The following is a 111,978-nucleotide window of genomic DNA, read 5'->3' as shown; positions in this document are numbered from 1 at the left end:
CGCAACTTTCATCTTGCCGAAGACTTGCCACAGCTCAACCTTTGGCTCTGCTTTATGTATCCACTTAACGGGATACTTGCCCATTTTCGCAAAGGTTGCGTTCCAATCTTCATACTCGCGCCACACCCAAGCGCGGCGCTTGAAGTATCGGTCAAAGCCTTGTTGATGGTATGCGCTTTGATTGAGGTAGCCGCCGTCCGAGTTCTTGATGAGCTTATGAAGCTGCGCGACCTCTTCGTCGGTCAGTCCCTCAACCTTGGACATTTCATCATAAAAAGCTTTGTCATATGCGTCAAAAAGCTCCTTGCGCGGTTTCACCGTTGGCATTGCAGGCTTAGGCGGGGCGGCGCTTCGTTCAGCCGATTTCTTGCGGAAAATGTCAAAGAGTCCCATTGAGTGCTCGCGGTTAAAAATTCCTAGTAATTATTTTTTTGCACAAGACTGCAACTCTTGATAAAGCCTAAAGATTTTTGGTAAAAGCTTGTTATGCACTCTAACAAAAAATTTCTCAATCTCTACATGCCTGACGCTCCCCGTATTCGCGTCAATCACCTCATAACGCAGCAGCTTCGCATTGTTAACAATACGTGTCAAGAATTTGTGTTTGTGGTTGTTGGAGAGTGACCTAAGCAACACGAAATCGTCGTCGTTGTTCAAGATTGAGTGAAACATATTAGACAATTTCCGATACTTCGGACTTCCGAGAGCAGCAAGAAAATTATCATTCCAATTGCTATTTGAAGATGTGATTTTCCTTGTTTTGCCTTTTGTATCAACATACGTCAATGGAGGAAGAGCGAGAAAAATCACATAAGGAAATGAGTCAATCATTGCATGAGCGTTTGCAATGTAGGAAGTTGCGTAAGCTTCAAATTTGTTTCGTAAATTTCCCGATGAGTCAATACGTTCAACTCCGAGAAATCGTGAAGCCGACATAAAATCATTGTAATATGTATGTGCGTAGAAATTTCGCTTTGCAAATGATTGCAACGCAAAGTCAAGCTTTTGACTATGCCTTGAAGACGGAACGGCGCGCTTAAAATCGTCAATGCTGAGTGATGGCGCAATGGCTGTCATCTAGCGTTTTCCTATTGAGAATGTTAGGTTTCTGTGTTTTCGTCTTCTGTCTCGCTGTCTGTTATGCTAGACGGGAATGCAATTTTTGAATGGTGTTCTAGGACATACACGTTGAGCAATAGATTGTCCAACACATCAAGAGCGAGAGACAACTGCAATGTTCCATGAGGTTTAATGTCATGGGCAGAAGCATTGCCTAAAATTCTCAATTTGTGGAGCAAGTCAGCCCCATTTTTGGAGAGAACGCCTTTTGTGTGCAACTGCCCAATCTGTGAGACGAGCTTTCCCTTTGTCCCTTTATCTTTGCAAATCGTCTCTAAGATTGCACGTATTCCGATACCGGTCAAAATCAATTGTCCTGACTCTAAAGAGACAACAGTTTCTTTATAAATGTCTTGTATGCTTTGAGGGAGTAGATGAAAGTCACGTATTGTGTTACGTTCTTTCTTCGGCTCTGGGTATAGAGTAACAGTCTCGTTTGCCCAAGTAATCGTTCTGCCGATTTCGTCGTAGTCATGTTCTAGGTCTTCCGAGTTCCACGAGATTTCTCTAAAAAAGACACTCTCACAGCCGCAACATTTCACAGTTTCATAGCGCAACCCCCAGCTTATAGAGTTGCCATGCCCGCAGTCTTCCTCACCGTTCTTGACGACACTCGCCAAGATTTCGCCGCGCTGGTTCTCTCTCTCGCATGTAGGGCATTTCAAATAGACTTTGCTGTCCTCAATTTCCTTGACCTTGATTTCCACATCACAGGCATTGACCATTTTTGACTCACTAAAGGGGATTGCTTGAATGCTATCATGCTGGCGCTCTAGAATGTTATAATGAGCATGGACTAACGCTCTCGCGGTGGGACACTTTGGTGAGACACATCCTCCGCCAAGTCGGAAGAAATTATCAAGAAAATCAAGAGTGAATCGCCACGAGTCTGCTAGACACCCGCGAGCCGTTCAAAATACCTTCGTTTGAACTCTGCCGGCGGAAGCTTGTCATTAAATCTCAGTAGATGGCGCCGCCCGGCTGGCTGGAACTGAGCACGCCCTTGACAGCGGAAATGCTGTAGTTGACGGTGCCGCCCTGGTAGCTGGCCCAGTTGCGCATGTCGAAACTGGCGCTGCCGGACAGCCGCTGGGTGGTGATGTTGCGGTAGGTGAGCGGCGTCTTGGCCTTGCAGACTTCGGGCAGGCCCACGGTGCGCAGGAAATACACCGAGCCGGCCCCCACCCTGGTGGCGGTGCCGTTTTCAACCAGCAGCGCGGTTTCAACGTCCACGCCCAGTCCGTGCACGCTGCCGGCCCAGCCGTCGTTGACAATGCGGGCCATGAAGGTCAGCAGGCGCCCCATGCGGTCGCGCTCGACCACGTGCGGATCGACGATCAGGCCGCCCATGTCGCGCAGGGTCAGCACGTCGCGCTCCAGCGTCAGCGACTTGTCATAGGGATTGGCCAGCGCCGCGTCCGAGGTGATGGTGCCGTTCATGGCGGAAAACGCGAATTTGCTCATGACCGCCATGCCGGCGCTGGTGCCGCCGATGGGGATGTTCCTGCTGGCCAGCGCCTCGATCGCCGTCTGCAGCGGCGTGCCTTTCCAGAACTTCACGTAGTCGCTCTGGTCGCCGCCGGCAATGAACAGCGCCTCCGCACCCTGAACGCGTGCGAGCACGAAGGGATCGCTGGCCGCTTCGCGGTTGGGAATGGTGATGGTTTCCACCGATGTCACGCCGCCCATCGCATAGATATAGGGATTGTAGGCGTCGGTGCCGCGCGAGCGGATGACGACGAAATTGCCGCCGCCGCCCTTGTTGATCATCCATTTGAAGGCCTCGTCCACATCGGGACCGCCCCCCATCAGGACTAGCGTGGGCGCGGCAGGCGCCGGCAGCACCACGTTGGCCGGATTGCCGACCACGGCATAGTCGTAGGGCTTGGCGGCCGACGCCGGGCCGGGCATGAGCAGCGCGGCGAGCGAGATGGACAGCATGGACAACAAACCGCGTGGGCAAGGCATGCGCATCTCGGACTCCCGGGAATGGTTGTAAAAATGTAATTTGATTATACGCTCAGCAGGAAGCGAGGCGGCGCACTGGCCGGATGGGGCAGACGGCCGCTTGTTCAGCCCTGGGGCAGCGCGCCGCATGCAGCGGCGCGCGCGAGCAGCAAGTCGCGTTCGCGTTCGTTTTGCGTCATGGCGGCGGCGCGTTCGAATTCGGCGCGCGCTTCGGCAGTGCGGCCCAGCTTGAACAGGAAGTCGCCGCGCACGCTGGGCAGCAGGTGGTAGTTTCTCAGCGCCGGTTCGTCCAGCAGCGCATCGGCCACTTCCAGCCCGGTTTCCGGGCCGAAGGCCATGGACAGCGCCACCGCGCGGTTCAGTTCCACCACCGGCGAGGGCGCCAGCTGCGCCAGGCCGTCGTACAGCGCGGCGATGCGGCCCCAGTCCGTGTCCCCGGCGCGGCGCGCGCGGGCGTGGCAGGCGGCAATCGCCGCTTGCAGCGCATACGGCCCCAGGCCCTGGCCGATCTGCTCGGCGCGCGCCAGCGCGGCCAGGCCGCGCCGTATCAGCAGCTGGTCCCAGCGCGAACGGTCCTGCTCCAGCAGCAGCACCGGGGCGCCGCGCGCGTCGGTGCGGGCGCGGGCGCGCGAGGACTGGATTTCCATCAGCGCCACCAGGCCGTGCACCTCCGGCTCCTGCGGCGCCAGTTCGGCCAGCACGCGCCCCAGCCGCAGCGCCTCTTCGCACAGCGCCGGCCGCATCCAGTCCGCGCCGGCGCTGGCGGAATAGCCTTCGTTGTAGATCAGGTAGATCACCTGCAGCACGGACGCCAGCCGTTCCACCAGCTCGCGCCCGCGCGGCGCCTCGAACGGCACTTTGGCTTCGGCCAGGGTGCGCTTGGCGCGCACGATGCGCTGCGCCACCGTGGCTTCCGGCACAAAAAAGGCGCGCGCGATCTCCTCGGTGGTGAGGCCGCCCAGCAGGCGCAGCGTGAGCGCCACGCGGCCCTCGGTGGACAGCACCGGGTGGCAGGCCACGAACACCAGCCGCAGCAGGTCGTCGCCGATATTGTCGTCCAGCGCGCGCTCCAGGTCGGGCGCGGCGTCCTGCAGCAGACCTTCGATTTCGTAGGTAAGTTCGGTTTCCTTGTCCTGCGCCAGCTTGCGGTGGCGCAGCAGGTCGAGGGCGCGGTTCTTGGCCACCGTCATCAGCCAGGCGGCCGGATTGTCCGGCGTGCCGCTCTCGGGCCAGCGCTCCAGCGCGCTCACCAGCGCGTCCTGCGCGATTTCCTCGGCCTGGCCGACGTCGCGCAGCATGCGCGCCAGCACGGCGATGATCTTGGCGGACTCGATGCGCCAGACCGCTTCTATGGCGCGGTGTATGCCTTGCTGGTTCATGAGCCCAGATGCACGCCGCGCAGCTCCACCACCACGTCCATCTCCGGCGGATGCGGGTAGGGATAGTTCCTCACCCATTCCATCGCGCCCTCGACGGACTCGGCCTGCACCAGCCAGTAGCCCGCGATCAGTTCCTTCACCTCCGCATACGGCCCGTCGATGATGGACGCCTTGCCGCCGCTGAACTTCACGCGCGCGCCCTTGGACGAGGCGCGCAGCCCTTCGCCCGCCAGCGCAATGCCGGCGCGGATGCCGGCCTGGTTGGCGCGGTTCATGGTGTCGATGACGGCGGCGGGCGGCTCCAGGTCCGCCTCGCTGCCCGCGTCCGAGCGCAGCAGCACGGCGTAGGGCTTGCAGCCGGGCTTGAGCGCGGCCGGCTGCAGGTCCGCCGGCGCGCCTTGCGGCAGCGTGCCCATGCCGAAGCCCACGCAGCCGCCCGGACAGCCGGCCTGCCGCACTTCCAGCTCGGCGTTACCCTCGGCGTCCGCCAGCGGCCACCGGCTGGCCAGCAGCGCCGCTTCCTCGCGGCTGGCCGCTTCCACAAAGGTGTAGCCCGCCACCAGTTCGCGCGCGTCGAACGGGCCTGCGCCGCTCACGCGCCACTCGCCGGCGCTGCGCGTCATGCGCAGGCCGCTGGCGCTGGGATGCAGCCACTGCGCCGACGGCACGGCGTGCACCAGTTCGGCGGACGGGAAGCCTGCCGCCTCCGACACCGCGTCGCTCCTGCGCAAGATCATGAATTGCATCGCGGGCTCCTTGTTGGTGTTAATGCTGCTTCTGCAGTTCCGCCGCCTTGGCCATCACGCGCTGTTCCTGCTCGCGCAGCTCGGGCGTGAATTCGGCGCCGAAATCGTCCATCTCGAACACCTGGCGGATCTCGATATCGGAATCGCTTTCCATCGGGTTGGGGCAGCGCTTGACCCATTCAATCGCTTCCTCCAGCGACTTTACCTGAACCAGCCAGAAGCCCGCAATGAGCTCCTTGGTTTCGGAAAACGGGCCGTCGATAACGGTGCGGTTCTTGCCCGAGAAGTGCACGCGCACGCCGCGCGAACTGGGGTGCAGGCCTTCGCCCGCCAGCAGCACGCCGGCGTTGACCAGCTCCTCGTTGAACTTGCCCATGGCGGTCAGCAGTTCCTGGCTGGGCATCTTGCCGGCTTCCGACTCGGCGCTGGCCTTTACAATAATCATGAATCGCATGGCGCTTCCTTTCAGGCTTCCGAGCCGGGGCAGTTTTCGGACATGGACTTCTGCATTTCGGCCTGCATTTCCTCCGGCGTCATGTCGCGCTTGTGGGTGGCGATGGACCAGGTGTGGCCGAACGGGTCCACCACCATGCCGTAGCGGTCGCCCCAGAACATGTCGGCGGGCGGCATCTTGGCGGTGCCGCCGGCGGCCACGGCCTGGTTGTAGACGACGTCCACGTCTTCCACATACATATGCAGCACCACGGGCGAGCCTTTCAGCGCTTTCGGGCCCACGCTGCCCCAGTCGGGGAAATCGTCCACCAGCATCACCATGGCGGTGCCTATCTTCACCTGGGCGTGCATGAGCTTGCCGTCGGGGCCGGGCATGCGCGCCATTTCCACGGCGTTGAAAGCCTTTTTATAGAACTCGATTGCGTCGGCGGCACCTTCGCAGACCAGGTGCGGAGTTACTGTCTGGAAACCTTGTGGGATGGGGGCGACTTTGCTCATGGTAATCTCCTGGATAAGTTGACGGAATATGAACGCCACTGCGGCGCCCATACTCACACGACGGCCGGGGAAACGCCAGATCGACAGGTTATAAATATATATTTTTGTCTGATTTTTTCCTTGCCTGTCGCACCTCAAGGTTGTACGATGACATACAACTTAGTGGTCCTGTCGAGACAGGGACCGGAACGTACAACCAGAATAAGTGATTCCTTATGAACCTGAGTGAACCTGTCAGCCAGCAAGTTGTTGGCAAATACCGGTGGACTATCTGCGCGCTGCTGTTTTTCGCCACCACCGTCAACTATCTGGACCGCCAGGTACTCAGCCTGCTGGCGCCCGACCTGTCCAAGGAATTCGGCTGGACCAATAGCGACTACGCCAACATCACCGCCGTGTTCCAGTTCGTGTACGCCATCTCGATGCTGTTCGCCGGCCGCGTGGTGGACAAGATCGGCACCAAGCAGGCCTATATCCTGGCCATCGTCATCTGGTCGATAGGCGCCGTCATGCACGCCTACTCGGTACCGATGGGCGAAGGCATCGCCAAGGTGCTGGGCGCCTTCGGCTTTGCGGCCATTCCGGTTTCGATCGCCGGCTTCATGCTGTCGCGCGCGGTGCTGGCGGTGGGCGAGGCGGGCAACTTCCCGGCCGCCATCAAGACCACGGCCGAATACTTCCCGCGCAAGGAACGCTCCTTCGCCACCGGCATCTTCAACTCCGGCGCCAACGTGGGCGCCATCCTGGCCCCGCTGACGGTGCCATGGATCGCCATCAACTGGGGCTGGCAGTCGGCCTTTATCGTCATCGGTGCGGTCGGCTTCCTGTGGATGCTGGCATGGCAGTTCTTCTACGATGCGCCGGACCAGCAGCGCCGCCTGTCGGCCGGCGAGCTGGCCTACATCCGCAGCGACGCCGTGGCTGCCGCTCCGGTGGCGGCGCCGGTTGGCAAGACTTCCTGGTTCAAGCTGCTGGGCTACCGCCAGACCTGGGCCTTCGTGTTCGGCAAATTCATGACCGACGGCGTGTGGTGGTTCTTCCTGTTCTGGCTGCCTAAATACCTGTCGGTGCAGTACGGCATGGGCAAGGAAGACATCGTCGTGCCGCTGGCCGTGCTGTACAGCATGACCATGGTGGGCAGTATCGGCGGCGGCTGGTTCCCGGCCTACTTCATGAACAAGGGCATGCACGCCTACGACGGCCGCATGAAAGCCATGCTGGTGATCGCGCTGTTCCCGCTGGTGGTGCTGCTGGCGCAGCCGCTGGGCTACATCAGCTTCTGGGTGCCGGTGCTGCTGATCGGCGTGGGCGCCTCGGCGCACCAGGCATGGTCGGCCAATATCTTCACCACCGTGTCCGACATGTTCCCGCAGAAGTCGGTGGCGTCGGTGGTCGGCATCGGCGGCATGGCCGGCGGCCTGGGCGGCGTGGCCGTGTCCAAAATGGGCGGCTGGCTGTTCGACTACTACGGCGCACTGGGCCAGATCCAGACCGGCTACATGATCATGTTCACCTTCTGCGCACTGGCCTACCTGACGGCATGGGGCGTAATGAAGGCCCTGGTGCCCAAGCACAAGGAAATCACGGACCTGTGATGCACAATCCGATGCGTCCCCTGCTGCTGGCGGTATTGCTGGCGGCGGCGGGGCAGGGCGGCTGTACCGGTATCTCGGTGCAGCCGTTTGGCATTCTGGCCGGCGGCCAGGCCGTGCAGCGCGTGACGCTGGAAAACGACCGCGGCATGCGGCTGTCCTATATCGACTACGGCGCCACGCTGGTGTCGGCCGAAGTGGCCGGCAAGCGCGGCGAGCGCCGCAACGTCATCCTCAGCCTTCCCGATCTGGATGCCTATGTGCGCACCAAGCGGCGTTTCGCATCGGTGATAGGGCGCTACGCGGGCCGCATCGGCGGCGCGCGCTACACGCTGGACGGGCGCACCGTGCAGCTGCCCGCCAATGCCAGGGGCATCGCCATACACGGCGAGCCGCACGGCTACGAAAAGCGCCTGTGGCAGCGGCAGGACTTCGCCGACGCCGCGTCCATCGGCTCCATCTACCGGCTGGTGAGCCCAGACGGCGACCAGGGCTTCCCCGGCCGCCTGGAGCTCAGCGTGACTTACCGGCTGATGCGGCGCAGCGACGAGTTCCGCATCGAGTACGCAGCCACGACGGACGCGCCCACCGTGCTGAACCTCACCAATCACGCCTTCTTCAATCTGGCCGGGGCGGGCAGCGCGGGCATGGCCACGCACCGCTTCCGCATCGCCGCCGGGCAGTACGCCGTTACCGACGCAAAGAAAGTGCCTACCGGGGAGCTGGCCAGCGTGGCGGGCACGCCGCTGGATTTCCGGCGGCCGGCCGGCGTGATGCAGTGGCTGGCCGGCGGCGCTACCTCCGCGCTGCTGGGCACCCCGCCAGGTTTCGACCACGCGCTGCTGTTTGCGAAAAAGCCGGGCGCCTACGGGCTGGTGGCGGTGGTGGACGAACTGGAAAGCGGGCGCCGCATGGAAGTCCGCAGCACCGAGCCGTCGGTGCTGTTCAACAGCGGCAACGGCTTCGACGGCACGGAAGCGGGCAGCGAAGGGCGTGCCTACGCGCGCTACGACGGTTTCGCACTTGAGACGCAAGGCTTGCCGGACGCGCCCAACCAGCCGCACTTCCCGAGCACCGTGCTGCGCCCCGGCGCGGTTTTCCGCTCGGTGACCGGCTTCCGCTTTACGGCCGGCCGCTGACGGCTGCCGCCGTTGCTGCCGCCGTTGCCGCGTCCAGTTTGCGCGCCTCGACACGCTGGCGGAAGTTTGCCGCGATGCGGCCGGCCTCCGCGTCCGAGGCGGCGATTTGTTCCGGCGTCAGGCCGTCCTTGAGAAAGGCGAACAGCTGCGAAGAGTAGGGGCCGCCATTCGCGTCCGGCGCCTGCATGCGGTAGATGCGCTCCATCGCGGCGTTGTAGGTGTAGGCCAGGCGCGCATCTTTGGGAACGGCGGGCGTGCCTGCCATGTGGCTGGTCCACAGCGTATTCAGGCTGGTCAAATCGCCCTGCGCGGCTTCGCGGTTCAATTGTTCCAGGGCCTGCTGCTTCCATTGCAGCACCAGGGGATCGTCCGGCCGCGTTTCCAGCGCGCTGGGGTCGCCGAACGGCCCTTCCATCAGGAAGCGGCTGCTCGCTCCCTGCACGCCGGCCTTGGCCGCCAGCGTCAGATAGTCGATGCGCGAACGCTTGAGCTGCTCGGTCAGGCTGGCGCACATGCCTGCCTCGGCCTGCTTTTCCGCCTCGGACATCTCGCGCTGCTCGGGGAAGTGGAAAAACGGAATCACGCCGAGCCGCTGGAAGGTGATGCAGTCGCCGATCAGGTTGTGGGCCTTGTACGCGTCTTCAGGCTTGCCGGTGGCGATCAGCGCGTCCACCTGCCGCGCCAGGGGCTCCGGGGCGCCGCTTCCGGCAGCGCCGGCGGGCGGGCCGCCGACGGCGCTGAACCAGCCAGCCGCGCCGCGTGCCGGCGGCTGTGCTTGTGCTGCGGTGTGCGCTTCCGAGGCCGCGCCGGGCACAGGGCGCCAGTCGCCAAGGCCCCACACGGCGGCGGCTGCGGCGACTGCGGCGGCGGCTGCGCCCACAATCAGTTTCAGGTTTGAACGGCTTGTTTCTGGCATGCGCCTAGCGTAGCACGCCGGCGGCTTCCTCGCGCGTGATGCACATATTGCTGAAGTAGACCGTGTCGGCGCGGTGCTGGTTCAGCTGCGGGCTGTGCTTGCGGTAGATGCCCCACTTGGGCCGCATATGGTCCGCGCCGCTGCGCCACATCTGCAGGCCGCCCTGGTCTATGGCCAATGTCTGCACGCCCTCCATGTCGCGTATCGCCAGCTGGTAGCGGCCGCGCGTGTTGGAGTAGGTGATGGTCTCCGTCGCCACCAGCCACTTGCCCTGGTTGCCGGCCAGCGGCATTGCGCCCAGCACCGTCTGTTTCGATTCCGTCAGCTGGTCCGCCACATGGCGCACTTCCATTCTGCCGTTCGCCAGCGGCGTGAAGGTGATCAAGGGCGGCTCGGCGTAGCGGCCGCCATTGGCCTTGATCTGGTGGATGTGGGTGAAGCTGGACGCGAAGCGCATGTCCTCGGCGATGCGGAAGCGCCAGGCGTAGGTGAAGGTGTCGCCCTCGCGCGCTTTGAACACCTCGTGCGCCCCTTTGGACGGCGCCAGCTTGATCTCGGTGCGCGAGCGGTCGCCGCCGGCTTCCATCGAAACGCGGTCCAGGTTGTAGTCGCCGGGTTCAATGGCCTGGATGGCGTAGTGCGGACCCGTCACGCCGTCGTCCGGCATCACCAGTATGTGCGGGCGCGGCGGTGTGTAGGCGTCATCGCTGGGCGACTCGACCGCGCCGGCGCCCAGTATGCTCTCGATATGGCGGTAGCTGTCCTGGCCCGGTACCGGGTTCAGGCACATGGTGCTTCCGGCGGCCGCGCCGGCGGCGTACACCGCCAGGCAGGCGCCCGCGCAGTGCCGGAGAAGAGGTGAAAACGGCATGGACATCAATCTGTTCCTTATGAAGTTAAACGATTACCTTCCGCGCTCGCCTGCAGTTAGCGCGACGCTGATTATGGCACCAGCCAGCCCCGGATGCCTGCGGGACAGCGCCTGTCAGGTGCTTTTGCAACACCGTCAGCAAAAAAAACGGCGCAAACATTTACCGCAATTGGAAATTGCCATATGATCCAGTTAAACGTTTTCCAACCATTATAAAAGAGACTGCATGACCACTCTGATACGCCCCCTGGCAAGCCTGCTGCTGGCAGTGCCAGCGTTGTGCGCCGCCGCCGCTCCTGCCAGCGCGCCCGAGTCGCCGATGAACAGCACCGTCCAGCAGCAGCTGTATCCGCAGCTGGACTACTTCTTCTCCAAGCTGGCGGCGGAGAAGGAGAACACCGTCATCGATGGCCAGAAGCCCTTTACCAGCAAGGACAAATTCCTGCCCGGGAAAATCGCCATCGGGCTGTCCTATGTTTTGCTCAACAAGGACAAGGACGACCCCGCGCTGGCAACGCGGCTGCGCGAATACCGCAGCATCGCCGACATGACGGTGGGCATGGACAACCACACCTGGGGCATCTACTACTACCTGTCCGCGCTGGTGAGCCTGAAAAAGGCGGGCCTGCTGGAACGCGCCGTCAGCCCCGAGACGCTGGAGAAGCTGCGCGTGCAGCTGGACTGGCGCACCTTCGTCACGCAGCCCGGCTTTGAGCTGATCAAGCTGCCGACCAACTACTTCGGCGTGGCCTTCAGCGTGGCCCGCCTGCGCATGCTGCTGGGCTGGGAGGACGACAGCGCCGGCAAGGTGCTGATGGACAAAATGCTGCAGCACTACGACGCCTATTCCGGCGCCTATGGCTTCTCCGACGAAACCAGCGGGGAAGGGCGTTTCGACCGCTACAGCATCCTGCTGATTGCGGAAATCTGCGAACGCTATCTGGAAACCGGGCTGGAAGTCACGCCGCAGCTCAAGTACAAGCTGCGCAAGGCCGCCACGCTGACGCTCAACCTGCTCAAGGCCGACGGCACCGGCTTCACTTTCGGCCGCAGCTTGGGGCCGTATGGCGAGACCGCGATGCTGGAGATCCTGTCGGTGGCTGCCTATCTGGACGTGCTCACGCCGGAAGAAAAAACCTACGCCTACGCCTACTCGTCGCGCGTGGCGGCGCGCTACAACAGCTTCTGGTACGACCCGCAAATGAAGTCGGTCGACATGTGGGGCAAGGGCCGCCGCACCGACACCTATCGCGGCAAGCACCGCATCCTGGGCGAAAACTTCTCGCTGCTGCACCAGCTCATATTCACCAACGCGTTCTGGAACCAGGCCGGCTTCAAGGGCAAGCCGGTCAACCCGGGCCTGGCGGCGTGGCTGGACAAGACCCAGCCGCGCTTCAGCCTGACCCGCTTTGCCACCGGCGAGTATGACCGTGCGCTCGGCGTCTACCGCGACCGTGGCCACGTCTTCAGCCTGCTGATGGTCAACGGCGGCGCCAGCCAGCATGACAACAGCCCTTACTACCCGCTGCCGTTTGCCGGCGGCGTGGTGGCCGGCGTGGCCGACAGCGGCCCGGCCCACCCGCAGCTGCTGCCCAAGTTCACGCTGGAGGACGGCTCCGAGTTGATAGGCGCGGCCTACCTGAAGGACATCCGCAGCGCCCAGCAGGGCAAGACCTGGCGCGTCAGCTACCGCCAGGACGAGCTGGATAAAGTGGGTGCCAACGCGCCCGCCAAGGACGGCCGCATTGCGCTGCGCACCGAGTACACCTTTGCGCCCGGCGCCATCACCCGCACCGACACCTACACGCCGCGCGGCGCCGTGCCGGTGCGCTCGCTGACGCTGGACTTCGCATCCTTCTCCGGCGCCGCCAGCATCCAGGGCCGCAAGGTGAGCTTTGGCGAAGGCAGCGTGACCAGCTTCGAGGTCAGCGGCCTGGAAGCCTGCCGGGTTGAAGCGGCCGCCGGCAATCCGGATTACCAGTCGCCCAATGGGCCGATGCGCAGCGTGGTGAGCTGCGCCACGCCGGCCTTCCAGTTTGAACGCCCGCTGGTGGTCAAGTGGGTGATGAAGTATCGCTAGAACGTACTGCCAGAATTACCAAAACAACTAAAACGGAGGAGATTTAAATGAAGAAGCAGAACACATCCACGCAGGGCGGGGGCATACGCCTGACACCAATCGCATCGGCTGTGGCGCTTGCCATGCTGGCCGGCCTGCCTGCGCATGCGCAGCAGGCCACCGTGCAGGGCGAAGGGCTGGAGCGCGTGGTGGTAACCGCCAACAAGCGCGTGGAAAAACTGGAAAGCGTGCCCAGTGCGATTTCGGTCGTCAACGAGGCCATTATCGAGCGCACCAATATCCGCGAGATCGAAGACCTGGTGGCCAACACGCCTGCGTTGACCGTCACCGCCGGCTCGACCAGCGCCAACAACACCATCAATATGCGCGGCATCGGTACCGCCACGGTCACCATCGGCATCGAGGCCGACGTGGCCGTCATCGTGGACGACATCCCCATCGCCCAGCAGTTCCAGGCCTTCAAGGACCTGGCGGACGTGCAGCGCATCGAAGTGCTCAAAGGGCCGCAAAGCACGCTGTTCGGCAAGTCCGCCGTGGCGGGCGCGGTCAACATCGTCACCAAGCCCATTTCCGGGCCGCTGGCGGGCAAGGCCAGCTTCTACCTGACCGATGACGACGAGTGGCGCTACGCCGTCTCCTACGGCGGCGAAATCAGCGACACCCTGGGCGTGCGCATCGCGGCCAGCCGCACGCGCTACGAAGGCAATATCAACAACCTGACCACCGGCGGCAAGCTCAATGGCGCGGGCGGCAAAACGCTGATGGCCAAGCTCGCGTGGCACCCGCTGCGCAACCTCGACGTCACGCTGTCGCCGAACTTCAACGCCCAGGAAAACACCAAGGGCGCCAACGCGCTGCGCGGGCTGACGGTCAATTCGCCCAACGGCCCGGTGGCCGTGGGCCTGGCCGGCGCCAACCCGGTCAATCCGCTGTACCTGATTCCTTCCGGCGCGGCCACCCCGGCCAATGCCGGCACGCTGAACGCCATTCCCGCCTCGGTGGCGCTGGCCGGCATTACGCCGGGCCCGAACAACGTGGACGTGCGCCGCGACGGCCCCACCGGCATGAACTCCACCGACCGCAGCGTGGGCCTGCGCGTGGCCTACGAGCTGGACAACGGCGCCTCGCTGGTGTCCATCACCTCCTTCTCGCACTACAAGTCGGACGACTTCCGCGACCAGGACTTCGTGGACGTGCCCACCGTGGCGCTGCCCGGATCGACCAAGTACGCGGTGCCCAACGACCAGGGCGGCACCTACGACATCAAGTCGCGCACCCAGGAGCTGCGCTATGTGTCGCCGGACGCCGGCACGCTGCGCTACGTGGCGGGCCTGTGGTACGCCAAGAACGAGACCGACCGCTTCTTCAAGCGCGGCGACTGCCGCCTGACGACCTGCAACGGTTCCTCCATCACCAGTCCGGTGGTGTACAACACCGACGTCTACAACATCAACAAGGCGGTGTTCGGCCAGGCTTCGTGGGACTTCCTGCCCAGCTACACGCTGCTGGCAGGGGCGCGCTACAACACCGAAACGTCGGGCTACCATTTCGGCCGCAACTACAACACCACCGTTACCCCGGAAACCTTCGTGGCCGGCGCGCGCGGCGTGGACTACTTTGAAAGCCTGGGCAACAAGGAAAACAAGCTGACCGGGAAACTGAGCCTGTCCAAGCAGATCAACAACGACTGGATGGCCTACGCCACCGCCGCCACCGGCTACAAAGGCCTGGCATACGGCCTGCTCAGCACCATCAACACCTCGAGCGCGGACCCGGTGCGTTCCGAAACCTCGCGCACTATGGAAGTGGGCGTGAAGGCCAACCTGTTCCAGAACCGCATGACGGTCAACGCGACCGCCTTCCAGACGCGCTTCTTCAACTACCAGTCGTCGTCGACCTACACGCTGCCGGAGAGCACCGTCATCCTGACCCAGATCAGCAGCGTGCCGGAAGTGGCGACCAAGGGCCTGGAGCTGGACGTGAACGCGCTGGTGACGCGCGACCTGAGCGTCAACGCGGCCGTGGCCTACACCGACGCCACCGTGCGCAACTGGGCCGGCGGCCCGTGCTACAACGACGGCCTGAACGTGGCGGCAAGCCCCGGCGCCAAGTACGCGGCCAACGGTTCCATCATCGGCCGCAACGCCAGCTGCTTCCCTATCACCCCGGGTTCGACGGTCGGCGTGCAGAACCTGGCCGGCGCGCGCATGCAGTCGGCGCCCAAGGTGAGGGTTGCGCTGAGCGGCCAGTATGACTGGCGCCTGGCTTCGCAGTCCTTCGACGCCTTCTTCACCGGGAACTACAAGTACCAGAGCGACATGATGACGGTGATTACCCAGGATCCTGGCTTCTACGTACCGAAGTACAGCATCACCGACCTGGGCTTCGGTGTGCGCGACAAGCAGAACCGCTACAAGGTCAGCTTCCTGGTCAACAACGTCTTCGACAAGCACTACGCCACCACCGGCTTCTCGGGCGCGCCGACCTTCCGTGGCGCCACGTCGGCTCCGGTGTCGACGGTGACCAACACCGGCATTTCGACCTGGGTGCCTGCGCGCGACGCGTTCCGCTTCGTGTCGGTACGCCTGGATGTGAAGTTCTAAACCGCAGCACGTAAAAAAGGCCAGGCCGGATAATCCGGCCTGGCCTTTTTTCGTTTGGCGGCTTTTAGTATTGCGGGCCGTTGGTGACGAAAGGTCCGCCCTGGAAGATGGTGGGCAGGTCGTCCGGGGCCGGGCGCTCGCCGGTGTCCGGGAAGTTGTGCGCGAAGGCGCGCGAGCTTTGCTTGGGGCGGTAGCCGAGGTGGCCGGCGTGGCGGTTGTCCCACCAGCGGATGTCGTTGTCCGACGCGCCGAAGGTGATGGTGTGGCCCACGCGCGGCGTGAACAGCGCGCAGCGTATCAGTTCCACCAGGTCGTCATAGCCCAGGTAGGTCACCATCATGCGCGGGTTGCGCGGCTCGGGGAAGGAGGAGCCTATGCGCAGGCACACGGTCTCGGTGCCGAAGCGGTCGTAGTAGTAGCGCGACAGCGCCTCGCCGAAGCATTTGCTCAGGCCATAAAAACCGTCCGGGCGCAGCGGCATGCTGGCGTCCACCAGTTCGGTGGTGGGGTAGAAGCCGACCACATGGCTGGAGCTGGCGTAAATCACGCGCTTCACGCCGCACTTGTGCACCGCTTCGTACAGATGGTGCAGGCCGAGGATGTTGGCGTTCATGATGGGTTCGAACTTGTCCTCCACCGAGATGCCGCCGAAATGCAGCACCGCGTCCACGCCCTCCATCATGCCCAGCACTGCGGCGCGGTCGGCCAGGTCGCAGCGGACGATTTCTTCGCCTTCGCGCGCGGGACCGAGGTCGCCGATATCGCTCAGGCGCACCACGTCGGCCCAGGGCTTGATGCGGTCGCGCAGTATGGTGCCGAGGCCGCCGCCGGCGCCGGTGAGCAGCAGGCGTTTGAAGGGTTTTGTGCTGGATGGCTGGTTCATGGTTGTCCGTTAGGTAAAAAACACTAAAAAAGAAGAGTAAGTTAAACGTTTAACTTGAGTATAACGGATTTCCCGGCAACGTCAATTGCCTGTAGCGCGTGGTAAGATCGGCATCCCTGTTTTGCACCATTTTTGCTCCGTTATGCGATTGAACGCCACATGAAGAAAAGTGTCCCCACCATCCGCGATGTGGCCGCAGCCGCAGGCGTATCAACCGCAACGGTGTCCAAATTCGTCAATGGCGCGCAGCGCTTTTCGCCGCCGGTGGAGGACACCATCAAGCGCGTGATCGCGGAACTGGGATACAGGTCGAATCCGCTGGCGCAGTCCATGATCACCGGCCGCACCAAGACGGTGGGCCTGTCGATACTGGACATTACCAATCCCCACTTCACCAGCATCGTCAAGGGCGCCAACCGCGTGGCGCAGGCGCACGGCTACACGGTGCTGCTGGTGGACACCGAAGAAAGCCCCGAGCGCGAGCGTCCCTTGCTGGAGGCGCTGAGCCGCCGCGTGGACGGCATGATCGTGTTCTCGCGCATGCAGGAAAAAGACATCGGCTGGCTGACGGAAATGGACCGGCCGCTGGTGTTCTTCGGCCGCCTGAACCAGCTCGAACTGCCCACCGTGGCCAGCGACGACCATCGCGGCGCCTATATGCTGACGCGGCACCTGATCACGCAAGGCCACCGCCGCATTGCCTACCTGGGCTTTTCCAAGTCGCGCCGCGACGAGGAGCGCATGGGCGGCATCAAGGAGTGCCTGGCCGCGCATGGCCTGGAGCTGTGCGTGTACGACGGCAGCGCGCCGACGGCCATGGAAGGGGAGCGCATGTGCTCGTCCATCATGCTGGGCGCCGAGCACCCCGAAGCGCTGATCTGCTACAACGACCTGATGGCGCTGGGTTTCATGAAGTCCGCGCAGACACTGGGCTTCCGCCTGCCGGCGGATATCTCGGTGGCCGGCTTCGACAATATCCAGTTCGGCAATTACACCTCGCCCGCGCTCACCACGGTGGACTTGCAGAGCGAGCGCATGGGCGTGGCGGCGATGGAAAAACTGCTGGCCACCATAGACGGCACCCCAACCGACCGCCTGACGCGGATCGAACCGCAACTGATATTGCGCGCATCGACCGCGAACCGGAACTGAATTTTTTTCATCAACTCATTAAACGTTTTCCTATGCCCCACTTACACATAGACTATTGCGGCACGCTGGACGCGCACAGCGACATGCAGCTGCTGTGCACGCGCCTGGCGCGCACCCTGGTGCAGATGGAAGACGACGGCGGCCATGCCGTCTTCCCGCTGAACGGCACGCGCGTGCTGGCCTATCCGGCGCCGCACCACGCGGTGGCGGACGGCGCGGCGGACAAGGTGTTCGTCTACCTGAACCTGCGTATCACGCCGGGCCGCAATGCGGCGCTGGTGGAGCGTGTGGGCAAGGCGCTGCTGGCGCAGGTGGACGCCCACTTCGCCCCGCTCAGCGGCAAGCTGCCGGTGCGCGTTACGCTGCATATCGACGAAGGCCATCCCGTGTACGAAGGGAAGTGGGCCTCGGCCTAAAGGCAAGCGGCCGGCAGCGGCGCGGGCAGGTTGAGGACCAGCTGCGCGTCCTTGACCACGTCCAGGCGTATGATCGTGGCGGCGCCCAGGCCGTCCAGCAGCTGGCTCAGCGGCCCGCCGGCCCGTTGCAGGCTGACGTTGCGGGGCAGGGTGCGCTGGGCAAAGGACAGGGTGTTGGAATTGACCACGGTCCGGTTCCATGCGCCGTCCACTTGATGGATCATGGTGGTTGTCCCCATGCGGGACTGGGGCGCCGCGCTGCGCAAGGCCGGCAGCGGCGCCCTCAGCACCAGGTCCGCCGCGCCGCCCGGCGCGCCGATGCGGGCGCTCACGTCCGCGCCGATGCGCACACTGATATCCGCGCGCCACTTGGGAAGCTGGTAGCCGTGCACGCCGCGCACGCGCGCAATCTCGGTGGTCACCGGCAGCGCCAGCACATGCGCGTGGAAGTTCCGGCGCCGCATGGAGTCAAGCAGCTCCAGCACGTGCGGGCCGCGCGCGCCGGGACGGCGTATCACCACCGCGACGGAAACCTCGTCGTAGGGATCGTTGTCGCAGAGGGCGTAGGAGAAGAAGGTCAGCGCCACCAGGCCGTAGCCGGGGACGGCGCTGAGCGGCGCCAGTGGGGCGGGCAGCGCGGCGCGCAGGCGGGACAGGGGCGCCAGCATGAGCAGCTGCACGCTGCTGCTGCGGTAGTAGAAGTTCGGCGCCCATGCCGGGCCGACCCGCGAGGCGGCAAGGTGCTTGGGCACGCGGCGGAAGAAATCGATATTGCCGGCTGCGGGGTCGCGCGCCACCTCATCCAGATCCGGATTCATCCGGAACCGGTCGTAGTATCCGCCCGCCGGCACGTCCACGCTGTGCGGACCGAAGGCAACCTGTGTAAATCGCTTTTCCATCAATGACCTCTCTCAAGATTGAACTTCAAGCACTGTAAGCTTGAAGCCAGCTTGAAGGTCAAGCGTCCGTGCGCACCCGGTCCATCACCCATTTGGCGCGGTCTTCGCACGTCATGCCGGCCGGGCCGTTTTCCATGCCGTGGATGACCGCCTGCAGCCGCGCCTTGTTCTGCTCCAGGCGCGCTTGCAGCGCTTCTATTTCGGCCACCTTGCGCTTGATGCCGTCCAGCAGCGTGTCGTGCTGCCAGCCCTGTTGCGCCAGCGGCAGCAGATGGCGGATTTCTTCCAGCGAGAAGCCCGCGCTCTGGGCGCTGGTGATCATCTCCAGCAGCCATTCCGCGTCGGGCGCATAGTCGCGGTAGCCGTTCGACGTGCGTTCGACGGACTTGATCAAGCCGCTGGCCTCGTAAAAGCGGATGCGGGAGGCTGCCAGGCCGCTGCGCTTCGCCAGTTCTCCGATTCTCATCTTCTGCCCCAAAATATGTGTTGACCTTAAAGTTCACTTTAATCTTAAAGTAGGGTATTGGTCAATTGAGGTCAAATGAGGTCACCACATGAAAGTCTTCGACAAGTTAGTATTTCCCAACGGTTCCAGTGTTCCGAACCGCATCGCCAAAGCCGCCATGGAGGAGAATATGGCCGATGCGGACCAGGCGCCTTCCGGGCAGCTGATGCGCCTTTACCAGGCTTGGGCCGACGGCGGCGCCGGCCTGCTCATTACCGGCAACGTGATGGTGGACAGCCGCGCCATGACGGGGCCGGGCGGCGTGGTGCTGGAGGACGACAGGCAGCTGGACAAGTTCCGCCGCTGGGCCGCCATCGGCCGCTCGCAGGGCGCGCAGTTCTGGCTGCAGATTAACCATCCCGGCCGCCAGATGCCGGCGGACCTGGGCCAGCAGACCTGGGCGCCGTCGGCCGTGCCGCTGGACCTGGGCAAGATGTCGCGGCATTTCAACACGCCACTAGCCATGACGGAGGAGATGATCGCGGAGGTGGTCCAGCGCTTCGCGCAAACCGCGCGGCTGGCGGAGCATGCCGGCTTTACCGGCGTGGAGATTCACGCGGCCCACGGCTATCTGCTCAGCCAGTTCCTGTCGCCGCTGAGCAATCGCCGAACGGATGAATGGGGCGGCTCGCTGCCAAACCGCGCCCGCTTGCTGCTGGAGGTTGTCAAGGCGGTGCGTGCGGCCGTCACGCCGCAGTTCACGGTGGCGGTCAAGCTCAATTCGGCGGACTTCCAGCGCGGCGGCTTCAGCGCCGAGGATGCGCGGCAGGTCGTGCTGCTGCTGAATGGGCTGGCGGTGGACCTGGTCGAGCTTTCCGGCGGCAGCTACGAGGCCCCGGCCATGCAGGGCGAGGCGCGCGATGGCCGCACGCTGGCGCGCGAAGCCTATTTCGTCGAGTTCGCGCGCGAGCTGCGCACCGTGGCGAGGATGCCGGTGATGGTCACCGGCGGCATCCGCCGCATACAGGTGGCGGAGCAGGTGGTGGCGGGCGGCGTGGACATGGTGGGCATCGGCACGGCCCTGGCCATCGCGCCGAATCTGCCGCGCGACTGGCGGGCCGGCAAGGAGGATGCGCCGGTTCTGCCGCCCATCGTCTGGAAGAACAAGACCCTGGCGTCGCTGGCGAATATGGCCGCCGTCAAATTCCAGCTGCGCAAACTCAGTCTCGGCCAGGCGCCGAATCCCAAGGTGTCGCCATTGCGCGCCTTGGTACTGCAGCAGTTCGGGAACCTGTTCCGAGCGCGCCAGTACCGCAACTGGATGGCGCAGCGCGCACGGCATTCGCGGTGAGCTGCTGAGGGATTTTCGTCCCCCAGCTGCAAATAGGGCTAGTCGTGCGCGAGTGTGGGTATGGGCGCCTGCGTTATTACGTGCTTGCTATTTTTCAGGCGTGCCGACGATGACGCAATTGCGCCCGGCCTTCTTGGCCACGTACAGCGCGCGGTCGGCGGCACCCAGCATGGCGGCAGCGTCGTTCAGCTGCGCCTTGTCGAAGGTGGCCACGCCGATGCTGAGCGTGACGTTGGGATGCACCGCCGCCGGCGCGTGCGGCACGTCGAGCGCGGCCACGCGCGCGCGGATGGCTTCGGCCACGATCTGCGCCTGAGCCAGATCGGTGTCCGGCAGCACCGCCGCGAATTCCTCGCCGCCGTAGCGCGCCGCCAGGTCGGCCGGGCGCTGCAGGGTGGCGGCGAAGGCTTCGGCCACCAGGGTCAGGCAGGCGTCGCCCTGCTGGTGGCCGAAGTGGTCGTTATAGGCTTTGAAGGAGTCGATGTCCATCAGCAGCAGCGACAGCGGCGCGTCGTTGCGGCTGGCGCGTTTCAGTTCGCGGCTGAGCGCCACGTCGAAGTGGCGCCGGTTGGCGATGCCGGTCAGGCCGTCCACATAGGATTGCGCCCGCAGCGCCTCGGCCTGCACCCGCAGCTGGCGCTCGCGGCCCATGGTGCTGCTCACGTTGCTCACTTCGATCAGGCAGTATTTTTCCTTGCCCTCGTTGAACGGCGTGACCGACACAGCCTGCTCCATGCGCTCGCCGCCCCAGGTGCCGGCGGGGTAGAGCGGGAAGGGCGCGCGGTTCAGGCCGTGCGGCAGGCTGGCGGCGGTGCCGTTCTGCAGCGCGCTGTGGATGGCCTGCTCGATGCGCTGGCCGCGCAAGTCCTCGAACAGCTCAAACAACTCGCTGCCCTGCACGCGGCTGGCGGACAGGCCGGAATGGCTGGCCATCCACTGGTTCCACAGCACGATGCGGTGTTTGGAATCGACCACCGCCAGGCCCAGGTTGGCCAGGCCGAGCACCCGGCTGGACAAGGTGGACAGGGACGCGGCGGGCTGGGATGGGCGGGGGAGGATATTTTCTTGCATGCCGAATTATATCTACTCGCCGTTTTTAGGCCATCACTTTCATCGTGATCTGGAACTGCAGGCCGCCGCCTTCGCGGTTGCGCACCTGCAGTTCGGCGCCGTGGCGCAGCAGCACGCGGTCGACGATGGCCAGGCCCAGGCCGGCGCCGTTGGCCTGGCCGCGCGCGCTGTCCAGGCGCGTGAAGGGTTTGAGCAGGGCCTGGATCTGTTCTTCCGGCACGCCCGAGCCGTGGTCCTGCACCTCTATCGTCACGCGCTTGAAGGTGTGCATGCCTTTCACGCTGCACTTGATGTCGATCTCGGTGTAGTCGGCGCCCGGCGTCTTGCCGTAGCGGCGCGCGTTTTCCACCAGGTTGTTCAGCACCCGCTTCAGGTCGGTAGGGTTGCCCAGCACCGTGGCGCTGTCGGCGATGTCGGTGTGGATGCGCACGTCCGGCATGCGCGCCGCCTCGTGCGCGGTCTCGGTCAGCAGCGCCGTCATGTCCACCGTGGTGAAGGTGGACGCTTCGGTCGGCTTGGCGTAGTCCAGGAACTGGCCGATGATGGCGTCCATCTGCGCGATGTCGGACTGGATGCCTACTCTTGCCTCGTCCGACAGCTGGGCCATTTCCACTTCCAGCTGCATGCGCGCCAGTGGCGTGCGCAGGTCGTGCGAAATGCCGGCCAGGATCACGGCGCGGTCGGACTCCACCTGCTGCAGGTCCTCCACCATCTGGTTGAAGCTGCGGTTGGCCTGGATGATTTCGGCCGGGCCTTTTTCCGGCAGCTTGTCCGGACGGCGGCCTTCGGCCAGCTCGCGCGTGGCCACGGTCAGGCGCGCCAGCGGGCGGTTGATCAGGCCGGAAATCAGCGCCGCGCCCAGCAGCGAGGCAACCGACACCACGCTGGCCCAGCCCAGCCACTGCACGCCGGACATGCCGTGGATGCGTTCGCGCTCCAGCATCAGCCAGTAGCGGTCCTCGCCGATGTTGAAGCTGACCCAGAAGCCGGGCATGCCGTTCACGCTGCGAGAAAAGCGCGTGTCGGCGCCCAGCTTGGCTTTCACCAGCGCTTCGATATCGGGCATCAGGGCATTGGCGGGCGGCGGTTCGACGTCGTCGTCGTCCTCCAGCGTGAACACGCGGATGCCCTCGTTGGACACCAGCTCGAACAGCAGCTCGCGCCGCAGTTCCGGCGCCGAGTGGGTGAGGGCGGCGTGGGTGATGGTGACGACCGAGATGACCTGGGCCGAGATCTGCTGCACCTGCGGTTCGCGCTGCAGCATGCTCACCAGTCCCACCCAGGCCGAAATGCTGAGCGTGGTGAGCACGCCCATCAGCAGAAAGGTGCGCCAGAACAGCCCGCTCTTGAGCGAGGCCAGTTGAAAGGGGCGGAGCAGTTTCATGCGGCGCTACCGGGCGCGGGCTAGCGTGGCTGGCCCTCCGGAATGAAGACATAGCCCAGGCCCCACACGGTCTGGATGTACAGCGGGCTGGAAGGGTCCGGTTCGATCAGCTTGCGCAGGCGCGAAATCTGCACGTCCAGGCTGCGGTCGAACACTTCGTATTCGCGGCCGCGCGCCAGTTCCATCAGCTTCTCGCGCGACAGCGGCTGGCGCGCATGGCGCGCAAACACTTTCAGCACCGAGAACTCGCCGGTGGTCAGCGGCACCGTCTCGCCGCTCTTCTTCAGCGTGCGCGTGCCCAGGTCCAGCACGAACTGGCCGAACTCGAAGGTCTGCGGGGTTTCCGACGGCGCGCCCGGAATTTCGTCCGGCTGCTTGCGGCGCAGCACGGCGCCGATGCGGGCCACCAGCTCGCGCGGGTTGAAGGGCTTGGGCAGGTAGTCGTCCGCGCCCATTTCCAGGCCGACGATGCGGTCCACGTCCTCGCCTTTCGCGGTCAGCATGATGATGGGCGTCTGGTCGCCGGCGCCGCGCAGGCGGCGGCAGATCGACAGGCCGTCCTCGCCCGGCAGCATCAGGTCGAGCACCAGCAGGTCGTAGCGCTCGCGCAGCCACAGCTTGTTCATCGCCGTGGCGTTCTCCGCCGTGAAGACGTTGAAGCCTTGCTCCGTCAGGTAGCGGCGCAGAAGGTCGCGCAGGCGGACGTCGTCGTCCACCACCATGATCTTGGCTTGGTGGCCGCCGCTGTTCGCGCCGCTATGCATAGTGTTGCTGTTTTCGGTCGAAGTCATAGTTGTCATGCTGTCAGAATTGTCTTAATTATGTTGCTATGGTAACGTCATATTCGCCGTAGGCAAATGTCATTGCCAACCCATTACAAACTGTTACAAACTTTACCCAATTGGTCTTACCTCACGGGGGAAATGTCCATACACTGGTTGCCATGGCAGTAAAGCGACAGAGGAATTCCATGAACAAGCATCCCGACAAACTGAAGGCGGCGTCCCTGGCGTCCAAGCTGGTCCGCGCTTCCGTGGGAGCGCTGGCCGCCTGTACGCTGCTGGGTTCGGTCTTGCCCGCCTGGGCTTCCGGCCCTGAAAACAATCCTCCGCAGCGCAAGGAAGAGCGCGCACGCGGCGAAGGTCAAAACCGCGACCCAAGCCGTGAGCGCGACGAGCGCGGTTTCGGCCAGCGCGAAGAAGCGCACCGCCGTATCCTGCAGGATAGCACCAACAACGCTGAGGCGACGCGCCGTGTGGGTCGCATGACCGCCGACGAGCGCCGCGACCTGCGCCGCCAGATCAACGAAGCCGGCGCCGAAGTCTACGCCATACCACCGCGTCGTTGATCTGGCGCAATGTTACGCACAGGCGTAGCATAGACGCATCACTGCACCGAAAATTCCCAGTTTTTCTTGGCTTGCGTGTAACATTGGTTACTTGCAAGAATGCCGGCCGCCGTGTTCCACATGGCGCCGGCATTTGCCGTATGTTGGGAGGAAGTTTGTGGTAGACAAAGCAGATCAAGCCGCATCAGCACTGCCCCATGGCGTTATCCAGCGCCCGGACGGCGTGTATCTGGACGCCTCCCTGCAAGGGCCGGTGTTCGTGGCGGCGATCAACCAGATTTTCCAGGCCGGAGCCTTCCTGTCCGGACTGGACTATGCCGTCTTCATCAAGGCCCTGTTCAATATCGGTCCGCCGCTGCCGCCCGGTCCGCCGGGCGAAGCGCTGATACGCATTGCCGACGTCATCCGCATGTTCGATCCCCAGCGCCGCGCGCTGTACCGCGCCGTGAAGATGGGCAAGGAGGTGGCCGAATATGTGTTCGAGCCGCTGTTCATCGAGGAGATGGTACTGCCGGACGGCACCGTGATTCCCGAGCGCCCCGTCAAGCTGGACTTCGACGAATTCGTGGCCGATATGTGGGTCAAGGGCATCCGCTTCGGCATCGACGCCAATAACGTGAAGGCGGCCATCGCCGCCGCGCGCGGCGACCGCAGCACCGTGGCGCGCCGCCTGGAGCCGGGCAAGAGCATCGACGCGCACGTGATCGAAGTGTCGCAGGACCTGCGCCGCAGCGACGCGCCGCGCGAAAAGGCGGACGGCCGCGTGGACCTGCACAGTTTCCAGAACCGCTTCCCGCAAATCCGCAAGGGCATGCGCCTGCTGAAGAAAGTGCCGGGCGAGACCGGCGCGCAAGGCCTGGAAATGGGCGGCACGGCGCTGCTGCCGCAGCCGCCGGGCGACCTGGACTTCCGCCGCTGGGTGGGCGAGGGTACCGAGATCGAACGCGCGCCGGAAGGCGAATTCCTGGTGGCGGTGGAGGACGGTTTCCTGGACGTGGACACCAAGAGCGGCAAGATCGCCGTGCGCGACAAGATCGTCAGCCGCGAAGGGGTGAGCGGGCGCACCACGGGCAACCTGGCGCTGGCCGGCGCCTTCGAGGAGTTCGGCGACGTGCAGGAAATGCGCGCGGTGGACGGCAGCGACATCACCATACGCGGCAATGTGTTCGGCCACATCAACTCGACCGGCGGCACCATCGTGCTCGGCGCCAACCTGGTGGGCGGCAGCGCCTACAACGTCAAGGGCGACATCCGCGTCAAGGGCGTCGCTTCCGGCTCTACGCTGCACACGCGCGACGGCGAAATCAAGATCGTGGGGCGGGCCGAGAGTTGCGTTATTGTCGGCACCCGCGTCATTATCGAGGAAGCGTCGAACTGCGAAATCCTGGCCGATGAAGTGAAGATAGGCCTGGCCGAAGGCTGCGCCGTGGCTGCGCGCTCCATCGCCATTGAAAGCGCCGGCCCGCGCAAGCAGAGCGAAATGCTGGTGCTGGTGCAGGTGCCGGACATGGGGCCGATCAACGGCGAGATCGCGGAGCTGAACGCCAAGATCGACGCGCTGGAACACCTGCGCCAGCAGTTCAAGGACGAGGCGGAACAGATCACCTCCATCCCGCAGGTGCGCGGCTACATGACGCTGACCGCGCAGATGCGCAAGGGCGAGCTGACGCTCACGCCGGAGCAGGCCCCGCAGCTAAAGAAGATGGCCGCCGCGGTGGACCCGCAGCTCAAGACGGTGGGCCACCTGCTGCAGAAAATGAAGGCGGCCGAGTCGCAGCAGCTGGTGCGGCGCGCGCAGATCGATGAACTGCGCAAGCAGAAGCTGGCCGCGAACGGCCTGGCAAGCTGCAAGATCCAGATGGTCTCGGGCGAGACGCTGGTGCGCAGCATGCCGCTGAAGGAGGGGGCGCCGTCGGCCAGCCAGATGGCGCCCAAGGACGGCAAGGCCTTCCTGCGCGGGCCCCATGTGGGCTATGAGAGCCTGTTCTCCGACTCGCTCGGGTCGCTGGACTGGACCTACAGCGCCGAGCCGGATTAAAGGGGATGCAGGTGCAGAACGACGCTCCGGCCGCGGAGCCCGCAGCGGAAGGCGAGCTGCCGCCGGCCATCGTCAAGCGCTCGGACGGCGTCTACTTCAAAGGTAGCGCCACGGGGGCGGCTTGCCAGGCCGGCGTCAACCAGTTCTTCCTGGCGGGCGCGTATTTCGCGGAGCTGGACTACGCGGTGTTTATCCGCATGCTCTACGGCGTAGGCCCCGAGCTGCCGCAAAACCTCAAGGACCAGCCGCTGATACGCTTTGCCGACCGGGTGGAGCCCTTCCATGCGCAGCGGCGCGAACTGTATAAATCGGTGCGCATCGTCGACGGCGAAGCGGAGTACTACTTCGAGCCGGTATTCTTCACCGTGCCGGACCTGCCGCCGCAGCCCGCGCGCCTGAACTTCGACGAATTCGTGGCCGACATGTGGGTCAAGGGCATCCGCTTCGGCATCGACGCGCCGGCCGTCAAGGCCACCATCGCCACCGGGCGCGTGGTGCGCCTGATCGCCGCGCGCAAGCTGAACCCCACGCCGGGGCGCGACGCCGCCATCGTCGAAGTATCGCAAAGCATCCACCGCAGCAATGCGCCGCGCGAGATGGCCAACGGCCGCTTCGACCTGCACACCTTCCAGAACCGCTTCCCGCAGGTGCAGCCCAACGTCAAGCTGCTGCGCAAGGTGCCGCGCTCGCCGGGGCTGCGCGGCTACGAGCTGTCCGGCATTCCGCTGGAGCCGGCCGAACCGCGCGACATTGAACTGGGCAGTGTGGCCGGTGCGGGCACCCTGCTGGAACAGTCGGGCGGCGTGGAATACCTGGTGTCGGCGCTGGAGGGCTTTATCAGCATTGACGGCAGCAAGAAGATTTCCATCGGCCCCAAGATCATCAGCCGCGAGGGCGTAAGCGTGCGCACCACCGGCAACCTGCAGCTGACCGGCGAGTACGAGGAATTCGGCGAGGTGCAGGAACAGCGCGTGGTCGAAGGCGGCAACATCACCATCCATGGCGACGTGTTCGGCAACATCGTTTCGCGCGGCGGCAATATCGCGCTGCAGCGCAACCTGGTGGGCGGCACCGCCATCAACGCCGGCGGCAACGTGGTGGTGAAAGGCGTGGCGTCCGGTTCTGTCATCCAGACCAAGCTGGGCGAAGTGGTGCTGGGGCGGGCCGAGAGCTGCATCATTTCCGGCACGCGGGTGGTGATAGGCGAAGCGAGCAACTGCGAGATCATTGCCGACGAGGTGCTGATCAAAAGCGCCGAGGGTTGCGCCATCGCCGCGCGCCGCATGGAAGTGGGCCGCGCCGGGCCGCGCCGGCAGACCGAGATGCTGCTGTTCCCGCTGGTGCCGGTGACCACCAAATACGACCTGGCCATTGCCGAACATACCGAGCGCGCCGGCCGTTTCGCCGCGCAGGCGCAGCGCTTCAAGGCCGAGCTGGATGCGATTGCGGGCGAGCCGGAGCTGCGCAACTACCTCACGCTGGCCACGCGCGTGCGCAAGCAGGAAGTGATGCTGACGCCGGACCAGCTGGCGCTGTTCCAGAAGATGGCCGTATCGGTGGGGCCGTCCTTGCGCGCGGTGGGCAAGCTCTCGCTCAGCGTAAAGGAAGCCAAGGCGCAGGAGACCGTGGCGCTGGAGCAGGCCGCGCTGGTGCGCAAGCAGAGGGAGACCGTCATCGGCCACGGCCGCTGCACGGTGCAGGAAGTCATCGGCGACACCATTGTGCGCGAGATGAAATTCAATCCGGACCTAGGCGCGGCTTACGACCGCCCCGCCAAGGAAATCAAGACCCGTCTGCGCGGCAGCACCTCGGGCATAGCTGCCATTTTCAGCGGCAGCAGCGGCGCGGTGGACTGGGCCGCGACCTCGCCGTCGCTGCCGCCGGCGTAACGGGCGCCGCCCGCGCCCTCACATCTCCACTTTGCCCCGCAATTTCTTGACCGCCGCATCCTTGGTCTTGCCATCCAGCCGCTTGCGCTGCGAGCTGCGTGTGGGGCGCGTGGCGCGGCGCGGCTTGGCCAGCACCGCCACGCTGTCGACCAGCTCCTGCAATCGGCGCAGCGCCTCCTCCTTGTTCGCCTCCAGGCTGCGCGCCTGCTGCGCCTTGAGCACCACCACGCCCTCCTTGGTGATGCGGGTGTCCCGCAGCGCGAGCAGGCGTTCCTTGATCGCCTCCGGCAGCGACGACGCCCCGATATCAAAACGCGCATGCACCGCGTTCGACACCTTGTTCACATTCTGCCCGCCCGGTCCCTGCGCGCGGATCGCGCTGAACTCCACTTCGTTGGGATCGATGTTCATGCCTTGAACTTGAGCGGACAGCCCGCCGCCCAGTACTCGCCCTCGCTGGCGTGCGCCGCGCGCGCCGCCATGCCGCGCGCCAGGAACAGCGGATGCGCCAGCGCCTCGCTGGTGCGCAGTATGGGCGACACGCAGCAGTCGCTGCCCGCAAAGGCCTCGGTCCACTGCGCCTGCGTGCGCTGCGCAAAGATGGCGTCCAGCTCCGCCTGCACCGCCAGCGCGTCCGCGCCCGCCACCTGCTGCCCCAGCTGCCAGTGGCGCCCCTTCAGGTCCGGGCGCTGCAGCACCTCGCAGCAGCCCTGCCAGAACTTCAGCTCCAGCGCGCCCACCGCCATATAGCGGCCGTCGCTGGTGCGGTAGACGTTGTAGCAGGGTACGCCGCCGGTCAGCAGGTCGCGCCCCGGCGCGGCGTCGCCGCCGTTGTTGACGGCCACCAGCGGCATGATGTTGTTGGCGAACACCGCGTCCGTCATCGACACGTCCACAAAACGGCCCATGCCGCCCATCTTCACCGCCACCAGCGCGGCCAGTATGCCTTGCAGCGCCGCCTGCGCGCCGCCGAGCAGGTCGCCCACCTGCAGGTTGGGCAGGGCGGGGCGGCCGTCCGGGCCGGCGTTCTGGTCCAGCATGCCGGCGTAGCCGATGTAGTTGATGTCGTGCCCGGCCAGCATGGCGTAGGGGCCGTCCTGGCCGTAGCCGGAGATGGCGCACATCACCAGCTTGGGATTGCGCGCGCGCAGCACCTCCCAGCCCAGTCCCAGCTTGTCCATCACGCCGGGGCGGAAGCTCTCCACCAGCACGTCCGCCTGCTCCACCATGGCCAGCAGCTGTTCGCGCTGGGCTGCGTCCTTCAGGTCCAGCCGCAGGAAGGACTTGCCGCGGTTGACGGCCACGAAGAACTGCGACACGTCCTTGCGCACAGGCCCCATGAGGCGCGCGTAGTCGCCCGGTCCCGGGTCTTCTATCTTGATGATTTCGGCTCCCAGGTCCGCCAGTTGCATGGTGGCGGCGGGGCCGGGCAGCAGGCGCGTGAGGTCGAGCACGCGGATGCCGGCCAGCGGCAGCGATGGATCGGATGGCGTCATGGCGTGTTTTCGTATTCGGTAAGGATGGCGATTTTACTTTGATGGTCGCCCAGTGCCAGCAGGCGGCCCATGGGCGACAGCTGCGCGCCTTTCTGCAGCGTGTCCAGTTCGCGTATCGCCTGCGTGATGGCGGGCGGGAAGTGCCACTCCTGCGCGATGCCGGCGGACACCTGGCGCGCGCTGCGCAGCAGCTGGGCGCAGAACATGGGGCGGCCCAGGTCCGTGGCGCCGCCGGCCCCCTGGTCCATCAGGCGCAGCGATGCGAGCAGGCCGGCGTTCTGCACCAGGCCGGCCAGGAAGGCCTCGAACGGCGGCACGCCGAGATGCTCGGCCAGCGCGCGGTTGGCGCTGGCGCAGCGCTCGGACTGGGCCCAGATGCGCGGCGCCAGCAGCTTGGTGTAGTGGCCGGAATTGAGGTCGATGATGGGCTTGAACGCCACCGTGGTGATGAGCTGGCGCAGCCCTTCCTGGCCGATCACGATGACGGCGTGCTCCACGCTGCTGATGGGCGGCGCGCCGGGCAGCATGGCGCCGTTGGCCAGCCGTATCACGGCCGCCACCAGCACCACGTCGTTGGAAATCTTGCGGGCGATGTCGGCGCCGGAGAAATGCTCGCTGCGCAGGCTTTGCAGCAGCTGCGGGATCAGGCCGGGCATGCGGCGCATCAGCTCCGCGCCGGAGGTGGGCGAGCTGGCGATGCCGGTCAGCGTGTGCAGGATGCGCTGTTCGGCGTCGCTGGTTTCCAGCGTGTCTTCGTGCAGGGTTCCGAACAGCCAGCGGTTATAGCGGGTGTTGAGCAGGTCCTTTTGCTCGAAGGAGGGCGCGGCGGGAGCAGGCGAAGGGGCGGCGGTGGCCGGCGCGGCGGCAGGCGGCTGAGCGGCCGGACTGGCCGGTGCAGGGACCGGAGCGGGCGCGGGCGGCGCGCTGTGCGGCTCGGCGCCGCCGATTAAACGCTTGAGCCATTGGAACATAGGGTGCCTTGAAATCGGAATGGGGAGCGCGTCCCATTGTAGCGGGTTGGCTCTCATTTGCAATCAGCCAATATTGCGCCGAAAACGTTGACTCCAATCAACACTTGTCTGATCCGTGCCGGGTAGGATGGTGAACGCGTCATCCACCGTGAAAGGGTCATCATGCAATCCTCTACCTTGCAGGGCGCTGCCGATGCCGGGCTGCGCCAGTACCTGAGCTTTCGCTTGGGCGGATTGGAATATGCGCTGGACTACGGCAATGTGCAGGAATTGCGCCCGCTGACGGAGCTGGAGCGCTTTTCGGCGGACGGCGAGATCATCAGCGGTGTGGCGCTGTCGCGCGGCGTGATCATGCCCATCGTGGACATGCGCATCGCCTTCGGCCCGCGCCCGCCGGTGCACGATCCGCGCACGGACGTGATTATCCTCAAGCTGAGCGACTGCGTGATGGGCATGGTGACGGATGGCGTGACCGACGTGGTCACGCTGGACGAGGCCTGCATCCAGCCCATGCCCGGCTTGGCCAGGGACGTGGATTACCTGCTCGGGGTGGGGACCACGCAGGCCGGCAGGCGCCTGATCGTGGTCGATATAGACAAGCTGATGTCGATACGGCGCGTGAACTTCGGCGGGTTGCGCGTTGCACGCTAACCCGCCAAGCTCAGGCCAATGCTTCCAGTTGTTCCTGCAGCACCAGCCATTCGCCTTCCAGCTGGCCCAGGTCCTTGGTGTAGAAAGCCTGGTCGGTCAGCAGCGTTTTCAGCTTGGCCTTGTTGGCCGCGTCATAAATCGCGCTGTCGCCCAGGGCCGCGTCCACTTCCGCCTTCTGCGCATTGCGCTTGGCGATCTGCTCTTCCAGACGCTTGATCTTGTTCTCGATCGGCTTGCGCAGCGCGGACAGCTTCTGGCGCTGCTCGGCGTCCAGGCGTTTCTGGTCCTTGTTGTTGGCCACCGGCGCGGAGGCCGGCGCCACCGGCGACGTCACCGGGAAGTCGGTCTTGTTGGCCTTGCCCGCAGCCGGCAGCACATCGGTGCCCTTGCCCAGCTTGGTCTTGAACAGCCAATCCTTGTAGTCGTCCAGATCGCCGTCGAAGGGCTGCAGCTTGCCGTCGGCGACGATGATGAATTCGTCCGTGGTGGCGCGCAGCAGGTGGCGATCGTGCGATACCACCACCAGCGTGCCCTCGAACTGCGCCAGCGCCTCGGTCAGCGCTTCGCGCGTTTCCAGGTCCAGGTGGTTGGTCGGTTCATCGAGCAGCAGCAGGTTGGGGCGCTGCCATACGATCAGGGCCAGCGCCAGGCGGGCCTTCTCGCCGCCGGAGAACGGCGCGATCGAGCTGGTGACCATGGTGCCGGGGAAGTTGAAGCCGCCCAGGAAGTTGCGCAGCTCCTGCTCGCGCACGGTCGGCGCGATCTTGGCCAGGTGCCACAGCGGCGATTCGTCGTGGCGCAGCATCTCCACCTGGTGCTGGGCGAAGTAGCCGATGTTCAGGCCCTTGCCCATGGTGGCGTCGCCGGTCAGCGGCGCCAGCTCGCCCGCGATGGTCTTGATCAGCGTGGATTTACCCGCGCCGTTCACGCCCAGCAGGCCGATGCGCTGGCCGATCTGCAGCGAGAACTTGATCTTGTTGACGATGGTCTTGTGCGTGATATTGCCGGTCGCGTCGTCTTCGATCTTGTAGCCGGCGTCCACGTCTTCCATCACCAGCAGCGGATTCGGCGCGCTCAGCGGCTCGCGGAATTCGAAGGAGAACTCGGCCGCTGCGCGCAGCGGCGCCAGTTCTTCCATCTTGGCCAGCGCCTTCATGCGGCTCTGCGCCTGGCGGGCCTTGGAGGCCTGCGCCTTGAAGCGGTTCACGAACGACTCCAGGTGGGCGCGCTTGCGCTGCTGCTTTTCCAGCGCGCCGGCGGCCAGTATCATCTGCGCTGCGCGCTGGCGCTCGAAGGACGAGTAGTTGCCCGAGTAGCGTTTCAGCTTGCGCTCGTCGATGTGCACCACCACGTTCACCACTTCATCCAGGAAGTCGCGGTCGTGGGAGATGATGATCAAGGTGCCGGCGTAGCGCTTCAGCCAGTCTTCCAGCCAGATGATGGCGTCCAGGTCCAGGTGGTTGGTCGGTTCATCGAGCAGCAGCAGGTCGGAAGGGCACATCAGCGCCTGCGCCAGGTTCAGGCGCATGCGCCAGCCGCCGGAGAAGCTGGCCACGGGCAGCTGCATCTGGTCCAGCGTGAAGCCCAGGCCCAGCAGCAGCTGTTCGCCGCGCGACTGCACGGTGTAGGCGTCGGCGTCGGCCAGCGCGCTGTAGATTTCGCCGATGGCGATGCCGTTCTCGCTGGTGGCCGGTTCCGATTCCAGGCGCGCCAGTTCCGCTTCCAGCTTGCGCAGGTTCACGTCGCCGTCGATGGCGTAATCGAGGGCGCAGCGTTCCAGCGGCGGGGTTTCCTGCGCAACGTAAGCCACGCGCCATTTGGCTGGGAAGTCGATTTCGCCCTGGTCCGGGTGCAGCTCGCCGCGCATCATCGCGAACAGGCTGGATTTGCCGGCGCCGTTCGCGCCGATCAGGCCGATCTTGTCGCCGGGATTGAGGGTGACATCAACCTGTTCCAGCAGCGGCTTTACGCCGCGCATCAGGCTTACTTGAATAAAACGGATCATTGTTGTTCTTCTTGGATTTTCAATTGGTCTGCGGTGAGCAGGAATACCATGTCGTCGCCGGCGCTGGTGGTGAGCCAGGTCAGGCCCAGGTCGCCGAAGGCCTTCTCGGCGAATTCGCGCTCGTTGCCGATTTCAACGATCAGCAGGCCTTCGTCGGTCAGGCGCTCGGCGGCGCCGGCCACGATCTTGCGCACCAGGTCCATGCCGTCCGCGCCGCCTTCCAGCGCGATCTGCGGCTCGGCCAGGTATTCCGGCGGCAGCTTGGCCATGGAACCGGAGTTCACATACGGCGGGTTGGTGATGATCAGGTCGTACTTCTTGTTCGGCACATTGGCGTACAGGTCGGACTCGATCAGCGTCAGGCGGTCCTGCAGCTTGTAGGTGTCCACGTTGATGCGGGCCACGTCCAGCGCGTCCTTGGAGATGTCCACCGCGTCCACGTGCGCGTTCGGGAAGGCCTCGGCCAGCATGATCGCCAGGCAGCCCGAGCCCGTGCACAGTTCCAGCACATTGGTGGTGGCTTCAGGATCGACCATCCACGGCGAGAAGTAGTCCGGGATCAGTTCCGCGATGAAGGAGCGCGGCACCAGCGCGCGCTCGTCCACGTAGAAGCTGTAAGGACCCAGCCATGCTTCGCGCGTGATGTAGGCGGCCGGCACGCGGTCGGTGGCGCGGCGCTCGATCACGGCCAGCACGGCGTCGATCTCCTGCGGCAGCAGGCGCGCGTCCAGGAACGGGTCCAGCTTGTCCAGCGGGAGTTTGAGCGTGTGCAGTATCAGGTAGGCTGCTTCGTCCAGCGCTTCCACGCTGCCGTGGCCGAAGAACAGCTTGGCGGTGTTGAAGCGGGTGACGGCGTAGCGCAGCAGGTCGCGCGGGGTGGTGAACAGGGAGGTGGTCATTATTATTCTCGCAAAGGGAGCGGCCGCGTTCAGCGCAGCAGGTTCTCAAGGGTACGGCGGTAGATGTTCTTCAGCGGATCGATGTAGCGCAGTTCGATGTGCTCGTCGATCTTGTGGATGCTGGCGTTGGGAGGGCCGAATTCTATCACCTGGGGGCAGATCTGCGCGATAAAGCGGCCGTCCGAGGTGCCGCCGGTGGTCGACAGCTCGGTCTCGATGCCGGTTTCGGCGCGGATCGCGTCGCTCAGCGCGGTGCTCAGCGTGCCGCGCGGGGTGAGGAAGGGCAGGCCGCTCAAGGTCCATTTCAGCTCGTATTCCAGGCCGTGCCTGTCGAGGATGGCGTGCACGCGCGCGCGCAGCTCCTCGTGCGTGCTGGCGGTGGAGAAGCGGAAGTTGAAGTCGATCTCCAGCACGCCGGGAATGACGTTGTTGGCGCCGGTGCCGGCCTTGATGTTGGACATCTGCCAGGACGTGGGCAGGTAGTACTCGTTGCCCTGGTCCCAGACTTCGGCCACCAGGTCCGCCAGCGCCGGTGCGGCCTGGTGGATGGGGTTGCGCGCCAGCTGCGGATAGGCGATGTGGCCCTGGATGCCCTTGATGGCGAGGTGGCCGGACAGCGAGCCGCGGCGGCCGTTCTTGATCATGTCGCCCAGGGTCTTGTCCGAGGTCGGCTCGCCGACGATGCAGTAGTCGATGCGCTCGCCGCGCGCCTTCAGTTTTTCCACCACCACCACGGTGCCGTCGGTGGCCGGGCCTTCCTCGTCGCTGGTGATCAGGAAGGCGATCGAGCCCTTATGGTCCGCATTGGCGGCCACGAACTCCTCGCAGGCCACCACGAAGGCGGCGATGGAGGTCTTCATGTCGGCCGCGCCGCGTCCATACAGCTTGCCGTCGCGATGGGTGGGGTAGAAGGGCTCGGAGCTCCACTGCTCGACCGGGCCGGTGGGCACCACATCGGTGTGGCCGGCGAACACCAGCACCGGGCTGGCCGCGCCGCGCCGCGCCCACAGATTGGTGACGTCGCCGGAGACGATGGTCTCGCACTGGAAGCCGAGCGGTTCCAGCAGCGCGATCAGCTGCTCCTGGCAGCCCTTGTCTTCCGGCGTGACGGAGGCGCGGCCGAGCAGCTTCTCGGTCAGGGCCAGGGTGCGGGAATGGGGAAGGGAAGCGGTCATTTGGCGAAGATCTGGCGGTAGGCGTCCGGCGAGAAGCCGACGTGGCAGGCCGCGCCCGCGCCTTGCAGCACCGGGCGCTTGATCACGGACGGGAACTCCAGCATCAGCGCGGTGGCGCTGGCCGCGTCGGTGACGGCGGCCTTGCGCTCGTCGGGCAGGCCGCGCCAGGTGGTGCCCTTCTTGTTGACCAGGACTTCCCAGCCCAGCGTCTGCAGCCAGCCATTGACGGTCTGCGCATCCAGGCCCTGCTTTTTAAAGTCGTGGAAGGTGAATTCGTGCTGCTGGTCAGCCAGCCAGACGCGGGCCTTCTTCACCGTGTCGCAGTTGGGGATGCCGTAGAGAGTAATCATGGGATGCGTGGATTCAGGAGCGTGGCCGCGCCGGGCGGCGGCCGAAGTGCAGCATTATAACGTGACTGCCGGCCTCCGCTTCCGCTCCCTTTGCCAGGCACTACGCAAAATGGTATCTTCATTCGGCAGACATTGTTATGGAGAATATGTATGCCGCAGATAACCATGAAGCAGGCAGTCGCTGTGGCAAAGGCAGCAATTGCTGACCTGTACGCCGATGTCGGCCTTCCGGAAGGCCTGGCCCTGGAAGAGATAGAGTTAAGCTCCGAGTCCGGCCGGGAGTGCTGGGCCGTGACTTTGGGTTTTTTCGCGCGGAAAAGAGTGTCAGTGCAGGGCGGCGGAGTCGCAAACATATTACAGCCCGGCGTCAAAGTTGAAAATCGTGACTACAAGACTCTGTATATCGATGCCACTTCCGGCGAGTTTGTGAAAATGGAAATGCGGCTCGTTGCATGAGTCTGCAGCGCCAACTGGACGCGCTGGCCATCAAACATCGCGCAGAGGGCATTTTGCTCGATACAAACGTGCTGCTGCTTTTCATATTCGCAGGGTTTATGCCGGAGAAGATTGTGGCTTCCAAACGGCTGGCGAAATATGACGGTGAGTCGGGCCATCTATTGCTACAGTTTGTAGCCCAATTTGACAAAATCCTCACGACTGAACACGTTCTGGCAGAAACCTCCAATCTGGCACGCCAGGTTGTCAGCGGAGCGAAATGGAATCGCCTGGCTGCACAGCTTTATCCCTTATTCTGTCTTATGGACAGACCGGAATTTGAAGTGCTGGATGTCGACAACTCCCGCGTAGATCTCGAGTTATTTTCTCAACTCGGCCTCACGGACGGCGTAATCGCCGCGAATCTTGGCACCGGCTTATTGCTGACGGACGATCTCGATTTGTTTCTGGCCGCTACCCGGCATCAATGTGATGCGATCAACTTCACGCATATGCGCGAGGCGGCCGGCTTGCTATAACCGGCCTATGCCGCCGCGATGCGCGAGCGCGAACTGGCGGCCACCAGCAGCATGGCGCAGCCCAGGCCCGCGAAGGCCGCTTGCAGGCTGGAGGCGTGGGCAATGAAGCCGATCAGCGCGGGGCCGGCCAGGATGCCCGCGTAGCCTATGGTGGTGATGGCGCCCACGGCCAGGCCGGCCGGCATGTCCTGCTGGCGGCCCGCCGCCGTGAACAGGATGGGTACGATGTTGGATGCGCCCAGCCCCACCAGCACAAAGCCGAGCAGCGCGGCGGCGGGCGAGGGCGCCAGCACGGCGGTGAAGAAGCCTGCGGCCGCGCACAGGCCGCCCGCCAGCAGCACGCGCTGGCCGCCGAAGCGCGCCACGATTTTGTCGCCGCTGAAGCGGCCCAGCGTCATGGCGACGGCGAAGGCGGCGTAACCGAGGCCGCCCTGGTCCGCGCTGGCGCCGACTCCGGTGGTGAGCAGCAGCGCGCTCCAGTCCAGCACCGCACCCTCGGCCATGAAGCAGGCGAAGCACAGCAGGCCGATGACCACGACCGCGCCGCGCGGCGCCACGAACAGGCGCTTGTCCTCCGCGCCGCCCGCGCTGGCGTGCGTGGCCGGATCGGCAGGCAGCAGCTTGGGCGCCGCCACGGCCAGGACCGCTGCGGCGACGGCGGCGGTCAGCACGGCGGCCATCAGCGTATCCATGCCGGCCCACAGCAGCAGCGCCATGCCGCCCGCACCCGCAATGCCGCCCACGCTGAACATGCCGTGGAAGCCGGACATCAGCGCGCGGCCGCTTTCCTTTTCCACCTGCACGGCCTGCACATTGATGGCCACGTCCAAGGTGCCGATGGTGGCACCGAACAGGAACAGCGTCACGCCCAGCAGCAGCGGCGTGGGGGCAATGGCGAGGAAGGGCAGCACCATGCACACCAGCGCGCCGGACACCAGCACCACCGGGCGGCAGCCAAAGCGCGACGTCAGCGTGCCCGTGACGGGCATGGCGAGCAGGGAGCCGATGCCGAGGCACAGCAGCAGCATGCCGAGCTGCGAAGCCTCCAGCCCCAGGCGCTCCTTCGCATACGGCACCAGCGGCGCCCATGCGGCCATGGTGATGCCGGCGGTCAGAAATCCAAGGCGGGTGGAGAGGCGGTGTGCTGCTGAGTTGTTCATGAATGCGGATGGCGTTAGCGCTAACGAGATGTTCCGCAATTGTACGCGGGCGAGCGTGCGTTGAGGTGGGTCAGGTGTTCAGCGTGAATTCGGTGAACGAGGTTTCCGCCACCGGGGCCTTCTGCTCCGGCTCTTCGTGCTTGCTGTCCGGGCCGTTGTTCAGGAGCCAGAGCAGGTTGGTGGCCGAGTCGGCGTTGGCGAGCGCTTCCTCCTGGCTGATCAGGCCTTGCTGCACCAGCTGGAACAAGGCCATCTCGAACGACTGCGAGCCGGAGGCCAGGCTCTTTTCCAGCGCTTCCTTGATCTGGCTGATTTCGCCTTTCTCGATCAGGTCCGCGATGTGGCGGGTGTTGAGCATCACTTCCACCGCCGCCGTGCGCGTGCCGCCGCTGACGGAGCGGATCAGGCGCTGCGAGACGATGGCTTTCACCGTCGACGACAAGTCCTGCAGCAGCGCCGCGCGGTTCTCGATCGGGTAGAAGCTGATGATGCGGTTCAACGCGTTGTAGCTGTTGTTGGCGTGCAGCGTGGCCAGCACCAAATGGCCCGACTGCGCGTAGGCCAGCGCGGCGGCCATGGTTTCGCGGTCGCGGATCTCGCCGATCAGGATGCAGTCCGGCGCCTGGCGCATGGAGTTGCGCAGCGCGGTGTAGAAGTCCTTGGCGTCGCTGCCGATCTCGCGCTGGTTGACGATGGATTTCTTGTTCTTGAACAGATACTCGATGGGATCTTCGAGCGTGAGGATGTGGCCCGAGCGCAGTTCGTTGCGGTGGTCCAGCATGGAGGCGATGGTGGTGGACTTGCCCGAGCCGGTGGCGCCCACCAGCAGCAGCAGGCCGCGCTTTTCCATGATCAGGTCCGCCAGGATGGGCGGCAGGGCCAGCTCCGCCAGCACCGGAATATTGGCCGGTACAAAGCGGAACACGGCCGAGATGCTGCCGCGCTGGCGGAAGGCCGACAGGCGGAAGCGTCCCAGGTTGGGCACCGAGACGCCCATGTTCAGCTCATTCTCGCGCTCCAGTTCCGCCATCTGCTCGGGCGAGCAGATTTCGGCCAGCAGCGCGTGGATGTTTTCCGGCTCCAGCTTTTGCTGGTTGATCGGAATCAGGTTGCCGTTGATCTTGATGTGAACCGGCGAATTGACCGCGAAGAACATGTCCGACGCGTTCTTTTCCTTCATCAGCTGGAACAGGCGGTCCATTGCCATGGTGCTCTCCTCAAGATCCCCGGGAACTTAGATACCGCGCAGCAGTTCGTTGATGCCGGTCTTGGAGCGGGTCTGCGCATCGACGCGCTTGACGATCACCGCGCAGTACAGGCTGTACTTGCCGTCTTCCGAAGGCAGCGAGCCCGACACCACCACCGAACCCGAAGGGATGCGGCCGTAGGTCACTTCGCCGGTGGCGCGGTCGTAGATCTTGGTCGACTGGCCGATGTACACGCCCATCGAGATCACCGAATTCTCTTCCACGATCACGCCTTCGACGATCTCCGAACGCGCGCCGATGAAGCAGTTGTCTTCGATGATGGTCGGATTGGCCTGCATAGGCTCCAGCACGCCGCCGATGCCCACGCCGCCGGACAGGTGCACGTTCTTGCCGATCTGCGCGCAGGAGCCCACGGTGGCCCAGGTGTCGACCATGGCGCCTTCATCGACGTAAGCGCCGATGTTGACGTAGGAGGGCATCAGCACCACGTTCTTGGCGATGAAGGAGCCGCGGCGCGCAACGGCCGGCGGCACCACGCGGAAGCCGCCAGCCTGGAAGTCGGCTTCGGTGTAGTTGGCGAACTTGGTCGGTACCTTGTCGTAGAACTGCATGGTGCCGTCGGACGGCAGCACCACGTTGTTCTCCAGGCGGAACGACAGCAGCACGGCCTTCTTGATCCACTGGTTCACCACCCAGGTGCCGGTGTCTTTTTGCGCCACGCGCAGGGAGCCGTTGTCCAGGCCTGCCAGCACGTGCGAGACGGCGTCGCGCAGTTCGGCGCTGCCGTTGGCGGGGTTGATCTCGGCGCGGTTGTCCCAGGCTTGTTCGATGATGTTTTGCAGTTGTTGGGTCATGATGCTTCTCTTTTATTTAGACAGGTTGGTGCAGAATTGAACGATGCGGCGCGCCGCTTCCAGGCCTTCTTCGGTCTCGGCGACCAGCGCCATGCGGATGCGGTTGCGGCCCGGGTTGATGCCGTGCGCTTCGCGCGCCAGGTAGCTGCCGGGCAGTACGGTGACATTATATTCGGCGTACAGGCGCTGGGCGAACTCGGTGTCCGACAGGCCGGTGCGGCTGACGTCGGCCCACAGATAGAAGCCGGCGTCCGGCAGCGCCACGTCCATCACCTGCTGCAGCAGCGGCGTGATGGCGGCGAATTTGGCGCGGTACTGGGTGCGGTTGGCTTCGACGTGGGTCTCGTCGTTCCAGGCCGCCACCGACGCAGCCTGCACGGAAGGGCTCATGGCCCCGCCGTGGTAGGTGCGGTACAACAGGAATTTTTTCAGCACTTCGGCGTCGCCGGCCACGAAGCCGGAACGCATGCCCGGCACGTTGGAGCGCTTGCTCAGGCTGGAGAACACCACCAGGCGCGCGTAAGGGCGGTCCACGGTGGACAGGCCCAGTATGTGGGCAGCTTGCAGCGCGCCCAGCGGCGCTTCGTCGCCGTGATAGATCTCGGAGTAGCACTCGTCGGCGGCGATCACGAAGTTGTAGCGCTCGGACAGCGCGAACAGGTTTTCCCAGTCCGTCAGCGACAGCACGGCGCCGGTCGGATTGCCGGGCGAGCACAGGAACAGCAGCTGCACGCGCTCCCACACCGAGGCGGGAATGCTGTCGTAGTCGCAGCCGAAGTTGCGCGCCGGGTCGGAATTGACGAAATACGGCTCGGCGCCGGCCAGGTAGGCCGCGCCTTCATAGATCTGGTAGAACGGATTGGGCGAGACCACCAGCGCCTTGGCGGCCGGGTCGATCACCGTCTGCGCCAGCGCGAACAGCGCCTCGCGCGAACCGTTCACCGGCAGCACCTGGGTGGCCGGGTTCAGCGCGGGCAGGCCGTAGCGGCGTTCCAGCCAGCCGCAGATGGCGCCGCGCAGCGCTTCCGACCCGATGGTGGTGGGGTAGGTGGCCAGGCCGCCGATATTGTCCACCAGCGCTTGCTGGATGAACGGCGGCGTGGGGTGCTTAGGCTCGCCCATGCCCAGGCTGATGGCGGAATAGTCGGGGTTCGGCTTCACCTGGGCAAACAGCTGGCGCAGCTTTTCGAACGGATATGGTTGCAGCTTATCGAGATGTGGATTCACAGGCGGACCAAAGAGCGGAAATCGGAACCAGCCATTATAGCGCCAGCGGCGCGGCATTGTGCGGCGCAGCGTTGCGGATGGTTTATTAAAAGACAACATTGTGCAATAATGGCCGTTCCACAGACAGCGAAGGGCCAGCATGCAAGCCGACACCGCGCAAACGGTACTGGAGTCGTCCACCAACCGCAGCACCGGCTATGCGCGCATCGCGGCCGGCTTGCTGCAAGGGCTGGGCGTGTACCTGCTCCATCTGTCCTTCGTCAGCAAGGCCTGGCCCGCCACCTCCCCCTTGCTGTTCTTCCCGCTGCTGATGGCCTGCGTGCTGCTGCCGGTCCTGCTGATTTCGGGCCTGGGCCACATCCGGGGCCGCAAGCTGGCGGCCTGGCTGGCGCTGGCCGCGCTCGCCGTCGTCGCCTTTGCGCTGCATGACGCGTGGCGCAACGCGGGCGCGCCGGGCTACGCCGGGCCGGAGAACCAGGTGCGCTTGCCGTCGGCGCTGGTATCGGTTTTCAGCGCGGCGTTCTGCTTTATTGCGCATTCCATGGTCAAGGCGGGCGCGCAGGAAGAGCGCTGGCTGGCCAGCTACGCGACGTATTTTGAAACCGCCTGGAAGCTGTTCATCCAGTGCGCGTTTTCCGCCATGTTTGTAGGCGCCACCTGGGCCATGCTGGCGCTGGGCTCCGAACTGTTCATGCTCGTCAAGCTGAGCTTCCTGCGCACGCTGCTTGGCAAAGCCTGGTTCATTGCGCCGGTAATGAGCTTCGCTTTCGCCTGCGCCATGCACATTACCGACGTGCGGCCCGCCATCGTGCGCGGCATCCGCACGCTGCTGCTGGTGCTCATGTCCTGGCTGCTGCCGGTGACCGTGCTGCTGCTGGGCGGCTTCCTGTGCACGCTGCCGTTCACGGGTCTGGACGCGCTGTGGAAAACCGGCCACGCCACCGCCGTCCTGCTGGGCGCGGACGCCATGCTGGTAGTGCTCATCAACGCCGCGTACCAGAACGGCGAGGTGGAGCGCAGCGTGGCGCCCGTGGTGCGCCTGGCCGCGCGCGTTGGCGCCATGCTGCTGTTGCCGGTGATGGCGATCGCCGTGTATGCGCTGGCGCTGCGGGTGGGCGACTACGGCTGGAGTTCGGACCGCATCATCGCGGCCGCCTGCCTGCTGGTGGGGGCGTTCTACGCCGTCGGCTATGCCTTCGGCGCCTGGCGGCGGGACGCATGGCTGCCCACCCTGGCCACGACCAATGTGGGCGCTGCCTGCCTGGTGCTGGCCGTGCTGTTCGCCCTGTTCACGCCGCTGGCCGACCCGGCCCGCATTTCGGTCAACAGCCAGATGGCGCGCCTGGAAAGCGGCGCAGTGAAGGCGGACAAGTTCGACTATGAATACCTGAAATTCGAAGGCGCGCGCTATGGCCGCGCCGCGCTGGAAAGCCTCAAGCTGGCCGGCGGTCCGGACGGGCCGCAAAAGCGCGCAGGCGCCGTCGCCGCGCTGGCCAAGGATTACCGCAGCTGGCGCGCCCCGGCCGAGATGGCGGTGGCGGTCGACATCAGCGCCAACCTGGCCGTGTGGCCGCAAGGCAGCCGCCTGCCGGACGGCTTCCCGCTGCGAAGCTGGACCGCGCGCAACCTGCACGGCGCCCTTGCGCCGAGCTGCCTGCGCGAGCAGGGCGCCCATTGCGACGCCTTTGTACTGGACCTGACCGGCGACGGCAAGCCCGAGGTCGTGGTGGTGGGCACGGAACTGTCCGACAGCTCGGCGGTGCTGGGCGAGCAGGACGGCAAGTGGGAGCAGGTCGGCAGCCTGCCATACGCCCTGGCCGGCTGCGCACCCTTGCTGGCCAAGCTCAAGGCGGGCGAAGTCCGGGCGGTGGCCAAGCCCATGATGGACCTGGAAGTGGGCGGCCAGCGCATTGTGGCCAACCCAACCAGGCTGGAACGCACGAAACTCTGCAGTGCAACCCCTGAACCGCTGCCGCATTGATACGCTGATCCGGTGCGCGCAGGCCGTGCGCACCGCCGCCGCGCATAGGCGTAATATGGATAGCCCCGCTACCTGAGGAGGCAATATGGCCAGCATCCAGCAAATCGTACCCTGCCTGTGGTTTGACTCGCAGGCGGAAGACGCCGCCAAATTCTATATTGGCATCTTCGATAATTCCAAAATCACGCAGATTACGCACTACACCGAGGCCGGCAAGGATATCCACGGCCGCCAGCCCGGTTCCGTGCTGACGGTGTCGTTCTCGCTGAACGGCACGGAATTCACCGCCATGAACGGCGGTCCGCTGTTCAAGTTCAGTGAAGCCATTTCGTTCCAGGTGATGTGCGAGAGCCAGCAGGAAGTGGACCGCTACTGGCTGCACCTGGGCGAGGGCGGCGACCCGGCCGCGCAGCAGTGCGGCTGGCTGAAGGATAAATTTGGCTTGTCCTGGCAGGTGGTGCCGCGCGTGATGATGGAAATGATACGGGAGCATGGCTCCGCCAAAACCGAGCGCGTCATGGCCGCCATGATGCAAATGAAGAAGCTCGACATCGCCGCGCTGCAGCGCGCCTACGCGGGCTGATATTGACCGCACTATCCTGGAGGAGACATGCCATGCAAGCGCAACCCCTGATCGCGGTGAGCGACGTGGAAGCCAGCAGCCGCTGGTATCAAACCGTGCTGGGCGCCCGCAGCGCCCACGGCGGCAAGGACTACGAACAGCTGATGTTCGGCGAGCGCCTTATCCTGCAGCTGCATCGCTGGGAGGCGCACGGCCACGCCCACATGGGCGACCCGGAAAAGCGGCCCTACGGCAACGGCGTGCTGCTGTGGTTCCACACCGAAGACTTCGACGAAGCGGTGGAGCGCGCCGCCTCCATCTCCGCCGTGGTGCTGGACGGTCCGCGCGAAAACACCAACGCCTCCCACCGCGAAATCTGGCTGCGCGACCCGGACGGCTATGTGGTCGTCATCGCCGGGCCGTATGGTGACACGGGCATGTAGTCAGCTTTTGAACTGGGCCGCCAGGAAGTCGATGAAGGCGCGCAGTTTGGCGGGCTGGTGCTGGCGGCTGGGGTAGTAGGCGTACAGGTCGGCCGAGGGCAGGGCGTAGTCGGGCAGCACTACTTGCAGGCGGCCGCTGTCCAGGTATTTCGCCAGGTCCCACTCGGAGCGCAGCAGGATGCCGTGGCCGTCCAGCGCCCAGCCCAGCACCACGTCGCCGTCGTTGCTGGACAGCCCGCCGCGCACCTTGACCGACTCGGTCTTGCGGCCTTTGCTCAGGCGCCAGGTGGCGTAGGCGTCGTCGTTCTGGCGGTGCAGGATGCAGCGGTGCTGCGCCAGGTCCTGCGGCGCGGCCGGTGCGCCTGCGCGTTTCAGGTAGGCCGGCGAAGCGCACAGGAAGCGCCGGTTGGACATGATCTTGCGCGCGCTCAGCCGCGTATCGGGCAGCTCGCCGAAGCGGATGCCGAGGTCATACGCTTCCTCCACCAGATTGATGGCGCGGTCCGTCAGCTGCAGCTGTACGTCCACCTCCGGATACGCCTGCGCAAAGGCGGACACCAGCGGCGCGATGGCGGTGCGGCCGAAGCCCAGCGTGGCGTTCACGCGCAGCAGGCCTTTCGGCGCGGCGCGGCTGCTGGACACCGACTCCTCCATGGCGCGGATATCGGCCAGGATCTGCGTGGCCTGCGCCAGATAGGTTTCGCCCTCGCTGGTCAGGCTGATGCGCCGCGTGGTGCGGTTCACCAGCCGCACGCCGAGGCGCTGCTCCATCAGCATCAGCCGCTTGGTGGCGGCCGGCGGCGTGATGGCCAGTTCGCGCGCCGTGGCCGACAGGCTGCCCAGCTTGGCCAGCAGCACGAAAAAGCCCAGTTCGGAAGTGTCGCTTTTCACTTTAAGTAAATAATAATGTGAATAATGATGAATTATAGCGCTACTGTTTAAGGCTATGCTGGTGTCATTCCCAACCAGGAGACTTAGCATGAAAATCGTCAGCATCCTCGAAAAGACCCTGCCCATCAGCTCCCCGATCCGCAACGCCTACATCGACTTCAGCAAAATGACCTTGAGCCTGGTGGCCGTGGTCACGGACGTGATCCGCGACGGCAAGCCGGTCATCGGCTACGGCTTCAACTCCAACGGCCGCTACGGCCAGGGCATGCTGATGCGCGAGCGTTTCATTCCGCGCATCCTGGAGGCCGATCCGGCCACGCTGGTCAGCGACGACGGCAGCAACCTCGATCCGCACAAGATCTGGAACTGCATGTACACCAACGAGAAACCGGGCGGCCACGGCGAGCGCTCGGTCGCCATCGGCACCATCGACATGGCGATCTGGGACGCGGTGGCCAAGATCGCCAACAAGCCCTTGTACCAGCTGCTGGCCGAGCGCTACGGCAACGGCACGCCGGACAAGAAGGTGTTTGTGTACGCGGCGGGCGGCTACTACTATCCGGGCCAAAGCCACGACGCGCTGAAGGACGAGATGCGCAGCTATATCGACCGCGGCTACACGGTGGTGAAGAAAAAGATAGGCGGCGCCTCGCTGGACGAGGACCTGCGCCGCATCGATTCCATCCTGAGCGTGCTGGGCGACGGCCAGAAGCTGGCGGTGGACGCCAACGGCCGCTTCGACCTGGACACCGCCATCGCCTATGCGAAAGCGCTCAAGCAGTACGACCTGTTCTGGTACGAGGAAGCGGGCGATCCGCTGGACTTCGAACTGCAGGCAACGCTGCGCAGCTACTACGACAAGCCGATGGCCACCGGCGAGAACCTGTTCTCGATGCAGGACGCGCGCAACCTGATCCGCTACGGCGGCATGCGTCCGGACCGCGACTGGCTGCAGTTCGACTGCGCGCTGAGCTACGGTCTGGTGGAGTATCTGCGCACGCTGGACATGCTGCACGAACACGGCTGGTCGCGCACGCGCTGCATTCCGCACGGCGGGCACCAGATGTCGCTGAATATCGCGGCGGGGCTGGGGCTGGGGGGGAATGAGTCTTATCCGGACCTGTTCCAGCCTTTCGGCGGCTTCCCGGATGGCGTGAGCGTGGACCAGGGCTACATCACCATGCCGGATTTGCCGGGCATCGGCTTCGAGGGCAAGTCCAACCTGTACGCGGAGATGCGGGCGCTGAGCGGGCAGTGACGGCGCTTGGCGGCTTACGCGGCCTCGTCCCGCGCCGAGCCGCACCAGACCTGCTGCGCCACGCGCATCATGTTGCGTCCCATGACCATCTCGATTTCGCTGCCCGACATGCCCAGCTTGCGCAGTTCCGGCGCTATGGCGCGCCATACGCTGGGCGACGTGAAGGTGGGCGGCGTGTCGATGCGGTAGCCGGCGGAGGCGGGCCACCAGTGCGAGGGATCGAAGTCGCCGGGCGGCGTGTCGTCCAGGTCCTTCTGCTGGAAGCAGATGTCGGTGCCTATGCCCACGTGCGCCACGCCCGCCAGTTCTGCAATGTAGGCCACGTGGCGCGCCACGTCCGCCGCCGCTGGATTGGCGCTGCCGAGGAACCAGGACACGCCGGACACGCACACCACGCCGCCGGTGCCGGCGCAGGCGAGTATCTGCTCGTCGGTCGCGTTGCGGCCGTGCGGCACCAGGCCGTAGGCGTTGGCGTGGCTGAAAATCACCGGCTTGGACGACGCGGCCATGATGTCCAGCGTGCTGCGCAAGCCCGTGTGGGCGCAGTCCATCAGCACGCCGGCGTCGTTCACCGCCTGCACCATGCGGTGGCCCAGCTGCGTGAGGCCGTAGGCCGTGTCGTGGCAGCCGCCGGCCACGCTGTTGTTGCGGTTGTAGGCGAAGTGGATCTGGCGCACGCCCAGCTGCGCGTACAGCGCCACCATGTCCGGCTGGTCCAGCAGCGGCATGGACCCTTCCAGGTCGAAGGAGATGGCCATCTTGCCGTCGGCGGCGGCCTGGATGATGTCGTCCACGGTGGACACCAGCACATAGCGCTCCGGTTCGGAGGCAATGGTGGCGCGGTAGCCGGCGATGACGGACATCACCTGCGAGACAGGATTCATGTCGGCGCCCACGTTCAGCGACACGTAATTAACGCCTGCGGAGCGCAGCTGCGCCACCGGCGCGAAGTCGGCTTGCGGATGCTGCGGCAGGCAAATGTGGGCGTCCCAGTTGATCATTGAAGGTGCGGTTGATTGTTTTTAACTTGGTAATATTCCCATGAATACAAGTTCGCGGCAACCTGCAAATTGGCGCGGGCTGCGGCGGATGGCGTATACTGTCCGGTTCTCCACGCCATTCACTCCAGGTATACATGTCCTTTTCCTCGCTAGGCCTCGCGCCTTCGCTGCTCAACGCCGTCACTGAAATTGGCTACACCGAGCCGACCGCCATCCAGACCGCCGCCATTCCCGCCGCCCTGCGCGGCGAAGACGTGCTGGGTTCCGCGCAGACCGGCTCCGGCAAGACCGCCGCTTTCGCGCTGCCGATGCTGAACGCGCTGCTGGCAAAGCGCGGCGCGCAGGCGGGCAAGGACGGCGCACGCGGCCTGCACGGCCTGGTGCTGGTGCCCACGCGCGAGCTGGCGGCCCAGGTGGGCGAGGCGATCCGCGTGCTGGTGCAGCATCTGCCGGTGCCGCTGAAGGTGTCCATCGTGTTTGGCGGCGTATCCATCAACCCGCAGATGATGGCGCTGCGCGGCGGTGCGGACATCGTGGTGGCTACGCCGGGCCGCCTGCTGGACCTGATCGACCACAACGCGCTGGATATTTCATCCACCGCCACGCTGGTGCTGGACGAGGCGGACCGCCTGCTGGACATGGGCTTTACCGAGGAGATAGGCCGCATCCTGGCGCTGCTGCCTGCGCGCCGCCAGAACCTGTTCTTCTCGGCCACCTTCCCGAGCGCGGTGCAGACGCTGGCGCACCACCTGCTGCGCAATCCTGTGCGGGTGGAGGCGGCGTCCGCGCCGCAGCATGAACCGGACATTGCGCAGCGTGCCATCGAAGTGGACGCGGTGCGCCGCCAGGTGCTGCTCAAGCACCTGATCAAGGAGAACAAGTGGAACCGGGTGCTGGTGTTCGTGGCGACCAAGTACGCCTCCGAGCACGTGTCGGAGAAACTGCGCCGCAACGGCATCCGCGCGGAAGCGTTCCACGGCGATTTCAGCCAGGGCGCGCGCACGGAGGTGCTGGCCGACTTCAAGAATGCGCGCCTGCAGGTGCTGGTGGCCACGGACGTGGCGGCGCGCGGGATTGATATCGCGGAGCTGCCGGTGGTGGTGAACTTTGATTTGCCGCGCGCGCCGGCGGAGTACACGCACCGCATCGGCCGCACCGGACGCGCCGGCAAGAGCGGGATTGCGGTGAGTTTCGTGAGCGCGGATACGGAGGCGCATTTCCGGCTGATTGAAAACAAGCTGGGGATACGTGTGCCGCGCGAGCAGGTTGAAGGGTTTGAGCCTACCGAGGCGGCGCCCGTGCCGCACCCAGCCACCGATACCGTCAACGGCGGCATCAAGGGCAAGCGCAAGAGCAAGAAGGACAAGCTGCGTGAAGCGGCGGCTGCGGCCGCGTCAGAGTAGTCCCCGCCAAGCGCCGCCGGTGACTATTCGGAGGCGAGGGCGATGCGCCTGCGCAGCCGCGCCGCCTCGGCCGCGTCTCCCGCCTTCTCGGCGCGCATGGCCTGCACATTGAGCCAGGCCAGCAGCGGCCGCCGCCAACCCTGCTCGGACGCGGTATCCACCGCCGCCGCTATCACCTGCGGCGTCGCTCGGTTGGCCCGGAACACTGCTCCCGCCGCCACCAGCCGCGACAGCGGGTCCTTGATCGCCACCACCGCCGCGCCAGCCGCCGCGTCGCTCGCTGCGGCGGCCACTGCGCGATGCTGCTCCGGCAAGCGTCCCGCTTCGGACGGCGCCAGGCGGCCCGCAAGATACGCCGCGTACTCGATATCCGCCCCCGACGCATCATGCGCATACTTCTGGAAACCCGCGCATTCCTCCAGCACCAGCGACGCCACCCGCGTGGCGCAGCGCGCCAGCTCGGCGCGCATGGCCAGCTCGATGTTGCCGGTGCTGCCGATCTGGCTGCGCACCCGCGCGAACTCGCTTTCCTCCACGCTGTCCTTGCCGCTCAGGTAGGCCGACGCGGCGCGTTCCAGAGAACTGTGCGCGTTCATTTTCCAGTCCGGCACCGGCGGCGCGCTGCCGCAGGCGGCCAGCAGCACGGCGGCCGTGGTGGATGCAGCGGCAGCAGCGGCGGCGCGCAGGCGCGCTGTAGTCGTCTTCTTCATGGCAGCTTGATCTCCGTGTCGCGCTTGAACGGCCATTTGCGGTTGATTTCATTGACCAGCTGCTCGATCTTGCGCAGGTTGGCGTCCACGTCGGCGCGCAGCGCGCCCAGGTCCTGCGTGGCGACGCGCGCGTTCGCGCCCACCGCCTGCGCCTCGGCCAGCACCGCGTCGAGTTTCTTCAAACTTGTTCGCGCGTCCCCCAGCAGGCCGTTCATCTGCTTCACCGCCGCTTGCGCATCAGTGGCAACGCCGTCCTTGCCGAACACGCGCGCATCCGCATTGCCCACCAGCCGGTCGGCTTTGACGATCAGCGAATTGGCGTTGCGCAGCAGTTCCTGCGCTTTCTTGTCCTCGCCCGCGATAAAGCCCATCGCCCCGCCAGGGCCGTTCAGCCGCTCCGTCACGCCGCGCACGTTTTCCAGGCTGGCGCCCAGCGCGGAATCCGCTGCGGTGAGGTTGGTCACGTTCTGCAGCAGCTCCTTGGCCGCGTTCAGCAGGCGCGGGATCTCGGCCGCCACGTCGCCCACCAGCATCTCTCGCTCGGCGCCGTCCGGCAGCGGCGGGTCGGCCGGGATGCCGCTGAAGGCGCGCAGCTTGGCGCCGCCTACCAGGCCGCGCTCCAGCGTGAAGATGCTGCTGGTGCGCAGCCAGTGCGCGTCCTTGGTCGGGATGTCGATCAGCACGCGCGCCTTGGCGTCCTTGCCCAGTTCTATGCGCTGCACGCGGCCAACCGGGAAGCCCGCGAAGGTCACGTCCATGCCCACGCTGACGCCTTCCGAATCGTCGGCGGTCAGCACCAGCCGCTGCGTGGCTTCGAACGCGCCGCGCGCATACAGCAGGTAGATGGCGGTGCCCGCCACCAGCACAAACATCAATACCAGCAGCAGGGCCGCCTTCAGTTCGGCGTTGCGGACGGGGGAGGCTTCTGGAGCCGGTGTGGGTTCGGTCATGATGGTTCGGGGTTCAGTAGTAGTTGCCCACCAGGGAGGCGGCTTCGATCAGCAGCAGCACGGAGAACATGCGCACTATGTCCGACAGGCCGTGCACATGGCGCAGCCGGCGCGAGCCGATATGGAAGGACGAGGCCAGCGGGATCAGGCCCACGGCCAGGCTGAAGAAAATAATCTTGAGCACCAGGATCAGCGTGACGGCGGGGTTGAATATCTGTCCCACCACGCGGGTGTAGCCTTGCAGCGCATACGGCGTGAAGCCGTAGATGGCGAGGTAGGCCAGCACCAGCGTGAGCACGCAGCTGACGGCGCCCAGCAGCCACACCGAGAACATGCCCGCCACCGCGCGCGGAAAGAATTCGTCGCGCAGGCCGGCCGTGCCGCTCAGCGCCTTCCTGCCGCTGGCCGCCGTGCGCATCTGCGCAAACTCCACGCCGGCCGGCAGGGTGCTGCGCAGGGCCACGAACAGCGCCGTGATGAGCGGGATCAGTTCCAGCACCAGCACCCGCACCACCATCTCCAGCGCGTAGCGCGACAGGCCGTAGCTCTGCGACGTCACCACCACGATGCGGATGATGACAAGGCTGATCAGCGCGGACACCAGCGTGAACCAGGGCAGATGCGGCGCGCTGCCGAGCACCAGCTGGCGCGCCAGGGCGGGGCGGTGGCGCGCGTTGTAGCTGGACGGGGTGAGCGCGAGCGTGGCCACCAGCACGCTGAAGTGCAGCAGCTGCCACCAGCTTGCGATCCAGTCCATGGCCCAGTTCTGCATGTCGCGCAGCGGGGCCAGCAAAGATGCCTGTGTAGTCATCTTGCCATCTTAGCATTCGGCGCTATTTGGAGGGGAACGATTCAATAATGGCGTCCGCCGCCGCGCGCACGCGGGCGGTGCGGTTCAAATCGCTGTGCATCACCAGGTAGACCTCGTAGCTTTGCTCGCGCTCGGGCCAGATGCGCACCAGCTCCGGCGTGGTGGCGGCAATGTGGGTGGCCAGTTCGCCTATGCCCAGGCCGGCCTTCACGGCTTCGTGCAGCACCAGGCCGGTGTTCACCTCCATCGCCACGCGTGCGTTGGCCACCGGCTCGCCGCACAGCTTCTCCGCATGGCGCGGCGCCACGCTGTGCTGGTAGATCACGATGTCGTGTCCGGCCAGCGCGTTGCCCGGCGTGGGCATGCCGTGTTTTTTCAGGTAGGCCTTGGACGCGTACAGGCCCAGCGTGCGGCGCGTGAGGTGGCGCGAGATCAGGTCCGGGCTGTCCGGCCGCACGGTGCGGATGGCCAGGTCGGCCTCGCGCCGGGTCAGGCTGGAAAGCTGGGTGGAGGCGGTCAGCACGATGCGGATGTCCGGGTGGCGCTGGTGCAGGCGCTGCATGGCTTCCACCACGAAGTGCGCGGCCATGGTGTCCGAGGTGGCCACGCGGATGGTGCCGGACAGGCGGTTGTCTATGCCCTGCATCTCGCGCTGCAGGCGGTCGGCGGCGGTTTCCATTTGCTCGGCGGCGCTGGCGGCCAGGTCGCCGGCCGGCGTGGCCACATAGCCGCCGGGCGTGCGCAGGAACAGCCTGGCGTTGAGGGACTTCTCCATGGCGGCCAGGCGCCGGCCCACCGTGGCCTGGTCGATGTCGAGCTGCGCCGCCGCGCCGCGCAGCGTGCCGGCGCGGTGGATGGCGAGGAAGATGCGGGCGTTGTCCCAGTCCATAGTGTTGGTGCATGCATTTTTGCATTGGAGTGCTGATGTTATGCGTGTTTACTGCATCATGCAAGCGGCCTACGATGCAGGAAATGTGTAAATGGAGTACTTCATGACGAATTATTCAAGCAGGGCCGCATCCCCCATGCCCCAGGCGCAAGCCGCCGCGCCGCCGGCAGGCACGCTCACGCTGCTCACCCTGGCCATCGGCTTCGTGATGGCGATGGTGGACCTCACCGCCGTCAACACTGCACTGTCGGACATTGCGCGCGACCTGGCGGTGCCGGTGTCCGGCCTGGTGTGGGTGGTGGACGGCTACACGCTGACCTTTGCCGCCTTGCTGCTGGCGGGCGGCGCGCTGGGCGACCGCATGGGCGCGCGCCGCGCCTATATCACCGGCCTGGCCGTCTTCCTGTTCGGCTCCATCCTGTGCGCCGTGGCGCCCGGCGGCGGCGCGCTGACGGCGGCGCGATTGCTGCAAGGCGCGGGCGCCGCGCTGTTCCTGCCCAATTCCCTCAGCCTGCTGACCCACACCTTTGAAGACGACAAGGTGCGCGCGCGCATGGTGGGCACCTGGTCGGCCATGGTGGGCGCATCGTCCGCCATCGGGCCGCTGGTGGGCGGCATACTGGTGCATCAATTCGGCTGGCGCAGCGTATTTTGGGTCAACGTGCCATTGGGCCTGCTGGGCATGGCGCTGGCGTACCGGCTGATCCCCGTGGTGGCGCCGCAGCCACGGCCGCTGTCCTTCGTCAGCCACGGGCTGGGCGTGCTGGCGCTGGCCGCGCTGAGTTTCGTGCTGATCGAAGGCCCGGTGCTGGGCTGGACCTCGGCGCCGCTGCTGGCGGGCATGGCGGCCACGCTGGCCGCCGCCGCGCTGCTGGTGCGGCGCGAACGGCGCATAGAACATCCCATCCTGCCGCGCGCCTTGCTGGCCAACGGCAGCTTCGCGGCGGCCAACGCCACCGGTTTCCTGATCAATATGGCGGCCTTCGGCCAGCTGTTCCTGCTCAGCCTTTACGTGCAGGCGCGCGGCGCCGACGCGCTGCACACCGGCTACACGCTGCTGCCCATGATGGCGGCGTTCACGATAGGGAATTTCTCGTCCGGACGCATCTCGGCGCGGGTGGGCCTGCGCCTGCCGCTGCTGTGCGGGCTGGCGGTGGGGGCGGCCATGGGCGCGGTGCTGCTGGCGCTGGCCTGGTGGCTGCCGGCCATGCCGATGGCGCTGATGCTGGCCGTGATTGTGCTGATGAACGTGGCGGTCGGCGTGGCGATACCGGCCATGACGGCGACCGTGATGCAGGTGGCGGGCAAAGCCTACTCCAACAGCGCCGCCGCCGCGCTGAACGCCAACCGGCAGATAGGCGCGCTGGTCGGCGTGGCGCTGATGGGCACCGTGATCCATGCGCTGCCCGCCTGGAGCGCGCGCCTGCCGCTGGCGTTCGGCGTGGCGGCGCTGGCGTTTGCCGCCGCAGCGGCGCTGGTGCGCCGCCACGTACACCTGCGCCGCTAAGGTGCGCGAAGCAGGCTAGCCGGGAGTCAGCCCTGCCTGCTGCGCCATTCGATCATCTCGGCGATGGTCAGGATGGGCATGCCGTGCAGCTCGGCGAAGCGTTCGATGTCCGCGCCGCGCATCATGGTGCCGTCCGGGTTCATCAGCTCGCAAAGCACGGCCGACGGGTTCAGGCCCGCCATCATGGCCAGGTCCACCGAGCCTTCGGTGTGGCCTTTGCGCGCCAGCACGCCGCCCGGCGTGGCGCGCAGCGGGAACACGTGGCCGGGCCGCACCACGTCCTGCGGTTTGGCGCCCGCCGCCGTGGCAGCGCGGATGGTGGTGACGCGGTCGGCGGCGGACACGCCCGTGGTCACGCCGTGGCGCGCTTCGATCGACACCGTGAACGGTGTGCCGTAGCGGCTGCCGTTGTCCGGCGCCATGGGCGGCAGCTCCAGCTCGCGCACCTTGTCGGCGGTCAGGCACAGGCAGACGATGCCGCTGCACTCCCGTATCATCAGCGCCATGGTTTCGACGGTGAGCTTGTCGGCCGCCACGATCAGGTCCGCTTCGTTTTCGCGGTCGAAATCGTCCAGCAAAATGACAGGCACGCCCGCGCGCATGGCCGCCAGCGCGGACTGGATGCGGCCTTCGAGGTCGGGGCTGGAGAGGGTGTATCGGCTTACTTCTTGATTGACTTGCATGGGTGAAACGCTCCTCGCATAAGTTGGCGAAAAACGCATCAGGGCAAGCGACGACGCGCGGCTGCCCGTCTCGATCGCTCGATAGGGAAGCCGCGTTGCAGCGCACATCTTCTTTCATCCGGACTATGACCGTCGGCCCTGGAATTGCACCAGATCTGCTGACCTTGCGTGAGCAAGCGCTCGCGGGCTTGACCGTTGCCGGTTTTACCGCCGGTGGGGAATTTCGCCCCGCCCCGAAGACGTATTGGTTAATGCCTCTACAATGAGACGCAGCGATTGTAGCCCAATCGCGCCAACTTCGTGTATTGTGGCAACTTATTTAATATCATCCTTATAAGTATGATTATTTTGAAATTGGCCGCTGCAGCCGTCTTCCTGGGCTGCTCGCTGCCCGCGCTGGCCGCAATCGATCCTGCCGCGCCCTTGCCGATGGCGCGCGACATCAAGGTCGGCAAGCTGGCCAACGGCTTTACCTACTACATCAAACAGAACGCCAAGCCGGAGAATCGGCTGGAACTGCGCCTGGTGGTGAAAGCCGGTTCGCTGCTGGAGGACGACGACCAGCGCGGCCTGGCCCACGTGACCGAACACATGGCCTTCAACGGTTCAACGCATTTCAAGCGCCACGAACTGACCTCCTACCTGCAGTCCATCGGCGTGAAATTCGGCGCGGACCTGAACGCCTACACCGGCTTTGACGAAACGGTCTACATCCTTCCGCTGCCGCTCGGTAAAAAGGAAGACTTGGACAAGGGTTTCCAGGTGCTGGAGGACTGGGCGCACGGCCTGGCGCTCAACGACGCCGACATTGAAAGCGAGCGCGCCATCGTGCTGGAGGAGCTGCGCCTGCGCGGCGGAACCAGGAACACCAAGGACCTGTACGCCAAGCGCTTCAACAACCCGCGCTACGGCGAGCGGCTGCCCATCGGCACCGTCGAGTCGCTGCATGCCTTCGCGCCGGACGCGGTCAAGCGCTTTTACCGCGACTGGTACCGGCCGGACCTGATGGCCGTGATCGTGGTGGGCGACATCGATCCGGCCGAGGCGGAACGGCTGGTGAACAAACACTTCGGCAAGATGGCCGGGCCGGCCGTGCCGCGTCCCCGCAGCTACGCGGAGATTCCGCCCTATGCCGCCAACGACGCGCTGGTGCAGCGCTACAATGAATCTCCCAGCAACACGGTGACCATCACTTATCCGGCCGAGCCCCACCGTCCGGACAACACCATGGCCGGCTACCGCGCGCAGCTGATCGAGCGGCTGTACACGTCCATGCTGTCGCTGCGGCTGGCGGAGCTGGCGCAAAGCGCCAATCCTCCTTTCATCCAGGGCAGCAGCTCGCGCAGCACCATAGCGCCCGGCTACCGCATGTTCCAGTCGAATGCGGTGCTCGGCAAGGGCGGCGCCCAGCCGGCGGTGACGGCGCTGATACAGGAGAACGAACGCGCGCGCCGCCACGGTTTCACGGCGGCGGAACTGGAGCGCGCCCGCAAGAGTTTGATGAGCGCGGCCGAAGTGCGCTACCGCGAGCGCGACACCATCAACTCGGCCAGCGTGGCCGTCCCGTTGATACGTTCCTTCCTGCTGGGCGAAGCGCTGCCCGGGCCGGCCTACGAGTATGAATTCCTGAAAGAGCTGCTGCCCGCCGTCACGCTGGAAGAGGTGAACAGCGCAGCGGCCAAGGCGCTGCCGTCGGGCCAGCCCAAGCTGGCCGTCTACGGCGGCAGCGATCGCGGCGAGGTGCGGGCGCCGTCGCGTGACGCGCTGCTGGCGGCAGCCGCAGCGGCCGAGGCCACGCCGCTGCCGCCGCTGGTGGAGAAGGTCTACGGCGCCAGCCTGATGGACACGCTGCCCACACCGGGCAGCATCGTCAAGGAGACCGTGAACCAGGCCATGGGCATTACCGAGCTAAGCTTGAGCAATGGCGTGCGCGTGGTGCTGAAGCCGACCAGCTTCAAGACCCAGCAAGTGCTGATGGGCGGCTTCCGTCCCGGCGGCCAGTCGCTGTACGACGCCGCCGACCTGCACAGCGCGCGCCTGGCCAGCAGCATCGTCGCGCAGATGGGATTGATGGATTACGCGCCGTTGGAACTGGGCAAGGTCCTGGCGGGCAAGACCGTGCAGGCCGCCGTGAACATCGGCGAGCTGTATGAAAATGTGAGCGCCAGCGCCGGCACTGCGGAGGTGGAAACCATGCTGCAGCTGGTGCACCTGCGCTTCACCCGCCCGCGCAAGGACGAGAACCTGTTCGCCTCCTACATCGCCAAGCAGCGCGAACTGGCGACGGCCAGGGCCGCCACTTCCGATGCGGTGTTCGGCGACAAGATCACCGGCGCCATGTATAACGACCATCCGCTGCTGGCGCGCCTGATGCAGCCGGCGGACTACGACAAGCTCAAACTGGACCGCGTGGCGCAGATCTACCAGGAGCGTTTTTCCAGCGCCAAGGACTTCACCTTTGTGCTGGTGGGCAGCTTCGAGGTGGACAAGCTCAAGCCGCTGCTGGCCACCTACCTGGGCAGCCTGCCCGTGGCCGACATTCCCACCGCCTTCCGCGACCGCGGCGTGCGCCCGGCGACGGGCCTGATCAAGACCGACATCTACCGCGGCTCCGAGAAAGGAAGCCGGGTCAACCTGCGCTTCACCAGCGAGGCGCCGTACTCGGAGGACGAGGCGTTGCGGGTGCGCGCGCTGGCCGAAGTACTCAACATCAAGCTGGTCGACGTGCTGCGCGAGGAGAAGGGGCTGCTCTACGCCGGCAGCTTCACCGGCAAGATGAGCAAGCAGCCCTACGGCCAGGTGGCTTTCAGCGCCAATCTGCCGTGCGCGTCCACCAGCGTGCCCAAGGTGATTGCCGTCACCATGGACCTGCTGAAGAAGATGCAGGACCAGGGGCCCGACCCGGCCGACCTGGCCAAGGTGAAGGCCAACTGGAACCTGTCCTACCGCAGGGCCTTGCAGGACAATGCCTTCTGGCTCAATGGCCTGCAGGGCGCCTATGCCAACGGCAGCGATCCCGCCATCCTGCTGCGCGACGAGCAGCGCATCGCGGCGCTCACGCCGGAAAGCCTGCAGGAGGTAGCCAAGCGCTACATCAAATTCGACAATTACGTGCAGGCCGTCCTGCACCCGGAAACCAAGTGAAGAAAGCGGAAACCCCATGAGTGTTATGACTATGCGTGTCCTGTCCGCCGCCGTGCTGCTTAGCTGCGCGCTGGTGGCCCAGGCCGAAATCGATCTGTCGGCCCAGCTGCCGATGGCGCCGGAAGTCAAGGTTGGCAAGCTGGCCAACGGCCTGACCTACTACATCAAGAAGAACGCCAAGCCGGAGCAGAAGCTGGAGCTGCGTCTGGTGGTGAAAGCCGGTTCCATCCTGGAGGACGACGACCAGCGCGGCCTGGCGCACTTCACCGAGCACATGGCCTTCAACGGCTCCACCAATTTCAAGCGCCACGAGCTGGTCTCCTATCTGCAGTCGATAGGCGTGAAATTCGGCGCCGACCTGAACGCTTACACCAGCTTCGACGAAACCGTCTACATGCTGCCCATCCCCACCGCGAAGAAGGAGAACATCGAGACCGGCTTCAAGGTGCTGCAGGACTGGGCCGGCGGCCTGTCGCTGAACGATGCCGACATCGACAGCGAACGCGGCATCGTGCTGGAGGAAATGCGCATCGGGAAGGGCCTGGGCGACCGCATGAACAAGGCGCTCATGCCCCGGCTGTTCAACGGCTCGCGCTACGCCGAGCGGCTGCCTATCGGCCTGGAAGACACGCTGAAGAACTTCAAGCCGGAAGCCATCAAGCGCTTCTACCATGACTGGTACCGCCCGGACCTGATGGCCGTGATCGTAGTGGGCGACATCGAGCCTGCGGAAGCGGAAAAGCTGGTGCAGAGCCATTTCGGCCAGCTGAAAAATCCCGAGCAGCCGCGCCCGCGCACCTATGCGCCCATCCAGTCGCGCGCCTATTCCGAATCGCTGGTGTTCCTGGACAAGGAGTCGCCGGCCAATATGCTCTACATCCGCTACGCCATCGAACCGTACAAGGAGCACACCGACTTTGCCGGCTACCGCCGTAAGCTGGTGGAGGGCATGGTGATGGCCATGCTGGGCCAGCGCATGAACGAGCTGACGCAGCAGGCCGAACCGCCCTTTATCCAGGGCGGCGGCGCGATGGGCAAGGTGGCGCACGGCTACCAGTCCTTCAGCGCGCTGGCCGTACTGGGCAAGGGCGGCCCGCAGCCCGCCATCAGCGCGCTGGTGCAGGAGAGCGAGCGCGCGCGCCAGTTCGGCTTCACCGCGTCGGAACTGGAGCGCATCAAGAAGGGCATGCTGCGCCAGGTGGAGCGCGTGTACAACGAGCGCGACAAGTCCGAATCGGCCACCTTCGCGGCCGAGTACTCGCGCAACTTCCTGGTCAACGAATCCATGCCGGGCATCGCCAACGAATACGCCTACACCACCGAGCTGGTGCCGGGCATCACGCTGGAGGAGGTGAACGCCGCCGCGCGCAAGCTGCTGCCGGCCGACCAGCACAAGCTGGTGGTCTATATGGGCAATGAGAAGTCCGACCAGCCGGCGCCGAAAGGCGAGGAACTGCTGGCCGCCGTCAACGCGGCCGAGATGGTGGCGGTGAAGGCGCAGGCCGAGAAGGTCTACGCCACCAGCCTGATGGACAAGCCGCCCAAGGCCGGCACCATCGTCAAGGAGACCGTCAACAAGGCGCTGGGCCTGACCGAGCTCACGCTGAGCAATGGCGTGAAGGTGGTGCTCAAGCCCACCGACTTCAAGAACGACCAGGTGCTGATGGGCGCGCACCGCTTCGGCGGGCAGTCGCTGTACGATGCCAAGGACATGTTCAACGCACGCTACGCCAGCACCATCGTGGCGCAAATGGGCCTGCTCGGCTATACGCCCACCGACATGCAGAAGATCCTGGCCGGGAAGACCGCCGTCTCCGGCGCCAGCATCGCCAGCCTGTCCGAAGGCCTGCGCGGCAGCTCCGGCAGCAACGACGTGGAAACCATGCTGCAGCTGGCGCACCTGGAATTCACCCAGCCGCGCAAGGACGAGGCGCTGTACACGTCCTTTATCGGCAAGCAGCGCGAGCTGGCGCGCAACGCGCTGCTGACGCCGGAAGCGGTGTTTGCCGACACGCTGTCGGCCACGCTGTACGGCAACCACCCGCTGGCGCCGCGCGCGCCGCGCGTGGAAGACTTCGACCAGATCCAGCTGGACCGCGTGATGGAGATCTACAAGCAGCGCTTCGCCAGCGCCAAGGGCTTCACCTTCTACCTGGTTGGCAGTTTCGACGTGGCCAGGATCAAGCCGCTGATCGCCACCTACCTGGCCAGCCTGCCGGCGCCGGCCATTGTGGCCGACTACAAGGACCCGGGCATCCGTCCCGTGAAGGGCGTGGTGAAGCAGGAGGTGTACAAGGGGGCGGAGCAGAAGAGCACCGTGGCGCTGGTGTTTACCGGCGAAGCCAAGTACACCGAAGAAGCGCAGATGCAGATGCAGGCCATGCTGGAAGTGCTCAACATCAAACTGATTGAAACCCTGCGCGAGAAGATGGGCGTGATCTACGGCGGCCACATTGGCGGCGGCTTGAGCAAGCGTCCGTATGGCTCTTACCAGATCCAGACTTCGCTGCCGTGCGCGCCGCAGAACACCGGCAAGGTGATCGCCGCCACCATGGAGCTGATCCGCAAGATGCAGGACGAAGGTCCGGACCCGGCCGACCTGGCCAAGGTAAAGGAGAACTGGAACACCAGCCACCGCAAGGCGCTGCGCGAGAACGGCTACTGGCTGAGCCGCCTGCAGGGCGCGGCCGTGAACGGCACCGATCCGGCTGCGGCCATCCTGAAATACGAGCAGCGCGTGGCGGCCATCAAGCCGGCGGACCTGCAGGCTGCGGCCAAGCGCTACTTCAATATGGAGAACTACCTGCAGATGGTGCTGTACCCGGAAGCGAAGTAAGCGCGCTCCATGCTGCTACACTGTAGGCTGGCATTCAATACCGTAACAGTGAAGGTGTAACAAGCATGGCAAAGAAAAAAGAAGAGCTGGACGAAGAAACCCTGGCGCTGATTCACTGGTGCATAGAAGTGGAGGGTTTTCTGGTGCAGGGCGGCGCCACCGTGGAACAGGCGCAGGAACACATCGAAGAACAGATCGAATGGTTCACCGACCAGTTCTATGACGGCCTGACGCCGGAAGAAGCGGCCAAGGAGGCGCTGGCCTAGGCCGGATCTTCATTCCCCGCGATGGCAGCAGACGCACAGTTTGTTGCCATCCAGCCCGCCCGAGGCCGGCTGTCATCCCTGAATTTCTGCACCAGCCCCAGCTCGGCCATCAGCGCCGTGTAGAACGCGTGCGCGCGTCCGAATTCGGTCACTCCCACAAAAACATGCGACAACATAGGCACTCCTTCAGGCAAAACGTGGCGTAAGATATAACAGATAATCTGCCCACCCCAGGATGAGAGATGGCTGACACAGCAAACACGGCTGGCACTGCGGACGCGCGCTGCGTCGCTGACCTGCCCGGCCCCAAAGGCCTGCCGCTGCTGGGCAACCTGCGCCAGATCCAGCCCGGCCGCTTCCACCGCAATATGGAAGACTGGGCGCGCGAGTTCGGCCCCATCTACCGCTTCACCATGGTGCGGCGCAGCTTCGTGGTGGTGGCCGACCGTGGCCTGATCGCCGGCATCCTGCGCGACCGGCCGGACACCTTCCGCCGCTCCACGCGCACCGCGCGCATGCTGGAGGAAGCCGGCACGCGCGGCCTGTTCACCGCCGAGGGCGAGGAGTGGCGCCGCCAGCGCAAGCTGGCCATGCGCGCGCTCACGCCGGAAGTGGTGCACCGCTTCTTCCCCACGCTGGCCATGATGACCGAGCGCCTGTGCCTGCGCTGGAAGGCCGCGCTGGCCGCCGGGCGCGCGGTGGACGTGCTGCGCGACCTGAAGGCCTACACGCTGGATGTCACCATAGGCCTGGCCATGGGGCAGGACATCAACACGCTGGAGCACGAGGACAACCCGCTGCAGCGCGATATTGAATTCATCTTCAAGCGCGTGGCGCGCCGCCTGGTCACGCCGGTGGAATACTGGAAGCTGTTCAAGCTGCCGGTGGACCGCGAGGCCGATGCCGCCGCCGCGCGCATCCATACTTCCATTGAAGGCTTCATCGCGCAGACCCGCGCGCGCATGGAGGCCGATCCCGCCTTGCGCACCAAGCCTTCCAATATGCTCGAAGCGCTGGTGGCCGCGCGCGACGAGGCCGGCTCCGGCTTCACCGACAGCGCCGTGATCGGCAACGCCATCACCATGGTGTTCGCCGGCGAGGACACCACCTCCAACACGGTGGCCTGGCTGCTCAACCTGCTGCCGCAGTCGCCAGCCGCCGTGGCCCGCGCCGCAGCGGAGGCGGACAGCCTGCTGGGGCCGGACACGGTGGCGCGCGACCCGCATCTGCTCGAACGCATGGCCTACCTGGACGCCGCCACGCAGGAGGCCATGCGTTTGAAGCCGGTGGCGCCTTTCATGGCGGCCGAAAGCAATGTGGATACCTTGATTGGCGGCGTGCAGATCCCGCCCGGTACGGTGGTCTTCCTGCTGCTGCGCCAGGCGGCGGAGCGCGACGGCGGCTTTGCCGAGCCGGACATCTTCCTGCCCGAGCGCTGGCTGGCCGGCGCGGACGGCGGCGCAGATTCCGCCGCCGCCTCCGTGTCCGACCCTGCGCGCAAGATATTTCCCTTTGGCGGCGGGCCGCGCTTCTGCCCGGGCCGCTACCTGGCGATGGCCGAGATCAAAATGGCCATGTCCATGATCCTGCACAACTTCGATTTCACGCTGCGGGAAGGCGCGCCCCCAGTGGAAGAATGCTTCACCTTCACCATGACGCCGAGCGCCTTGCCCCTGCTGTTGCGCGCACGCGGCGCGTGAACGGCCGCGCCGCATTTTTTTGACAACGTAGCCAAAAAACCATGCTAGGCTTGCGGCTTCGGCAACAGCCGGCCTATAAAAACCACGACAGCAGGAGACCCCATGCTCAAGAAAATCGCCATCGCCATTACCGCCATCATCGTCATCATCCTCGGCCTGGCGCTGGCGCAGCCCAACAGCTTCACCGTTACGCGCAGCATCACCATCAAAGCCGCACCGGACAAGATCTATCCCCTGATCAGCGACTTCCACAACTGGAGCAGCTGGTCGCCGTGGGAGCACCTGGACCCGAAAATGGTGCGTACCTTCAGCGGCGCGCCTACCGGCGTGGGCGCCGTGTACGGCTGGGAAGGCAACGACCAGGTGGGCGCCGGCCGCATGGAGATCACCGGCGCCGCCGCGCCGAGCAAGATCGACATCAAGCTCGACTTCCTGAAGCCGTTCGAGTCGCACAACACCACCGTGTTCACGCTGGAACCCAAGGGCGACAGCACCGCCGTGGTGTGGACCATGTCCGGCCCCAGCGCCTTCATCACCAAGCTGATGGGCGTGTTCGTCAGCATGGACAAAATGGTCGGCCCGGACTTTGAAAAAGGCCTGGCCAGCATGAAAGCGGTGGCGGAGAAGTAAAACGCGCTTTGCCGGGCCGGGATATACTGGGCGCATCCAACGCCAGACGCGGAGGTTCGCCATGTATATCCTGAGCCGGCTTGTACGCCTGATGATAGTGGCTTGCGCCCTATGCGGCGCGGCGGCGGGCAACGCCGCCCCCGTGCGCGACGACCACCCCATAGTCGGCACCTGGCGCTTCGTGCTGCCGGACGGCTCCTGCCAGGAAATCTACCGCATGCGCGCGGACGGCACGGCGCTGATCACCAGCGCATCGGAAGTGGCCGAAACCGAATTCCTCATCGACGACCAGCCCGACAAGAACGGCTTCTACAAGACCTCCGACAAGATCGTCAAAGACAACGGCAAGAAAGATTGTTCGGGGCAAGTGGCGCAAGTAGGGCAGGCGGTGTCGAGCTTCATCCTGTTCCACCATTCCGGCAATATGTTCCTCATGTGCCTGCAGGCCAGCATGGACGCCTGCCTCGGCCCCTTCGTCCGCGTGCGCGGCGCCGAAACCTAATCGAGCGCGCGCCACGCCCCAGGATTCACCCCGGCCCACTCGCGAAACGCATGATTGAACGCGCTCTGCTCCTGATACCCGAGCAGAAACGCAATATCCACCAAGCTCAGGCCCGGCTGCCGCAAGTACTCCCTGGCCAGCGCGAAGCGCGTCTGGTCCAGCACCTGCTGGAAATTCACGCCCGCATCGCTCAGCTTGCGCTGCAAGGTGCGCGGCGACAGCCCCAGCTCCTGCGCCACCGGCGCCAGCCGCGCCTGCCCCTGCGGCAGGCCGCGCACAATCGCATCCCGCACCTGCGCCGCGATGCCCGCATCGGCCTGCGCGCGCTGCTGCAGCAACTGCTCCGCATGCTGGCGCAGCACCGGATACATGCCCACGTCCGCATTCGGCACCGGCCAGGCCAGCAGCTGCGCGTCAAAGCTGGCCACGTTGGCCGCCGCGCCGAACTGCGGCAGCGCGCCGAACACGCGCAGATACTCGCCGTGCAGCGAGGCGCCGCCGCCGTCATGCATCAGCTCCAGCCGCGCCGGCGGCAGCTGCGTCCCCGCCAGCCAGTTCCCGAACACGCGTATGCCCGCGAACACGCTGTCCGCCAGATGCCTGCTTGCGCCGGGAAAGCGGCTGTGCCAGGTGTAGCGCGCCAGGCCGCCGTCCACCTCCAGGCTGGAGCGGCCCAGGTCGTGCGCCAGCTGTTCATAGCGTATGGTCTGCTCGAAAGCATGGCCGAAATCGCGGCAGCTCAGCAGGATCAGGCCGTACACGCTGTAGGTGCCCAGCTTGACGCGCTCGCCCACGTGCAGGCCGAAATGCGCATCGTCCGCCAGCGCGGCGGCGGCGTCCAGCAGGCGCACATAGCCGGCGGCCGGGAATGACTCCGGCAGCGGCTCCAGCGCGCCCGCCGCCAAACCCGCCGCTTGCTCCAGCGCCTGCACCGCCACGCCGCGCGCCGCCGCAGCCTCCAGCAGCGGCTGCAGATAAGAGCCGGCTACGCGGCCGTGGTTGGCATAATTGAACAAGGCGTGTGTCATGAAAGCGCAATACCGGGGGCGGGTTTAGTCTTATTCTCTAGTTATCATTTGGCCAGGTGCGCCAGTATAGCAAGCGGAGAAAAAAACATGAGACGTTGGAATGGCTGGGGCGACGATGCGGTCAACTTTGCGCTGGAGGCGGACGCGCTGGCCTTCCTGGCCCAGCGCATAGGCGCGGGTAAGGGCAGGGAGGACGCCACCTTCGAGCAAGCCTGCGATGCGCTGCCCCCGCCGCGCCTGCCCCACCACAGGCTGATAGAGACCAGCGCGCCGGTCCGCCTGCGCAACGCGCTCGGGCAAAGCCTGCCGGACTGGCTGAAGCTGCGCTATGGCCGCATCGGCGCCGCACCCGACGGCGTGGCCTTTCCGGAAAGCGTGGAGGACGTGCGCGAGCTGCTGGACTACGCGCAGCGCTGCGGCGCGGCCGTGGTTCCGCACGGCGGCGGCACCAGCGTGGCCGGGCATCTCACGGCGGGCGAGGGCGCGCAGGCCACGCTGGCGGTGAACCTCACGCGCCTGTGCCGCATGGCGCACCTGGACCGCGTCTCGCAGTTGGCCACCTTCGGCGCGGGCGTGTACGGGCCGGACCTGGAAGCGCAGCTGCGCGCGCACGGCTACACGCTGGGCCACTATCCGCAGTCCTTCGAGTACTCCACGCTGGGCGGCTGGATCGTCACGCGCTCTTCGGGCCAGCAGTCGCTGCGCTACGGACGCATAGAGCAGATGTTCGCAGGCGGCACGGTGGAAACGCCGGTGGGCAGGCTGGAGATTCCCACCTTCCCCGCATCGGCGGCAGGCACGGACCTGCGCGAGATTGTGCTGGGATCGGAAGGGCGTGTCGGCATCCTGACCGAGGCGGTGGTGCGCGTATCGCCGCTGCCCGCATACGAAGCGTTCCATGCCGTGTTCTTCCCGGACTGGGTGAGCGCGGAGGCGGCGGTGCGCGAACTGGCGCAGTCCAGGCTGGGCTTGTCCATGCTGCGCCTGTCGAACGCGCTGGAGACCACCACCATGCTGGCGCTGGCCGGCCACAAGAAACTGATAGGACTGCTGGAAGGCTGGCTGTCGCTGCGCGGCTGCAAGGACGGCAAGTGCATGCTGATGCTGGGCGCCAGCGGCGCCAGGCCGCAGGCAAAGGCCGCCATAGCCGCCGCGCTGCGTCTGGCGCGCGGCCACGGCGGCGTGCATGTGGGCCGCAAGATGGGCGACAAATGGAAGCAGAACCGCTTCCGCAATGTCTACCTGCGCAACGCTGCGTGGGAGCACGGCTATGTGATCGACACGGTGGAGACGGCCGTGGACTGGCCGCTGGTGGAGAGCACCATGCGCGCGATGGAAGCGGCCGCCGCCAAGGCGCTCGCGCAGCATGGCGAGCAGGTGCACGCCTACACCCACCTGTCGCACCTGTATGCGCAGGGCGCCAGCGTGTACAGCACCTTTGTGTACCGGCTGGCGGGCGACTACGACGAAGACATGGCGCGCTGGCGCTCGCTCAAGCAGGCGGTCAGTCTGGCGATCGTGAACAGCGGCGGCACCATCAGCCACCAGCACGGCGTGGGCAGCGACCACGCGCCCTACCTGGCGGCGGAAAAAGGCGCGGCGGGCATCGCCGCCATGGAGGCGATATTCCGCCACTTCGACCCGCAGGGCATTATGAACCCCGGCAAGCTGCTGCCGGCGGCCAAGCCATGAGCGCGGGCGCGAGCGAGGCCACTCCTGCGCCGCACTGGCAGCCCGGCGGGCGCGCGGCGCTTGCCGGACTGCTTGCGCGCGACTGGGACTTGCTGATAATCGGCGGCGGCATCACCGGCGCGGGCATCCTGCTGGAAGCCTCGCGGCGCGGCCTGAAAGCGCTGCTGGTGGAGCAGCGTGACTTCGCATGGGGCACGTCTAGCCGCTCCTCCAAGCTGGTGCATGGCGGCTTGCGCTATCTGAAGGAAGGCAAGTTCTCGCTCACCCGCGAGTCCGTGCACGAGCGCGAAAGCCTGCTGCGCGAAGCGGCCGGACTGGTGGAGCCGCAGAGCTTTGCCTTTGGCGACTACCAAGGCCGCAAGCCCGGCCGCCGCGCCTTTCTCGCCGGCTTGGCCATCTACGACTACATGGCGGGCCAGCGCGCCCGCCACTACTACCCGCGCGCCGAATTCCTGGCCATGGCCCCGCACATCAGCACCGAAGGCCTGCGCGGCGGCATGTGCTACAGCGACGCCAAGACGGACGACGCCCGCCTTGTCATGCGCGTGCTGCAGGAAGCCCAGTCGCTGGGCGGAGCCGCGTTCAACTACCTGTCCGTGCAAAGCCTGCTGCGCAGCGAAGACGGCAAGGTGTGCGGCGCGCGCCTGCTCGACGCACCTGCCGGCACGGCCCATGAAGTGCGCGCGCGCGTCGTCGTCAGCGCCACCGGGGCCTGGGCCGACGCGCTGCGCGCCAGCGGCGGCAAGCGATTGCGTCCGCTGCGCGGCAGCCACCTGGTGCTGCCCGCATGGCGCCTGCCGCTGGCCCAGGCCGTCAGCCTGATGCACCCGGCCGACGGCCGCCCCGTGTTCGCCTTCCCATGGGAGAGCGTCATCCTGGCCGGCACAACGGACGTGGACCACCGCGAAGACATGAACTTCGAAGCATCGATCACGCGCGGCGAAGTGGACTACCTGATGGCCGCCTTGCGCAGCCAGTTCCCGCAACTGGACCTGCGGGAAAGCGACATCCTCGCCACCTACGCCGGCGTGCGCCCCGTGATCGACAGCGGCCAGACCGACCCGTCGAAGGAAACCCGCGAGCATGCGCTCTGGCTGGAAGACGGCCTGCTCACCGTCACCGGCGGCAAGCTCACCACTTTCCGCGTGATCGCGCTGGATGCGCTGCGCGCCGCCGCGCCCATGCTGCCCGGCTGGCATGCGGACCTGGCGCCGCAGTCCATCTTCCCGCCCACCGCCGCACTGCGTCGCGGACAAGGCCTGCCCGCAGGCCAGGCCGAACGCCTGCAAGGCCGCTACGGCGCCAGCGCGCAGGCGCTGATCGATTGCGCGCTCGAGGGCGAACTCGATCTCATTCCCGGCACCGCCAGCATCTGGGCGCAGCTGCGCTGGGCCGCGCGGCACGAAGCCGTGCAGCGCCTGGAAGACCTGCTGCTGCGCCGCCTGCGCATAGGCCTGCAGCTCAAGGGCGGCGGCGCCGCCATCCTTCCGCGCGTGCGCGCCATCTGCCAGCCGGAACTGGGCTGGGACGACGCCCGCTGGGATGCCGAACAGGCCGCCTATCTGGCATTATTGAACACTCACTACAGCTTGCCCGCATAACCATGCCCGGACCTTACATCCTCTCCATCGACAACGGCACCCAAAGCGTGCGCGCCTTGCTGTTCGACCTGGCGGGCAACCTCGCCGCCAAGACCCAGGTCCACCTCCAGCCCTATTACTCCGACCATCCCGGCTGGGCCGAGCACAAGGCGGAAGGCTATTGGAACGCGGTCTGCATCGCCTGCCAGCGGCTGTGGGAAGACTCGGGCATCAGCCGAGAGGACGTGAAAGGCGTGGCCGTCACCACGCAGCGCGGCACCGTCATCAATGTGGACAAGGACGGCAAGCCGCTGCGGCCCGCCATCACTTGGCTGGACCAGCGCCGCACCAGCACCGTGCCGCCCATCGGCCCCTTGTGGAAGGCCGCCTTCAAGCTGGCGCGCGTGGAAGGCACCATCAACTACTTCCGCCGCGAGGCCGAGGTGAACTGGATCGCCGCGCACCAGCCGGACATCTGGGCCCGGACGCACAAGGTGCTGCTGCTGTCGGGCTATTTGAACCATCGCCTGTGCGGCAGCTATGTGGATTCGACCGGCTCGCAGGTGGCCTACCTGCCGTTCGACTACAAGAATCACCGCTGGGCCGGCGCGCGCGACTGGAAATGGCAGGCGCTGGCGGTGCGGCCGGAGATGCTGCCGGAACTGGTGCAGCCCGGCACGGTGATCGGCGCCATCACGGCCGAAGCGGCGCAGGCTACCGGCATCCCGCAAGGCACGCCGCTGGTGGCCGCCGCCGCCGACAAGGCCTGCGAAGTGATAGGGGCGGGCTGCCTGGAGCCGCACATCGGCTGCCTCAGTTTCGGCACCACGGCCACCATCAACACCACCAACACCAGGTACATCGAAGTCACACCCTTCATCCCGCCATATCCCTCGGCGGTGCCGGGCGCCTACAGCACCGAGGTGCAGATCTTCCGCGGCTACTGGATGGTGAACTGGTTCAAGGAGCAGTTCGGCCACCTGGAGCAGGCCACCGCCACCGAGAAGGGCACCTCGCCCGAAGCCCAGTTCGACAAGCTGGTGAACGCCGTGCCGCCCGGCTCCATGGGCCTGATGCTGCAACCCTACTGGAGTCCCGGCATCAAGGTGCCCGGTCCGGAAGCGAAGGGCGCGATGATAGGTTTTGGCGACGTCCACACGCGTGCTCATATGTACCGGGCCATACTGGAAGGCCTGGCCTACGCGCTGCGCGAAGGCACGGAGCGGATACAGAAGCGCAGCGGCGTGCGGGTGACGGAGCTGCGCATCGCCGGCGGGGGCTCGCAAAGCGACGCCGCCATGCAGCTTTCGGCCGACATCTTCGGCCTGCCCGCCGCGCGCGCCCACCTGTACGAAACCTCCGGCCTGGGCGCGGCCATCTGCGCGGCGGCGGGCCTGGGGCTGCATGCGGACTTCGCCGCCGCCATCCAGGCCATGACGCGGCCCAGCCGCGTGTTCCAGCCGTCGGAAGCCAGCCGCAAGACCTACGAGCAGCTCTACCAGCGCGTCTACCTGAAAATGTACAAGCGTTTGCAGCCCATGTACGCGGAAATCGCCGACATTACCGGCTACCCCGAAGCGCTGTAGCGCCTGTGAATAACTCCCGCTGCTGAAAAAATGTGCGGGATAACTTTTTTCTTTCTAAACAGCCACTTAGGTGGCGGCGGTCCGGCTTGTTAACATGCTTATCCACAGAATCTGTTAACAAAGTCGGGCTTGCTTAAGCGGCATCGCGCAGCGCCGTCCCGGACAGCAGCTCTATGCTGCGGTAGCCGATGTGGATGGCGCCCAGCGCCTCCAGCTGCTTCAGCTCCTTGGACAAGGTCTGGCGCGAAATGCCCAGCATCATGGCCAGCGCCTCCTGCGACACCGGAATGCGCGGCCGCACCGCGCTCGACATGGCCGCGTCGCCGCGCGCCAGCAGCAGCAAGCGGCGCACCACGCGGGCGCGGGTGCTGCGCAGCGTGGCGTCCTCCATCATGCTGTACATCATGCGCAGCCGGGTCGCCAGCAGCGAAGCCACGGCGCGCGCGAACACCGGGCGCTCCATCAGCGCGTGGAAAGCCTCGTGCGGCAGCACCAGCAGCTCGCAGGCGCCGATGGCCGTGGCGTCGTGCGTGCGCGGCAGGCTGTCGATCAGCGAAATCTCGCCGAACCACGTGCCCGGCTCGATCACGCCCAGGATGGCCTCGCGCCCGTCCTCGCGCAGCGTGGACACCTTCAGCGAGCCGCGCAGCACCGCGTACAGGCCGCCGGGCGCGTCGCCCTGGCGGAACAGCATCTCGCCGCGCCGCAGCCTGACCGGCTCCGCGCCGTCCAGCATGGCGGCGCGCACATCGGCGGGCAGGGCGGCGTACCAGGGATTGGCGAGCAGGATGGCGTAAGGCATGCGGCAATTGTAAGGAAATTGACAGTCTCAAGTCCAGCGCGCCGCGATACTAGACCAAAACAACCCAGGAGACTCCCATGAACATCCCGTCCGTACAACACCTCGTCAGCCCCGAAGAATGGCAGTTGCGGGTCGACCTCGCCGCCTGCTACCGGCTGGTGGCCCTGCATGGCTGGAGCGATTTGGTGTTCACCCACATCAGCGCCCGCATCCCCGGTCCCGAGCACCATTTCCTGATCAACCCCTACGGGCTGATGTTCGACGAGATCACCGCCTCCTCGCTGGTGAAGGTGGACCAGGACTGCAACAAGCTGATCGACAGCGCCTTCCCGGTCAACCCGGCCGGCTTCGTCATCCACAGCGCGGTGCACGCCGCGCGCGCCGACGCGCAATGCGTGATCCACACCCACACCCGGGCCGGCGTGGCGGTCAGCGCGCAGAAATGCGGCGTGCTGCCGATCTCGCAGCAATCGACCTTCGTGCTGGCCTCGCTGGCCTACCACGACTACGAAGGCGTGGCCTTCCGCGACGAAGAAAAGCCGCGCCTGCAGGACGACCTGGGCCGCGCCAACTTCCTCATGCTGCGCAACCACGGCCTGCTCACCTGCGGCGGCAGCATCGCCGACGCTTTCCTCGCCATGTACATCTTCGAATCCACCTGCCAGATCCAGCTGGCGGCGCAGGCGGGCGGCGAGCTGGTGCACGTGCATCCGCAAATTGTGCAAGGCGTGGCCGAAGCCATGCGCGTGCAGACGAGCGGCCTGGGCGGCGCCTTCGCCTGGCCCGCGCTGATACGCAAGCTCGACAAGCTCGACCCCAGCTACCGCACCTAAGCCTCCCATCAAGCGCTCGCCAGCCGGGGTCCACCAGCCGGGGTCGCCAGCCGGGGTCAGTTCTGTCATCTCACCATGAGCTCGGCTGTCACGTACCGTTATAGATGAGGCCGTGACGCGATGACAGAACTGACCCCGGGGTGGGGACGCTAGAGGGCGGCGGTTTTCAGGGCTTCGCTGGCGGCGGCGGGGCTGGCGCTGAGGCTGGACTGGACCTGGTTGCGGCCGCTTTCCTTGGCGATGTACATGGCGCGGTCGGCGGCGACGAACAGGGCTTCGGTGTTTTCCATCTGGTGCGGGTAGATGGTGGCGACGCCGACGCTGAGCGTGATCCACGGCGAGGTGATCGAGCGCGGGTGCGGCAGCTGCAGCGCTTCGACGTGGCAGCGTATCGATTCGGCCAGCGCCAGCGCGGAGTCGGCGTCGGTCTCGGCAAACAGCAGCACGAATTCTTCGCCGCCGTAGCGCGCCGCCAGGTCGGTGGCGCGCAGGGCGTGCGCGTTGATCGCTTGCGCCACCTGCTGCAGACAGACGTCGCCGGCCGCGTGGCCCAGGCTGTCGTTGTAGAGCTTGAAATGGTCCACGTCCAGCACCACCAGCGACAGCGGCGAGCCGCTGCGCATGGCGCGCTGCCATTCTTTTTCCAGGAAGCCGTCGAAGTGGCGCCGGTTGGCGATCTTGGTCAGCGGGTCCACCATCGCGGCGCGCTGCAGCGCGTCTTCCGACATCTTGTGGTGCGTGATGTCGTGCAGCAGGCCGATGAACAGCGGCTGGCGCATGAACATCGGCGTCAGCGTCAGGTCCATGCACACCGAGGTGCCGAACTTGTGCCGGATGATGACTTCGCGCGTGCCGTGGCTGTGCGCCGTCTCCGGGTTGGCGGCGTAGCGCCCGAAGTAGTCCAGGTATTCCTGCGCCACCAGCGGGTTGAGCAGGTCGAAGATGGTCTTGCTGGCCAGCTCGTTGGGCGCGTAGCCCAGGTACTGGTCGCAGGCCGGATTGGTAAACTGGATGCGGCCGTCCGGCTCGATGATCAGCAGGCCTTCGGCCATGGAGTTGACGATGGTGCGCAGCCGCTCGGCCTGCTCCTGCTGCGTTTCGCTGTTCATGCGGATTTGCAGCTGGGTGCGCACGCGCGCGCACACTTCGGCCATGCGCAGCGGTTTGCCGATGTAGTCCACGCCGCCGGTGTCGAAGCCGGCCACCACGTCTTCCGCCTCGTTCTTGGCGCTCATGAAGATGATGGGGATGCGCGCGGTGAGGGGATTGGCTTTCAGCTGGCGGCACGTTTCCAGCCCGTCGATGCCGGGCATGACCACGTCCAGCAGGATCAGGTCGGGATGCACGCGCCGGGCGATCTGCACCGCCCGCTCGCCGGAGGTGGCGACGAAGGTCTGGTAGCCCTGCTCAACCATCATTTTGCGTAATACGCTCAGATTGGCCGGTGCGTCGTCGACGATCAGGATCGCTGCGTCGCGACGAGGGGAGTAACTGGAACCGCCGTTGGTCATTACTTATCGCCTGGTCGAGGGTAACTATCTGTCTAAATCATACCGCTTTGCCAATTCAAATTGTAAAAAAACATGAGTCGTTCAGGCGGAAAAGAGTACGAACGTCCCTTATTTTCCAGAATGTTGCTATTGCTGCCACGAAACTAAGTAACTTTTGGTATTTAAGATGTTGCGCAAGGCGGTCCATGTTGTTATGGGGCAACAGAGGGCGGGGAGGGAAGCGTGGGCGGCGGATGCGCCCACGCGGTGCTGCGGAATGACTACGGAATGACTGCGGAATTACAGGCGTTCGGCGATCAGCTTGCCCAGGATGGCAACGCCGGCGCGGATGCGTTCCGGCGGCACGGTCACGAAGGACAGGCGCAGCGTGTTGGTCTCCGGCTCGTTGGCGTAGAACGGCGCGCCGGGCACGAAAGCGACTTTTTGCTTGATGGCTTCGTCCAGCAGTTCCATGGCGTTGATCTGCTTGGGCAGCTTGACCCAGATGAACATGCCGCCTTCCGGCTTGGTCCAGGTGGCGCTGGCCGGGAAGTGTTCGGCCATTGCGTCCAGCATGCACTGGCACTGGTCGCCGTACAGGGTACGGATGGTGGGGATGTGCTGGTCCAGGAAGCCGTCCTTGATCACTTCGTGCACCACCATCTGCGTCAGCTGCGAGGTGTGCAGGTCGGCGGCCTGCTTGGCCAGTTCCAGGCGGCGCACCAGCGCCAGCGGGGCGACTACGTAGCCCAGGCGGATGCCGGGGGTCAGCACCTTGGAGAAGGAGCCCATGTAGATCACGCCGTCCGGGTTCATGGCCACCATCTTCGGCGCCGGCTCGCCCTTGTAGCTCAGCGAGCCGTAGGGGTCGTCTTCCACCAGCGGCACGCCCAGGCGGGCGCAGGTTTCCACCAGTTCCTGGCGGCGCGCGATGGACAGGCTGCGGCCGGTCGGGTTCTGGAAGTTGGGCAGCGCGTACAGCAGGCGCGCGCCGGCGGCCACGTCGTTCAGCGACGACGGCACTAGGCCGTCCTCGTCGGTGGCGACCGAGACGAAGTTCGGACGGTAGACCGAGAACGCCTGCAGCGCGCCCAGGTAGGACGGGGTCTCCACCAGCACTTTGCTGCCTTCGTCGATCAGCACTTTGCCCAGCAGGTCCAGCGCCTGCTGCGAGCCGGAGGTCATCAGCACTTGTTCCGGCACGATCTTGGCGCCGTTGGCCGACAGCGAATCGGCGATCCACTGGCGCAGCGGCAGGTAGCCGTCGGTCGGGCCGTATTGCAGGGCCACTTTACCGTTGTCGCGCAGGACCTTGTCGAAAGCCGCCTGCATGCGTTCCACCGGGAAGGTGGCGGGCGAAGGCAGGCCGCCGGCGAAGGAGATGATCTCGGGCTGCTGGGTCACCTTCAGGATTTCGCGGATGAAGGAGCTTTGCATCTGGCTGGCGCGCTCGGCGAACTGCCACGGGAAGGGATGGGGGTTTTCGATTTTCATACGATTGCTCTCAGAGGAAGTCGGCGGACGGGGTCCGGCCGATGAACAAGCGCGCTTGTGGCGGCCGTGAAAGAGCGGCGCCGGGTGGGCGCCGCCCGTATCTGTCTATTAGGCGATCTCGGCGATCAGTTCAATTTCAACGCACGAGCCGCGCGGAATCTGCGCCACGCCGAAGGCGGAGCGCGCATGCTTGCCGGCGTCGCCGAACACTTCACCCAGCAGCTCGGAGGCGCCGTTGGTGACCAGGTGCTGTTCGGTGAAGTCGGGGGTGGAGTTCACCAGGCTCATCAGTTTAACGATGCGCTTGACGCGGCCCAGGTCGCCGCCGCAGGCCGCTTGCAGCGTGCCCATCAGGTCGATGGCGATGGAGCGGGCCGCTTGCTGGCCTTCCTCGGTGGTGATGTTCTTGCCCAGCTGGCCTACCCATGGGTTGCCGTCGGCTTTTTTGGCGATATGGCCGGAGATGAATACCAGGTTGCCGGTTTGCACGTACATAACGTAGGCCGCGACAGGAGCTGCCGGCGGGGCCAGGGTGATATCGAGCGATTTGAGTTTTTCGTAGACGGACATGTTTGGTATTCCAGAAAAAGGTTGCAAGAGTGATGCGGTGAGACCGTTATTGTACGTCTTTCTCGCTGCTGATCTGCATTTTGCGGCCCATAGCAACGACGGAAATAACGGCCAAAGCGAACAGAATATTGCTCAATTCTATAGTTTCGCCCAAAACCAGCGCCGCGCCGACGATGGACAGGAAGGGCTGCACCAGCTGCACCTGCCCCACGCGGGCCACGCCGCCCAGCGCCATGCCGCGGTACCAGAAGAAGAATCCGATGAACATGGAGAACACGGAAACGTAGGCGAAGCCGCCCCAGGCGCGGGCGCCGGCATGCAGCATGGCGTCCCAGCCGTCCCGGCACTGCCACAGCACCACCGGCAGCACCAGCGGCGCCGACAGCAGCAGCGCCCAGCTGATCACCTGCTGGCCGCCCAGGGACTTGGACAGCTGGCCGCCCTCGGCGTAGCCCATGGCCGCCAGCAGCACGGCGGCGAACACGGCCAGGTCGGCCGCGTGCAGGCTGCCGCCGCTCTGGTACAGCGCGAAGCCCGCCACCAGCGAGGAGCCGAGCACGGCCATGAGCCAGAAGCCGAGCGAGGGTTTCTCGTAGCCGCGCAGCGCGGAGAACATGGCCGTGGCCAGCGGCAGCACGCCCACCAGCACCGCGCCGTGCGAGGCGGGCAGGGTGCGCATGGCGATCGAAGTCAGCCACGGAAAACCGATCACGCAGCCCAGCGCCACCAGGGCCAGCTGCGGCAGCGCGGCGCGCGGCGGCAGCGGCGCGCGCTTCCACAGCAGCCACAGCCCGGCCAGCAGCGCGGCCACCAGCGCCCGCCCCAGCGCCACGAAGGACGGCTCGAAGGCCGCCACCGCCATGCGGGTGAAGGGCAGCGTCAGGCTGAAGATGGCCACCCCGGCCAGGCCGAGCAGCATGCCCTGGGTTTCGTCGGACAGGCGCGGGACGGTGGCGGTCTGCGTGGTCATGGTTCGCTTTCAAAATGGGATGGGTGTATCCTATGTGAGAACACCAATACAGTGCCAATACACTTTCCCACATAATTTACATACTGTGATGGCGATATGACCAATACAACGCAGCAGGACGCGCCCGTCCGCGCCAAGCCGGCGCCGCCGTCAGTGCCGCTGCTGGCGCCACTGTCGCGCGAGTCCGGCGAGTCGCTGATCGACCAGATCGTGCGCTCGGTGGCGGCCCGCATCGACGACAAGCTGCTGCGCAGCGGCGCCCGCATGCCCTCCATCCGCCAGTTCGCCAGCGCGCACGGCGTGAGCCCGTTCACGGTGGTGGCGGGCTACGACAAGCTGGTGGCGCGCGGCTACCTGGAGTCGCGCCGCGGCGCCGGCTTCTATGTGCGCGAACGCTCGCCCATGAACGCGGGCGAGCGTTCCTCCCCTGCCGGCGCGGAGCTGGCCACGCTGTCGTCCCCGGCGGACGGCGACGCCAGCCAGCTGGACGTGGTCTGGCTGGTGCGCAATATGTTCCGCCAGGTGCCGCACCAGCAGATGCCGGGCGCGGGCGTGCTGCCGTCCGAGTGGCTGGACGGCGCCAGCATCGCCAACGCGCTGCGCGCCATCAGCCGCCAGAACCCGGCGCAGCTGGTCAACTACGGCGTGCCGCAGGGCTTTCTGCCGCTGCGCCAGCAGCTGCAGCACAAGCTGGGCGAGCTGGAGATCGCCGCCGCCCCGGAGCAGATCGTCACCACGGCGGGCGTGACGCAGGCGCTGGACCTGGTGGCGCGCGAGTTCACGCTGCCCGGCGACACCATCTTTGTCGACGACCCGGCCTGGTTCCTGATGTTCGGCTCCTTTGCCGCGCTGGGCGCCAAGGTGGTGGGCATCCCGCGCCTGGCGGACGGGCCGGACCTGGCCCAGCTGGCGCAGCTGGCCGCGCTGCACAAGCCGCGCCTGTACGTCATCAACTCGGTGCTGCACAACCCCAGCTCCACCTCGCTGTCCGCCGCCAAGGCTTTCCAGGTGCTGCGCCTGGCCGAGGAGCACGGCTTCACCGTGGTGGAGGACGACATCTATTGCGACCTGCACCCCGGCAGCGCGGTGCAGCCGGCCACGCGCCTGGCCGCGCTGGACCAGCTCAACCGCGTGATCTACCTGGGCGGCTTTTCCAAGACCATGGCGGCCAACCTGCGCGTGGGCTTTATCGCCACCAAGCCGGAATGGGCGCAGCGCCTGGCCGACCGCAAGATGCTGTCCACGCTCACCACCGGCGAAATCGGCGAGCGCGTGGTGTACAAAATCCTGTCCGAAGGCCTGTACCGCAAGCACGTGGACCGCATCCGCGCGCGGCTGGACGCGCTGCGCGGGCGCACCTACCGGCAGATGGAGCGCGTGGGCCTGAAGGTGGATGTGGCGGCGCCGGCCGGCATGTTCGTGTGGGCCGACGCGGGCCGCGACACCAACGTGCTGACCGCCCACGCCATGGCGGAAAACCTGCTGCTGGCGCCCGGCAGCCTGTTCTCGCCCAGCCAGCTGCCGTCCACCCGCATGCGGCTGAACCTGGCCGCCATGCAGGACCCGGCCGTATGGCGCTTCCTCGAACGCGAGCTGAAAGGGTAAAATTGCTGTCTTGTCATTGCCGGAACGGCGCGCAACCGTGCCCCAAGCAGCTGAATGGATCCTAAAACCGTATATCTGATTGCAGCGCTGATGATGCTGGCGAACGGCGGCGTGCTGGGCCTGATGCATGGCGACCTGCCGCATTCGCTGCGTCCCAGCGCCGTCAGCTGGCGCGTTTCCACCCTGGTGCACGCCTGCGGATGCCTGTTGTTCCTGGTGCATGACCTGGCGCCGCGCGGACTGATCCTGCCGCTGGGGAATGGCCTGTTTGTGCTGGGCTTTACCGGCTACTGGCGCGCGCTGCGCCAGTTCTACGGCGTCCCGGACAGCCGCTGGATCTGGCTGCCCGCCATAGCCGGCGGCGCCGGCGTGTTCTGGTACAGCGCGGTGCAGCCGGACCTGGCCGCCCGTATCGCCGTGCTGTCGCTGACCTGGCTGGTCATCCTGGGGGCCTGCGTGCGGCATTTGCAGGCGCAGAAGCGGCGCGCCCGCGCCAGCAGCCGCCGCGTGATGAGCGGTCTGTTCATCGGCGTGATCGTGTTCATGCTGCTGCGCATGGCTTACTTCCTCATCGCCGGCGTGCCGCCCGGCTACCGGGTGTCCGACGGCGCCTACTGGATCAATATCGCCGCGCCGCTGGTGGTGGCCACCATACCGGTGATCGGCACCACAGCCTTCCTGCTGATGTGCTCCGAGCGCATCCGCCGCCAGTGGGAGCGCGCCGCCTCCACCGACTACCTGACCGGGCTGGCGAACCGCCGCACCCTGGCCGACACCGGCGCGCGCCGTTTCGAGGCCGCCGGGCCGGGCATGGGCGTGGCCCTGATCGACATCGACCATTTCAAGCAGATCAACGACCGCCATGGCCACGCCATTGGCGACGTGGCGCTCAAGCAGGTGGCCGAGCGGCTCGAGTCGGCCTGCCGCGAGACCGAGCTGCCGGCGCGCCAGGGCGGCGAGGAGTTCGTGGTGCTGTTCGAGGCGGTGGACGGCGCCGGCGCGCGCGCCGCCGGCGAACGCCTGCGCCATGCCGTGGCCGCGCAGCCCTTCATGGCGGGGGAACTGAAGCTGGCCATTACCGTGTCCATCGGCGTGGCCGTGCGCGCGCCGTGCGACGCTGCCTTCGACGACCTGCTGCGCCGCGCCGACGCGGCGCTCTACGCCGCCAAGGCGGCCGGCCGCAACCGGGTAGAATGCGCTGCTCTTGAAATTGCGGGCGATATCCCCAATTACGGGGAACCTTTGCAACACCCCACACCCTGATTAATCGAAGACTATTGAGGTAAAAATGGCTGACACCGAAAAGCAAACACTGGGTTTTCAAGCGGAAGTAAAACAGCTGCTGCAGCTGATGATCCACTCCCTGTACTCGAACAAGGAGATCTTCCTGCGCGAACTGATCTCGAACGCGTCCGACGCGTCCGACAAGCTGCGTTTTGAGGCGATCAACAACGACGCCCTGTACGGCAACGATCACGAACTGAAAATCAAGGTCAGCTTCGACAAGGCAGCGCGCACCATCACCATTTCGGACAACGGCATCGGCATGAGCCGCGACGAAGCCATTTCGCACCTGGGCACCATCGCCAAGTCCGGCACCAAGGAATTCTTCGGCAAGCTGTCCGGCGACCAGCAGGCCGACGCGGCCCTGATCGGCCAGTTCGGCGTGGGCTTCTACTCCGGCTTCATCGTGGCCGACAAGATCACCGTTGAAACCCGCCGCGCGGGCCTGGACGCGGCGCACGGCGTGCGCTGGGAATCGGCCGGCGAAGGCGACTACTCCATCGAGCAGATCGAGAAAGCCTCGCGCGGCACCGACATCATCCTGCACCTGCGCGAAGGCGAGGACGAGCTGCTGTCGTCGTGGAAGATCAAATCCATCATCCGCAAATACTCGGACCACATCTCCCTGCCCATCGTCATGGCCAAGGAAGAATGGGACGAGGAGAAGAAGGAAACCGTCGTCAAGGACGAACTGGAAACCGTGAACCAGGCCAGCGCGCTGTGGGCGCGTGCCAAGTCCGACATCACGCCGGAGCAGTACGAAGAATTCTACAAGCACGTGTCGCACGACTTCGCCGCGCCGCTGACCCACACGCACAACCGCGTGGAAGGCCGCAGCGAATACACGCAGCTGCTGTACATCCCGGCCAAGGCTCCGTTCGACCTGTGGGACCGCAACAAGCGCGGCGGCATCAAGCTGTACGTCAAGCGCGTGTTCATCATGGACGACGCCGAACAGCTGATGCCGACCTATCTGCGCTTCGTCAAAGGCGTGATCGACTCGGCCGATCTGCCGCTGAACGTGTCGCGTGAAATCCTGCAGGAATCGCGCGACGTGAAAGTGATACGCGACGGCTCCACCAAGCGCGTGATCGGCATGCTGGAAGAACTGGCCAACGCCGACGAGCAGGAAAAGAAAGACAAGTACGCCACCTTCTGGACCGAATTCGGCCAGGTGCTGAAAGAAGGCGTGGGCGAGGACGCGGCCAACAAGGACCGCCTGGCCAAGCTGCTGCGCTTCGCCTCCACCAACGCCGACAGCGACGAGCAGACCGTATCGCTGGCCGACTACGTGGCGCGCATGAAGGAAGGCCAGGACAAGATCTACTACGCCACGGCCGACAGCTACAAGGCCGCCAAGAACAGCCCGCACCTGGAAATCTTCCGCAAGAAGGGCGTGGAAGTGCTGCTGATGACGGACCGCGTGGACGAGTGGATGCTGTCCTTCCTGACCGAGTTCGAAGGCAAGGAGCTGGTGTCGGTGGCCAAGGGCGGCCTGGACCTGGGTTCGCTGGAAGACGAAGCCGAGAAGAAGGAGCACGAGGAAACCGAAACCTCGTACAAGGAGCTGACCGAGAAGATGAAGGCCGCGCTGGCCGACAAGGCCAAGGAAGTGCGCGTGACGTTCCGCCTGACCGATTCGCCGGCCTGCCTGGTGGCGGACGAGCACGAGCTGTCCGGCAACCTGCTGCGCATGCTGAAGGCGGCGGGCCAGGCTGCGCCCGAGTCGAAGCCGATTCTGGAGATCAACCCGAACCATCCGCTGGTGACGCGCCTGAAGTACGAAAACGCGGACAGCACCCAGTTCGCGGACTGGTCGCACATCCTGTTCGACCAGGCGCTGCTGGCCGAAGGCGGTGCGCTGGCCGACCCGGCGGCCTTCGTCAAGCGCCTGAACGAAATGCTGCTGAGCGGCGCGGCCAAGTAATCCGCCCCGCCTGAAGCAAAGCCGGCCACCCGCAAGGGGGCCGGCTTTTTTACTGCCTTTACGGACCTCAGCGAAGGTTAGCGGTACTATCCGTCTTTTGTCCTACTACTTGCTTTAGTGATCGTGCATCCAGCAGCGCGTCGCCCCATATTTCCAACTGTTCCATGCTGGCCTTGGCCAGCTTTTTCTGCACAGTTTGTGGCAGCGGTCCGAAGCGCCGCGTCAGCTGCCGTTCCAGCATCGCGACCGCGCCTTGCTGGCGGCCTCTATCGAGGAATGACTGTTCCAATGGGCTAATCCATTCCATTTTTTGCTCCTTTTCCAGCGCGAGGAGGGCTTGCCAGTAGCGCTGCTGATACGGCTCGGGCAAGGCCATCATCCAGTTGATCACGTTGAATAAATCGATTATCCGCTTCTTGTTCCAGCCATGTTGGTACAGTAGCCTGGTTAGCTGCCACTTTGCCGCGTACAGCAGGTCCGGATCATGGCGAGCCTGCCGCGTGCGCAAATGGGCCAGCGTGACCCAAGCGAATGGGTTGTGCGATGCCAGCAAATTATCGGTCCGGGCGGCAAAGTCCAGCAGCTTGGCGGTGGTGAACGACATCCCCATGACTGTGCCCAGCAACTGGTTATGGAAAGCGTGCGGGCGCCAGCCGGGATCGTCGTCAGCCAACAGTACCAGACTGGCCACCGGACGGTCATGCTGTTTGAATATGCGGTAGTTGTAGTCAAGTATGCGCCGTGCCAGAAAGGAATCGCGCTGGGCTTGCACTTCGATGTGCACGAGCACCCAGTGGGTGCCGCCTTCGCGCAGAGAGACCTCAACCAGTTTGTCGGCGACCCTGCCGTCCGGAGTATCGCTGAAATCAATGCCGGCTAGTTCCTTGTCGCGGAAGCGCGGCGGTTTTGACCAGTCTATTTGGCCATGCAATTTGACGAAGAAGAACTTCATGAATGCCGGAAATGCATGGGTCAAAGCGGTTTTCCAGGGTAAGTCATAACTGGCGGGCGGTGTCGTGTTTGGCATTCGCCCAGTCTACGGCCATGCCTTGCCCCGGCGTTTTGACGAAAGGCAAGGCATAGTGAAACTCCCCCAGCTGTCGGGTCATGTAGGGCGGGTTAGCAGGCAGGCGTAACCCGCCGGCGCAGTCCCAGCACCGCCGGTATCCCCAGCAGCAGCATGGCCCACGTGCCCGGCTCAGGCACCGGCGCCAGGAAGGCGCGGATTTCGCCGGCCGAATACAGATTGCTGTGGATGTTGAGGTAGGCCGATCCACTGGCCAGTCCCGCGCCGAACGCGGCCTCGGCGCCCGCCGTGGTGCCGCCGTTATTGGCCAGGAAGCCCGGGCTCCAGCTGGACGCCAGCGTGGTGTCGTAGCTCATCGAATAGTTGCCGCTGCTGACGCCCAGCGGGAAGCCGTTGAAGGTGGGCGTTTCCGTCGCCACGCCGGCATTGCCGCTGCCCGGTACCATGGTGCAGCAGTGGATGTGGGCGGCGGTGGTGGTGCCGAGCAGGCCGCTGAAGTTCATGTTCACCGTCAGCGTGTGCGCCGCGATGTCGAAGACGACTAGCGTGGAACCGGTCGCCGGCGACGGCACGGAGGGCGATTCGGCCGCGCCGCTCAGTGTGCCGCCGTAAGTGACAGGCGCCGCACTGGCGGCCGCAGCCGCCAGGGTCAAGGTGCAGATTGCCAGCTTGATTATTGTTTTCATCGCGCTACCTTTCGTTGAGAGTGGAGTAAACCAGCTTCTTAACTATAGGCCGCGATCAAAATAATGCAAAGATTGCAATATTCCAATGCTTGAAGGATATAACTCTACCGTTGCGTCTGCGCGCACAGCTCCAGCAGCAGGGCTTCGCCTTCCGGCCACGGGCCGTAGCCCGCGTCGCCGTTGATGTGGCCGGCAGGGCCGATGGAGACAAAGCGGCTGCCCCAGGCCTCGGCAAACTGGCGCGCGCGGGCGTCGCTCACGTACACGTCGTCGCTGCTGGAGACCACGATGCTGGGGAAGGGCAGGGGCGCCAGCTGCATGGGCTGGAAGCCGGTGGTGCAATCGGGGTAGGAGGGCGCGTCGGTATCGCTGGGGGCGACCAGGAAGGCGCCGGCGATCTGGTGCTTCGAGCCGGAAGCGGCCCAGCGCGTGACCAGCGAGCAGGACAGGCTGTGCGCCGCCAGCACCGGCGGCCGCTCGCACAGCGCGATGGCCGCGTCCAGTTCCGCCACCCACTCATCCCGGTCCGGCGTCTCGTAGTCGCGGTGCGGCACGCGCTGCCAGCCATGCCTGGCTTCCCAATGTGTCTGCCAGTGCTGCGGCCCTGAGTTCCAGAGGCCGGCCAGGGTGAGTACTGCGAAATCCATGACATCTCCATGCAAAAGTTGGCAATTACGCCAGTATTGCATGGAATGCGGAATTACAGGGCGGTACGCAGCGAGAACAGTTCGGGGAACAGCACCACGTCCAGCATCTTGCGCAGGTAGCTTACGCCGGCGGTGCCGCCGGTGCCGGTCTTGAAGCCGATGATGCGCTCGACCGTGGTGACGTGGCGGAAGCGCCAGAAGCGGAACGCGGTCTCCAGGTCCACCAGCTTTTCGGCCAGCTCGTACAGCGCCCAGTATTTGGCCGGGTCGCGGTAGACCGCCAGCCAGGCTTCCTTGACCGACTCGTCGGCTTCGGTGGGCAGGCTGGGGTCGCGCGCCAGGCGCTCGGGGGCGATGTGCAGGCCGTTGCGGGCCAGCAGCTGGATGGCGTGGTCGTACACGGACGGCGCGCGCAGCGCCTGCTCCAGCACCGCGTGGTTCTCCGGCGCGGTGGTGTGCACGCTGAGCAGGGCGGCGTTCTTGTTGCCCAGGATGAACTCGATCTCGCGGTACTGGAAGGACTGGAAGCCGGACGAGGCGCCCAGATACGGGCGGATGGCCGTGTATTCGGGCGGCGTCATGGTGGCCAGCACGTCCCAGGCGTGCACCAGCTGGTCCATGATGCGGGCCACGCGCGCCAGCATCTTGAACGCGGGCGACAGCTCGCCGGCCTGCAGATTGGCGCAGACGGCGTGCATTTCGTGCAGCATCAGCTTCATCCACAGTTCGCTGGTCTGGTGCTGCACGATGAACAGCATTTCATTGTGCTCGGGCGAGAGCGGGTGCTGGGCCGTGAGGATGCGGTCCAGGCCCAGGTAGTCGCCGTAGCTCATGGACTTGCTGAAGTCCATCTGGGCGCCGTGCCACTGCGGGTCGGTGGCTGGCGCTGCTGCGTGCATGGGGCAGCCGCTGGGAATGTCTTTGTTGTCGCTCATGGCTGCTTTCTCAGGTCACCGCGCCGCGTTCGGCGGCGACGTCGTAGTCTTTATTGTCCAGTATCTGCTTCAGGATCTCGACCGCGTCCCACACGTCGGCGTAGCCGGTGTACAGCGGCGTGAAGCCGAAGCGCATGATTTCGGGCTCGCGGTAGTCGCCGATCACGCCGCGCGCGATTAGGGCGCTCATGACGGCGTAGCCGTGCGGATGCGTGAAGCTGACCTGGCTGCCGCGCTGCGCGTGCTCGCGCGGCGTGACCAGGCCCAGCGGGTGGCCGCCGCAGCGCACCTCCACCAGTTCGATGAACAGGTCGGTCAGCGCCAGCGACTTGGCGCGGATGGCGGCCATGCTGGTCTGCCCGAACACGTCCAGGCCGCACTCCACCATGGCCAGCGAGACGATGGGCTGGGTGCCGCACAGGGCGCGGCCTATGCCGGCCGTGGGCGCGAAGCCGGGCGCCATGGCGAACGGGGCGGCATGGCCCCACCAGCCGGACAGCGGCTGCGTGAACGTGGCCTGGTGCTTTTTCGGCACCCAGATGAAGGCCGGCGCGCCGGGGCCGCCGTTCAGGTATTTATAGGTGCAGCCGACCGCGAAGTCGGCGTTGGCGCCGTTCAGGTCCACCGGCACCGCGCCGGCCGAGTGCGCCAGGTCCCACACCGCCACCGCGCCGCGCGCGTGGGCGAGGGCGGTCAGGCCCGCCATGTCGTGCTGGTAGCCGGTGCGGTAGTTCACGTGGGTGAGCATCAGCACGGCCGTGTCGGCGTCGATGGCGGCGGGAATCTCCTCCACGCTGTCCACCAGCTTGACGGTGTAGCCGCGCTCGAGCCAGTTGGACAGGCCCTGCGCCATATAGATGTCGGTGGGGAAGTTGCTGCGCTCGGTCAGGATCACGCGGCGGGCGGCACTCTTGGGCGTCTGCGCCTGCAGGTGGACGGCGGCGGCCAGCGCCTTGAACAGGTTCAGCGAAGTGGTGTCGGTGACAACCACCTCGTCCCCGCCGGCGCCGATCAGCGGCGCCAGGCGGTTGCCCAGGCGCTTGGGCAGGTCGAACCAGCCGGCCGTGTTCCAGCTGGTAATCAGGTCCTTGCCCCATTCGCGGTTAATCACGTCCTGGGCGCGGGCCAGCGCCGCTGTCGGCCGGGCGCCCAGGGAGTTGCCGTCCAGGTAGATCACTCCGGCGGGCAGGTCGAACTGGCTGCGCAGGGAGGCGAGCGGGTCTTGCGCGTCGCGGGTCAGGCAATCGTTGCGTGTGGTCATGGGGATACTTGAAGCTTAATGTATATACAGGAAGCCGAAGTGTAGCAACTTTTGAGGCCGCCAGGCCGGTCCGGAATCTTTTTGAAGATTTTCAAAAAAAATTCAAAAAAACCCTAAAGTTCCCCAAAACGCTGCCGTTACCCTGTTTAAGATGCGCCGCAAAGCGCCTCCGGCGGGCTGGAAGGGCAGGAAAAAAACTTCAAAATTCCTTAAAAATTTTTGGTTTGGACCCTAAAGTTCCTCGAAACCCTGCCGTTACCGGTTTAGATGTAGCAAAAAAGAGTCAGATTACCCTTCTGTTTTTTGCCTGAAAACAAGGTTGTGTCTTGCAAGTAAGAATGCCTGAAACCCGCGCCAGCACTGGCGTTGCACTATGACCGCCCTGCGTTTGTCAGACAAACGCTGACAGGGCGCGTTCGCCATTTCCCGACTCCAAATACAGCCGCCGTCCGCTTTTCTTGCTGTGCCCGCTCCCGCAGAATGTATCTCAACGGAAACGCAAATGCGTTACTAACGAGTGCAAACGAGGAGATGGAAATGACTGCGAACGACATGATGGCTGAGATCCGCGATGCAAACCTGAGCTACCTGATGCTGGCTCAGCAGATGATCCGCGCTGACAAAGTGACCGCCATCTTCCGCCTCGGCATCTCCGCCGACATCGCCGAACTGATCGAAGGCATGAGCAACGCCCAGATCCTGAAACTGGCAGGCGGCAACATGATGCTGGCCCGCTTCCGCTTCGACGACGGCGCCATCCTGGGCATGCTGACCAACTACAATAAAGACCGTTCGCTGGCCCAGTCGCACGCCGCCATCCTGATGGCCGGCCAGCCAGCAGAAGAAATCGCTTAAGATCAGTTGTCCAGCATAGCCAGGTCCCAGGAGCACACCATGAGCAAGAAAAGCGTCGTCACCGAAGCGCAGGAAATCCAGCTGGCCATCGAGCTGATCAACCTGGGCGCCCGCCTGCAGTTGCTGGAATCGGAAGTGTCGCTGTCGCGCGAACGCCTGCTCAAGCTGTACAAGGAGCTGCGCGGCGTGTCGCCGCCCAAGGGCATGCTGCCTTTCTCCACCGACTGGTTCCTTACCTGGCAGCCGAATATCCATTCCTCGCTGTTCATCAACATCCACAGCTTCCTGGTGCTGCACGCCGGCGCCACCGGCATCCAGGCCGTGATGAAGGCCTACCAGCTCTACCTCGAACAAATGCCGCCCGAGCCCGGCCAGGAAGCGGTGCTGTCGCTGACCCGCGCCTGGACCCTGGTGCGCTTCTTCAATAGCGACATGCTGAAGCTGGCCCCTTGCGGCAAGTGCCAGGGCAAGTTCGTGGTCAACACCATGGACCTGCACGGCAGCTATGTCTGCGGCCTGTGCCACATGCCTTCGCGCGCCGGCAAGACCAAAAAAGCCAAAGAAGACGCGCTCGCCGCTTGAGCCATTCCGCCTCCATTTTCCTCGCCGGCCGGGGCAGGGCATGCAGATGAGCATGCACCTGCGCCGGCTGGCGCGCGTCCCGGCCCTGCGCGCCGCCCTGATCCAGGCCGGCGCTTATCCGCTCACGCTGGCCGCCACCTACCTGCTGGCCACGCTGGGCCTCAAGCCCGGCCTGACGGACGTGGCCGTGGTGCAGGGCCTGATCGCCGCCTTGCTGACGGTGCACTACGGCCTGGCCCAGTGGTGGCGGCTGATCCAGCTGCTGTTCCCGCTGGCGCTGCTGGGCGCGAGCATGCTGGCGCTGCCGCCGGCTTTCTATTTAATAGTGTTTATTGTGCTGATGGGCCTGTTCTGGTCCACCTACCGCACCCAGGTGCCGCTGTATCCGTCCGGCCCCGCCGTGTGGGCGGCGGTGGTGGCCGAGCTGCCGCCGCAGGCGGGCCTGCGCCTGATCGACATCGGCAGCGGCATGGGCGGCATGGCGCTGCACCTGGCGCGCGCGCGGCCGGACGCGCAGGTGACCGGCATCGAGCTGGCGCCGCTGCCCTGGCTGTACTCGCGCCTGCGCGCCGCGCTGTCCGGCAGCCGCGCCAGCTTTGTGCGCGGCGACTACGAACTGCTCGATTTCGGCGATTACGACATGGTGTTCGCCTATCTGTCGCCGGCCGCCATGAGCGGGCTGTGGGCCAAGGCCGAGGTGGAAATGCGCCCCGGCAGCTTGCTCATCAGTTATGAATTCGAGATCCACGCCCGTCCGCCCGTCAAGACCATAGTTACCACAGAGCACGGGCCCGCGCTCTACGTCTGGCGCTTTTAACGCGTCTTTTGCTTGCCCGCTCCCCCTGTCTCACGCTATTGTAGTTCCACCTGTTAATTTAGCGTTTTTCTATCTTTTTTCGGAGCTGGCACTCTTGTTAGTCATACTTGGATATTTTGTCGTCCTCGGTTGCGTGTTCGGCGGTTTCGCCGCGGCGGGCGGGCATCTGGCCTCCCTGTTCCAGCCCGTGGAGCTGCTGCAGATCGGCGGCGCGGCGGTCGGTGCTTTTTTTGTCGGTAACAACAGCAAAGCCATCAAGGCCACGGTGGCGGCGATACCCAAGCTGCTGCGCGGCTCGCGCCACACCAAAGACCTGTACATGGAGCTGATGTCGCTGATGTTCGACGTGCTGTCCAAGGTGCGCAAGGAGGGCCTGATGTCGATCGAGGGCGATATCGATTCGCCCAGCGACAGCCCGCTGTTCAGCAAATACCCGTCGGTGCTGTCGGACCACCACATCGTGGAATTCATGACCGACTACCTGCGCCTGATGGTGTCCGGCAATATGGACGCCTTCCAGATCGAAAACCTGATGGACAACGAGATCGACACCCACCACCATGAAGGCATGGTGCCGGCCGGCGCGCTCGCCAAGCTGGGCGACGGCATGCCGGCCTTCGGCATCGTGGCCTGCGTGATGGGCGTGGTGCACACCATGGAATCGGTGGGCATTCCGCCGTCCGAGCTGGGCCTGCTGATCGCCAAGGCGCTGGTCGGCACCTTCCTCGGTATTCTGCTGGCCTACGGCTTCGTCAGCCCGCTGGCCTCGCTGCACGAGCAGAAGCTGGAAGAAGAAACCAAGATGTTCCAGTGCGTGAAAGTGACCCTGCTGGCCAGCCTGAACGGCTACGCGCCGGCGCTGGCCATCGAGTTCGGCCGCAAAGTGCTGTACTCGACCGAGCGTCCGACTTTCGCCGAACTAGAGGACCACATCAAAAAATCCAAGACCAAATAAGCCCGGCATGCCGTATTATCAGTACTATTATTGAATTATGGAAACACTAAGGAAACTCCATGGCTGACGAGGGCTTGCGGCCGATAGTAGTCAAACGCATCAAGAAGGGCGGCCATGGGCACCATGGCGGCGCGTGGAAGATCGCCTATGCCGACTTCGTGACGGCGATGATGGCCTTCTTCCTGCTGATGTGGCTGCTGGGTTCGACCACCAAGGGCGACCTGAACGGCATTTCCGAATACTTCAAGACCCCGCTCAAGGTGGCCATGCAGGGCGGCTCGGGCAGCGGCGACAGCTCGTCCGTGATTCCCGGCGGCGGCAAAGACCTGACGCGCAAGGAAGGCCAGGTCAAGCTGGCCGACGACCCCACCGTCAGCAAGAAGACCTTCAATCTGACCGCCGCCAAGGCCGAGCTGGAGCGCCAGGAAACCGAGCGCCTGCAAAAGCTGAAGGAAAAGATCGAAGCCAAGATCGAGAGCAATCCGCTGCTGTCCAAGTACAAGAAGCAGCTGCTGCTGGACTTCACCAGCGAAGGCCTGCGCATCCAGATCGTCGACGAGCAGAACCGGCCCATGTTCGCGTTGGCCAGCGCCCAGCTGCAGCCCTACACCAAGGAGATCCTGCAGGAGATCGGCGTGGTGCTGAACGACGTGCCCAACAAGATAGGCCTGTCCGGCCACACCGACTCCACGCCGTACTTCACCGACGCCGGCTACAGCAACTGGGAACTGTCGGCCGACCGCGCCAACGCCTCGCGCCGCGCGCTGATCGCCGGCGGCATGGCCGACACCAAGATCCTGCGCGTGGTGGGCCTGGCTTCGGCGGTCCACCTGGACCGGCTCGACCCCTTCAACCCCATCAACCGCCGCATCAGCATCGTGGTGATGAACAAGAAGACCGAAGACGCGGTGTCGCGCGACGGCGCCAAGCTCGACGTGGGCGCCGACACCGACGCCACCAATGCAGCCGCCGCTGCGGCCGCCGCGGCGCCGGCGCCCGCTCAGGCCCCGGCCGCTGGCAAGAAGTAGCAACCCCCAAGCAGCAATGAAGAAGTAGCAACGCCGCACCACGGCGGGTATTGAGAACGAGACTGAATATGACGAGAAAAAAAATCCTGGGTTCCCATGTAAAGCGCCTGCTGTCGGGCGTGTCGGACCACGGGAAGCGGCACCTGACGGAAGTCGAGACGGACCTGATCCAGACCAACTTGCTGCTGGAGGAGGCCATCGAGAAGCTGTCGCGCAATTTCATGGCCATCCATGAAACGGTGACGGCGCAACAGGCCGCCATCAACCTGCTGCTGGACGGCGGCTCGCCGTCGCCTGAACAGAAGGCCGAGCTGTCGGCGCTGTCCGAGCAGGTCGGCACGTATGTGAACGCGGCCGTCACCAGCATGCAGTTCCAGGACATGACCAGCCAGCTGATCGACCGCACGCTCAAGCGCGTGACCGGCCTGCGCGAGTTCCTCGGCACGCTGGGCGCGCACGGCGCCGAAATGGTGCCCGACAGCGGCAGCGAGGAGATCGTGGACCTGCTGGGGAAAGTCAGCATGGCGCTGGCGATCCAGAGCCTGGAGCTGCGCAGCGTGCTGCGCAAGGCGGTAAGCCAAAAACACCTGGAAAGCGGCGACATCGAGCTGTTCTAAGCCCGCGCCGCTCCTTGAATTAACACCTTTGAAATAGCGAGAAAACATAATGGCTAAAACAATACTTGCAGTTGACGATTCCAGCTCCCTGCGCCAGATGGTGGCCTTCAGTTTGAAGGCGGCGGGCTACCAGGTGGTGGAAGCGGTCGACGGCCAGGACGGCCTGGAAAAAGCCAAGCAGCAGGCGGTGGACCTGGTGCTGACCGACCAGAACATGCCGCGCATGGACGGCCTGCAGCTGATCAAGCTGCTGCGCGAGCTGCCGACCTACCAGAAGACGCCAATTTTGATGCTGACCACCGAATCGTCCGACGAGATGAAAGCGAAAGGCCGCGCCGCCGGCGCCAATGGCTGGCTGGTCAAGCCATTCGATCCGCAGCGGCTTATCGAGGTTGTCAAAAAAGTTATTGGCTAAGGGGCTGCCATGTGTTTAGTACTTGATGGAGTCTCGCCATGACCATCGACATTAGCCAGTTCTACCAGGTCTTCTTCGACGAGGCCGAGGAGCTGCTGGCTGAAATGGAACGGCTGCTGCTGGCGGTGGATATCGCCGCGCCCACCGAAGAAGACCTGAACGCGATCTTCCGCACCGCCCATTCCGTCAAGGGCGGCGCCGGTACGTTCGGCCTGAATGACATGACGGAAGTGACCCACATCCTGGAGACGCTGCTGGACCGCATCCGCAAGGGCGAGATGGCGCTGACCTCGGAGCACGTGGACGCCTTCCTGGCGGCCAAGGACATCCTCAAGATGCAGCTGGACGGCCACCGCCTCGGTTCGGCCGTGGACCAGGACGCCGTCGCCGACGTGCGCATGATGCTGCAATCGCTGTCGCAGGACGTGGTGGCCGCACTGTCGCACGTGGCGCCGTCCTTCCACAGCGCGCCGCAGGACGACGCGGTGGACCACAGCGGCGGACGCCGCTACCGGCTGGACCTGCCGCAGATGGAGCAGCGCGAAATCACCGCGCTGTCGGCCGAGGTGGGCCTGCTGGGCGCCGTCACGACCACGCCGCTCGACGGCGGCCGCACCGCGCTGGTGGTGACCACGCACGAGAGCCTGGACGACATTATTTCGATCTGCTCCTTCATCCTCAATCCGGATGACATGAAGATTTCCGAGCTGCCCGCGCTCACGCCGGAGCAGCATGCGCTGGAGAGCGCCGAGCGCGCCCGCGTCGAGAACGACCAGGGCTACGGCTTCTTCGACCCCGAGCCGGTCACGTCCGGCACTGGCGCCGGCGCAGCTGCGCCGGCGGGCCAGGGCTACGGCTTCTTCCAGCCGCTCGAGCAGATCCGCGCCGACGCGGCCGCCGGCGCGGACGACGCGCGCGGCTACGGCTTCTTCGAGCCGGTGGAGGCCATCCGCGCCAAGGCCGGCATCAAGGACGAACCCGTGCCCACGCCGGCCGAGGAGGAGAAGAAGGCCGCCGTGGTGAAGAAGGAGGCCGACAAGCCGGCCGCCCACGCCGGCGCCGAATCGTCGTCGATCCGCGTGTCGATCGAGAAGGTCGACCAGCTGATCAACCTGGTGGGCGAGCTGGTGATCACCCAGGCCATGATAGAGCAGCGCGTGGACACGCTGGACCCCATGGTGCACGAGCGCCTGCTCAACAGCGTGAGCCAGCTCACGCGCAACACGCGCGACCTGCAGGAAGCGGTGATGTCGATCCGCATGATGCCGATGGACTTCGTGTTCTCGCGCTTCCCGCGCATGGTGCGCGACCTGGCCGCCAAGCTGGGCAAGAAGGTGGACTTCATCACCAACGGCGCGGCCACGGAGCTGGACAAGGGCCTGATCGAGCGCATCGTCGATCCCTTGACGCACCTGGTGCGCAACTCCATCGACCACGGCATCGAAATGCCCGAGGTGCGGCGCGCCGCCGGCAAGACCGACGCGGGACGCCTGTTCCTGTCGGCCAGCCACCAGGGCGGCAATATCATCATCGAAGTGTCGGACGACGGCGGCGGCTTGAACCGCGAGAAGATCCTGGCCAAGGCCAAGTCTTCCGGCCTGCCGGTGGCCGACACCATGAGCGACGCCGAGGTGTGGCAGCTGATCTTCGCGCCCGGCTTCTCCACCGCCGAGCAGGTGACCGACGTCTCCGGCCGCGGCGTGGGCATGGACGTGGTCAAGCGCAATATCACCGCCATGGGCGGCACCGTGGACATCCGCTCGGCCAAGGGTTTCGGCACCACCATCTCGATCTCGCTGCCGCTGACGCTGGCGATTTTGGACGGCATGTCGATCAAGGTGGGCGAGGAGATCTACATCCTGCCGCTGGGCTTCGTCATCGAATCGATGCAGCCGGCGCCGGAGGACGTGAAGGAAATCTCCGGCAAGGGCAAGGTCATCAAAGTGCGCGGCGAGTACCTGCCTCTGATCCCGCTGTACCAGATGTTCGAGATCACCCCGCGCTTCACCGACCCGGCAGAAGGCCTGGTGGTGATACTGGAGACGGAAGGGCGCAAGGCGGCGCTGTTCATCGACGACCTGGTGGGGCAGCAGCAAGTGGTGGTGAAGAACCTGGAGTCGAACTACCGCAAGGTGGCCGGCATCTCCGGCGCCACCATACTGGGCGACGGCGGCGTGTCGCTGATCCTGGATGTGGCGGCGTTGATACGCTCGTCGCGCCAACTGGCGGACGAATCCATTTTTTCCTGAATAAACCAATACACTGGGCCTAACCTGGGCCCGTAATTTTGCTGAATACACCTGCTAGAAGGAATCCATCATGTCAGACGCAATCCAGAACGCCGGCAACCACGACATCGCCGGCCGCGAGTTCCTCGCCTTCACCCTCGGCAAAGAGGAGTACGGCATCGACATCCTGAAGGTGCAGGAGATCCGCGGCTACGAGGCGGTGACCCGCATCGCCAACGCGCCGGAATTCATCAAGGGCGTGATCAACCTGCGCGGCATCATCATCCCGGTGGTGGACATGCGCATCAAGTTCAACCTGGGCGAGCCGGTGTATGACCAGTTCACCGTGGTCATCATCCTCAACATCAACGGCCGCGTGGTCGGCATGGTGGTCGACAGCGTGTCCGACGTGACCACGCTGATGCCGGAGCAGGTCAAGCCGGCGCCGGAAATGGGCACCGCCTTCAGCACCGAGTACATGATAGGCCTGGGCACCATCGACGAGCGCATGCTGATCCTGGTCGACATCGACAAGCTGATGTCCAGCCCCGAGATGGGCCTGATCGACAAGCTGGCTGCGTAAGACCGCGCGGCAGCAGCGGCGGCGGTGAAGGCCCGGAGAGGCAGCGCCGCCGCGCAATAAAAAAACAGGGAGATAGAGATGAATTTACGCGACTTCAAAATTGGTACCCGCCTGCGTTTGGGCTTTGGCAGCATTTTGCTGATCCTGGTCGCGATGGTGCTGCTGACGAACGTGCTGAACTACCGCAACAAGGGCCAGCTGCGCACCGGCCTGGAACTGACCACGGCCAAGACGCTGCAGGCGGCCACCATGAAAAGCGCCATGCTGGAAACCGGCATCGCCATGCGCAACATCGGCCTGCAGTCGGACGTGAGCCTGATGCAGAAAGAAGAAAACAAGGTCAAGGAGCAGCGCAAGCGCTACGACGCGGCGCGCGAAAAACTGCAAAGCCTGGGCCTGAACGATACCGAGAAAAAAGCGCTGAGCGATATCGCCGCGCTGGACAAGGACGTGGACGCGGCCTTCAAGGAAGCCATAGGCCAGGTGCTGGCGTTTAACAGCGAAGGCGCGGCGAAAGTGATCGCCAGCCGCATCGACCCGCTCAACCAGCAGACGCTGGCGGCCCTGAACGGCCTGGTGGACATGCAGCAGAAGGCCGCCAACAACGTGCTGGAAGGCTCGGTCTCGGCCGACACCCAGCTGATGGTGATGCTGTTCGTGATGGGCGGCGTGGCCGTGGCCATCGGCGTGCTGGGCGCCATCCTGATTACCCGCTCCATCACCGGTCCGCTGCAAGGCGCCGTGACGGTGGCGCAGAAAGTGGCCGGCGGCGAACTGACCTCGCAGGTGACGGTGGAAGGCCAGGACGAAACCAGCGAGCTGCTGCAGGCGCTCAAGGATATGAACGACAGCCTGGTGCGCACCGTGTCCGACGTGCGCACCAGCACCGAGACCATTACCGTGGCCTCGCAGGAAATCGCTTCGGGCAATGCCGACTTGTCCTCGCGCACCGAGTCGCAGGCCAGCTCGCTGGAGGAAACCGCGTCGTCGATGGAGGAGCTGACCTCCACCGTGAAGCAGAACGCGGACAATGCGCGCCAGGCCAACCAGCTGGCCGTGTCGGCGTCCTCGGTGGCGGTGAAGGGCGGTTCGGTGGTGTCGCAAGTGGTGGAAACCATGGGCTCGATCAAAGCCTCGTCCAGCAAGATCGTCGATATTATCGGTGTGATCGACGGCATCGCTTTCCAGACCAACATCCTGGCGCTGAACGCGGCCGTCGAGGCGGCGCGCGCGGGCGAGCAGGGACGCGGCTTCGCGGTGGTGGCCTCCGAGGTGCGCAACCTGGCGCAGCGCTCGGCCGGCGCGGCCAAGGAAATCAAGGAACTGATCGGCGACTCGGTCGACAAGGTCGACGCGGGCAGCCGCCTGGTGGACGAAGCCGGCCAGACCATGGAGCTGATCGTCACCTCGATCAAGCAGGTGGCTGATATCATGGGTGAAATCACCGCCGCCACGCAGGAGCAGAGCAACGGCATCGAGGAAGTGAACCAGGCCATCACGCAGATGGACGAGATGACGCAGCAGAATGCGGCCCTGGTGGAGGAAGCCGCCGCGGCGGCCGAGAGCATGCAGGAGCAGGCGCAGAACCTGGCGCACGCGGTCAGCATCTTCAAGCTGTCGAGCGACGCGGTGCATGCGCCGCGCGCCGCAGCGCCCAAGCCGAAGTTCGCGGCCCCCAAGCCGGCCGCACCCAAGCCGGCCGCGCGCACCGCCGTGGTGGCCGCGCCCAAGCCGGCCAGGAAGCTGGCCTCGGCCGCGCCTGGCGACGATTGGGAAGAGTTTTAAGCAGCGCGCCCTAGCAGGCATTGTTCCAGGCAGTTCGTTTTAAGGGTTTACAAATGCCGCAATCTAAAGACACCGTCAAAGAGTTTGACTTCAACTCCAAGGACTTCGAGCGGGTCCGGGGCCTGATCTACAAGCGGGCCGGCATTTCGCTGGCCGACAGCAAGCAGGAGATGGTGTACAGCCGCCTGGCGCGCCGTTTGCGCGCCACCGGCATCTCGTCTTTCATGAAATACCTGGACGATCTGGAGGCGGGGCGGCTGGGCGACGAGTGGGAATCCTTCACCAACGCCCTGACCACCAACCTGACGTCCTTCTTCCGCGAGGCGCACCACTTCCCGCTGCTGGCCGAGCATGTGAAGAACAAGCGCGACCTGACCATCTGGTGTTCAGCCGCCTCCACCGGCGAGGAGCCGTACTCCATCGCCATGACCTTGTGCGAAGCCTTCAACACGCTCACGCCGCCGGCCACCATCATCGCCACCGACATCGACACCAATGTGCTGGCGGCCGGCGCCAACGGCGTCTACACCATGGACCGGCTGGACAAGATGTCGCCCGAGCGCCAGCGCCGCTTTTTCCTGAAGGGGAAGGGCGACAAGGAGGGCATGGTGCGGGTGCGTCCGGAGCTGCGCAATATGATCACCTTCAAGCAGCTCAACCTGCTGGGCGACCAGTGGCCGGTGACCGGCCCCTTCGACGTGATCTTCTGCCGCAACGTGATGATTTACTTCGACAAGGCGACTCAGCGTAAAATACTGTCCCGCTTCGTCCCCCTGATGAAGCCGGACGCGCTGCTGTTCGCCGGCCACTCCGAGAATTTCCTCTATGTGTCCGATTCGCTCAAGCTGCGCGGCAAGACCGTGTACGAGCTGGACAAAAGATAGAAACCCTAAGGGCGCGCCATGGATTTAGAACAATTTGCCACCAACGTCTATTACGACCGGACCTTTGACTGCGACGCCGCCAAAATCCTGCCGGGTGAGTACTACTTCACCGCCAAGGACATGCTGATCGTCACCGTGCTGGGCTCCTGCGTATCGGCCTGCATCCGCGACCGTGTGAGCGGCCTGGGCGGCATGAACCACTTCATGCTGCCGGACGGCGGCAGCGATCCGAACAGCCCGATTTCGGCCTCGGCCCGCTACGGCACCTACGCCATGGAGATCCTGATCAACGATTTGCTCAAGGCCGGCGCGCGGCGCGACAACCTGGAAGCCAAGGTGTTCGGCGGCGGCGCGGTGCTCAAGGGCTTCACCGCCATCAACGTGGGCGAGCGCAACGCCGCCTTCGTGCAGACCTTTTTGCGCAACGAGAAAATCCGCATCGTGGCCGAGGACTTGAACGACATCTACCCGCGCAAAGTGTATTTCTTCCCGCGCACCGGCAAGGTGCTGGTCAAGAAGCTGATGCAGGCGCACAACGACACCTTGGCCAAACGCGAGAGCGAATACGCCAGCCGCCTGAAGAAGCAGCCGGTGGCCGGCGAGATCGAGCTGTTCTGACTTAATACGAAAGTTTTATCATGAAGATCAAAGTCCTGATCGTAGACGATTCCGCGCTGATCCGCAGCGTGATGACCGAAATCATCAACAGCCAGCCGGACATGGAAGTGGTGGGCGTGGCGCCGGACCCGCTGGTGGCGCGCGAACTGATCAAACAGACCAACCCGGACGTGCTGACGCTGGACGTGGAGATGCCGAAAATGGACGGCCTCGACTTCCTGGAAAAGCTGATGCGCCTGCGCCCCATGCCGGTGGTGATGGTGTCCTCGCTGACCGAGCGCGGTTCCGAGATCACCATGCGCGCGCTGGAGCTGGGCGCGGTGGACTTCGTCACCAAGCCCAAGATCTCGATCCAGAGCGGCATGCGCGAGTACACCGACCTGATCGCCGACAAGATCCGTGCCGCGTCCAAGGCCCGCGTGCGCGCCCGTACCCTCCCGCAGGCCGGCGCCGCCGGCCAGACCGCGCTGCCGCAGCTGCGCAATCCGCTCATGTCCTCTGAAAAACTGATCATCATCGGCGCCTCCACCGGCGGCACCGAAGCCATCCGTGAATTCCTGATGCAGATGCCGTCCGACTGTCCCGGCATCCTGATCACCCAGCATATGCCGGAAGGCTTCACCAAGTCCTTCGCCAAGCGCCTGGACTCGCTGTGCAAGATCGCCGTCATCGAATCGCAAGGCAACGAGCGCGTGCTGCCCGGCCACGCCTACATCGCGCCCGGCCACTCGCACCTGACGCTGGCGCGTTCCGGCGCCAACTACATGACCAAGATCGACCAGGGCGAACCGGTCAACCGCCACCGCCCGTCGGTGGACGTGCTGTTCCGTTCGGCGGCCCAGTTCGCGGGTAAAAATGCGGTCGGCGTGATCCTGACCGGCATGGGCAAAGACGGCGCCGCAGGAATGTTGGAGATGAAGAACGCCGGGGCGTATAATTTTGCGCAGGATGAAGCCAGCTGCGTCGTGTTTGGCATGCCGAGGGAAGCGATCGCGGTCGGCGGCACCCACGAAGTGGGACCGCTGCAGGCGCTGCCCGGCATGGTGCTTGGCTACCTGGCAACGCATGGCATGCGCGCGTTGCGCGTGTGACCAGGGAAACGTCACGTTTGCTGTGCTGGATGACGTATTACTGCTACTTTGTTCGCCTTAGAGCAACGAAAATGCTATGCTACAAATAGCTCGTGCTTATAGACACTATTAACAACCGCGTAAGAGAAACAACGGAGTAATTCATGGCTGATCCAAAGATGAAATTTTTAGTAGTAGACGATTTTTCGACGATGCGCCGCATCGTCCGGAATCTGTTGAAGGAACTGGGTTACGCCAATGTGGACGAGGCAGAAGACGGTGTCATGGCACTGGCCAAGCTGCGCGCGGAGCAGTTCGACTTCGTGGTGTCCGACTGGAACATGCCGAATATGGACGGCCTGACCATGCTGCAAAACATCCGTGCCGATCCCGCGCTGGCCAAGCTGCCGGTGCTGATGGTGACGGCTGAAGCGAAGAAGGAAAACATCATCGCCGCCGCCCAGGCTGGCGCCAATGGCTACGTGGTCAAGCCATTCACGGCCGCCACGCTGGACGAAAAGCTGAACAAGATCTTCGAAAAACTCGGCGCCTGATCGCCGGGGCAGGCCCGAAGGGCATGGGCTGGCGCATGCGCCGGCCTTTTTGACTTTTAGCGACCACAACATGCATCAAACCAATTACCTTGTTCGTGAACCGCTGCTGGACCCCAAGCAGCGCGTGGTCGGGTACGAACTGACGTGGCAGGGCGGTGCGGGACACGTGGCGCTGCCCACCCAGGCCGCGCTGGAAGACCTGGTGGCCTTCGTGGCCGCCGAGGTCAACAGCGAGGAGGACGGCTGGCTGCTGCGCGACAAGACGCTGTTCCTGGAAGCCGTGCCCGGCATGCTGTCGACCGACGCGCTGCACAACCTGCCGCCCGAGCACACGGTGCTGTCGCTGAAGGCGGTGGCGCTGGCCAATGCGGACACCTTGTCGGCGGTGCAGGCGCTGCGCGCCGGCGGCGTCGGCATCCTGCTGCGCGACGCCGACCTGGCCCGCGTGGGCAGCCGTTTGGGCACCATCGCGTCCTACGTGGAGGTGAAGTTCACCGGCGCCGACGTGGCCGCCCAGGCGCGCGCCTATGCCGCGCTGAAAGCGTCCAATCTGCGCATGGTGGGGCGCCCGGTCAGCACCTGGAGCGACTTCGACGCCTGCGCCGCGCTGGGCCTGGACGCCTTCGTCGGCAAGCTGCACCTGACGCCGCGCCCCGGCTCGGACAGCAAGGGCATGAACCCGGCGCAGACCATCATCATGCAGCTGATGCAGATGGTGAACGCGAACGCCGACATCAAGCAGCTGGAAGACGTGCTCAAGCGCGACGCCGCGCTGTCCTACAAGCTGCTGCGCTACATTAATTCGGCCGGTTTCGGCGCGGGGCGCGAGATCGCCTCGCTGCGCCAGGCCATCACCTTGCTGGGCTACGCGCCGCTGTACCGCTGGCTGACGCTGCTGCTGGCCACCGCCAGCACCAGCGGCTACTCGCCGGTGCTGCTGGAGACGGCCGTGGTGCGCGGCCGCCTGGCCGAGCTGCTGGGCGTGAAGGCGCTGGGCAAGGCGGACGCGGAGAATATCTTCGTGGCCGGCATGTTCTCGCTGCTGGACCGGTTGCTGGGCATACCGATGGAAGAGGTGCTGGCCAGCATCCAGCTGTCGGACGATGTGGTGGCGGCCTTGCTGTCGCGTTCGGGCAAATACGGGCAATACCTGGCGCTGGCCGAGGCGTGCGAGCTGAACAGCAACCTGGTGTCCTCGCTGGCCGGCGCGCTGAGCCTGACCCCGGCCGAGGTCAACAAGGCCCACCTGTCGGCGCTGGCCTGGACCCAGAGCATCGCAGGCTGATCCGGCTAAAACCTGTGCCGTATGCCCAACGCGAAGGTGTTCCCATTCGCCGCCGTACTCAGCTTATCGTATAAATACGACGCATACACATCGGTGCGCACGGACAGGTTGTAATCGTATCCGGCCGCCGCCGTATCGCGCCGGAACGGCGCCTTGACGAAGGCGCGCTCGTGCGCCCGCGCCCACGCCAGCATCCACCGCCCCGCGCCCTGCGGCACGGACAGCCCCAGGTGCGCGGTGCGCGTAGTGCGTCCGCTGCCCTCCTGCGTGTTGCGCGCATACGTGGCAAAGGCCTTCACCACCTTGAAGTCATACGCCGCGCCCGCGAAATAGGTGCGCTGGCTGGGCGCCGCCGTGGTGATGCCCACGCCGTTGCCGATATCCTGCGCCGCCACGGCCGCGCTCAAGGTGGCGCTGGTGTACTTCAGCACAGCCACCTTGTTGTTGCCAGGGCTATTGGCGGCATGCTCGCCCAGCCCATACTGCCCCACAAAGCTGAAGCCGTTCACCACCGGCGAGGTGTAATGCACCGCATTGCTCCAGCCCGAGTCGCCGGCCGATGAACTGCCGTAAGGCACTATCCACATCTGCGTCATCAGCGGCGACAGCCGCGTCGAAAAGCCATATGGATTGAACGCCGCAGTGGTCTGGAATAGCGGGTTCGGTATGCGGCCGATCTTGGCCGCCCCCCAGCCTGCGTTCAGCCCGACATAGGCCGCGCGCGTGAACATGCCTTCGCCCGTGGTGCGGCCTTGTTCGCCGGTGTCGGGGCGCATGAATCCTTCAATGGCGAAGGTGGCCGATTCGCCGCCGCCCAGGCTCTCCAGCCCGCCTATGCCCCAGTACGAGGTGGTCATGCCGCCGGCGTTGACGACGTTGCCGCGCGCGGCCACGCCGCTGGTCGCCGAGCGGCCCAGATACACGTCGGCCATGCCGTAGAGTTGAACAGTCCCGGTCTGCGCGCCGGCGGAGATGGGGAGGAGGGTGGCCAGCAGCGGGCTGCTTAACAGCAGGGTGGGGTGTGCAAACCGCATGTGGGCGTCTCGCAATGGGGGGATGCAACTCGGAAAGAATAGCTTAGCACGGTGGCGGCCGCTGCGGACCGCCACCGTTGTTTTGACGACAATGCCGGCTTAGATTTCCAGGTTGTCGATCAGGCGCGTGGTGCCCAGCTTGGCTGCGGCCAGCACCACCAGCGGCGTGCCCTGCGCCAGGTCGCCAGCGGCAGGCGGCTGCAGGTCGTTGCGCTTGCGGATGGAGATGTAGTCCGGCTGCCAGCCGCGCTTGGCCAACTCTTCCATGGCCTTGTGCTCCAGCTGGAAGATGTCCAGGTGGCCGGCGCGCATTTCATTGGCGACGAAGTTCAGGCTCTGGTACAGCGCAGGCGCTTCGGCGCGCTCTTCCGGCGACAAATACATATTGCGCGAGGACAGCGCCAGGCCGTCGTCCGCGCGGTAGGTTTCCGCCGCGATGATCTCGGTGGGCAGGGCGAACTGGCGGCTCATGTTACGGATGATCATCAGCTGCTGATAGTCCTTCTTGCCGAACACGGCCACGCGCGGACGCACGCAGGAGAACAGCTTCATCACCACCGTGCTCACGCCGGTGAAGAAGCCGGGGCGGAATTCGCCCTCCAGCGTGTTGCCCAGGCCGTCCGGCGGCTGCACGCGGTATTCCTGCGGCTCCGGGTACATATCCTTCTCGGTCGGCGCGAACAGCACGTACACGCCTTCCTTCTCCAGCTTCTCCACGTCGGCCTGGAAGGTGCGCGGATATTTTTCAAAGTCTTCGTTCGGGCCGAACTGCAGGCGGTTGACGAAGATGGACGCCACCACCGGGTCGCCGTGCTTGCGCGCCAGGCGCATCAGGGACAGATGGCCCTCGTGCAGATTGCCCATGGTGGGCACAAACGCGGTGCGCAGCTGGCCGCTCAAATGGTCGCGCAGTTCTTCTATGTCGGAAATGATTTTCATGGGTTTTCTCTTGTTGTTCAGGCCGGCGAATACGCCAGCCGTACATAGATAGGCGCGAACGGTTCGGCCTGGGTAATTTCTATCAGCGTCTCTTTGGCCAGCTCGAGCAGGGCCACGAAGTTGACCACCAGCACGGGCGGGCCGCCGGCCACGTCGAACAGGTCGGCAAACTCGATAAAGCGCTGCGACTGCAGGCGCCGCAGGATGCCGGTCATGTGCTCGCGCACCGACAGCTCCTCGCGGCTGATCTTGTGGTGCTGTACCAGCTTGGCGCGCTTGAGCAGGCCTTGCCAGGCTTCCTGCAGGTCGGCGGCGCACACGTCCGGCCAGGCCGGCGCCAGGCTTTGCTCGATAAACACCTGGGTGCGCACGAAGTCGCGGCCCACTTGCGGCACGGCGTTGAGGTCGTAGGCCGCGAGCTTGATCTGCTCGTACTCCAGCAGGCGTCGCACCAGCTCGGCACGCGGGTCGCCCGCTTCGACTTCCAGTTCCGAATGCCGCTGCGGCAGCAGCATGCGCGACTTGATCTCGATCAGCATGGCCGCCATCAGCAGGTATTCCGCCGCCAGCTCCAGGTTCGACAGCCGGATCTGGTCCACATACTTCAGATATTGCAGGGTGACCTGCGCCATCGGAATGTCGAGGATATTGAAATTCTGCTTGCGGATCAGGTACAGCAGCAAGTCCAGCGGACCTTCGAACGCTTCCAGGAAGATTTCCAGCGCATCCGGCGGAATGTAGAGGTCGTTGGGCATTTTCAGCATCGGCTCGCCGTACAGGCGCGCCAAAGCAGCGCCGTCGACTATGACCTCGGCGCTGCTTTCAGCGGGTACGACACTGACTACATCATCCGTCGGCGGCATGCTGTGCCGTTCAACGCATGCTTACAGTTTGTTCTGGTAGACGTAAGCCTGCTGCTTCACGGTCGAAGCGCGCACGCGTTCCTGTTCGGACAGCGGCGTCGTGTCTTTGTCCCACAGCAGGGCGCGGCCTTCGCGCTGGCCCTGCTCGATGCCCGGATTCTTTTCTTTCAGCTGCTTGATGAACAGGGTGTGGTCCGACTCGTACATGCTGTGCTGTTTGGAGAGTTTCATATCGTGAGAATTCGTAAAAGAAGCAACGGCTATTTTACCGCGCCGCAGCCCCCGGCGGGAACTTCTCTTCTTGCCCCTGGGCAGTCCCGGCGGCCCCGGGCGGGATGTCAGGGATGCAAGTAGAATCCATCCCTATGACTCCCTACACCATATTCCTCCTTACGCTGGCTCCGCTTTTATGGGCCGGCAATGCCATTGTCGGCCGTCTCGTCCACGAGATGGTGCCGCCGATTACCCTCAACTTTTTACGCTGGGCCATCGCCTTTTTAATATTGCTGCCGCTGGCCGGGCCGGTATTCCGGCGCAGCAGCGGTTTGTGGCCGAATTGGCGGCGTTTCGCTTTATTAGGCTTGCTTGGCATAGGCATGTATAACGCCTTGCAATATCTGGCGTTAAAAAGCTCCACGCCGATTAATGTCACCCTGGTGGCGGCCGGTATGCCGGTATGGATGATGCTCACCGGCTGGATGTTTTTCGGCGCCAAAGTATCGCGCCAGCAAATGCTGGGCGCGGCATTATCGATAGCCGGCGTATTGCTGGTATTGGCGCGCGGCGAATTCCGGCATTTACTGGAATTGCGCCTGGTGGCTGGCGATATCTTCATGATATTGGCCACCATAGCCTGGTCCATTTATAGCTGGATGCTGACGCGTCCCATCGAACCTGCGGCCATACGTTCGCAATGGGCCAGTTTCTTATTGGCGCAAGTGGGATTCGGGGTTATCTGGTCCGGTTTGTTCGCAGCCGGGGAATGGGCGATTACCGACGCCCATATTCAATGGAGCTGGACGCTGGCGGCAGCGCTGGCTTATGTGGCCATAGGTCCGGCGGTTATCGCATTCCGCTGCTGGGGCGCAGGTGTGCAGCGCGCCGGACCGAGTGTGGCGGCTTTCTTCAGCAATCTCACGCCGCTGTTCGCGGCGATTATGTCGTCCGCCTTTTTGGGCGAGGCGCCGCACCTGTATCACGGCGCCGCTTTCCTGCTGATTGTGGGCGGCATCGTGGTCTCGTCCAGGCGGACATGACTCGTTTCTGGCACGTTCAAGCCAGAACTTGGCTTGATTGCAAGGTAGCGACACGGCAAAGCACTAGCTGCTAAGCTGTAAGAACGGAAACGAGGGGAGAACGCCATGCGCAGCCTGACCTTGATCATCGCAGCCGCCTTGATGCTGGCGGCCTGCAAGGAAAAGCCGATTGAGCCGATGAAGCCGAGGGTGGAGATTAGTGTTTCAGCAGGCGCCGCATAACAAAGGGCGCTGGTTCCAGCGGATTGGCGTGGGTGTATTCCAGTTCCTCCGCCAATTCGAATTCAAATGCCGCATAGAAGTCGATCAGCTTGGGCTGGTCTGCGCGCACCGCCAGGCGCAATTCGTCCACGCCGGTTTCCAGGCCGTGGTGGATAGCCGCTTCCAGTAAATGCTGGGATAGATTACTGCCCCGATAGGCGGGCAATACACCCATTCTTAATATTTCCCAGATATGGGATTCGGTTTCCAAGGGCAGCCAGCGCATGGAGCCTATGGGTATATCGTCGGCCAATAAAATAAAACCGCCGCCGTCACGCAAATGCTGCGAGACGAGAACGGCGGTTTCACGGTGGCCACTGGAAGTGACGTTCACCTTGCCGGCCCACGCTGCGCGCGTGAGCTCGGCAATTAATTTGGCATCGTCATCCGTTGCTTCACGTACTACGATGTTCATATATATGATTTAGCGAATGCGCATGCCGGGTTCAGCGCCCGGCCATGGGTTCAGGATATAAATGCCTGGATTGGTGTTTTCGTCCTGCGCCGAAGCCGCCAATACCATGCCTTCCGAAATGCCGAACTTCATCTTGCGCGGCGCCAGATTGGCCACCAGCACCGTCAATTTGCCGATCAGGTCTTCCGGCTTATACATCGACTTAATGCCGGAGAATACATTGCGGTGGCGGGTTTCACCGGCGTCCAGCGTCAGGCGCAGCAATTTATCCGAACCGTCAACGTGCTCGCAATTGACGATTTTCGCAATGCGCAGGTCGATTTTGACAAAGTCATCAATCGAAATTTCCGGCGCCAGCGCTTCCACGCCTTCCTTGGCGACCAGCGGTTCCAGCGGCGGCGCTTTCGGCGCCTTGGCCGGTTTGGCGGCGGCCACAGGGGCTGCGCCGGCGGCGGCGATCTGGTTCTGCGCGTCGAACAGGTCTTCGATCATCTTGGCGTCCACGCGCGTCATCAGGTGGTTGTAGGCGCCGATGGTGCGGCCCAGCATGGGCTGGAAAGCGGCGCCGGTGGCCAGTTCGGTGTCCGCCCAGACCAGCTTGTCGTCGTTCAGGAACTGCGCCACGCTGGCGGCCACGCCCGGCAGCACCGGCGACAGCAGGATGGTCAGCTGGCGGAACAGGATCAGCGCGGTGGTGCACACTTCATGCAGTTCGGCCGTCTTGCTCTCGTCCTTGGCCAGCGCCCACGGCTTGTTCTCGTCCACGTACTGGTTGGTGACGTCGGCGATTTCCATGATCTCGCGCAGCGCCTTGCCGAATTCGCGGTTTTCGAAGTTGGCGGCGATGCTGGCCTGGCGTTCGGCGCCCTCGGCGTTCAGCAGGGCGCGCTTGATCCAGCCCATGGCGCTGTCGGACAGGCTGGTGGCCAGCTTGCCGTCGAATTTCTTGTTGATGAAACCGGCGCAGCGGCTGGCAATGTTGACGTATTTGCCTATCAGGTCGCTATTTACGCGGGCGACGAAGTCGTCGCCGGTGAAGTCCAGGTCTTCCACCTTGGAGTTCAGCTTGAAGGCGATGTAGTAGCGCAGCCATTCCGGGTTCATGCCCAAGTTCAGGTAGCGCAGCGGCGAAATGCCGGTGCCGCGCGACTTGGACATTTTTTCATTGTTCACGGTCAGGTGGCCGTGCACGTTGACTTTCAGCTTCTCGATCACCGGATGGTCGGCGAATTTCAGCATCGCAGGCCAGAACAGCAGGTGGAAGGAGACGATGTCCTTGCCGATGAAGTGGATCTGCTCGGTGCCCGGGTCGTTCAGCAGGGCGTTGAAGTCCATGCCTTTTTTATCACAGTAGTTCTTCAGGCTGGCCAGGTAGCCGACCGGCGCGTCCAGCCACACGTAGAAGAACTTGCCCGGTGCGTCGGGAATCGGGATGCCGAAATAGGGCGCGTCGCGCGAAATGTCCCAATCCGCCAGCTTCTCGCCGGCTTCTCCCAGCCATTCGCTCACTTTATTCACCATCTCCGGCTGCAGGCGGCCGGGGGTGTTGAGCCAGTCGCGCAGGAACTCGAAGCAGCGCGGATCGGACAGTTTGAAGAAGTACTGCTCCGATGGCTTCAGGATAGGGGTGGCATTGGTGAAGACCGAGAACGGGTTTACCAGCTCGGTAGGCTGGTAGGCCGCGCCGCACACTTCGCAGTTGTCGCCATACTGGTCCTTGGCGCCGCATTTCGGGCATTCGCCCTTGATGTTGCGGTCGGCCAGGAACATGCCTTTGACCGGGTCGAAGAAGCGGTCCACGATCTTGGTGGAGATCAGGCCGGTGTCGCGCAGCTTGCGGTAGATGCCTTGCGACAGCTCCACGTTTTCCGGCGAATCGGTCGAATACCAGTTGTCGAAGGCGATATGGAAGCCGTCCAGGTACTGGGCGCGGCCGGCGGCGATCTTGGCCACGAACTCCTGCGGCGTGATGCCTTCCTTCTCGGCGGCGATCATGATAGGCGTGCCGTGGGTGTCGTCGGCGCCCACAAAGTGCACTTCGCGCAGGCCGGCGCCGTCGCGCTGCATTCGCTGGAAACGGACCCAGATGTCGGCCTGGATGTACTCCATCATATGGCCGATGTGGAAGGCAGCGTTTGCGTAGGGCAGGGCAGTAGTGACGAACAGCTTGCGGGTCATGATTGATGCACTTTGTTGGTGGGAAAAAGAGCATTTTACCAGCGCTGGCCTTCGCTGCGCAGCGCATGTTGCCTGACATGGCGGCGGCGCGCTGTTTTTCTGTCTATTTTGCGCTAGACTGCGGGATCACTTACGGAGATTCACATGAGCATCACGGTAGAAGACGTTAAAGCGGCATTGTCTAAAGTTACAGACCCGAACACGGGCAAGGACTATTGCACCTCGAAGGAGGTGCGCAACCTGAAAGTGGAAGGCGCCGACGTTTCCTTCGACATCGAGCTGGGCTATCCGGCCAAGAGCCAGCTGGCCGCCATCCGCGCCAGCGTGGAAGGCGCCGTGCAGGCACTGCCGGGCGCGGGCAAGGTGTCCGCCAATGTATACAGCAAGATTATTTCGCACACGGTGCAGCGCGGCCTGAAGCTGATGCCGAACGTGAAGAACATCATCGCCGTGGCCTCGGGCAAGGGCGGTGTTGGCAAATCGACCACGGCGGTCAACCTGGCGCTGGCCCTGGCGGCCGAAGGCGCGTCGGTCGGCGTGCTGGACGCGGATATCTACGGCCCCTCGCAGCCCATGATGCTGGGCATTAGCGGCCGCCCGGAGAGCAAGGACGGCAAGACCATGGAGCCGCTGGAGAACCACGGCGTGCAGGTATCGTCGATCGGCTTCATGATCGATCCGGACGAACCCATGGTGTGGCGCGGCCCGATGGTGACCCAGGCCTTGCAGCAGCTGCTGGAGCAGACCAACTGGCGCGACCTGGACTACCTGATCGTGGATATGCCTCCCGGCACCGGCGATATCCAGCTGACCCTGTCGCAGAAAGTGCCGGTCACCGGCGCCGTTATCGTCACCACGCCGCAGGACATCGCGCTGCTGGACGCGCGCAAGGGCCTGAAGATGTTCGAGAAGGTGGGTATTCCTATCCTGGGCGTGGTGGAAAACATGAGCACGCATATTTGCTCCAACTGCGGCCATCAGGAGCATATCTTCGGTCAAGGCGGCGGCGCCAAGATGTGCGCCGACTTCGGCGCCGAATACCTGGGCTCGCTGCCGCTGACCATGGCGATCCGCGAGCAGACCGACTCCGGCAAACCCACCGTGGTGGCCGAGCCGGACGGCCCGGTTGCCGCCATCTACAAGGAAATTGCCCGTAAAGTGGCGGTAAAAGTGGCTGAAAGGGCCAAGGACATGACCAGCAAGTTCCCTAGCATCGTCATCAAGAATGATTAAGCGCGCGGCGGGACTGGCTGCGCTGGCGGCTGCGGCGCTGGTCGCGGCGCATGCGCAGGTGCAGGCGCAGGCGCAGGCGGGGCAGGGCTGGATACAGCAGGCCAGCGGCGCCGCCGTCGAGCTGCGCGGCCTGTCCGTGGTGAGCGAGACGGTGGCCTGGGCCAGCGGGGCCAAGGGCACGGTGCTGCGCACGGTGGACGGCGCAAGCTGGACCGCCATGCAGGTGCCGGATGCCGAGAAACTCGATTTCCGCGACATCCACGCGGTGGACGCGAACACCGCCGTGATCATGAGCGCCGGCCCGGGCGCCGCGTCGCGCATCTACCGCACCACGGACGGCGGCGTGAGCTGGCAGCTGCAGCTGACCAATCCCGATGAGCAGGGTTTCTGGGACGCGATTGCGTTCTGGGATGCGAAGAACGGCATCATGTTCGGCGATCCGGTCAAGGGCGCCTTCCAGGTGCTGCTGACGTCCGACGGCGGCGCCACCTGGCAGCCGGTGGCAGATCCGCAGGGCCTGGCGGCGCAGCCGGCCGAGGGCGCGTTCGCCGCCAGCGGCACCTGCCTGACGGTGGCCGGCAGCAGCGACGCCTGGTTCTCGACCGGCGGCGCGCAGAACGCGCGGGTGTTCCATTCGTCCGACCGTGGCCGCACCTGGCGCGCTTCGGCCGTGCCCATTCCCGCAGGCGCGGCGGCGCGCGGCATCTTCTCCGTGGGCTTCCGCGACGGCCGCGTGGGCATCGCGGCGGGCGGCGACTACAAGGAAGTCAAGATGGCTGGCGTGAACGGCGCCCGCACCGAGGACGGCGGCGCAACGTGGACGGCGGCGCCCATCCTGCCCGCAGGCTATATGTCGGTGGTGATGCCGGTGCGCGGCGCGGCGGATTCCTTCGTCGCGGCTGGCCTGGCCGGTTCCGGCTACAGCAACGACGGCGGCAGGAGCTGGACGGTGCTGGACGAGACGCCCATGAATACGGTCGGCTTCGCTTCGCCCTCGGTGGGTTGGGCGGTGGGGCCGAAAGGGCTGGTGATGAAATACGCGGGGCCGGTTCTCGGCAAGCAGTAGTTCACTCGGTAGTTCACTCAAAGGGAGATGATATGAACGCAATCGTGAAGCGCGCCATCGCGGCGCTGGCATTCGGCGGCATCAGCCTGGGCGCTGCGGCGCAGACGGTATCGTTCGCCGAGCCGGCGGACGGGGCGGTGGTCAGCAGCCCGTTCAAGGTGAAGTTCGCCGTCAGCGGCATGGAAGTCAAGCCGGCGGGGGAGATGGCGGCCAACACCGGGCACCATCACCTCATCATCAACGGCGGCAGCATCAAGGCGGGCGAGTCGATTCCCTTCGATGAAAAGCACCTCCATTTCGGCAAGGGGCAGACCGAGGCGGAGGTGACGCTGCCGCCCGGCAAATACAAGCTGACCATGCAGTTCGCCAACGGCGCCCACCAGTCCTATGGCCCCGGCGGCAGCAAGACCATCGAGGTGACGGTCAAGTAAGCTGCCGCCACGGCGCTTATTCCTTGGCGCGGGTGAACGGCATATCAAACGAACCTTGGGTGAATCGCCCGCCGTCCTTGCCGGTGAACTGCAGCTCCGCCTCGCTCGACTGCACAAAATAGCTGCCGCTCGGCGCCGCCAGCAGCGTTTCGCTGGCGCCCGTCTGCAGCTCCACCACCAGCCCGCCGCCCGCGCGGCGGATGGTGAAATCGCCCGCGCCCGGAATCACGTACTTGCCCGGCAGGGACGCCAGCGCCTCCTCCTTCAGCGGCACATTGCGGCGCACTTTAGGCCCCATGGTGGGCCAGCCGTATTCCGCCGCCACCGCACGCACCAGCTCATCGGCCAGTTCGGAACCGCCGTCGCCATTGGTCATCACCACGATGCCGTCGCCGCGCTCGGTGTAAGCCGCCATGCGCGCGCGGTAGCCCTCGTTGGAGCCGCCGTGGCCGAAGCTTTGCGACTGCCCGTCGCCGGAGACGCCCAGGCCCAGGCCGTAGTCCTGCATCACCGGCGTCAGCATCAGATGGGTCATGGCCTGCGACAGCACGGCGTTGGATTGCCCCGCCGCCGCGCGCCGCGTTTCGATGGCGAACTTGGCCAGGTCGGACGGCGTGGTCCACAGGCCTGCGGCGGCCTGCTCGGGATAGGTGTGCGGGCCGCCCGCCACCGGCTTGCCGCTGCGCTGGTGCGGCAGCGCCGCGCGCGCCAGCAGCTGCGGCGGCAGGGGCTGGGCGAAGGTGCTGTCGGCCATGCCCAGCGGCTTCAACACTTTTTCCTGCATCAGTTCGGTGAACGGCGTCTTGCTGCGCTCCACCATCACGTACTGCGCCACCTGGTAGCCGCCGCCGGAATAGCGCCAGCGGCTGCCCGGCCGCGCGTTCACGTGCACGCCGCCGGTGTTGGCCGGCTTGGCGCCGTTCAGGATCTGCACCAGCGTCGGCACCGGCGCGCCGGCCGCGTAGCCGGGGAAGCCGTGCACCGTGGTGCCGGCCGTGTGCGACAGCAGCTGGCGCAGCGTGACGGCGCTGTTGTCGGCGTCCTTGGGCAGCTTCCACAGCGTGGTGTAGCTGTTGACGTCGCGGTCCAGCTCCAGCTTGCCTTCCTCCACCAGCTTCAGCGCGCCCATGGCGGCCACCGGCTTGCTGATGGAGGCGGCCTGGAACAGCGTGGACGTGGTCACCGGCGCGCCGCCCGGCGTCACCGCGCCGTAGGCCTTGGCCCATTCCACCTCGCCGCCGTGGATCACGGCGATGCTGACGCCCGGCACGCCCAGCCGCGCCATCTCGTCGGCCAGCTTGCGCTTGGCGGGCGGCGCGCCTTCCAGCGTAATGGCGGGCAGCAGGCCCTGTTCTATGCTGGCGATGCGCTGTTCCAGGCCGGGCTCGGCGGCGTAGGCCGGCAGGGCAGTCAAGAGGGCGATGGCGGTGTACAGGCGGGCTTGGGTGCGGGCGTGTGAGTTCAAGGCGGCGTCCTTTGTTATTGATGTGGTTCGAGTATATAGCCTTAGCCGGGTTAAAATAGCCGTTTAATCCTACCGCTTTAGTTCCGAGATGACCACCACACCAGCAACTCCCGTCCGTACCCGTTTCGCTCCCAGCCCGACCGGCTACCTGCACCTGGGCGGCGCCCGTACCGCGCTGTATTCCTGGGCCTACGCGCGCCACTTCGGCGGCACCTTCGTGCTGCGCATCGAAGACACCGACCTGGAGCGTTCGACCCCGGAAGCGGTGCAGGCCATCATCGAAGGCATGGCCTGGCTGGGCCTGAACCACGACGAAGGTCCGTTCTACCAGATGCAGCGCATGGACCGCTACCGCGAAGTGGTGGGCCAGATGCTGGCGGCCGGCACCGCCTACCATTGCTACTCGTCGCCGGAAGAAGTGCAGGCGATGCGCGACAAGGCGACGGCGGCCGGCGAAAAGCCGCGCTACGACGGCACCTGGCGTCCGGAAGAAGGCAAGACCCTGCCCGCCATCCCGGAAGGCCGCAAGCCGGTGGTGCGTTTCAAGAACCCGCTGGACGGCGAAGTGACGTGGAACGACTTCGTCAAGGGCGCCATCACCATCGGCAATAAAGAGCTGGACGACCTGGTCATTGCGCGCCCGGACGGCACGCCGACGTATAACTTCTGCGTGGCAATCGACGACCTGGACATGCAGATCACCCACGTCCTGCGCGGCGACGACCACGTCAACAACACCCCGCGCCAGATCAACATCCTGCGCGCCATCGGCGCGCCGCTGCCGCAGTACGGCCACCTGCCGATGATACTGGGCTCGGACGGCGCCAAGATGTCCAAGCGCAAGGATGCGGTCAACGTCATGCAGTACCCGGCGGAAGGCTATCTGCCGGAAGCCATCCTTAATTACCTGGCGCGCCTGGGCTGGAGCCACGGCGACGAGGAAGTGTTCTCGATGGAGCAGGTGTGCGCGTGGTTCGACGGCACCCACCTGAGCAACTCGGCGGCCCAGTTCAACATTGAAAAACTGAACTGGCTGAACAACCACTATATAAAGCAGGCCGACAATGCGCGCCTGGCCGAGCTGGCCCAGCCGCGCATGCTGGCCAACGGCGCCGTGTTCGAGGGCGCGCCGGCGCTGCCGGTGGTGCTGGGCCTGCTGAAGGAGCGCACCAACACCGTCAACGAACTGGCCGACGCCGCCATGCTGTTCTACCGCGCGCCGCAGCCGGAGGCCGCGCTGCTGGCCCAGCACGTGACCGACGCCGTGAAGCCGGCGCTGGCCGATTTCGCCGAACGCTGCAAAACGGTGGAGTGGAACAAGGCGGCGCTGGCCGCCATGATCAAGGAAGTGCTGGCTGCCCACGGCCTGAAGATGCCGCAGATCGCCATGCCGCTGCGCCTGTTTGTCACCGGCCAGCTGCAAACGCCGGCCATCGACGCGGTGCTGGAAATCTTCGGCCGCGACACCGTTGTGGCGCGCATGTCAAAATTCCTCTGATTTATTTCTTGAGGCAGGGGCAAAGTTGCAAAAGGGTATTTGCATAATACGGAGCCTCTGCTATACTCTTGTCTCTCGCGCAAACGGGGGTATAGCTCAGCTGGGAGAGCGCTTGCATGGCATGCAAGAGGTCAGCGGTTCGATCCCGCTTACCTCCACCAGTTTGCAGAGAAAGCAGTACGGCAGTTCCAAGGTCCCCATCGTCTAGAGGCCTAGGACATCACCCTTTCACGGTGAGTACCGGGGTTCGAATCCCCGTGGGGACGCCA

Annotated in this window: 106 protein-coding genes, 2 tRNA genes and 1 riboswitch (1 of these 109 running past the window's edge); of the genes, 55 read left to right on the top strand and 53 right to left on the bottom strand. The window is 64.9% G+C overall.

Annotated elements, in window-relative coordinates:
• The 8 genes from AC07S4_RS24300 to AC07S4_RS24265 form a co-directional block, all read right to left on the bottom strand.
• Nucleotides 1-393 carry the 5' portion of a HeH/LEM domain-containing protein gene (locus AC07S4_RS24300; protein WP_494989060.1) on the bottom strand. The gene continues 375 nt to the left of window position 1, outside the view, so only the first 393 of its 768 coding nucleotides appear in the window; it begins with the start codon at nt 391-393; its stop codon lies beyond the left edge, outside the window.
• A 30-nt stretch (nt 394-423) separates the two neighbouring features.
• Entirely contained in the window at nt 424-1,077 is a 654-nt protein-coding gene (locus AC07S4_RS24295) for a hypothetical protein (protein WP_494989059.1), read from the bottom strand.
• A gap of 23 nt (nt 1,078-1,100) precedes the next feature.
• Nucleotides 1,101-1,844: a DUF4145 domain-containing protein gene (locus AC07S4_RS24290; RefSeq protein WP_494989058.1), complete on the bottom strand. Its 744-nt coding sequence runs from the start codon at nt 1,842-1,844 to the stop codon at nt 1,101-1,103.
• 235 nt (nt 1,845-2,079) lie between these two features.
• Nucleotides 2,080-3,087 carry a cyanophycinase gene (locus tag AC07S4_RS24285; protein ID WP_494989057.1) on the bottom strand — a complete coding sequence of 336 codons (1,008 nt, stop codon included), beginning with the start codon at nt 3,085-3,087 and terminating at the stop codon, nt 2,080-2,082.
• Between the two features lie 104 nt (nt 3,088-3,191).
• Nucleotides 3,192-4,466 (bottom strand): RNA polymerase sigma factor, encoded by a 1,275-nt coding sequence (locus AC07S4_RS24280; RefSeq protein ID WP_494989056.1) that lies wholly within the window; start codon nt 4,464-4,466, stop codon nt 3,192-3,194.
• Nucleotides 4,463-5,212, bottom strand: coding sequence for a YciI family protein (locus tag AC07S4_RS24275; RefSeq protein WP_494989055.1), 750 nt, complete (start codon nt 5,210-5,212; stop codon nt 4,463-4,465). Before AC07S4_RS24275 ends, AC07S4_RS24280 begins: the two co-directional genes overlap by 4 nt.
• 19 nt (nt 5,213-5,231) lie before the next feature.
• The gene (locus AC07S4_RS24270; protein ID WP_494989054.1) at nt 5,232-5,666 is read right to left on the bottom strand and encodes a YciI family protein; all 435 of its coding nucleotides are present in this window, start codon (nt 5,664-5,666) and stop codon (nt 5,232-5,234) included.
• A gap of 11 nt (nt 5,667-5,677) precedes the next feature.
• The gene (locus tag AC07S4_RS24265) at nt 5,678-6,163 is read right to left on the bottom strand and encodes a VOC family protein (RefSeq protein ID WP_494989053.1); all 486 of its coding nucleotides are present in this window, start codon (nt 6,161-6,163) and stop codon (nt 5,678-5,680) included.
• A gap of 215 nt (nt 6,164-6,378) precedes the next feature.
• Here AC07S4_RS24265 and AC07S4_RS24260 point away from each other — a divergent pair, with 215 nt between their 5' ends.
• Both AC07S4_RS24260 and AC07S4_RS24255 read left to right on the top strand, forming a co-directional pair.
• Nucleotides 6,379-7,758: an MFS transporter gene (locus AC07S4_RS24260; protein WP_494989052.1), complete on the top strand. Its 1,380-nt coding sequence runs from the start codon at nt 6,379-6,381 to the stop codon at nt 7,756-7,758.
• Complete coding sequence (locus tag AC07S4_RS24255; protein WP_494989051.1) at nt 7,758-8,894, top strand: aldose epimerase family protein; 1,137 nt, start codon at nt 7,758-7,760, stop codon at nt 8,892-8,894. The genes AC07S4_RS24260 and AC07S4_RS24255 overlap by 1 nt, the downstream gene beginning before the upstream one ends.
• Here AC07S4_RS24255 and AC07S4_RS24250 read toward each other — a convergent pair.
• Together AC07S4_RS24250 and AC07S4_RS24245 are read right to left on the bottom strand one after the other, a co-directional pair.
• Nucleotides 8,878-9,810: a hypothetical protein gene (locus AC07S4_RS24250; RefSeq protein WP_494989050.1), complete on the bottom strand. Its 933-nt coding sequence runs from the start codon at nt 9,808-9,810 to the stop codon at nt 8,878-8,880. The genes AC07S4_RS24255 and AC07S4_RS24250 overlap by 17 nt on opposite strands.
• Before the next feature lie 4 nt (nt 9,811-9,814).
• Entirely contained in the window at nt 9,815-10,687 is an 873-nt protein-coding gene (locus tag AC07S4_RS24245; protein ID WP_494989049.1) for a heparin lyase I family protein, read from the bottom strand.
• Between AC07S4_RS24245 and AC07S4_RS24240 the strand changes: the two genes are divergently transcribed.
• Genes AC07S4_RS24240 through AC07S4_RS24230 form a run of 3 tightly spaced genes read left to right on the top strand, consistent with a single transcriptional unit; the run spans nt 10,680 to nt 15,364 of the window.
• On the top strand, nt 10,680-10,868 hold the full coding sequence (locus AC07S4_RS24240) for a hypothetical protein (protein ID WP_494989048.1): 189 nt from the start codon (nt 10,680-10,682) through the stop codon (nt 10,866-10,868). The genes AC07S4_RS24245 and AC07S4_RS24240 overlap by 8 nt on opposite strands.
• Nucleotides 10,869-10,907: 39 nt before the next feature.
• Nucleotides 10,908-12,761, top strand: coding sequence for a hypothetical protein (locus AC07S4_RS24235; RefSeq protein ID WP_494989047.1), 1,854 nt, complete (start codon nt 10,908-10,910; stop codon nt 12,759-12,761).
• A gap of 47 nt (nt 12,762-12,808) precedes the next feature.
• Nucleotides 12,809-15,364, top strand: coding sequence for a TonB-dependent receptor (locus tag AC07S4_RS24230; RefSeq protein WP_494989046.1), 2,556 nt, complete (start codon nt 12,809-12,811; stop codon nt 15,362-15,364).
• Nucleotides 15,365-15,428: 64 nt separating this feature from the next.
• On the opposite strand, the gene AC07S4_RS24225 is transcribed toward AC07S4_RS24230, so the two are convergent.
• Nucleotides 15,429-16,247 (bottom strand): NAD-dependent epimerase/dehydratase family protein, encoded by an 819-nt coding sequence (locus AC07S4_RS24225; protein WP_494989045.1) that lies wholly within the window; start codon nt 16,245-16,247, stop codon nt 15,429-15,431.
• A gap of 159 nt (nt 16,248-16,406) precedes the next feature.
• Between AC07S4_RS24225 and AC07S4_RS24220 the strand changes: the two genes are divergently transcribed.
• On the top strand, nt 16,407-17,399 hold the full coding sequence (locus AC07S4_RS24220; protein WP_494989044.1) for a LacI family DNA-binding transcriptional regulator: 993 nt from the start codon (nt 16,407-16,409) through the stop codon (nt 17,397-17,399).
• A 32-nt stretch (nt 17,400-17,431) separates the two neighbouring features.
• Nucleotides 17,432-17,815 carry a 5-carboxymethyl-2-hydroxymuconate isomerase gene (locus AC07S4_RS24215; RefSeq protein ID WP_494989043.1) on the top strand — a complete coding sequence of 128 codons (384 nt, stop codon included), beginning with the start codon at nt 17,432-17,434 and terminating at the stop codon, nt 17,813-17,815.
• Here AC07S4_RS24215 and AC07S4_RS24210 read toward each other — a convergent pair.
• Nucleotides 17,812-18,714 (bottom strand): acetoacetate decarboxylase, encoded by a 903-nt coding sequence (locus tag AC07S4_RS24210; RefSeq protein ID WP_494989042.1) that lies wholly within the window; start codon nt 18,712-18,714, stop codon nt 17,812-17,814. The two genes, AC07S4_RS24215 and AC07S4_RS24210, sit on opposite strands and share 4 nt — an antisense overlap.
• A 58-nt stretch (nt 18,715-18,772) precedes the next feature.
• On the bottom strand, nt 18,773-19,180 hold the full coding sequence (locus AC07S4_RS24205; RefSeq protein ID WP_494989041.1) for a MerR family transcriptional regulator: 408 nt from the start codon (nt 19,178-19,180) through the stop codon (nt 18,773-18,775).
• 88 nt (nt 19,181-19,268) lie between these two features.
• Between AC07S4_RS24205 and AC07S4_RS24200 the strand changes: the two genes are divergently transcribed.
• Complete coding sequence (locus AC07S4_RS24200; RefSeq protein ID WP_494989040.1) at nt 19,269-20,510, top strand: NADH:flavin oxidoreductase/NADH oxidase family protein; 1,242 nt, start codon at nt 19,269-19,271, stop codon at nt 20,508-20,510.
• 87 nt (nt 20,511-20,597) lie between these two features.
• Here the strand turns inward: AC07S4_RS24200 and AC07S4_RS24195 are convergent, their stop codons facing one another.
• From AC07S4_RS24195 to ompR, 3 genes are read right to left on the bottom strand one after another with little or no spacing between them, the layout of a single operon-like run.
• The gene (locus AC07S4_RS24195; protein ID WP_494989039.1) at nt 20,598-21,581 is read right to left on the bottom strand and encodes a sensor domain-containing diguanylate cyclase; all 984 of its coding nucleotides are present in this window, start codon (nt 21,579-21,581) and stop codon (nt 20,598-20,600) included.
• Nucleotides 21,582-21,606: 25 nt separating this feature from the next.
• On the bottom strand, nt 21,607-22,965 hold the full coding sequence (locus AC07S4_RS24190; protein ID WP_494989038.1) for an ATP-binding protein: 1,359 nt from the start codon (nt 22,963-22,965) through the stop codon (nt 21,607-21,609).
• A 20-nt stretch (nt 22,966-22,985) separates the two neighbouring features.
• Nucleotides 22,986-23,729: an osmolarity response regulator transcription factor OmpR gene (ompR, locus tag AC07S4_RS24185; RefSeq protein WP_494989180.1), complete on the bottom strand. Its 744-nt coding sequence runs from the start codon at nt 23,727-23,729 to the stop codon at nt 22,986-22,988.
• Between the two features lie 206 nt (nt 23,730-23,935).
• Here ompR and AC07S4_RS24180 point away from each other — a divergent pair, with 206 nt between their 5' ends.
• The 3 genes from AC07S4_RS24180 (at nt 23,936) to AC07S4_RS24170 (ending at nt 28,240) form a co-directional block, all read left to right on the top strand.
• The gene (locus AC07S4_RS24180) at nt 23,936-24,313 is read left to right on the top strand and encodes a hypothetical protein (protein WP_494989037.1); all 378 of its coding nucleotides are present in this window, start codon (nt 23,936-23,938) and stop codon (nt 24,311-24,313) included.
• 157 nt (nt 24,314-24,470) lie between these two features.
• The gene (locus AC07S4_RS24175; RefSeq protein WP_494989036.1) at nt 24,471-26,351 is read left to right on the top strand and encodes a flagellar assembly protein A; all 1,881 of its coding nucleotides are present in this window, start codon (nt 24,471-24,473) and stop codon (nt 26,349-26,351) included.
• An 11-nt stretch (nt 26,352-26,362) separates the two neighbouring features.
• Nucleotides 26,363-28,240, top strand: coding sequence for a flagellar assembly protein A (locus AC07S4_RS24170; RefSeq protein ID WP_494989035.1), 1,878 nt, complete (start codon nt 26,363-26,365; stop codon nt 28,238-28,240).
• A gap of 18 nt (nt 28,241-28,258) precedes the next feature.
• Here AC07S4_RS24170 and arfB read toward each other — a convergent pair whose 3' ends face one another.
• The 3 genes from arfB to AC07S4_RS24155 are packed head-to-tail and all read right to left on the bottom strand — an operon-like array spanning nt 28,259 to nt 30,707.
• Nucleotides 28,259-28,651 carry an alternative ribosome rescue aminoacyl-tRNA hydrolase ArfB gene (gene arfB / locus AC07S4_RS24165; RefSeq protein ID WP_161073062.1) on the bottom strand — a complete coding sequence of 131 codons (393 nt, stop codon included), beginning with the start codon at nt 28,649-28,651 and terminating at the stop codon, nt 28,259-28,261.
• The gene (locus tag AC07S4_RS24160; protein ID WP_494989034.1) at nt 28,648-29,736 is read right to left on the bottom strand and encodes a CaiB/BaiF CoA transferase family protein; all 1,089 of its coding nucleotides are present in this window, start codon (nt 29,734-29,736) and stop codon (nt 28,648-28,650) included. Before AC07S4_RS24160 ends, arfB begins: the two co-directional genes overlap by 4 nt.
• Entirely contained in the window at nt 29,733-30,707 is a 975-nt protein-coding gene (locus AC07S4_RS24155; protein ID WP_494989033.1) for an HDOD domain-containing protein, read from the bottom strand. Before AC07S4_RS24155 ends, AC07S4_RS24160 begins: the two co-directional genes overlap by 4 nt.
• A 162-nt stretch (nt 30,708-30,869) precedes the next feature.
• On the opposite strand from AC07S4_RS24155, the gene AC07S4_RS24150 reads away from it, so the two are divergent.
• The gene (locus tag AC07S4_RS24150) at nt 30,870-31,358 is read left to right on the top strand and encodes a chemotaxis protein CheW (protein ID WP_494989032.1); all 489 of its coding nucleotides are present in this window, start codon (nt 30,870-30,872) and stop codon (nt 31,356-31,358) included.
• Between the two features lie 10 nt (nt 31,359-31,368).
• Here the strand turns inward: AC07S4_RS24150 and AC07S4_RS24145 are convergent, their stop codons facing one another.
• The 4 genes from AC07S4_RS24145 to AC07S4_RS24130 are packed head-to-tail and all read right to left on the bottom strand — an operon-like array spanning nt 31,369 to nt 35,787.
• On the bottom strand, nt 31,369-33,363 hold the full coding sequence (locus AC07S4_RS24145; RefSeq protein ID WP_494989031.1) for an ATP-binding cassette domain-containing protein: 1,995 nt from the start codon (nt 33,361-33,363) through the stop codon (nt 31,369-31,371).
• Complete coding sequence (prmB, locus tag AC07S4_RS24140) at nt 33,360-34,262, bottom strand: 50S ribosomal protein L3 N(5)-glutamine methyltransferase (RefSeq protein WP_494989030.1); 903 nt, start codon at nt 34,260-34,262, stop codon at nt 33,360-33,362. The genes AC07S4_RS24145 and prmB overlap by 4 nt, the downstream gene beginning before the upstream one ends.
• Nucleotides 34,263-34,291: 29 nt before the next feature.
• Nucleotides 34,292-35,437 (bottom strand): succinyl-diaminopimelate desuccinylase, encoded by a 1,146-nt coding sequence (gene dapE, locus AC07S4_RS24135; protein WP_494989029.1) that lies wholly within the window; start codon nt 35,435-35,437, stop codon nt 34,292-34,294.
• Nucleotides 35,434-35,787, bottom strand: a complete 354-nt coding sequence (locus AC07S4_RS24130) for an ArsC family reductase (protein ID WP_494989028.1) — start codon at nt 35,785-35,787, stop codon at nt 35,434-35,436. The genes dapE and AC07S4_RS24130 overlap by 4 nt, the downstream gene beginning before the upstream one ends.
• Before the next feature lie 150 nt (nt 35,788-35,937).
• On the opposite strand from AC07S4_RS24130, the gene AC07S4_RS24125 reads away from it, so the two are divergent.
• Nucleotides 35,938-36,243, top strand: coding sequence for a hypothetical protein (locus tag AC07S4_RS24125; RefSeq protein WP_494989027.1), 306 nt, complete (start codon nt 35,938-35,940; stop codon nt 36,241-36,243).
• The gene (locus tag AC07S4_RS24120; protein WP_494989026.1) at nt 36,240-36,761 is read left to right on the top strand and encodes a PIN domain-containing protein; all 522 of its coding nucleotides are present in this window, start codon (nt 36,240-36,242) and stop codon (nt 36,759-36,761) included. The genes AC07S4_RS24125 and AC07S4_RS24120 overlap by 4 nt, the downstream gene beginning before the upstream one ends.
• A gap of 5 nt (nt 36,762-36,766) precedes the next feature.
• On the opposite strand, the gene AC07S4_RS24115 is transcribed toward AC07S4_RS24120, so the two are convergent.
• From AC07S4_RS24115 to dapC, 4 genes are all read right to left on the bottom strand, one after another.
• Nucleotides 36,767-37,921, bottom strand: coding sequence for an MFS transporter (locus tag AC07S4_RS24115; protein ID WP_494989025.1), 1,155 nt, complete (start codon nt 37,919-37,921; stop codon nt 36,767-36,769).
• A gap of 70 nt (nt 37,922-37,991) precedes the next feature.
• Entirely contained in the window at nt 37,992-39,128 is a 1,137-nt protein-coding gene (locus AC07S4_RS24110) for a PilT/PilU family type 4a pilus ATPase (protein WP_494989024.1), read from the bottom strand.
• Between the two features lie 27 nt (nt 39,129-39,155).
• Complete coding sequence (gene dapD, locus AC07S4_RS24105) at nt 39,156-39,983, bottom strand: 2,3,4,5-tetrahydropyridine-2,6-dicarboxylate N-succinyltransferase (protein WP_494989023.1); 828 nt, start codon at nt 39,981-39,983, stop codon at nt 39,156-39,158.
• Nucleotides 39,984-39,995: 12 nt separating this feature from the next.
• On the bottom strand, nt 39,996-41,210 hold the full coding sequence (gene dapC / locus AC07S4_RS24100; RefSeq protein ID WP_494989022.1) for a succinyldiaminopimelate transaminase: 1,215 nt from the start codon (nt 41,208-41,210) through the stop codon (nt 39,996-39,998).
• Nucleotides 41,211-41,349: 139 nt separating this feature from the next.
• Here dapC and AC07S4_RS24095 point away from each other — a divergent pair, with 139 nt between their 5' ends.
• The 3 genes from AC07S4_RS24095 to AC07S4_RS24085 all read left to right on the top strand — a co-directional run bounded on the left by AC07S4_RS24095 (nt 41,350) and on the right by AC07S4_RS24085 (nt 44,196).
• A complete protein-coding gene (locus tag AC07S4_RS24095) occupies nt 41,350-43,191 on the top strand; it encodes a DUF4153 domain-containing protein (RefSeq protein ID WP_494989021.1) in 1,842 nt (613 codons plus the stop codon).
• Nucleotides 43,192-43,276: 85 nt separating this feature from the next.
• The gene (locus AC07S4_RS24090) at nt 43,277-43,774 is read left to right on the top strand and encodes a VOC family protein (protein WP_494989020.1); all 498 of its coding nucleotides are present in this window, start codon (nt 43,277-43,279) and stop codon (nt 43,772-43,774) included.
• Between the two features lie 32 nt (nt 43,775-43,806).
• Nucleotides 43,807-44,196: a VOC family protein gene (locus AC07S4_RS24085; protein WP_161073047.1), complete on the top strand. Its 390-nt coding sequence runs from the start codon at nt 43,807-43,809 to the stop codon at nt 44,194-44,196.
• Here AC07S4_RS24085 and AC07S4_RS24080 read toward each other — a convergent pair whose 3' ends face one another.
• Nucleotides 44,197-45,087 carry a LysR family transcriptional regulator gene (locus AC07S4_RS24080; protein ID WP_494989019.1) on the bottom strand — a complete coding sequence of 297 codons (891 nt, stop codon included), beginning with the start codon at nt 45,085-45,087 and terminating at the stop codon, nt 44,197-44,199.
• A gap of 88 nt (nt 45,088-45,175) precedes the next feature.
• Between AC07S4_RS24080 and AC07S4_RS24075 the strand changes: the two genes are divergently transcribed.
• Nucleotides 45,176-46,345, top strand: coding sequence for a mandelate racemase/muconate lactonizing enzyme family protein (locus AC07S4_RS24075; RefSeq protein ID WP_494989018.1), 1,170 nt, complete (start codon nt 45,176-45,178; stop codon nt 46,343-46,345).
• A gap of 14 nt (nt 46,346-46,359) precedes the next feature.
• Here the strand turns inward: AC07S4_RS24075 and AC07S4_RS24070 are convergent, their stop codons facing one another.
• Nucleotides 46,360-47,346, bottom strand: coding sequence for a dipeptidase (locus AC07S4_RS24070; RefSeq protein ID WP_494989017.1), 987 nt, complete (start codon nt 47,344-47,346; stop codon nt 46,360-46,362).
• A 134-nt stretch (nt 47,347-47,480) separates the two neighbouring features.
• On the opposite strand from AC07S4_RS24070, the gene AC07S4_RS24065 reads away from it, so the two are divergent.
• On the top strand, nt 47,481-48,749 hold the full coding sequence (locus AC07S4_RS24065; RefSeq protein WP_494989016.1) for a DEAD/DEAH box helicase: 1,269 nt from the start codon (nt 47,481-47,483) through the stop codon (nt 48,747-48,749).
• Between the two features lie 23 nt (nt 48,750-48,772).
• Here AC07S4_RS24065 and AC07S4_RS24060 read toward each other — a convergent pair whose 3' ends face one another.
• From AC07S4_RS24060 to AC07S4_RS24045, 4 genes are read right to left on the bottom strand one after another with little or no spacing between them, the layout of a single operon-like run.
• Nucleotides 48,773-49,459, bottom strand: coding sequence for a hypothetical protein (locus AC07S4_RS24060; protein WP_494989015.1), 687 nt, complete (start codon nt 49,457-49,459; stop codon nt 48,773-48,775).
• Nucleotides 49,456-50,409, bottom strand: a complete 954-nt coding sequence (locus AC07S4_RS24055; RefSeq protein WP_494989014.1) for an MlaD family protein — start codon at nt 50,407-50,409, stop codon at nt 49,456-49,458. The genes AC07S4_RS24060 and AC07S4_RS24055 overlap by 4 nt, the downstream gene beginning before the upstream one ends.
• A 13-nt stretch (nt 50,410-50,422) precedes the next feature.
• A complete protein-coding gene (locus AC07S4_RS24050) occupies nt 50,423-51,220 on the bottom strand; it encodes an MlaE family ABC transporter permease (protein WP_494989013.1) in 798 nt (265 codons plus the stop codon).
• A 22-nt stretch (nt 51,221-51,242) separates the two neighbouring features.
• Complete coding sequence (locus AC07S4_RS24045) at nt 51,243-52,109, bottom strand: LysR family transcriptional regulator (RefSeq protein ID WP_494989012.1); 867 nt, start codon at nt 52,107-52,109, stop codon at nt 51,243-51,245.
• A gap of 103 nt (nt 52,110-52,212) precedes the next feature.
• Here AC07S4_RS24045 and AC07S4_RS24040 point away from each other — a divergent pair, with 103 nt between their 5' ends.
• Nucleotides 52,213-53,616, top strand: coding sequence for an MFS transporter (locus AC07S4_RS24040; RefSeq protein WP_494989011.1), 1,404 nt, complete (start codon nt 52,213-52,215; stop codon nt 53,614-53,616).
• A 26-nt stretch (nt 53,617-53,642) separates the two neighbouring features.
• Here the strand turns inward: AC07S4_RS24040 and ribB are convergent, their stop codons facing one another.
• Nucleotides 53,643-54,299, bottom strand: coding sequence for a 3,4-dihydroxy-2-butanone-4-phosphate synthase (ribB, locus tag AC07S4_RS24035; RefSeq protein WP_494989010.1), 657 nt, complete (start codon nt 54,297-54,299; stop codon nt 53,643-53,645).
• Between the two features lie 102 nt (nt 54,300-54,401).
• A riboswitch (FMN riboswitch) is annotated at nt 54,402-54,544 on the bottom strand.
• Nucleotides 54,545-54,638: 94 nt separating this feature from the next.
• Here ribB and AC07S4_RS24030 point away from each other — a divergent pair.
• The 3 genes from AC07S4_RS24030 to AC07S4_RS24020 all read left to right on the top strand — a co-directional run bounded on the left by AC07S4_RS24030 (nt 54,639) and on the right by AC07S4_RS24020 (nt 60,545).
• Nucleotides 54,639-57,443 carry a M16 family metallopeptidase gene (locus AC07S4_RS24030; RefSeq protein WP_494989009.1) on the top strand — a complete coding sequence of 935 codons (2,805 nt, stop codon included), beginning with the start codon at nt 54,639-54,641 and terminating at the stop codon, nt 57,441-57,443.
• A gap of 16 nt (nt 57,444-57,459) precedes the next feature.
• Entirely contained in the window at nt 57,460-60,279 is a 2,820-nt protein-coding gene (locus AC07S4_RS24025; protein ID WP_494989008.1) for a M16 family metallopeptidase, read from the top strand.
• A 65-nt stretch (nt 60,280-60,344) separates the two neighbouring features.
• Nucleotides 60,345-60,545 (top strand): hypothetical protein, encoded by a 201-nt coding sequence (locus AC07S4_RS24020; RefSeq protein WP_057157919.1) that lies wholly within the window; start codon nt 60,345-60,347, stop codon nt 60,543-60,545.
• Here the strand turns inward: AC07S4_RS24020 and AC07S4_RS24015 are convergent.
• The gene (locus tag AC07S4_RS24015; protein ID WP_494989007.1) at nt 60,542-60,721 is read right to left on the bottom strand and encodes a hypothetical protein; all 180 of its coding nucleotides are present in this window, start codon (nt 60,719-60,721) and stop codon (nt 60,542-60,544) included. The two genes, AC07S4_RS24020 and AC07S4_RS24015, sit on opposite strands and share 4 nt — an antisense overlap.
• A 66-nt stretch (nt 60,722-60,787) precedes the next feature.
• On the opposite strand from AC07S4_RS24015, the gene AC07S4_RS24010 reads away from it, so the two are divergent.
• From AC07S4_RS24010 to AC07S4_RS24000, 3 genes are all read left to right on the top strand, one after another.
• Complete coding sequence (locus AC07S4_RS24010; RefSeq protein WP_494989006.1) at nt 60,788-62,245, top strand: cytochrome P450; 1,458 nt, start codon at nt 60,788-60,790, stop codon at nt 62,243-62,245.
• Nucleotides 62,246-62,347: 102 nt separating this feature from the next.
• Nucleotides 62,348-62,875, top strand: coding sequence for an SRPBCC family protein (locus AC07S4_RS24005; protein WP_494989005.1), 528 nt, complete (start codon nt 62,348-62,350; stop codon nt 62,873-62,875).
• A 61-nt stretch (nt 62,876-62,936) separates the two neighbouring features.
• Nucleotides 62,937-63,377, top strand: coding sequence for a hypothetical protein (locus AC07S4_RS24000; protein WP_494989004.1), 441 nt, complete (start codon nt 62,937-62,939; stop codon nt 63,375-63,377).
• Here AC07S4_RS24000 and AC07S4_RS23995 read toward each other — a convergent pair.
• Nucleotides 63,374-64,405, bottom strand: a complete 1,032-nt coding sequence (locus AC07S4_RS23995) for an AraC family transcriptional regulator (protein ID WP_494989003.1) — start codon at nt 64,403-64,405, stop codon at nt 63,374-63,376. The two genes, AC07S4_RS24000 and AC07S4_RS23995, sit on opposite strands and share 4 nt — an antisense overlap.
• Nucleotides 64,406-64,492: 87 nt before the next feature.
• Here AC07S4_RS23995 and AC07S4_RS23990 point away from each other — a divergent pair, with 87 nt between their 5' ends.
• Genes AC07S4_RS23990 through AC07S4_RS23980 form a run of 3 tightly spaced genes read left to right on the top strand, consistent with a single transcriptional unit; the run spans nt 64,493 to nt 69,263 of the window.
• The gene (locus tag AC07S4_RS23990) at nt 64,493-66,097 is read left to right on the top strand and encodes an FAD-binding oxidoreductase (protein ID WP_494989002.1); all 1,605 of its coding nucleotides are present in this window, start codon (nt 64,493-64,495) and stop codon (nt 66,095-66,097) included.
• Nucleotides 66,094-67,698: a glycerol-3-phosphate dehydrogenase/oxidase gene (locus tag AC07S4_RS23985; protein WP_494989001.1), complete on the top strand. Its 1,605-nt coding sequence runs from the start codon at nt 66,094-66,096 to the stop codon at nt 67,696-67,698. The genes AC07S4_RS23990 and AC07S4_RS23985 overlap by 4 nt, the downstream gene beginning before the upstream one ends.
• A gap of 2 nt (nt 67,699-67,700) precedes the next feature.
• Nucleotides 67,701-69,263 (top strand): FGGY-family carbohydrate kinase, encoded by a 1,563-nt coding sequence (locus tag AC07S4_RS23980; protein WP_494989000.1) that lies wholly within the window; start codon nt 67,701-67,703, stop codon nt 69,261-69,263.
• 133 nt (nt 69,264-69,396) lie between these two features.
• Here the strand turns inward: AC07S4_RS23980 and AC07S4_RS23975 are convergent, their stop codons facing one another.
• Nucleotides 69,397-70,065 carry a Crp/Fnr family transcriptional regulator gene (locus tag AC07S4_RS23975; protein ID WP_494988999.1) on the bottom strand — a complete coding sequence of 223 codons (669 nt, stop codon included), beginning with the start codon at nt 70,063-70,065 and terminating at the stop codon, nt 69,397-69,399.
• A gap of 77 nt (nt 70,066-70,142) precedes the next feature.
• On the opposite strand from AC07S4_RS23975, the gene AC07S4_RS23970 reads away from it, so the two are divergent.
• On the top strand, nt 70,143-70,898 hold the full coding sequence (locus AC07S4_RS23970) for a class II aldolase/adducin family protein (RefSeq protein ID WP_494988998.1): 756 nt from the start codon (nt 70,143-70,145) through the stop codon (nt 70,896-70,898).
• A gap of 149 nt (nt 70,899-71,047) precedes the next feature.
• Here the strand turns inward: AC07S4_RS23970 and AC07S4_RS23965 are convergent, their stop codons facing one another.
• The 4 genes from AC07S4_RS23965 to AC07S4_RS23950 all read right to left on the bottom strand — a co-directional run bounded on the left by AC07S4_RS23965 (nt 71,048) and on the right by AC07S4_RS23950 (nt 75,422).
• A complete protein-coding gene (locus AC07S4_RS23965) occupies nt 71,048-72,409 on the bottom strand; it encodes a diguanylate cyclase (protein ID WP_494988997.1) in 1,362 nt (453 codons plus the stop codon).
• 279 nt (nt 72,410-72,688) lie between these two features.
• Nucleotides 72,689-73,882 carry an aminotransferase-like domain-containing protein gene (locus AC07S4_RS23960; protein ID WP_494988996.1) on the bottom strand — a complete coding sequence of 398 codons (1,194 nt, stop codon included), beginning with the start codon at nt 73,880-73,882 and terminating at the stop codon, nt 72,689-72,691.
• A gap of 108 nt (nt 73,883-73,990) precedes the next feature.
• Nucleotides 73,991-74,452, bottom strand: a complete 462-nt coding sequence (locus AC07S4_RS23955) for a RidA family protein (RefSeq protein WP_161073023.1) — start codon at nt 74,450-74,452, stop codon at nt 73,991-73,993.
• Nucleotides 74,453-74,498: 46 nt separating this feature from the next.
• On the bottom strand, nt 74,499-75,422 hold the full coding sequence (locus AC07S4_RS23950) for a DMT family transporter (protein ID WP_494988995.1): 924 nt from the start codon (nt 75,420-75,422) through the stop codon (nt 74,499-74,501).
• A gap of 96 nt (nt 75,423-75,518) precedes the next feature.
• Between AC07S4_RS23950 and AC07S4_RS23945 the strand changes: the two genes are divergently transcribed.
• From AC07S4_RS23945 to htpG, 3 genes are read left to right on the top strand one after another with little or no spacing between them, the layout of a single operon-like run.
• Nucleotides 75,519-77,027 carry an aminotransferase-like domain-containing protein gene (locus AC07S4_RS23945; RefSeq protein ID WP_494988994.1) on the top strand — a complete coding sequence of 503 codons (1,509 nt, stop codon included), beginning with the start codon at nt 75,519-75,521 and terminating at the stop codon, nt 77,025-77,027.
• 54 nt (nt 77,028-77,081) lie between these two features.
• A complete protein-coding gene (locus tag AC07S4_RS23940) occupies nt 77,082-78,290 on the top strand; it encodes a GGDEF domain-containing protein (RefSeq protein WP_494988993.1) in 1,209 nt (402 codons plus the stop codon).
• Nucleotides 78,291-78,315: 25 nt separating this feature from the next.
• The gene (gene htpG, locus AC07S4_RS23935; protein ID WP_494988992.1) at nt 78,316-80,238 is read left to right on the top strand and encodes a molecular chaperone HtpG; all 1,923 of its coding nucleotides are present in this window, start codon (nt 78,316-78,318) and stop codon (nt 80,236-80,238) included.
• Between the two features lie 67 nt (nt 80,239-80,305).
• Here the strand turns inward: htpG and AC07S4_RS23930 are convergent, their stop codons facing one another.
• From AC07S4_RS23930 to kynU, 5 genes are all read right to left on the bottom strand, one after another.
• Nucleotides 80,306-81,214 (bottom strand): DUF4351 domain-containing protein, encoded by a 909-nt coding sequence (locus tag AC07S4_RS23930; RefSeq protein WP_494988991.1) that lies wholly within the window; start codon nt 81,212-81,214, stop codon nt 80,306-80,308.
• Nucleotides 81,215-81,357: 143 nt separating this feature from the next.
• Entirely contained in the window at nt 81,358-81,951 is a 594-nt protein-coding gene (locus AC07S4_RS23925; RefSeq protein WP_494988990.1) for a CHRD domain-containing protein, read from the bottom strand.
• Nucleotides 81,952-82,055: 104 nt separating this feature from the next.
• A complete protein-coding gene (locus AC07S4_RS23920) occupies nt 82,056-82,598 on the bottom strand; it encodes an RBBP9/YdeN family alpha/beta hydrolase (RefSeq protein ID WP_494988989.1) in 543 nt (180 codons plus the stop codon).
• A gap of 53 nt (nt 82,599-82,651) precedes the next feature.
• A complete protein-coding gene (kynA, locus tag AC07S4_RS23915; protein WP_494988988.1) occupies nt 82,652-83,533 on the bottom strand; it encodes a tryptophan 2,3-dioxygenase in 882 nt (293 codons plus the stop codon).
• A 10-nt stretch (nt 83,534-83,543) separates the two neighbouring features.
• Nucleotides 83,544-84,794 carry a kynureninase gene (gene kynU, locus AC07S4_RS23910; protein WP_494988987.1) on the bottom strand — a complete coding sequence of 417 codons (1,251 nt, stop codon included), beginning with the start codon at nt 84,792-84,794 and terminating at the stop codon, nt 83,544-83,546.
• A gap of 537 nt (nt 84,795-85,331) precedes the next feature.
• Here kynU and flhD point away from each other — a divergent pair.
• The 15 genes from flhD (at nt 85,332) to AC07S4_RS23835 (ending at nt 99,070) form a co-directional block, all read left to right on the top strand.
• On the top strand, nt 85,332-85,649 hold the full coding sequence (gene flhD, locus AC07S4_RS23905) for a flagellar transcriptional regulator FlhD (RefSeq protein ID WP_057157943.1): 318 nt from the start codon (nt 85,332-85,334) through the stop codon (nt 85,647-85,649).
• A 39-nt stretch (nt 85,650-85,688) separates the two neighbouring features.
• A complete protein-coding gene (gene flhC / locus AC07S4_RS23900; RefSeq protein WP_494988986.1) occupies nt 85,689-86,231 on the top strand; it encodes a flagellar transcriptional regulator FlhC in 543 nt (180 codons plus the stop codon).
• 46 nt (nt 86,232-86,277) lie between these two features.
• Nucleotides 86,278-87,048, top strand: a complete 771-nt coding sequence (locus tag AC07S4_RS23895) for a methyltransferase domain-containing protein (RefSeq protein WP_494988985.1) — start codon at nt 86,278-86,280, stop codon at nt 87,046-87,048.
• 94 nt (nt 87,049-87,142) lie between these two features.
• A complete protein-coding gene (gene motA / locus AC07S4_RS23890) occupies nt 87,143-88,003 on the top strand; it encodes a flagellar motor stator protein MotA (protein ID WP_494988984.1) in 861 nt (286 codons plus the stop codon).
• A 59-nt stretch (nt 88,004-88,062) separates the two neighbouring features.
• The gene (gene motB / locus AC07S4_RS23885) at nt 88,063-89,031 is read left to right on the top strand and encodes a flagellar motor protein MotB (protein WP_494988983.1); all 969 of its coding nucleotides are present in this window, start codon (nt 88,063-88,065) and stop codon (nt 89,029-89,031) included.
• Between the two features lie 68 nt (nt 89,032-89,099).
• A complete protein-coding gene (locus AC07S4_RS23880) occupies nt 89,100-89,648 on the top strand; it encodes a chemotaxis protein (protein ID WP_161073010.1) in 549 nt (182 codons plus the stop codon).
• Between the two features lie 49 nt (nt 89,649-89,697).
• On the top strand, nt 89,698-90,063 hold the full coding sequence (locus tag AC07S4_RS23875) for a response regulator (RefSeq protein WP_056396897.1): 366 nt from the start codon (nt 89,698-89,700) through the stop codon (nt 90,061-90,063).
• A gap of 38 nt (nt 90,064-90,101) precedes the next feature.
• Nucleotides 90,102-92,312, top strand: a complete 2,211-nt coding sequence (gene cheA, locus AC07S4_RS23870) for a chemotaxis protein CheA (protein WP_494988982.1) — start codon at nt 90,102-90,104, stop codon at nt 92,310-92,312.
• A 70-nt stretch (nt 92,313-92,382) separates the two neighbouring features.
• Nucleotides 92,383-92,874: a chemotaxis protein CheW gene (locus AC07S4_RS23865; RefSeq protein WP_161073008.1), complete on the top strand. Its 492-nt coding sequence runs from the start codon at nt 92,383-92,385 to the stop codon at nt 92,872-92,874.
• A 78-nt stretch (nt 92,875-92,952) separates the two neighbouring features.
• The gene (locus AC07S4_RS23860) at nt 92,953-94,659 is read left to right on the top strand and encodes a methyl-accepting chemotaxis protein (RefSeq protein WP_494988981.1); all 1,707 of its coding nucleotides are present in this window, start codon (nt 92,953-92,955) and stop codon (nt 94,657-94,659) included.
• 53 nt (nt 94,660-94,712) lie between these two features.
• Nucleotides 94,713-95,543, top strand: coding sequence for a CheR family methyltransferase (locus tag AC07S4_RS23855; RefSeq protein WP_228893364.1), 831 nt, complete (start codon nt 94,713-94,715; stop codon nt 95,541-95,543).
• An 18-nt stretch (nt 95,544-95,561) separates the two neighbouring features.
• Nucleotides 95,562-96,161 (top strand): chemoreceptor glutamine deamidase CheD, encoded by a 600-nt coding sequence (cheD, locus tag AC07S4_RS23850; protein WP_494988980.1) that lies wholly within the window; start codon nt 95,562-95,564, stop codon nt 96,159-96,161.
• Nucleotides 96,162-96,181: 20 nt separating this feature from the next.
• Nucleotides 96,182-97,252: a protein-glutamate methylesterase/protein-glutamine glutaminase gene (locus tag AC07S4_RS23845; protein WP_494988979.1), complete on the top strand. Its 1,071-nt coding sequence runs from the start codon at nt 96,182-96,184 to the stop codon at nt 97,250-97,252.
• Between the two features lie 143 nt (nt 97,253-97,395).
• Nucleotides 97,396-97,785, top strand: a complete 390-nt coding sequence (gene cheY / locus AC07S4_RS23840) for a chemotaxis response regulator CheY (protein ID WP_028104141.1) — start codon at nt 97,396-97,398, stop codon at nt 97,783-97,785.
• Nucleotides 97,786-97,855: 70 nt separating this feature from the next.
• Nucleotides 97,856-99,070, top strand: a complete 1,215-nt coding sequence (locus AC07S4_RS23835) for an EAL and HDOD domain-containing protein (protein ID WP_494988978.1) — start codon at nt 97,856-97,858, stop codon at nt 99,068-99,070.
• Nucleotides 99,071-99,075: 5 nt separating this feature from the next.
• Here AC07S4_RS23835 and AC07S4_RS23830 read toward each other — a convergent pair whose 3' ends face one another.
• From AC07S4_RS23830 to AC07S4_RS23815, 4 genes are all read right to left on the bottom strand, one after another.
• Nucleotides 99,076-100,104 (bottom strand): porin, encoded by a 1,029-nt coding sequence (locus tag AC07S4_RS23830; protein ID WP_494988977.1) that lies wholly within the window; start codon nt 100,102-100,104, stop codon nt 99,076-99,078.
• A 99-nt stretch (nt 100,105-100,203) separates the two neighbouring features.
• Nucleotides 100,204-101,043, bottom strand: a complete 840-nt coding sequence (gene panC / locus AC07S4_RS23825) for a pantoate--beta-alanine ligase (RefSeq protein ID WP_494988976.1) — start codon at nt 101,041-101,043, stop codon at nt 100,204-100,206.
• Nucleotides 101,044-101,060: 17 nt separating this feature from the next.
• Nucleotides 101,061-101,906 (bottom strand): segregation and condensation protein A, encoded by an 846-nt coding sequence (locus AC07S4_RS23820; protein ID WP_494988975.1) that lies wholly within the window; start codon nt 101,904-101,906, stop codon nt 101,061-101,063.
• Nucleotides 101,907-101,927: 21 nt separating this feature from the next.
• On the bottom strand, nt 101,928-102,137 hold the full coding sequence (locus AC07S4_RS23815) for a DUF3460 family protein (RefSeq protein ID WP_161072999.1): 210 nt from the start codon (nt 102,135-102,137) through the stop codon (nt 101,928-101,930).
• Between the two features lie 134 nt (nt 102,138-102,271).
• On the opposite strand from AC07S4_RS23815, the gene AC07S4_RS23810 reads away from it, so the two are divergent.
• Nucleotides 102,272-103,162 (top strand): DMT family transporter, encoded by an 891-nt coding sequence (locus AC07S4_RS23810; protein ID WP_494988974.1) that lies wholly within the window; start codon nt 102,272-102,274, stop codon nt 103,160-103,162.
• A gap of 196 nt (nt 103,163-103,358) precedes the next feature.
• Here the strand turns inward: AC07S4_RS23810 and AC07S4_RS23805 are convergent, their stop codons facing one another.
• Both AC07S4_RS23805 and metG read right to left on the bottom strand, forming a co-directional pair.
• The gene (locus AC07S4_RS23805; protein WP_494988973.1) at nt 103,359-103,838 is read right to left on the bottom strand and encodes a GNAT family N-acetyltransferase; all 480 of its coding nucleotides are present in this window, start codon (nt 103,836-103,838) and stop codon (nt 103,359-103,361) included.
• Between the two features lie 9 nt (nt 103,839-103,847).
• The gene (metG, locus tag AC07S4_RS23800) at nt 103,848-106,016 is read right to left on the bottom strand and encodes a methionine--tRNA ligase (protein WP_494988972.1); all 2,169 of its coding nucleotides are present in this window, start codon (nt 106,014-106,016) and stop codon (nt 103,848-103,850) included.
• A 144-nt stretch (nt 106,017-106,160) separates the two neighbouring features.
• On the opposite strand from metG, the gene apbC reads away from it, so the two are divergent.
• The 3 genes from apbC to AC07S4_RS23785 are packed head-to-tail and all read left to right on the top strand — an operon-like array spanning nt 106,161 to nt 108,746.
• Nucleotides 106,161-107,249 (top strand): iron-sulfur cluster carrier protein ApbC, encoded by a 1,089-nt coding sequence (apbC, locus tag AC07S4_RS23795; protein WP_494988971.1) that lies wholly within the window; start codon nt 106,161-106,163, stop codon nt 107,247-107,249.
• Entirely contained in the window at nt 107,242-108,315 is a 1,074-nt protein-coding gene (locus tag AC07S4_RS23790; protein WP_494988970.1) for a WD40/YVTN/BNR-like repeat-containing protein, read from the top strand. The genes apbC and AC07S4_RS23790 overlap by 8 nt, the downstream gene beginning before the upstream one ends.
• A 32-nt stretch (nt 108,316-108,347) precedes the next feature.
• Nucleotides 108,348-108,746, top strand: a complete 399-nt coding sequence (locus tag AC07S4_RS23785) for a DUF4399 domain-containing protein (RefSeq protein ID WP_494988969.1) — start codon at nt 108,348-108,350, stop codon at nt 108,744-108,746.
• A 16-nt stretch (nt 108,747-108,762) separates the two neighbouring features.
• Here the strand turns inward: AC07S4_RS23785 and AC07S4_RS23780 are convergent, their stop codons facing one another.
• A complete protein-coding gene (locus AC07S4_RS23780) occupies nt 108,763-110,211 on the bottom strand; it encodes a serine hydrolase domain-containing protein (protein ID WP_494988968.1) in 1,449 nt (482 codons plus the stop codon).
• Between the two features lie 88 nt (nt 110,212-110,299).
• Here AC07S4_RS23780 and gltX point away from each other — a divergent pair, with 88 nt between their 5' ends.
• From gltX to AC07S4_RS23765, 3 genes are all read left to right on the top strand, one after another.
• Nucleotides 110,300-111,709, top strand: a complete 1,410-nt coding sequence (gene gltX / locus AC07S4_RS23775; RefSeq protein WP_494988967.1) for a glutamate--tRNA ligase — start codon at nt 110,300-110,302, stop codon at nt 111,707-111,709.
• 85 nt (nt 111,710-111,794) lie between these two features.
• Nucleotides 111,795-111,870 (top strand) — tRNA-Ala (locus tag AC07S4_RS23770).
• Nucleotides 111,871-111,902: 32 nt separating this feature from the next.
• Nucleotides 111,903-111,978, top strand: a tRNA-Glu gene (locus AC07S4_RS23765).

The organism is Pseudoduganella sp. GW821-FHT05F09, assembly GCF_059419605.1.
Note: the sequence above shows the minus strand (reverse complement) of the source record. Positions and strands in the feature narration are given on the sequence as shown.

Coding starts and splice junctions, on each gene's coding strand:
- AC07S4_RS24295 (WP_494989059.1), bottom strand. CDS start 1,077: ATGACAGCCATTGCGCCATCACTCAGCATTGACGATTTTAAGCGCGCC.
- AC07S4_RS24290 (WP_494989058.1), bottom strand. CDS start 1,844: ATGGTCAATGCCTGTGATGTGGAAATCAAGGTCAAGGAAATTGAGGAC.
- AC07S4_RS24285 (WP_494989057.1), bottom strand. CDS start 3,087: ATGCCTTGCCCACGCGGTTTGTTGTCCATGCTGTCCATCTCGCTCGCC.
- AC07S4_RS24280 (WP_494989056.1), bottom strand. CDS start 4,466: ATGAACCAGCAAGGCATACACCGCGCCATAGAAGCGGTCTGGCGCATC.
- AC07S4_RS24275 (WP_494989055.1), bottom strand. CDS start 5,212: ATGCAATTCATGATCTTGCGCAGGAGCGACGCGGTGTCGGAGGCGGCA.
- AC07S4_RS24270 (WP_494989054.1), bottom strand. CDS start 5,666: ATGCGATTCATGATTATTGTAAAGGCCAGCGCCGAGTCGGAAGCCGGC.
- AC07S4_RS24265 (WP_494989053.1), bottom strand. CDS start 6,163: ATGAGCAAAGTCGCCCCCATCCCACAAGGTTTCCAGACAGTAACTCCG.
- AC07S4_RS24260 (WP_494989052.1), top strand. CDS start 6,379: ATGAACCTGAGTGAACCTGTCAGCCAGCAAGTTGTTGGCAAATACCGG.
- AC07S4_RS24255 (WP_494989051.1), top strand. CDS start 7,758: ATGCACAATCCGATGCGTCCCCTGCTGCTGGCGGTATTGCTGGCGGCG.
- AC07S4_RS24250 (WP_494989050.1), bottom strand. CDS start 9,810: ATGCCAGAAACAAGCCGTTCAAACCTGAAACTGATTGTGGGCGCAGCC.
- AC07S4_RS24240 (WP_494989048.1), top strand. CDS start 10,680: ATGGACATCAATCTGTTCCTTATGAAGTTAAACGATTACCTTCCGCGC.
- AC07S4_RS24245 (WP_494989049.1), bottom strand. CDS start 10,687: ATGTCCATGCCGTTTTCACCTCTTCTCCGGCACTGCGCGGGCGCCTGC.
- AC07S4_RS24235 (WP_494989047.1), top strand. CDS start 10,908: ATGACCACTCTGATACGCCCCCTGGCAAGCCTGCTGCTGGCAGTGCCA.
- AC07S4_RS24230 (WP_494989046.1), top strand. CDS start 12,809: ATGAAGAAGCAGAACACATCCACGCAGGGCGGGGGCATACGCCTGACA.
- AC07S4_RS24225 (WP_494989045.1), bottom strand. CDS start 16,247: ATGAACCAGCCATCCAGCACAAAACCCTTCAAACGCCTGCTGCTCACC.
- AC07S4_RS24220 (WP_494989044.1), top strand. CDS start 16,407: ATGAAGAAAAGTGTCCCCACCATCCGCGATGTGGCCGCAGCCGCAGGC.
- AC07S4_RS24215 (WP_494989043.1), top strand. CDS start 17,432: ATGCCCCACTTACACATAGACTATTGCGGCACGCTGGACGCGCACAGC.
- AC07S4_RS24210 (WP_494989042.1), bottom strand. CDS start 18,714: ATGGAAAAGCGATTTACACAGGTTGCCTTCGGTCCGCACAGCGTGGAC.
- AC07S4_RS24205 (WP_494989041.1), bottom strand. CDS start 19,180: ATGAGAATCGGAGAACTGGCGAAGCGCAGCGGCCTGGCAGCCTCCCGC.
- AC07S4_RS24200 (WP_494989040.1), top strand. CDS start 19,269: ATGAAAGTCTTCGACAAGTTAGTATTTCCCAACGGTTCCAGTGTTCCG.
- AC07S4_RS24195 (WP_494989039.1), bottom strand. CDS start 21,581: ATGCAAGAAAATATCCTCCCCCGCCCATCCCAGCCCGCCGCGTCCCTG.
- AC07S4_RS24190 (WP_494989038.1), bottom strand. CDS start 22,965: ATGAAACTGCTCCGCCCCTTTCAACTGGCCTCGCTCAAGAGCGGGCTG.
- ompR (WP_494989180.1), bottom strand. CDS start 23,729: ATGCATAGCGGCGCGAACAGCGGCGGCCACCAAGCCAAGATCATGGTG.
- AC07S4_RS24180 (WP_494989037.1), top strand. CDS start 23,936: ATGAACAAGCATCCCGACAAACTGAAGGCGGCGTCCCTGGCGTCCAAG.
- arfB (WP_161073062.1), bottom strand. CDS start 28,651: ATGAACATCGATCCCAACGAAGTGGAGTTCAGCGCGATCCGCGCGCAG.
- AC07S4_RS24160 (WP_494989034.1), bottom strand. CDS start 29,736: ATGACGCCATCCGATCCATCGCTGCCGCTGGCCGGCATCCGCGTGCTC.
- AC07S4_RS24155 (WP_494989033.1), bottom strand. CDS start 30,707: ATGTTCCAATGGCTCAAGCGTTTAATCGGCGGCGCCGAGCCGCACAGC.
- AC07S4_RS24150 (WP_494989032.1), top strand. CDS start 30,870: ATGCAATCCTCTACCTTGCAGGGCGCTGCCGATGCCGGGCTGCGCCAG.
- AC07S4_RS24145 (WP_494989031.1), bottom strand. CDS start 33,363: ATGATCCGTTTTATTCAAGTAAGCCTGATGCGCGGCGTAAAGCCGCTG.
- prmB (WP_494989030.1), bottom strand. CDS start 34,262: ATGACCACCTCCCTGTTCACCACCCCGCGCGACCTGCTGCGCTACGCC.
- dapE (WP_494989029.1), bottom strand. CDS start 35,437: ATGACCGCTTCCCTTCCCCATTCCCGCACCCTGGCCCTGACCGAGAAG.
- AC07S4_RS24130 (WP_494989028.1), bottom strand. CDS start 35,787: ATGATTACTCTCTACGGCATCCCCAACTGCGACACGGTGAAGAAGGCC.
- AC07S4_RS24125 (WP_494989027.1), top strand. CDS start 35,938: ATGCCGCAGATAACCATGAAGCAGGCAGTCGCTGTGGCAAAGGCAGCA.
- AC07S4_RS24120 (WP_494989026.1), top strand. CDS start 36,240: ATGAGTCTGCAGCGCCAACTGGACGCGCTGGCCATCAAACATCGCGCA.
- AC07S4_RS24115 (WP_494989025.1), bottom strand. CDS start 37,921: ATGAACAACTCAGCAGCACACCGCCTCTCCACCCGCCTTGGATTTCTG.
- AC07S4_RS24110 (WP_494989024.1), bottom strand. CDS start 39,128: ATGGCAATGGACCGCCTGTTCCAGCTGATGAAGGAAAAGAACGCGTCG.
- dapD (WP_494989023.1), bottom strand. CDS start 39,983: ATGACCCAACAACTGCAAAACATCATCGAACAAGCCTGGGACAACCGC.
- AC07S4_RS24095 (WP_494989021.1), top strand. CDS start 41,350: ATGCAAGCCGACACCGCGCAAACGGTACTGGAGTCGTCCACCAACCGC.
- AC07S4_RS24090 (WP_494989020.1), top strand. CDS start 43,277: ATGGCCAGCATCCAGCAAATCGTACCCTGCCTGTGGTTTGACTCGCAG.
- AC07S4_RS24085 (WP_161073047.1), top strand. CDS start 43,807: ATGCAAGCGCAACCCCTGATCGCGGTGAGCGACGTGGAAGCCAGCAGC.
- AC07S4_RS24075 (WP_494989018.1), top strand. CDS start 45,176: ATGAAAATCGTCAGCATCCTCGAAAAGACCCTGCCCATCAGCTCCCCG.
- AC07S4_RS24070 (WP_494989017.1), bottom strand. CDS start 47,346: ATGATCAACTGGGACGCCCACATTTGCCTGCCGCAGCATCCGCAAGCC.
- AC07S4_RS24065 (WP_494989016.1), top strand. CDS start 47,481: ATGTCCTTTTCCTCGCTAGGCCTCGCGCCTTCGCTGCTCAACGCCGTC.
- AC07S4_RS24060 (WP_494989015.1), bottom strand. CDS start 49,459: ATGAAGAAGACGACTACAGCGCGCCTGCGCGCCGCCGCTGCTGCCGCT.
- AC07S4_RS24055 (WP_494989014.1), bottom strand. CDS start 50,409: ATGACCGAACCCACACCGGCTCCAGAAGCCTCCCCCGTCCGCAACGCC.
- AC07S4_RS24050 (WP_494989013.1), bottom strand. CDS start 51,220: ATGACTACACAGGCATCTTTGCTGGCCCCGCTGCGCGACATGCAGAAC.
- AC07S4_RS24045 (WP_494989012.1), bottom strand. CDS start 52,109: ATGGACTGGGACAACGCCCGCATCTTCCTCGCCATCCACCGCGCCGGC.
- AC07S4_RS24040 (WP_494989011.1), top strand. CDS start 52,213: ATGACGAATTATTCAAGCAGGGCCGCATCCCCCATGCCCCAGGCGCAA.
- ribB (WP_494989010.1), bottom strand. CDS start 54,299: ATGCAAGTCAATCAAGAAGTAAGCCGATACACCCTCTCCAGCCCCGAC.
- AC07S4_RS24030 (WP_494989009.1), top strand. CDS start 54,639: ATGATTATTTTGAAATTGGCCGCTGCAGCCGTCTTCCTGGGCTGCTCG.
- AC07S4_RS24025 (WP_494989008.1), top strand. CDS start 57,460: ATGAGTGTTATGACTATGCGTGTCCTGTCCGCCGCCGTGCTGCTTAGC.
- AC07S4_RS24020 (WP_057157919.1), top strand. CDS start 60,345: ATGGCAAAGAAAAAAGAAGAGCTGGACGAAGAAACCCTGGCGCTGATT.
- AC07S4_RS24015 (WP_494989007.1), bottom strand. CDS start 60,721: ATGTTGTCGCATGTTTTTGTGGGAGTGACCGAATTCGGACGCGCGCAC.
- AC07S4_RS24010 (WP_494989006.1), top strand. CDS start 60,788: ATGGCTGACACAGCAAACACGGCTGGCACTGCGGACGCGCGCTGCGTC.
- AC07S4_RS24005 (WP_494989005.1), top strand. CDS start 62,348: ATGCTCAAGAAAATCGCCATCGCCATTACCGCCATCATCGTCATCATC.
- AC07S4_RS24000 (WP_494989004.1), top strand. CDS start 62,937: ATGTATATCCTGAGCCGGCTTGTACGCCTGATGATAGTGGCTTGCGCC.
- AC07S4_RS23995 (WP_494989003.1), bottom strand. CDS start 64,405: ATGACACACGCCTTGTTCAATTATGCCAACCACGGCCGCGTAGCCGGC.
- AC07S4_RS23990 (WP_494989002.1), top strand. CDS start 64,493: ATGAGACGTTGGAATGGCTGGGGCGACGATGCGGTCAACTTTGCGCTG.
- AC07S4_RS23985 (WP_494989001.1), top strand. CDS start 66,094: ATGAGCGCGGGCGCGAGCGAGGCCACTCCTGCGCCGCACTGGCAGCCC.
- AC07S4_RS23980 (WP_494989000.1), top strand. CDS start 67,701: ATGCCCGGACCTTACATCCTCTCCATCGACAACGGCACCCAAAGCGTG.
- AC07S4_RS23975 (WP_494988999.1), bottom strand. CDS start 70,065: ATGCCTTACGCCATCCTGCTCGCCAATCCCTGGTACGCCGCCCTGCCC.
- AC07S4_RS23970 (WP_494988998.1), top strand. CDS start 70,143: ATGAACATCCCGTCCGTACAACACCTCGTCAGCCCCGAAGAATGGCAG.
- AC07S4_RS23965 (WP_494988997.1), bottom strand. CDS start 72,409: ATGACCAACGGCGGTTCCAGTTACTCCCCTCGTCGCGACGCAGCGATC.
- AC07S4_RS23960 (WP_494988996.1), bottom strand. CDS start 73,882: ATGAAAATCGAAAACCCCCATCCCTTCCCGTGGCAGTTCGCCGAGCGC.
- AC07S4_RS23955 (WP_161073023.1), bottom strand. CDS start 74,452: ATGTCCGTCTACGAAAAACTCAAATCGCTCGATATCACCCTGGCCCCG.
- AC07S4_RS23950 (WP_494988995.1), bottom strand. CDS start 75,422: ATGACCACGCAGACCGCCACCGTCCCGCGCCTGTCCGACGAAACCCAG.
- AC07S4_RS23945 (WP_494988994.1), top strand. CDS start 75,519: ATGACCAATACAACGCAGCAGGACGCGCCCGTCCGCGCCAAGCCGGCG.
- AC07S4_RS23940 (WP_494988993.1), top strand. CDS start 77,082: ATGGATCCTAAAACCGTATATCTGATTGCAGCGCTGATGATGCTGGCG.
- htpG (WP_494988992.1), top strand. CDS start 78,316: ATGGCTGACACCGAAAAGCAAACACTGGGTTTTCAAGCGGAAGTAAAA.
- AC07S4_RS23925 (WP_494988990.1), bottom strand. CDS start 81,951: ATGAAAACAATAATCAAGCTGGCAATCTGCACCTTGACCCTGGCGGCT.
- AC07S4_RS23920 (WP_494988989.1), bottom strand. CDS start 82,598: ATGGATTTCGCAGTACTCACCCTGGCCGGCCTCTGGAACTCAGGGCCG.
- kynA (WP_494988988.1), bottom strand. CDS start 83,533: ATGAGCGACAACAAAGACATTCCCAGCGGCTGCCCCATGCACGCAGCA.
- kynU (WP_494988987.1), bottom strand. CDS start 84,794: ATGACCACACGCAACGATTGCCTGACCCGCGACGCGCAAGACCCGCTC.
- flhD (WP_057157943.1), top strand. CDS start 85,332: ATGACTGCGAACGACATGATGGCTGAGATCCGCGATGCAAACCTGAGC.
- flhC (WP_494988986.1), top strand. CDS start 85,689: ATGAGCAAGAAAAGCGTCGTCACCGAAGCGCAGGAAATCCAGCTGGCC.
- AC07S4_RS23895 (WP_494988985.1), top strand. CDS start 86,278: ATGAGCATGCACCTGCGCCGGCTGGCGCGCGTCCCGGCCCTGCGCGCC.
- motB (WP_494988983.1), top strand. CDS start 88,063: ATGGCTGACGAGGGCTTGCGGCCGATAGTAGTCAAACGCATCAAGAAG.
- AC07S4_RS23880 (WP_161073010.1), top strand. CDS start 89,100: ATGACGAGAAAAAAAATCCTGGGTTCCCATGTAAAGCGCCTGCTGTCG.
- AC07S4_RS23875 (WP_056396897.1), top strand. CDS start 89,698: ATGGCTAAAACAATACTTGCAGTTGACGATTCCAGCTCCCTGCGCCAG.
- cheA (WP_494988982.1), top strand. CDS start 90,102: ATGACCATCGACATTAGCCAGTTCTACCAGGTCTTCTTCGACGAGGCC.
- AC07S4_RS23865 (WP_161073008.1), top strand. CDS start 92,383: ATGTCAGACGCAATCCAGAACGCCGGCAACCACGACATCGCCGGCCGC.
- AC07S4_RS23860 (WP_494988981.1), top strand. CDS start 92,953: ATGAATTTACGCGACTTCAAAATTGGTACCCGCCTGCGTTTGGGCTTT.
- AC07S4_RS23855 (WP_228893364.1), top strand. CDS start 94,713: ATGCCGCAATCTAAAGACACCGTCAAAGAGTTTGACTTCAACTCCAAG.
- cheD (WP_494988980.1), top strand. CDS start 95,562: ATGGATTTAGAACAATTTGCCACCAACGTCTATTACGACCGGACCTTT.
- AC07S4_RS23845 (WP_494988979.1), top strand. CDS start 96,182: ATGAAGATCAAAGTCCTGATCGTAGACGATTCCGCGCTGATCCGCAGC.
- cheY (WP_028104141.1), top strand. CDS start 97,396: ATGGCTGATCCAAAGATGAAATTTTTAGTAGTAGACGATTTTTCGACG.
- AC07S4_RS23835 (WP_494988978.1), top strand. CDS start 97,856: ATGCATCAAACCAATTACCTTGTTCGTGAACCGCTGCTGGACCCCAAG.
- AC07S4_RS23830 (WP_494988977.1), bottom strand. CDS start 100,104: ATGCGGTTTGCACACCCCACCCTGCTGTTAAGCAGCCCGCTGCTGGCC.
- panC (WP_494988976.1), bottom strand. CDS start 101,043: ATGAAAATCATTTCCGACATAGAAGAACTGCGCGACCATTTGAGCGGC.
- AC07S4_RS23820 (WP_494988975.1), bottom strand. CDS start 101,906: ATGCCGCCGACGGATGATGTAGTCAGTGTCGTACCCGCTGAAAGCAGC.
- AC07S4_RS23815 (WP_161072999.1), bottom strand. CDS start 102,137: ATGAAACTCTCCAAACAGCACAGCATGTACGAGTCGGACCACACCCTG.
- AC07S4_RS23810 (WP_494988974.1), top strand. CDS start 102,272: ATGACTCCCTACACCATATTCCTCCTTACGCTGGCTCCGCTTTTATGG.
- AC07S4_RS23805 (WP_494988973.1), bottom strand. CDS start 103,838: ATGAACATCGTAGTACGTGAAGCAACGGATGACGATGCCAAATTAATT.
- metG (WP_494988972.1), bottom strand. CDS start 106,016: ATGACCCGCAAGCTGTTCGTCACTACTGCCCTGCCCTACGCAAACGCT.
- apbC (WP_494988971.1), top strand. CDS start 106,161: ATGAGCATCACGGTAGAAGACGTTAAAGCGGCATTGTCTAAAGTTACA.
- AC07S4_RS23790 (WP_494988970.1), top strand. CDS start 107,242: ATGATTAAGCGCGCGGCGGGACTGGCTGCGCTGGCGGCTGCGGCGCTG.
- AC07S4_RS23785 (WP_494988969.1), top strand. CDS start 108,348: ATGAACGCAATCGTGAAGCGCGCCATCGCGGCGCTGGCATTCGGCGGC.
- gltX (WP_494988967.1), top strand. CDS start 110,300: ATGACCACCACACCAGCAACTCCCGTCCGTACCCGTTTCGCTCCCAGC.